Origin of the sequence: Pseudonocardia terrae, from assembly GCF_021343995.1 — a bacterium.
GTDB classification, from domain to species: Bacteria; Actinomycetota; Actinomycetes; order Mycobacteriales; family Pseudonocardiaceae; genus Pseudonocardia; species Pseudonocardia terrae.
Genome location: NZ_JAJTTE010000005.1, coordinates 1 through 114,652 on the forward strand (window position 1 = coordinate 1; position 114,652 = coordinate 114,652).

Sequence of the window (114,652 nt, forward strand, 5' to 3'; positions counted from 1 at the left end):
GGCAACGCCGCGAGGGGCCGCCCGGGCGCGCGAGGACCGGTGAACGTTCGTGGTCGCCGCACTAGCGTGTGCCGGCGTGAGTGGACGCATCGTGCTGTTCGGCGCCACCGGCTACACCGGCGGGCGCACCGCGGAAGTCCTGGTCGGGCGGGGGGTGCGGCCCGTGCTGGCCGGACGCGACGCCGCGCGGCTGGTGGCGCTCGGCGAGCGCCTCGGCTGCCCGACGGCCACCGCCGACGTCACCGACGTCGCCTCCGTCTCCGCCCTCGTCGGCCCCGACGACGTGCTGGTCACCACCGTCGGGCCGTTCGCCCGGCTCGGCGGGGCCGCGCTCGCCGCGGTGGTGTCCGCCGGGGCGACCTATCTGGACTCGACCGGCGAGCCGCCGTTCGTCCGCGAGGTCTTCGAGCTGCAGGGTCCGGCCGCCGAGCGCTCCGGCGCGCGGCTGCTCACGGCGTTCGGCCACGACTACGTGCCCGGTGTGCTGGCCGGGGCGCTCGCCCTGCGGGAGGCGGGTGACCGAGCCGCGCGGGTCGACGTCGGCTACTTCCTGTCCGGCCGCGGCCGGTGGTTCTCCCGGGGCACCGTCACGTCGTTGATCGCGATCGCCGGCACGCCCGGGTACACCCTCCGGCACGGCACGCTCCGCACCGAGAACGCCGGGGCCCGGCTCCGCACGTACGAAGTGGACGGCCGGCCGCGGCCCGGCGTGTCGATCGGCGGCGTCGAGCAGTTCGCGCTGCCGCGACTGCACCCGGGGCTCGGGACCGTCGACGTGCATCTGGGCTGGTTCGGCGCGCAGGGGGATGGCAGCCGGCGGAGCCCGGCGGGGCGGGTTGGGCTCAGCGGCGTCGTGCACGCCACGAGCCGGCTGCCCGCCCCACCCGCGCCGCTGCTGGCCGGCCTCGCCCGGCTCGCCGGCCGGTTGCCCCGCGACCCGTCGGCGGAGGCGCTGGCGCGCTGCCGCTCGCACGTCGTCGCCGAGGTGTTCGACGCCTACGGCACGCTCCTCGCCCGCACCCGGCTCACCGCGCCGGACCCCTACGCACTCACCGCCGACCTGCTCGCCTGGGGCGCGGCCCGCGCGCTGGCGCACGGGGTCACCGGCGTGGGCGCGCTCGACCCCGTGGGTGCCTTCGGGCTCGACGCCCTCGTGGAGGGTGCCGCGTCCGCCGGTCTCACCACCTGGGACCTCCGCGCGACGCGCAGCGCCCAGAGCACCAGCGGCACCTGCAGCGGCAACCGGCCGTAGGCGATCGCCCGCTGCCGCGCCGGCTTGTCCGACCAGTCCACGGCCATCGTCACGTTGGCCGGGAACACCGCCACGAACAGCGCGGCGGCCGCGTACCCGCCGAGCCGACGGGTGCGCGGCACGGCCACGGCCGCGGCGACCGCGCCCTCCGCGACACCGGACGCGTAGGTCCAGAACCGCCGGGTGCCGGGCAGCTGCGGCGGGACGATCGCGTCGAAGAACGCCGGGGTGACGGCGTGTGCCACGGCGGCCGTGCCGAGCAGTGCCGCGAGCGGCGGGGAGAGGTCCATGCCGGCATGATCGCAAGCGGATCGGGTGACCGTGGCCCGCGCCCACGGCCCGGGCACGGGACGCTAGTCTCCCGCGCGATGCGTGATCGGCCCCGCCGCCCGCCCGTCGATCCGCAGGTGATCGGCGCCCTTCGCATGCCCGACAACCCCCAGGGGCCGCTGGTCGCGCTGCTCAAGCGGGTGGCTGTCGCGCTCGGGGCGCTGTTCGCCGCCGCGTTGATCGTCTACTTCGGCCGCGCCGGGTACGTCGACAACAACGGCGAGGGCGAGATCTCGTTCAACGACGCCCTCTACTACGCCACGGTCTCGCTCTCCACGACCGGCTACGGCGACATCGTCCCCTACACCGCGACCGCGCGGCTGCTCACCACCGTGGTGATCACGCCGCTGCGGCTGCTGTTCCTCATCGTCCTCGTCGGTACGACCGTCGAACTGCTCACCGAACGCTCCCGGCAGTCGTTCCGGATCCAGCGCTGGAGGTCACGCGTGCGCGACCACACCGTCGTCATCGGGTACGGGACGAAGGGCCGTGCCGCCGTCGAGACGCTGCTCGGCGACGGCGTCGAGCCGGAGCACATCGTGGTGGTCGACACCGACCGCACGCAGCTCGACGCGGCCTCGGCCCTGGGACTCGTCACCGTGACGGGGAACGCCACCCGGTCGGCCGTGCTCCGCATCGCCGGCGCCCACCAGGCAGCGGCCATCGTGGTGGCCACGAACAGGGACGACGCCGCCGTTCTCGTCACCTTGACAGCTCGCGAGATGGCGCCGAAGGCGCGGATCGTGGTGTCGGTCCGGGAGTCGGAGAACGTGCACCTGCTGCGGCAGTCCGGGGCGGACTCGGTGATCGTCTCGGCGGAGACGGCGGGCCGGCTGCTCGGCGTCGCGACCCGCACACCGAGCGTCGTCGAGGTCGTCGAGGACCTGCTGACCCCGGACGCCGGGTTCGCGATCAGCGAGCGCGAGGTCGAGCAGGACGAGGTGGGCGGCTCGCCGCGGCACCTCGCCGACATCGTGCTGGGCGTGGTGCGCGGCGACGAGCTGTACCGGGTCGACGCCTCGGCCGTCGACGCCCTCGAGCGCGGCGACCGCCTGCTCTACGTCCGCAAGGCCACCCCGGCCGACGAGGGCTAGGGTCGTCGGTCGTGCGCCTGGCGACCTGGAACGTGAACTCGGCGAAGTCGCGGCTGCCCCGGCTGCTGCCCTGGCTGGACGAACGGGCCCCGGACGTCGTCTGCCTGCAGGAGACCAAGCTCTCCGACGCCGACTGGGCCGCCGAGTTCGACGGTCCGCTGGCCGAGCGGGGCTACGAGGTGGTTCACCACGGGCAGGGCCGGTGGAACGGGGTGGCACTGCTCTCCCGCGTCGGGTTGACGGACGTGGTGCGCGGGCTGCCCGAGGAGCCCACCTTCGACTCGGACATCCCCGACGCCCGCGCGGTCACCGCCACCTGCGGCGGGCTGCGGGTGACCTCGGTCTACGTGCCCAACGGCCGCACCCCCGACGACCCGCACTACGGCTACAAGCTGCGCTGGCTGGAGGCCCTGCGGCACATGGTGTCCGCGGGCGACACCACGCACACCGTGGTGGCCGGCGACATGAACATCGCCCCCACGGACGCCGACGTCTGGGATCCCGACCTGTTCGTCGGCTCCACCCACGTGACCCCGCCCGAGCGGGAGGCGCTGGGCGCGCTGCAGGCGGCCGGGTTGGCCGACGTCGTGCGCGACCGGTGGCCGGACGAGCGGGTGTTCTCCTACTGGGACTATCGCGCCGGCCGCTTCCACAAGGACATGGGGATGCGGATCGACCTGGTGCTCTGCGGCGCCGACCCGGCGGGCCGGACGAAGGCGGCGTGGATCGACCGCAAGGCGCGCAAGGGTTCCGGGCCCAGCGACCACGCGCCGGTGATGGTCGACCTCGACGAGGCGCCCGACGGGGACGTCGGCCCGGTCGTCCCGCCGCCGTCGACGCCGGCGAAGCTGAAGCACCACTGAGCGGAGCTCGCGGAGCGAACCTCGGCACTGAGCGGAGCGTGCCGAGCGAGCATCGTGCACTGAGGACGGGGCCGGCGGCGTACTTCTCCCCGGCCCGGGGTAGCCGCCCCGCATGACGGCCGTCCTGGATCCGACCCGCACCCTCAGCCTCTCCGACCCCTGCACCGGCGAGGCCCTCGAGCCGGTGTCCGTCGCCGGCGAGCAGGAGGTCCGGGCCGCGCTCGCCGCCGCCCGGGCCGCCGCGCCGGGCTGGGCGCGCACCGAACCGGCCGAACGGGCCGCGGCCGTGCGGGCCGCCGCCGACGCCGTCCGGACCGCGGCCGAGGAGCTGGCGGAGCTCAACACCCGCGAGACCGGCAAGACGCCCGACGACGCCCGCGGTGGCGTCGAGGCGGGCATCGGCACCCTGGAGCAGTACGCACAGCTCGGGCCGCTGCACCGCGGCCGCAGCCTGCAGGGCGGGTGGGGTGCGACGGACCTGATGGTGCACGCGCCGCGGGGCGTCGTCGCCGTCCTGACGCCGTGGAACGACCCGGTCGCCGTGGCCGCGGGCCTGCTCGGCGCCGCGCTGGTCACCGGGAACACCGTCGTGCACAAGCCGAGCGAGCGCTGTCCGCGCACCGGGCGGCGGTTCGCCGAGCTGCTCGCCGCGCACCTGCCCGAGGGCGTGCTGCAGATCCTCGACGGGGACGGCCCGGTCGGTGCGGCGCTCGCCGGCTCGCCGGAGGTCGACGTCGTCGCGCACGTGGGCAGCACCGCCACCGGCCGGTCGATCGCCGAGGCCTGCGCGCGGACCGGCGCGAAGGCCCTGCTGGAGAACGGCGGCAACGACCCGCTGATCGTGGACGCGGGTGTCGATCCGGTGTGGGCCGCCGAGCAGGCCGCGTTGGGCTCCTTCGCGAACGCCGGGCAGATCTGTGTGTCGGTGGAACGGATCTACGTGGTCACCGAGGTCGCCGCGGTGTTCCTCGACGCGCTGGTGGCCGAGGCGGGGAAGTGGGCCGAGCGGATCGGTCCGCTCGTCGACGAGCGGCAGCGTGAGCACGTGCACGCGCACGTGCAGGGCGCGATCGCGGACGGAGCGCGCGTGCTCGCGGGTGGCGAGCTGCCGGCCGGGCCCGGGTCGTACTACCCGCCGACGGTGCTGAGCGGCTGCGCGCCGGGCATGGCGGTGCTGACCGAGGAGACCTTCGGGCCGGTCGCGCCGGTGCGCGAGGTCCCGGATCTCGACACCGCCCTGCGCGAGGCGGCGGCGGACCGCTACGGCCTCGCCGCGACCGTGCTCACCCTCGACATGGAGCACGCGCAGCGCGCCTGGCGGGAGCTGCCGGTGGGGACCGTCAAGGTGAACGCCGTCTTCGGCGGGGCCCCGGGCGGGGCGGCCGAGCCGCGCGGCGCCAGCGGCCAGGGGTTCGGGTACGGGCCCGAGCTGCTCGACGAGATGACGACGACGACTGTCGTGCACCTCGCGCCGGCGCCTCGCTGAGTACCCACCCCACCGGTGCGGCAACCGGACGCCGCGGCCCCGCGCGGACGGAACACCCGTTCGGGCTGTGCGCGGTTGCGAGTGGGCGATCCGTCCCGATACTCAGCCGCGTGACCAGGACACTTCGGGGGAACGTGATGACCATTCGCCTCACCCGCGCGGCGGCCGGGACCGTCCTCGCGGCGCTCGCGTTGACCGGAGCGGCCGCCTGCGGCTCGGGGTCCGACCAGGCACCGCCGGCGCCGACCGGGAGCGCGGCGCCGCCGCCGTCGCCGGCCCCCGGCGGCGACGCCGGCGGCCAGGCGAACGACGCCACCCGGCAGGCCTTCGGGCAGGCCAACCAAGGTGCGCTCGCGCTCGTCGCGCTCGGCGGGCTCGGGACCGACAAGGGCGTCGGCGACCAGGTCAAGGGCCTCGCACCCGACGTGAAGTCGCAGGGCCAGGCGCTCCTCGACCAGGTCAAGCAGGCCGCGACCGCGCAGGGCGTGGCCCTCGGCGACCAGCTCTCCGCCCAGCAGCAGGCGCTCCTCGCCGACCTGCAGGCGCGCAGCGGGCAGCCCTTCGACGCCGCGTGGCTGCAGGCGGCGCAGTCCGCTCTGCAGCAGGCTCGTGACGCGGCCAACGCGGTGCTGAACGACCCGAACGCGTCGCCCGAGGCCAAGGCCGCGGCGCAGCAGGCGCTCGCCCAGCTCGACGCGCTGGCCGCGAAGATCTCGGCCGCGTCGTCGTCCGCGGGCGCCTCGACGCCGGGCTCGGTGAACGCCGGCACCGGCGGGCAGGCCGCCGGCTCCGACGACGTCCTGCCGGTCGTCCTCGCCGGGTCCGGTCTGGTGCTGCTCGGCGCCGCCGGCGCCGCCGGACTCCGCGCGCGGCGGTCGCGCGCCTGACCGTGCGCCTGCGCGCACCCGGCCCCACGGCCGGTGACCCGCCGACGAGCGGGGCACCGGCCGGAGGCGTGCCCTCGACGGCTGAGGGCGGCCCCGCCCCGGACGCCGCGCCGCCCGATCCGTCGGTCGGTGCGGGCGGTCCGACCCCGGCGGCCCTGGTTCCCGAGCCGGCCCGTGCGGGCCCACTCTCCGAGGGCAGTGGCCGGCGACGGTGGGTGCCCGTCCTGCTCGCGCTGGCGGGCGTGGCGCTGCTCGTGGCTGCGACGGTGCTCGTGCTCGACCGGGAGCCCGCCGTGACCGCACGGCCCGTCGGGGTCGTGCCCGCCCGTACCGCGCCGTCGGTGCCGACCGACTCCGGCGACCTCCGGCCGGGCGCCCCGCCGAAGCTCCGTCCCGGCGGCACGGTCCCGGTGCGCCTCGACCTGCCCGCCCGGGCGGGCACCGCGCCGGTCGTGCCGGTCGGCACCGGGCCCGACGGGGCCCTCGTCATCCCCGATCCGCCCCGGACCGTGGGCTGGTGGGCGCCCGGGGCTCTCGCCGGCTCGGGGACCGGCACCGTGGTCGTCGCCGGGCACGTGGACTCGCGGGTCGCCGGGATCGGGGTCCTCGCCGTCCTGCCCGAGCTGACCGTCGGTGAGCCGGTGGTCCTGACCGGCGACGACGGCCGCACGGTCCGCTACCGCGTCGTCGCGCGGCGGGAGTTCGGCAAGGCGGCCCTGCCCGCCGACACCTTCGCCCGGACGGGTCCGCCGCGACTGGTGCTGATGACCTGCGGCGGCCGCTTCGACCGCCACGCGCGCTCCTACGAGGACAACATCGTCGTCTACGCCGAACCGGCCTGACCCGCGACCTCACGGGCGGGTGGCGGCACCGGACGCCGGCCGGTGGAGCGGGAATATCCGGGGCGGGCGTGTCGTACGGTTGTCGCGTGAGCGCACCCGCCGAAGCCCCCGAGTTCGCCGCCGTCCGGACCGCCGCCCAGCGCGCGGCGGCGGCCGCCCCGGGAGTGCGGGCGGCGGGCGGCGCCGCGGTCGACGCCGCGCTGCGCACCGCGGCCGGGCTGCTCCGCGAGAAGGCCCCCGAGCTGCTCGCGGCGAACGCCGCGGACGTCGACGCGGCCACCGCGAACGGCATGGCCGCCGGCCTGCTCGACCGGCTCCGGCTCACCCCCGAGCGGCTCGCCGACATGGCGACCCAGCTCGAGGTGCTGGCCGGCACCCCGGAGCCGCCGGTGGAGCGGTTCGTCCGCACCCTGCCCTCCGGCGAGCGCGTCTTCGAGCGCAGCATCCCGGTCGGTGTCATCGGTGCGGTGTTCGAGGCGCGCCCGAACGTGACGATCGACGTCGCCTCCCAGGTGCTCAAGGCCCGCAGCGCCGCCGTGCTGCGCACCGGTTCCGCGGCGCTGGGCAGCGCGACCGCCCTGCTCGAGAAGGTCGTCGCACCCGCCCTCGACGCGCAGGGCATCCCCGCCGACGCGGTCCAACTCGTCCCGCTGCCCGGGCACGCCGGCGCCGAGGCGCTCGTCGGGCTGCCGAACCTGGTGCCGCTCGTCGTGGTGCGGGGGAGCGGCGAGGTCACGCGGAAGCTGTCGATGCTGGGCGCGGCCGCCGGCACCCGGGTGCTCGCGCACGCCGACGGCGGCGGCGTGCTGTACCTGGACTCGTCGGCCGAGGAGGCCGTCGTCGAGCGGCTGGTGCACGACTCGACCGACCGGCTCGGGGTGTGCAACCGGCTGAACCTGCTGCTCATCGACCGGCCGGTGTACGAGACGCTGCTGCGCGTCGCGGAGAAGGTGCTGCGGGACCGCGGCATCGCGCTGAGTCTGCCGCCGCACGCGCACGCCCTCGGCCACGAGTGGGCGCTCGACTCCGGCAACGAGGCGCACGTGACGGTCACGCCGGTCGACGGCGCGGTCGACGCCGCCCTCACCGCCGCCCGCGAGACGTCGGGCCTGGCCGCCTGTGTGTGCGCCGCCGACGAGGCGGTCGCCCACCGGTTCATCGACGCCTACACCGGCACGGGGGTGTTCTGGAACAGCCCGACCCGCCTCCTCGACGGGTACAAGCTGCTCGGCCTGCCCGAGACCGGCATCAACGTCGACCACACCCCCGGCCCCCGCGGCCCGGTCACCTACCCCGACCTCGCCCTCCGCCAGTTCGTGGTGCTGCCCCCGGCCTGACCCGCCGGCCGTCCGGCACGGCGGCGCCGGAGCGATCGCGCGGCGGATCGTCGGGGTCCGGGGATAGGGTCGGGTCGTGTCAGCTCCCGAACTCCACCGGGCCACGCTCCCCAACGGCCTGCGTGTGCTCCTCGCACCCGACCCGGCCACCCCGGTCGTCGGCGTCGCGGTGCACGTCGACGTCGGCTTCCGGTCCGAGCCCGAGGGGCGCACCGGCTTCGCGCACCTGTTCGAGCACCTGATGTTCCAGGGCAGCGAGAGCCTGGCGAAGCTGGAGCACTTCCGGCAGGTCCAGGGCGCGGGCGGGGTGTTCAACGGCTCGACCCACCAGGACTACACGGACTACTTCCAGGTGCTGCCCGGCGCCGCGCTCGAGCGCGCCCTGTTCCTCGAGGCGGACCGGCTGCGTGCACCGAAGCTCACGGAGGAGAACCTCCGAAACCAGGTGGACGTGGTCAAGGAGGAGATCCGGCTCAACGTGCTGAACCGGCCCTACGGCGGGTTCCCCTGGATCCTGTTGCCGCCGATCCTCTACGACACCTTCCCCAACGCGCACAACGGCTACGGCGACTTCACCGAGCTCGAACAGGCCACCCTGGACGACGCGGCGGCCTTCTTCGACACCTACTACGCCCCGGGCAATGCGCAGGTCACCGTGCACGGCGACTTCGCGGCCGCGGGCGGCGTCGACGAGGTGCTGGCGCTGGTCGAGAAGCACTTCGGCGACATCCCCGCCCGGCCCGCGCCGCCGCGCCCGTCGTTCGGCGAGCCGCTGCCCGGCTCCGAGCGGCGCGACAGCGTGGCCGACGCGCACGCCCCCATGCCGGCCCTCGCCATCGGCTACCGGGTGCCGGACCCGTCGTCCGCGCTCGACGAGTACCTGGGCCACGCGCTGCTCGCCTCCGTCCTCGGCGACGGCGAGGCGGCCCGGCTGCAGCGCCGGCTCGTCCATGTCGACGGCCTGGTCACGGACGTCGGCGCCAGCAACGGGCTGATGGGTGGGCCGCTCGACGCGCGGGATCCCGACACGTTCACGATCACCGCCGTGTACCCGGGCACGGTCGACCCCGACCGGGTGCTCGGGGCGATCGACGAGGAGCTGGACAAGCTGGCGGCCGAGGGCCCGAGTGCCGAGGAGCTGGCCCGGCAGTCCGCCCGGTGGGCCGCCTCCCTGCACCACGAGGACGACCGGGTGATGTACCGGATGCTCGGCCTCGGCGCCCGCGAGCTGCTCTACGGCCGCGCCGAGATCGCGCAGGAGCTGCCCACACGGATCGCGGCCGTCACCCCCGAGCAGGTCCGCGGCGCCGCGGAGTCCCTGCGCTCCACCGGCCGTGCCGTGCTGCTGGTCGAACCGACCGGGGGCACCGCTGCGGGCAGCGAGGACCCGGCCGAGCTCGCGGACCTCGAGGAGGCCGGCGCATGAGCGCGCCCACCACGCACCGCACCGCCGAGGAGATCGGCCGCACCCCGGCGGGTCCGCGCCCGCTGCCCCCGCTCGGGGCGACGCGCGAGGTCCCGCTGCCCGAGGTCGTCACCGAGACGCTGCCGTCCGGGCTGCGCGTGCTGGCCGTGCACCGGCCGGGCGTGCCGATGGCCGAGCTGCGGCTGCGCGTGCCGTTCGCCGCGCCCGGCTCCGTCGCGGACCCCGCGTTCACCGCGCGGGCCGAGCTGCTGTCGTCGGCCATGCTCACCGGCACGGCCACCCACGACCGGGTGGGGATCGACGACGAGCTGGCCGGCGTGGGTGCCGAGCTCGGCGTGGCCGTCGACCCCGAGCGGCTGGTGGTGCACGGATCGGGGCTGGCGGAGGGGCTGCCGACGGTCCTGGGCGTCCTCGCCGACGTGCTGACCGGCGCGACCTACCCCGACACCGAGCTGCGGCGCGAACGCGAGCGGCTCGTCGAGCGCATCGCCGTGGCGCGGGCGCAGCCGCGCACGGTGGCGCGGGAAGCATTGCAGCGCAAGCGGTTCGGCGGCCATCCCATCGCCCTGGAGATGCCCTCGGGAGAGGCGGCCGCCGCCGTCGACCCCGCCGCGGTGCGCGCGCTGCACGCGGAGGGCGTCGTGCCCCGCGGCTCCACGCTGGTGATCGTCGGCGAGATCGACCCGGGCGAGGCGATCGCCGCGGTCGGCGAGCTCCTCGGCGGCTGGACGGCCACGGCACAGGCCCGCGAGCTGGGACCGCCGCCGGTCCCCGCGGCCGGACCGCTGGAGCTGGTGCACCGGCCCGGCTCGGTGCAGTCCCAGCTGCGGCTCACCGCGCCCGCCCTGCGCCGGGACCAGGAGGGGTACGCGGCCTACCAGCTCGCCAACCTCGTCTTCGGCGGCTATTTCTCCTCGCGCTGGATGGAGAACGTCCGCGAGGACAAGGGCTACACCTATGGCGCCCACTCCGGCACGGAGTTCGTGCCGGGCGCGGCGGTGCTCGGCGTGGAGACGGACGTCGCCAGCGACGTCACGGCGGCCGCGCTGCTCGAGACCCGGTACGAGCTCGGCCGCATGGTCGCCGTCCCGCCGACCGCGGAGGAGATCGAGGCGGCCCGGCGGTACGCGATCGGCTCGCTGCTGATCTCGCTGGACAGCCAGGGCGGGCTCGCGTCCACCCTCGCCGCGCTCGACGCCGCCGGGCTGTCGATCGACTGGCTGCGTGAGCGGCCGGTACAACTGGAGGCGGTCACGCCGGACCAGGTCGCCGAGGCGGCCCTGGAGTACTTCGCGCCCGAGCGGTTCACCGGCGTCGTCGTGGGCGACGCCGACGTGATCGGGACACGGCTGCGTGCGCTGGGAGGCGTGGAATGACGTTCGAGCTGGTCACCCCGCCCGTCCTCTCCCGGGGCATCGTGGTGCGCGACGAGCCGCTGCGGCTCGACGCGGACTGGCAGAAGACCACCTGGCCGACGGCGCGCGTGGTCGTCGTCGACGAGAAGGGACGCACCCCGGTGTCCTGGGAGGCCGCGCCGGTGTCCCGGTTCCGGGAGGGCGACGCCGCGGGCTGGGACGCGGCCGCCGGCTCCGGGGCGGTGCTGCGCACCAAGCCTGCCGAGGAGGTCGCGCCGGCCCCGCCGGGCGACGCCGTGCTGCTCGGCGAGGCCGAGGGGGTCGCCTACTGGGCCGTGCGCGGCCGGCCGGACCTCGTGGCGGGCGACGACCCGGCGGAGTGGGCGGACCTGCGGGCCGTCGGCGCGGAGCTCGACGCCCTCGGCGCCGGCCTGTTCACCGGCGCCGTCGCCGCCCTGAACTGGCACGACACCGCGCGCTTCTGCTCCCGGGACGGCTCGCCGACCCATCCGCACAACGCCGGCTGGGCCCGCCGCTGCGAGGCGCACCAGCACGAGGAGTACCCGCGCACCGACCCGGCGGTCATCTGCCTGGTGCACGACGGCGCGGACCGCGTCCTGCTCGCCCGCCAGCCCGTCTGGCCCCCGGGCCGGTACTCGGTGCTCGCGGGCTTCGTCGAGGCCGGGGAGTCGCTGGAGGCGTGCGTGATGCGCGAGATCCACGAGGAGGTGGGCGTCGCGGTCTCGAAGGTCTCCTACCTCGGCAGCCAGGCGTGGCCCTTCCCGCGCTCGCTCATGCTCGGGTTCCAGGCCGTCGCCGACCCGGAGCAGCCGCTGCGGCCCGCCGACGGCGAGATCGAGGAAGCCATCTGGGTCACCCGCGAGGAGCTGCGCGCGGCGATGGAGAAGGGCGACTGGGCCGCCCGCGAGGAGTCGGACGGCAAGCTGGTCCTGCTGCCGGGCCGGGTGTCGATCGCCCGCTCGATGCTCGACTCGTGGGCGGCGCAGGGCTGAGCCCGCAGCCGGGAACGACACGACCCCGGCCGGACGGGTCCGGTCGGGGTCGGTCTGCGCGGGTCAGGCTGCGGCGAGCCGCTTCTTCACCTCGGCGAAGCTGGGGTTCGTGGCGGTGGTCTCGTCCGGGAAGAGGATCGTGGGCACCGTCTGGTTCCCGCCGTTGACGCCCTCGACGAACCGTGCCGCGTCGGGGTTCCGCTCGATGTCGATCTCGCGGTACTCGATGCCCGCCTCGTCGAGCTGGAGCTTGAGGCGGCGGCAGAAGCCGCACCACGTGGTCGAGTACATCGTCAGCTGCGCCATGCAGGTTTCAACAGCGCTGGTGGTCGCGCCGTTCCGCACCCGATTGTGCGGTGGCTCACGCCCTGAGGGCGCGCGGGAACCGTCGGTGGCGTTTGTCAGGATGGGGTGGTGACGGCTTCCGTGACGGCTCCGGCCGACCCCGACCGGCTCGACGAGGAACAGCGGGCCGCCGTCACCGCGCCCCGCGGCCCGGTCTGCGTGCTCGCCGGCGCGGGCACCGGGAAGACCCGCACGATCACGCACCGGATCGCACACCTCGTCCGGCACGGGCACGTGGCGCCCGGGCAGGTCCTCGCCGTCACGTTCACGGCCCGGGCGGCGGGGGAGCTGCGCACGCGGCTGCGGGCGCTCGACGCCGGCGGCGTGCAGGCCCGGACCTTCCACGCGGCCGCCCTGCGCCAGCTGCGGTACTTCTGGCCCCAGGTCGTCGGGGAGCGCCCGTGGCAGCTGCTCGACGGCAAGCTCCGGCTGATCGGCCAGGCCGCGGCCCGCGCCCGGGCGGGCACCGACTCGGACGCGCTGCGGGATCTCGCCACCGAGATCGAGTGGGCCAAGTCGAGCCTGATCACACCGGAGGGCTACCCGGCCGAGGTCGCCCGGCTGCGGCGCGACGTCCCCGGGCCGGTCGAGCAGGTCGCGGAGGTCTATGCAGGCTACGAAGCGCTGAAGAACCAGGCCGAGGTCCTCGACTTCGACGACCTGCTGCTGCACGTCGCCGCCGCGCTGGAGGAGCACCGCGCGGTCGCCGAGGAGTTCCGCGACCGGTACCGGTGCTTCGTGGTGGACGAGTACCAGGACGTCACCCCGTTGCAGCAGCGGGTGCTCGACGCCTGGCTCGGCCGGCGGGACGACCTCACCGTCGTCGGCGACGCCAACCAGACGATCTACACCTTCGCCGGGGCCTCGCCGCGCTACCTGCTGGACTTCGCCCGCCGCTTCCCCGAGGCCACGGTCGTCCGGCTGACGCGGGACTACCGGTCCACCCCGCAGATCGTCGCCTGCGCGAACTCCGTGATCGGCGCCGCGCGCGGCCGGGTAGCCGGGAGCCGGCTGCGGCTGGTCGGGCAGCTGCCGCCCGGGCCGGACCCGGACTTCGCCGAGTACGAGGACGAGCCCGCCGAGGCCGCCGCCGTCGCCGCGAAGATCCGCCGGTTGATCGCCGACGGCACCCCGCCCGCCGAGATGGCGGTGCTGTTCCGGATCAACGCGCAGTCGGAGAGCTACGAGCAGGCGCTGACCGAGGCCGGCGTGCCGTACCAGGTGCGCGGCGGCGAGCGCTTCTTCACCCGTGCCGAGGTGCGCCGGGCGATGGTCGCGCTGCGTACCGCCCCTCCCCTGCCCGAGGGGATGGACCTGGTCACCGCGGTGCGGCGGGTGCTCTCGACGGTCGGCCTCACCGACGAGCCGCCGGCCGGTACCGCGATGCGTGCCCAGTGGGAGTCGCTGCTCGCCCTGGTGGGGCTCGCCGAGGAGCTGGCCGCCGTCGAGCCGCGGGCCGACCTGCGCCGGTTCTCCGCCGAGCTGGAGACGCGCGCCGACGCGTCGCACCCGCCGGTGGTCCAGGGCGTCACGCTGGCGTCGCTGCACGCCGCCAAGGGCCTGGAGTGGGACGTCGTGTTCCTCGTCGGGCTGGTCGACGGCACCCTGCCGATCCAGCACGCCGAGGGCGACGAGTCCGCGATCGAGGAGGAGCGCCGGCTGCTCTACGTCGGGGTGACCCGGGCCCGCCGGGTGCTACGGATGTCGTGGGCGCTGGCGCGCGCCTCGGGCCGGGGCCGGCAACGCCGCCGCAGCCGGTTCCTCTACGGGCTGATCCCCGAGGAGCACCCGGCCTCCCGCGTCGCGCAGGGCGAGCGCCGGCGACAGGGCGGGCCGAAGCCGCGCTGCCGGGTGTGCGGAGAGCCGCTGATCGGCACCACCGCGCTGAAGCTGCAGCGGTGCGGCGCCTGCCCGTCCGACGTGGACACCGAGCTGCTCGAGCGGCTGCGCGAGTGGCGCGGCGAGGTGGCCAAGCGGCAGGGCGTGCCGTCCTATGTGATCTTCACCGACGCCACCCTCACCGCCATCGCCGAACAGCGCCCCGCCGACGCCGCGGGGCTCGTCGGGATCCCCGGGATCGGGGCCCGCAAGCTCGATCGTTACGGGCCCGACGTCCTCGCGCTGATCAGCGACTCGGGCGACTGAGCGCCCGACGGGGCCGGGGCGCGGCGTGCCGCCCCGGAAGGGTGCCGCGGGGTCGCTGTAGGGGTCGCCGGAGCCGCGACCCCGGGATGAACGGTCGGCGACGCCCGGGTGGACCGGAAACTGCTTCTCGAATCAACGGATTAATTCTGTTGTGCGCGTCCCGCGGCCCCTTCTAGTCTCACATGCACGGACGGAGCAACGCCCCGTCCTTCCGCACGGACCCGCACCGAGCTGCCGGAGAGGAGGCGCCGCCATGGAGATCTACGCGATGACGACCGGAGCGACCGGGACGCCGCGTGTGATCGCGCCCGCCGGTGCCTGCACCCGCCTCGGTGTCGCGCCGTCCGTCCGCCGCCCGCGTGGCGGTTGGCCGTTCGCCGCGCTCCGCGTCCGCACCGTGAAGCAGGTGCCGTTCGCGGCCGTCACCGATCACAACTGGACAGGTGTGTCCGTTCCGAACGGGCTGTACCGACGAAGGTCGTAGCAGCCCAGCCGGCCGTCGAGTCTCGGGGCCGCGGAACCCACACCAGGGGTCCGCGGCCCTTTTTCGTGTCCCCACCGGGGCACGTCCGTCCACCCATCCACCACCGAGAGAAGAGAACACCCACCACACCAGGAGGTAGTGCGGTGCTAGTGAGATCCACCCCGTGCGACGGCGGGGCGATCAGGCACGAGTACGGCGGCGGCGACACCGCTCCCGACCTCGGCGGCCTGCTGAGCGACACCCCCGAGTCCGGCCTCGACCTGCCGTGCCGGCAGGGCGACGCGGACCTGTGGTTCGCCGAGTCCCCCGCCGAGCTGGAACGGGCGAAGGCGATGTGCGAGAGCTGCCCCATCCGGATCGAGTGCCTCGCGGGCGCCCTCTCGCGGGAGGAGCCCTGGGGCGTGTGGGGCGGCGAGATCTTCGAACGAGGAGTCGTCGTCCCGCGCAAGCGGCCGAGGGGCCGGCCCAGCAAGGCCGACCTCGCCCGTGACCGGGCCTGGGCCGAGGCCCACCAGAAGGCCCAGGAGCGAGCCCGGCAGCTCGCCGCCACGGCCGCCCGGCCGTGCGCCTGACGAGCGAGAACCACCCGACCGACAGACCGACGCCCGGTGCCCTTCCCCCGGGGGCGGCGTCCCACCCGAAGGAGCTTCTCCGATGACCGATCTCGTGATCCGCACCGACCGACCGGCCCCCGACGTGCGACCCCATGTCGACGCCCAGGGCACCGCGATGTTGGTGATGAACGAAGCCCTGGCCCGATCGCGACAGCAAGAAGCGGAGGAGGCCGCGCGCGAGCACCGGCTCGCGCGCCAGCTCACCGCGGGCCGGCGCTGGGACCGGTTGGCGGCCTACGCCGCCCGCCGGGCCGCACGCGCCCGCGCCGCCTCCGGCTGAGTCGCGGCAGGGCACCGCGGTGCACGTCCGCCGGGACCGGTCCGCCGCACCGGACCGTCCCGGCGACGGGCGACGCCCCGCCGCCCTCGTACGCCACGACGGCCGCCGCGCGTCCCACCGCGGTTCCTGACGCCCGCCCCGGGAGCTACCTCCGGGGCGGGCGTCCTCTACCTGCGTCCTTTCCTGCGTCCTTTCCTGCGTCCCTTCCTGCGTCCGGGACGGCGTGCCGGCCGGTCGCGGATCAGCTCGCCGCGAACAGCTCGGGCTGCCAGCGCCCGACGATTCCCCGCAGCGGCACCTCCGCCTCGAGCTGGCACAGCACCCCGAGCGTGCCGAGGGTGACCCGGTGCACCAGCAGGTACTGGGGCGGGAGGTTCAGCGCGCGTCCGGTGTCGAACTCCGGCCGCCGCAGGTCGCCGACGCGCTCGGCCTGCTTCTGCAGCCAGGCCCGGGTGAAGCGGAAGGTCTCGGTGTGCAGGGGCTCGGTGAACGGCGCCAGGTAGGTGAGGGCCTCCTCCGCGGTGAGCTCGGTGCCCGGACGCACGAAGCCCTCGTCGCGCAACAGCTGCAGCAGGTCCGCCGGCCGGTTCTCCAGGGCGTACTTGGTCATCACGGTCAGCGGCGGCGGCAGCCCCTCGGGGAGCCGGGCGACCGCTCCGAAGTCGACGACGAGCAACCGCCCGTCGTCGAGCACCTGGAAGTTGCCCGGGTGCGGGTCGGAGTGCAACAGGTGCAGCCGGTACGGCGCCGAGTAGTGGAACCCGGCGAGCCGCTCGCCCGCGTGGTCGCGCTGCGCCTGGGTGCCGGAGCGGATCACGTCGGACAGCCGGCGCCCGGTGACCCACTCGCTCACCATCGCCCGAGGCGCCGAGGCGACGACCTTCGGCACCCGGATCTCGGGGTCGCCGTCGTACTCGGCGGCGAAGGCCCGCTGGTTGTCGGCCTCGTCCCGGTAGTCGAGCTCCTCGACCATCCGCTCCTGCAGCTCCGTGATCAGCGGCTTGATCTCCATGCCCGGCGCCAGCGGCTGCAGCAACCGGCTCATCCGGGAGAGCTGGCGCAGGTCGGACCGCAGGGCCTCCTCCGCGCCCGGGTACTGGACCTTGACGGCCACCTCCCGGCCGTCGCGCCAGATGCCGCGGTGGACCTGTCCGATGCTCGCCGCCGCGGCGGGCTCCTCGTCGAAGTCGCGGAAGCGCGACCGCCAGTTGCGCCCGAACTGCTCGGCCAGCATCCGGTGGACATCGTCCGGCGGCATCGGCGGAGCCGCGCTCTGCAGCTTGGTCAACGCGTCCCGGTACGGGCCGGCCAGCTCCTCGGGCACCGCGGCCTCGAAGATGCTCAGCGCCTGGCCGAACTTCATCGCGCCGCCCTTGAGCTCGCCCAGGACCGCGAAGAGCTGCTCGGCGCTCTTGGCCATCATCTGCGCGGAGATCTGTTCCCGGTCGCCGCCCGCGAGCCGCCGGCCCCACCCGGCGGCGGCGCGCCCGGCGACCCCGAGCGGCAGGCTGGCCAGCTTGGCCGTGCGGGAGGCGGTCCGGCGGGGGATGTCGCTCACCCCATGATTGTCTCCCGCCGCGCGGCCGGGGCGCACGTCGCGCCGACCTCTGCCCGGGCATCCGCGGCGCACGTGGGGGAGGGCTGCGTCACACCGGCTGACGACCGGGCGCCGGACGCGAGCCGCGCGTCGGTTCGTCCGGCGCTCGCGAGGGCCCCGGCGCTCCGGCCTTCCCAGCCGGGACCCGGGGTCCCGGGACCGGGACCGGCGCCGCCCGTGGGTTCGCGCCGCAGTGACAGTCGGGGTGCGCCCGCCAGAGGCGGCGGTGCAGGCCGCCGCCGTGCACGTCGAGCTCGAGGGCCGCGCCGAGGGTCGGCGGCGGGCGCTCGCCGTCGAGCGCGAGGAGCGCCTGGGCCGCCCCCAGGGCCGCGGTGGCGGCGACCGCCTCCGGCTCCGCCCCGCCGCTGCGGCCCGTCAGCTGGGCCGCGACCACCGGCCAGGCCGGGTCGTGGTCGCCCCGGCCGAGCTCCACGCACCGCAGGCACGGCGAGCGTCCGACCAGGACCAGGGGCCCCACCACCCCGAGCCCGTCGCGGACCAGCACCGGCAGGTGGTTGGTGCCGGTCGCCGCGAGGTCGGTGACGATCTCCGGCTCGGGGACCACCGCGTCGGTGAGTACCACGAGGTCGGGGGTGCGCCCTGGGGGCAGGGCGCCGGTCGCCGTGCCGGCGCGGGCCCGGCGGACGGCCTCGGCGGCCGCCTCCGCACGGGGCCTGCCCATCGCCTCCTCCCCGTACCCGCACCCGACGTCTGCGCTCTCGACGTGCCCCCGCGCGACGACCTGCACCGCCCCGACCCCCGCCCGCGCGAGCGCCGCAGCCACGCCGACGGCCAGCGGCCCGTCGCCCCGTACCTGGACGGCGCTCGTAGCCCGGTGCTGCGCCCGTCGCTCGCCCGCGGCCGGGTCGACCAGGGCACCGCGCTCCACGAGGCCCCGGAGCAGGGCCTGGGCGAACTCGACCCCGACCCCGCGGGCGGCCGCCTCCGCGACCCAGTCGAGCGCGACCGCGGGCGCACGCAGCCGCTCGAGCAGGGGCAGCACCGCTGCCGGCAGGCCGCCCACCACGACGCTGCCCCGCGGGGTCAGCCCGATCTGACGGGCGCGGGCTCCCCGGGCGAGCAGGGGCCGGTGCGGGGCGAGGACCAGCCGGCGGGGGACGGAGGCGAGGGCGCGGATCACGGGACCGAGCATGGTCGTCGACCCGCCGCCGGGCGAACGGTTGTCCACAGGCGCGAGGATCTGTGGACAACCCGGGTGCCGAGGTCCTCCGCTCCCGCCCGCCCGTCGCGGGGCTTAGGGTGGAGGAATGGCGAGCCCCGCGGTCGTCGAGGTGAGACGGAGTCAACGGCGGCGTCGGATGGTCAGCGCACGGCGCGAGGGTGACACGGTGATCGTGTTCATCCCGGGCTGGATGAGCGAGGCCGAGGAACGGCGCTGGGTGGACGAGATGGTCAGCCGGCTCGAGAAGAGCGAGGCGAAGCGGCGCTCACCCGGCCGGCACGGCGACGGGGCGCTGCTCGACCGCTGCCTCGAGCTGTCGAAGCGCTACCTGGGCGGCCGGGCCACACCGGCGTCGGTGCGCTGGGTGCCGCCGATGCGCACCCGCTGGGCCTCCTGCACCCCGCAGGACCGCACCATCCGGATCAGCGAGCGGCTGCGCGAGGCGCCGGGATGGGTGGTCGACTACGTACTGGTGCACGAGCTGGCGCACCTGCTCGCCCCCGGGCACGACGACTACTTCTGGTCGTTGGTGCACCACTACCCGCGCACCGAGCGCGCGATCGGCTACCTGGAGGGGCTGTCCGCGGCCGCCGGCCTGGGCCTGGTCGGCACGGACGGCGAGGACCTCCCCGACACCGACGAGGAGCCCGAGACCGCGGGCGAGGCCGCCGCGAACGTGGGCTGAACGCGACACGGCGCCGGCCCCGTGGAGGACCGGCGCCGTGCGGGCGGCTCGAGCGCGACGATCAGGCGCGGGGCGCCCCGCCCTCGTCCTCGCCGTCCCGCTTGTCCCGGGTCTCGTCGGCGGCGCCGGGCTCCTCGGCCGCCGCGGCGCCCGGCTCGTCGTCCGTCCCCGGCTCCTCCGGCTTCTCCTGCTCCGCGGCCTCGGCGGCCTCCGCCGCGAACTGCTTCTCCAGCTCGGCGATCGGGTCGGCGGAGTCGCGGCGGTGCACGAAGCCGGCCGGGTCGTCGAGGTCGTCGGAGTCCGGCAGCAGGTCGGGGTGGGCCCACACCGCGTCGCGGCCCTCGATCCCGCGCTCCTCGCCGAGGAGCTTCCACAGCTCTGCGGCGGCCCGCAGCTTCCGCGGCCGCAGCTCGAGCCCGACGATGGAGGCGAAGGCCTGCTCGGCCGGCCCGCCGGAGGCACGGCGGCGGCGCAGCGTCTCGCGCATCGCACCCGCCCCGGGCAGGCGCTCGCCGACGCCCTCGGCCACGACCGTGTCCACCCAGCCCTCGATCAGGGCGAGCAGCGTCTCGAGCCGGGTCAGCGCCGCCTTCTGCTCCGGCGTCGTCTGCGGCTCGAACATGCCGGACTGCATGGCCTCCTGGATCGACGCCGGGTTCGACGGGTCGATCTGGCGGGCCATGTCCTCGATGCGCGACGTGTCGATGGTGATGCCGCGGGCGTAGTCCTCGACCGCGCCGAGCAGCCGCTCCCGCAGCCACGGCACGTGCGCGAACAGCCGGTGGTGGGCCGCCTCGCGGGCCGCCAGGAAGATCATGACCTCGCTGGCCGGGCGGTCGAGGCCCTCGGTGAACTTCTCGATCGCCTCGGGCAGCAGGGCCGCGGTGCGCTCGGGCCCGACCGGGAAGCCGACCTCGGTGCCGGTGAGCACCTCGGCCGCGAGCTGGCCGAGACCGCTGCCGAGCTGGCTGCCGAACGCCAGCCCGCCCATCTGGCCGATCATCGCGAGCATCGGCCCGGCCGCCTCGCGGATCTCCTCGGGCAGGCCCTCCACCCATGCACCGGACACGCGCTGGGCGACGGGGTCGCACAGCCGCTTCCAGGTGGGCATGCTCTCCTTCACCCAGTCCGTCGGTGTCCAGGCCACGCTCTCGGATGCGCCGGCGGGGAACTCCGTGGCCGGGTCGAGCCACAGCTCCGCGAGCTTGAGGGCGTCGGCCACGGCGGTGCGCTGGGCGTCCGTGAGCGACGACGTCTTCTGCGCGAGCTGCTGGGTGGCCATCTGCGCCGCGAGGTCGTAGTTGACCGGGCCGCCACCGCCGCCGGCCTGGCCCGCGCTCGACAGCATCTGCCCGAGCTGGCTGAGCATCTGGCCGAGCTGCCCGACGTCGAAACCGCCCGGACCGCCGCCGGGCATGCCGGGCATCCCCGGCATCCCCGGGATGCCGGGGAACTGACCACCGCCGGGCAGGTTGCCGAAACCGAACGGGTCCTTGGGGCCGTCGTTACCGCCCTCGCCGCCCTCGTCCCGCTTGCGGTCGCGGTCCGGGTCGCGGTCGGAGGGGCCGAAGCCGAACGGGACGTCACTCATGCCGACCACGGTACGCGGACCCCGAGGGCTGCGGCGTAGGTTCGCACCTCGTGAGCCGCCGGACGTCGACGCTGGTCGCCGCGGTGCTCCTCGTGATGGTGGTGGTGGGCGTCGGGACGGTCGTCCGCGTGCCCTTCGTCGCGCTGGGGCCCGGACCGACCTACGACACGCTGGGCGCCGTGGACGGGACGCAGGTCGTCGCCGTCGCCGGGGCGCCGACCTTCCCCACCACGGGGCACCTCAACATGACCACCGTCTCGGTCAACGACGGCGTGACCGGCCTGCAGGCGCTCGGGTTCTGGCTGGCGCCGGACCGGCGGCTGGTGCCGCGGGACACCGTGTTCCCGCCGGGGCGGTCGACCGAGGAGGTCGACAAGGAGAACGCGGAGCAGTTCGCGGCGTCGGAGACGAACGCCGAGCTCGCCGCGCTCGCCGAGCTGAAGCTGCCGACCCGGGCGACCGTGGCCGACGTGGTGGCGGGCTCGCCGGCGGAGGGTGTGCTGCAGCAGGGGGACACGATCGTGTCGGTGCGCGGGACCCCGGTCGCGACCCCGCAGGCCGTGGCCGACGCGCTGAACGGCACGCGGCCCGGCGAGCCGGTCGTCGTCACCTACCGGCGCGGCGAGGCCCAGCAGGACGCCACCATCACGCTCGGCTCCAACCCCGACCGGGACCAGGGCATGCTCGGTGTCCGCCTGGGCGTGCAGCCCGCGGCGGGCGCGATCACGATCAGCCTCGGCGACATCGGCGGGCCGTCGGCCGGGCTGATGTTCGCGCTCGCCGTCGTCGACAAGCTGACGCCGGGCGAGCTCAACGGCGGCCAGTTCGTCGCGGGCACCGGCACCATCACCGCGGACGGGACGGTCGGGCCGATCGGCGGCATCCCCTTCAAGATGCGGGCGGCACGCGACGCGGGCGCGGTCACCTTCCTCGTGCCGAGCGACAACTGCGCCGAGGCCCTGCAGAACGCACCCGACGGACTGCGCCTGGTCCGGGTCACCACGCTCGCCTCCGCCGTCGACGCCCTGGAGACGCTCGACGCCGGCGGCCAGGCCCCCGCGTGCACCCCGTGAGCACCCCGTGAGCGCGGCTGAGCTGGGCGGATCCGTGCTGTCGTGGGAACGCGGTACGGTCGGCCGCGAGCGGACGCGGAACGGACGAACCGTACGAAGAGTGCGAGCACACGGGACACACGGGAACTCCACACCCCGTCCGTAGAGTTGACGCACCAGAACCGACCCTCGAGGAGTTGCCGTGGCCATGCGGCCCCCGGCGGGAGCGCCGTCGTTGTCCCGCCGTACGCGGATACTGCTGATCGCGGCCGCGGTCCTGGTGGTCGTGCTGCTGGGCGGGTCCCGGCTGATCGACTTCTACGTCGACTGGCTCTGGTACGGAGAGACCGGCTACCGCGGCGTGCTGGGCACCGTGATCGCCACCCGAGCCATCCAGTTCGTGATCGGCGGGCTGCTGCTCGGCGGCGCGGTCTGGCTCACGCTGTGGCTCGCCTACCGGTTCCGCCCGGTCTTCGTGCCGGTCAACGGGCCGGAGGACCCGATCGCCCGGTACCGCACCGTGATCATCTCGCGCCTGCGGCTGTTCGGGATCGGCATCCCGGTGATCGTCGGGATCATCGCGGGCCTGGCCGCGCAGGGCGACTGGCAGACCACGCAGATGTTCCTGAACGGCACGCCGTTCGGGCAGACCGATCCCGAGTTCGGCAACGACATCGGCTTCTACGCCTTCACCCTGCCGTTCATCCGGCTGTTGCTGGACTGGCTGTTCGTCACCGTCGCGATCTGCTTCGTGGTCGCGCTCATCGCGAACTACGTCTTCGGCGGGATCCGGCTCGCCGGCCGCTCCGGCCAGGTCTCCGCGGCCGCACGGGCGCAGCTGGCGATCCTCGCCGGCATCTTCGTGCTGCTCAAGGCGGTCGCGTACTACCTCGACCGGTACGAGCTGCTCTACTCCGACCGGAACCAGAACTTCTTCGGCGCCACCTACACGGACCTCAACGCCGTGATGCCGGCGAAGATCATCCTGCTGGTCATCTCGATCATCTGCGCCGCGGCGTTCTTCGCGGCGGTCTTCCGCCGGAACCTGCAGCTCCCGGCCATCGCGGTGGTGCTGCTGGTGCTGTCGAGCGTGCTGGTCGGCGCGGCGTGGCCCGCCGTGCTGCAGCAGTTCGTGGTCGCGCCGAACGCGAACGAGCGTGAGGCCCCCTCGATCGAGCGGAACATCGCCGCCACCCGGCAGGCCTTCGGGCTCACGGACGACAAGGTCACGATCGAGCCCTACTCGGGCACGTCCACCGCCACGTCGGCGCAGGTCCGGGCGGACACGAACACGATCCCGAACATCCGCCTGCTCGACCCGGGCAAGCTCAACAAGACCTTCACCCAGCTCCAGCAGCGGCGGAACTTCTACGGCTTCCCCGAGAAGCTCGACATCGACCGCTACACGGTCAACGGGCAGAAGCAGGACTACGTGGTCGCGGCCCGCGAGCTCGACTCCAACGCGCTCGTCGGCAACCAGCAGGACTGGATCAACCGGCACCTCGTCTACACGCACGGCAACGGCTTCGTCGCCGCGCCGGCCAACCAGGTCAACGCCGCGCTGGAGGACACCGGCGGCCAGGGCGGTCTGCCGAAGTTCACCGTCAGCGACACCACGACCGAGGGCACGATCCCGGTCTCCGAGCCGCGCACCTACTACGGCGAGCTGATCACGGACTACTCGATCGTGGGCGCCGAGCAGGGCGCCGCACCGCGCGAGTACGACACCGACACGGCGCAGTACACCTACACCGGCAAGGGCGGCGTCTCGCTCGGCAACCTGTTCAACCGGCTGGTCTTCTCGCTGTACTACGGCGAGCGGAACATCCTGTTCAACAGCTCGATCAACGACAACTCCAAGATCATGTACAACCGCGACCCGCGGGACCGCGTCGAGAAGGCCGCCCCGTGGCTGACCGTCGACAACGACCCGTACCCCGCGGTGATCGACGGCCGGATCCAGTGGATCGTCGACGGCTACACCACGTTGCGGAACTACCCGTACGCGGAGCAGGTGCCGCTGGGCGACACCACGCAGGACAGCCAGCTCGGCCTGCAGGGCCAGCGCCTGCCCAACGACACCATCAGTTACCTGCGCAACTCCGTGAAGGCGACCGTCGACGCCTACGACGGCACCGTCACGCTCTACGCCTTCGACGAGCAGGACCCGGTCCTCAAGACCTGGATGAAGGCGTTCCCGGGCACGGTCAAGCCGATGTCGGACATCAGCGACCAGCTGCGGCAGCACTTCCGGTACCCGGAGGACCAGTTCAAGGTCCAGCGTGAGCTGCTGACCCGCTACCACGTCGACAACCCGGGCGAGTTCTTCTCCACGGTCTCGTTCTGGGACGTCCCGTCCGACCCGACGGTCCAGGGCAACACCGGCGCCTCGCAGGACGCCCAGCCGCCGTACTACATGCTCACGGGCCTGCCGGGGCAGAACGGTGCGAGCTTCCAGCTCACGAGTGCCCTGGTGAGCCTGCGACGCCAGTTCATGGCCTCGTACATGTCGGCGAGCTCGGAACCGGACAGCTACGGCAAGATCACCGTGTTGCAGTTGCCCGCCGACACACAGACACTCGGGCCACAACAGGTCCAGGCGCAGTTCCTCGGCTCGCCGAACGTGTCGTCCGAGCTGAACCTGCTGAGACAGAACCAGACCACGATCGACTACGGGAACCTGCTGACGTTGCCGGTGGCCGGCGGGCTGCTCTACGTCGAACCCGTGTACATCGAACGGGCGGGACAGGACTCGTCCTATCCGCAGCTCGCGCGCGTGCTCGTGAGCTTCGGTGGTCGGGTCGGGTACGACGCGAACCTCTCGACCGCGCTCGACCAGGTGTTCGGTGCGGGCGCGGGTGCCGCGGCCGCGGCCACGACACCGAGCCAGGGGACCACGCCACAGGCGCCGGCGGCGTCGCCCACCCCGAGTACCGGGACCAGCCCCGCGCTGGCCTCCGCGGCGAACGAGATCTCCTCGGCCCTCGCCCAGCTCAAGGCCGCACAACAGTCGGGCGACTTCACGGCCCAGGGTCAGGCGCTCTCGGCGCTCGACGCGGCCGTCAAGAAGTTCCAGGCGGCGCAGAGCGCCGCGCCCGCCCCGCCGGCCAACCCGGCCCCCTCACCGGGCGGCTGAGGCCAGCAGAGCCGCAGGCGGGCGGCCCCGGATCCCGGGGCCGCCCGTCGGCGTTCTCGGGCCGGATCCCGACGGGTGGGGGTGCGGTCCGGGTGTGAGCAGGCTTACCGGATCCCGTGCCCGGCCCGCTGACCGGCGCAAACGTCCCGGCGCCGCTCGCGGCGCGGCATCGTCGCAGGTCAGATGGCCCGGGGCGGAAACCGACCCCCCGTGCACGCCCCGTTCGCGAGCGTGTAATGTTCTGGGCACAACAGCAAGACAGCAGTGCGAAGCCCGGAAGGGCAGACCACAGCGACGCGGGGTGGAGCAGCTCGGTAGCTCGCTGGGCTCATAACCCAGAGGTCGCAGGTTCGAATCCTGCCCCCGCTACCACGTCGAAGGCCCCCAGGCTATCCGCCTGGGGGCCTTCGCCATGTCGGGCCCGGTTCACGGCCGGGGCGGCACCGGCTCCCGTCCGCGGCGCAGTCGCCACCACACCGACGGCGCCGGCCGGTCGAACGGCGGCACGAGGCGGACGTCGGCCCAGTCGGCGTCGGAGAAGTAGGCCGCGCGCCGCCGTCGCCATTCCACGGCGAGCCCGCACAGGGCGTCGACGGGGAGCCCGGGCCCCCGGAGGCGGCGCACCGCGGCCAGGAACCAGGGCAGCAGCTCGTGGCAGAGCGGCTCCGGGGCGTCGGCATAGGTGCACTCGAGCTGGAGCACGGCGGCGTCGCACCCGATGCGGTACGCCAGCTCGGCCTGGTCGGCCTCCGGGTGCCGGGGCCGGTCCGTGGCGGTCCTCACGCCGACCCCGCCCGGTGCGGGCGCGGGACCAGCGCCTCCACCCGTGGCCGCGCTCCGGAGTTGGCGGCCCGCACGAGGTCCTCGACGATCTCGTGGTCGGGTGAGAGGTGGCAGACGGGATCGGTGCGGGCGGCGTCGCCGGTGAGCTGGAACGCCTGGCAGCGGCAGCCGCCGAAGTCGATCTCGCGCCGGTCGCAGCTCCGGCAGGGTTCCGGCATCCAGGCGGTGCCGCGGAACCGCTCGAACAGCGGCGACTCCGTCCAGATCCACTCCAGGGAGTTCTCCCGGACGTTCGCGCGGGGGAGCGGCAGCGTCTGCGCGGTGGGGCACGGCAGGGCGTCGCCGTTGGGGGCCACGGTGAGCTGCCGCGCGGCCCAGCCGCCCATGCAGGGCTTCGGGTAGCGCTCGTAGTAGTCCGGGAGCACGTAGACGACGTCCATCCGGCCGGCCAGCCGCGCGGCCGCCGCCTGCACGACCTCCTCGGCCCGGTCGAGCTGCTCCGCGGTGGGCAGCAGTGCGGCGCGGTTGCGCAGGGCCCACCCGTAGTACTGGGTGTTGGCCAGCTCGACGCGGTCGGCGCGCAGCTCCTCGGCCAGCCCGACGATGGCGGCGAGCCCGTCGATGTTCTGCCGGTGCAGCACGACGTTGACCGTGAGCGGCCAGCCCAGCTCCTTCACGATCCGCGCGGCCTCGATCTTGCGCGCGAACGACGGCGTCCCCGCGATCCGGTCCGACGCGCCGGGCTCGTCGGCCTGGATGCTGATCTGCACGTGGTCGAGGCCGGCCTCATGCAGCTCCTCCGCGCGGCGGCGGGACAGCCCGACGGCGCTGGTCACCAGGTTGGTGTAGAGGCCCAGTCCGGTCGCGTGCCGGACGAGCTCCACCAGATCGCGCCGCAGCAGCGGTTCGCCGCCGGAGAGGTGACACTGCAGGACGCCGAGGTCCCGGGCCTCGGCGAGGACCCGGAGCCATTCCGCGGTGTCCAGCTCGTCCCGGTAGCCGGCGAGGTCGAGCGGGTTGGAGCAGTACGGGCAGGCGAGCGGGCAGCGGTAGGTGAGCTCGGCCAGCAGCCCGAAGGGCTTGTTCATGTCGCCTCCGGGTCGGTCACCACGCACCGCCGGTCGACCCCGTCGGTCTCCTCCGGCTCGATCACCACGCACCGCCGGTCGACGAGACCGGCGAGGAAACCCTGCACGTCGGCCTCGGCCACGCGGGCGTAGCGGCCCCGCAGCTCCGCGACGATCCCCGCGACCGTCCGACGGCCGTCGCACAGCTCGAGGACGTCCGCCCCCGTGCGGTTCAGGACGACCACGCACTCCGGGCGCAGCAGGACGTGCCGCTCCCGCGAGGGGTCGAAGGTCAGCCGGACGTGCCGTGCCAGCCGGGGGCGCCCGGACACGGACACCGCGTCGGCCACGGCGGACTCGGGCGAGCTCATCGGCATCACTCCGGGTAGGCCCGGTCGACGGCGTCCATGAGGCTCCAGAGCACGTCGCACTTGAACGTCAGCGCGGCCACCGCCCGCTCCTGCTCCTCGGCCGTGCGGCAGCGCTCGACCACGACCTCCAGGGCGTGCTCCGAGTCCCGCGGCGCCTGGTGCAGCCGGTTCCGGAAGTAGGTCAGGCCGTCCCGGTCGATCCAGGGGTAGTACCGCTCGAACGCGGCGAGCCGCTCGGCCATCAGGTCGGGCGCGAAGAGCTCGGTGAGCGACGACGCCACGGCGTCCACCCAGGGCTGTGTGCGGGCGAAGGTCACGTAGGCGTCGACGGCGAACCGCACCCCGGGGACGAGGTGCCGGTGGTCGAGGACCTCCTCGCGGGGCAGCCCCGCGGCCTCGCCGAGGCGCAGCCAGGCCTCGATGCCGCCCTCGGTGCCCGTCGTGCCGTCGTGGTCGACGATGCGCCGGATCCACCGCCGCCGGACGTCGAGGTCGGGGCAGTTGGCCAGGATCGCCGCGTCCTTGCGGGGGATGTTCTCCTGGTAGTAGAAGCGGTTGGCCACCCAGCCCCGGATCTGCGCGGGGGTCAGCAGGCCCGCGTTCATCCGCACGTGGAACGGGTGCTGGTCGTGGTAGCGCTGCGACCGCGCCCGCAGCGCGTCGACGAAGCCCTGCGTGGTCCCGGTCGTGTCGGCACCGGTCCTGTCGGTCGTGGCCGTCATGGCACCCCCTAGACCTCCACCTCGAGGCCGTCCGTGGCGATCTCCACCCCGCGCCGCTCGACGGCCCGGCGCTCCGGGGAGTCCTCCAGCAGCACGGGGTTGGTGTTGTTCAGGTGGACGTAGATCGTCCGCGCGACGGGTAGCGCCGCGACCTGCTCCAGGCTGCCGCCGGGGCCGTCCATCGGGACGTGCCCCATGTCGCGTGCGGTCTTCGACGCCAGCCCGAGCCGAGCCATCTCGTCGTCGCTCCAGCACGTGCCGTCGAGGAGCAGGCAGGCGCAGTCCCGCAGCTGTGCGTGCACCTCCGCGGTGAGCTCCTGCACGCCGGGCAGGTACACCGCGGCCCGGCCGCTGCGGGTGTCGGTCAGCCGGTACCCGACGACCCGTCCCTCGGCCCGCCCCGGCCCGAACCGCGCGGCCTTCCTCGTCGGGACGTCGAAGGCGCGGTAGGAGAGCCCCTCGCCGAGCGTGACGTCGACACCCGGGACGACGGGGCGCCAGTCGACCGCGCAGTAGCGCTCGAGCGTCCGCAGCAGCGCGGACCCCTCGCACAACGTCTCGCGCACCGCGGCCGTGGCGTGCAGCTCCAGCGCCCGCGCCTCGCGCAGGAGCAGCAGTCCGAGCGTGTGGTCCAGCTCGGCGTCCGTGAGCAGCACGGCCCGCACCGGGGTCGCCCGGCCCGGCTGTGGGTGCAGGGCGGGGAAGGCCTCGATCTGCGCGCGGACGTCGGGCGAGGCGTTGAGCAGGAACCACGAGCTGCGGTCCACGCTCACCGCGACCGACGACTGCGTGCGGGGCAGGCACGGCCGGGAGCCCGCGCGCACCGCCCGGCACCCCGGGCAGTCGCAGTTCCACTGCGGGAACCCGCCGCCCGCGGCCGCTCCGAGCACCCGCAGCCACATCCGGCACCACACCCCCACGGACGGTGAGGTGCGCGGGGTGGCCCGGCCCACCTCTCGCGATTCGGTCAGCCCTCCCTCCGGGCGACGTACATCGTCACCTCGGGAGCGACGCCGATCTCGTCGAACTCCGGTGGCTCCCACGTGATGAGCTGGGACTCCATGGATTCACCTCCCCTCTGCGCCCGATGTGCGGCACAGGAACGGCACGGGTACTACCGGGACGGGGTCCCCTCCGGCAGGGCGAAGGCGATCAGCGCGCTGCCGTGACCGGCGCCGAGCATGCCGGGCAGGAAGCCCTCGGCCCAGCCGCCCCACCCGACCGGCACGACGACGAACTGCCGGCCGTCGACCGAGTAGGTGGTCGGGCTGCTGTGGTGGCCGCTGCCGCACTGGAACTGCCAGAGCAGCTCACCGGTGCGGGCGTCGAGCGCGTTGAACTCGCCCGAGGGCGTGCCGGCGAACACCAGATTGCCGGCCGTGGCCAGCACCGACGCGCACATCGGCAGGTTGTTGCGCCAGCGCCACTTCTCCTCGCCGTTCGCGTCGAAGGCACTGACGTAGCCCGTCATGTCCTCGATGTCGACCTGAACGCCCGCGCCCCAGTAGGGGATGCTCTCCTTGAACTCGCGGCGGCGCCGGGTGGCCGTGGCGCCCACGTCCTGGATCGGGACGTAGAACAGCTCGGTCTCCGGGCTGTAGGCCGCGTGCGTCCACTCCTTGGCGCCGGCAGGGCCCGGGTAGAAGTGGACCGGGTCACCCTCCTTGTCGGGGTACCGCGCGGGCGTCACCTTGCCGTCGCGGGTGATGTTGCCCCAGTCGATCCGGTCCACGAACGGCGTGATCTGGACCAGCTCACCGTTCGTGCGGTCGACGACGAAGAAGTAGCCGTTCTTGTCGAAGTGCCCGAGCAGCTTGCGCCCCTCCGACTCGAACAGGATGCACTCGGAGATGCTGTCGTAGTCCCAGACGTCGTGCGGGGTGCACTGGTAGTGCCAGCGGATCTGCCCGCTGTCCGCGTCGACGGCGACGATGCTGTCGGTGAAGAGGTTGTCGCCCTCGCGGACCTCGCCGTCGAAGTCCGGTGCCGGGTTGCCCGTGCCGATGTACAGCAGGTTCGTCTCGGGGTCGAAGGTGCCGGTCAGCCAGCAGTTCGCCCCGCCCCGGGCCCACGCCTGGCCGTCGGAAGGCCAGGTCTCGGAACCGGGCTCACCCGGCTTCGGGACCATGTAGCAGCGCCAGACGTGCTCGCCGCTGTCGAGGTCGAACGCGTCCAGGTGGCCGCGGACGCCGAACTCGCCGCCGGAGCTGCCGACGACGACCATGTTCTTCACGACCAGCGGGGCGACCGTCGCGCTCTCGCCGGCTCGGACGTCGCCGTACGTCTTGTCCCAGATCTTCTTTCCGGTGGCCGCGTCGAGCGCGATCACGTGCGCGTTCGGGGTGACCGAGAAGACCTTCCCCTTCGCCACGGCGACGCCGCGGTTCACGTTCCCGCAGCACAGCGAGATGTCGAACGGGGTGGCGTGCTTGTACCGCCAGATCTCGGTGCCCGTCTTCGCGTCGAGGGCCCACACCCAGCCGTCCCAGCCGGAGACGTACATGATCCCGTCGACGACGAGCGGGCTGGCCTCGAAGGCGTATGTCGACGCGCCGGCGATCATGCCGCTCGTCCCGGACTGGAAGATCCAGGCGGGGCCGATGCCCTTGACGTTCTCGGTGTTGATCTGGTCGAGCGGGCTGAACCGCTGGCCGTTGTAGGCGCCGTAGTAGGTGAGCCAGTTCTGCGGCTCCGAGCGGGCGTCGAGGATGCGCTCGTACGTCACGTTCTCGACGACCGGCGGTGCCGTGCCGTGCTTGCCGCTCAGATCGCCCTGGTCGATGGCCTCGCCGGCGTCGACGTACTCGACGGTCATGGTCTGCTCCTTCCTACGGCCGCGGCTGTTCGGGTCGGTCGAGGCGGGCCTCGGGCGGGACGTCGCCCAGGACGACGATGGCGCCGGTCAGCCCGCGGCCCTCGTCGTTTCCGGTGGGCGAGCTGAACCAGTAGTAGCCGGGGCCGTCGAGATTGAGCTTCGCCCGCCCGCGGGAATGGTTCACCAACCAGATGAACTTCCGGTCCCCATTGCTGGGGAACAGCGCGCAGTGCGTGTTCAGATCGTCGTTGAAGATCTCGATCTCGAGGTCGCCGCCGTGCGGCATGACGATGACGGCGGGGTCCCACGCGATCTCGTCCGGGTTGATCCGGAGGCGGACGTGCATCGTGCCGTCTTCGTGCTCCTTGGCCTGTTCGATGTTGCCGGTCGTGATGACACGTCCGATGGGGCCTTTGTTCTGGGTGTCCAGCCCCAGCTTGTGCAGCAGTTCCGCCCGATCCTGGGCGCTACTGGTCGTCATCGGCTTCGCCTCCTGGTTGGCGCCTGTCCGCGTGTCGTCCGCCTCGCGCGCCCGGCGGCCCGCCGGTCCGGGATCGGTGTCACGCCCCGTCGAACCGGTGCGCGACGACCGGCCCGGTGTCACGGGCATCGGTCGCTGTCGGTCGTCTCGAAAGCCGTCCGGAATTGTGCACGACGATCGCCGGGAACGGCGGTCGCCATTCGCGATCGACCCCGCCCCGAATTCGTTCGCCGGAGAGGCAAAACGTTACGCCGGTCACAGGAGAAGCGGCAAGGTCAGGTACCGGCTCGCGGTACGGAGCACCGTTCGTTCGGCCGGAGCTACCGTTCCCCCGCGATCCGGTGCCGCCGGAAGATCGCCGATCCGGGTCAGATCCCGAGGGCCCGCCGCACCCCGGGCGCGTTGCGCCGCGACACCGGCACCCGGACGCCCGCGCGGTCGTCGAGGATCAGCGACAGCTCGCCCTTGTCGCCGCGCTCGACCTCCCGGACACGGTCGAGATTCACCACGTACCGGCGGTGGACCCGCAGGAAGCCGGCGTCGGCGAGCTCCTCGTCGAGCCGGTCGAGGCCGGCGGAGGCGGCCCGCAGGCGCCCCTCGTCGGTCGAGAGCCAGACGTCGTTGCCGTCGGCCTCGGCGAGGCAGACCTCCGCCGGCCGCAGCAGCACCAGGCGGTTCTCGCGCAGGGCGACGAGCCGCCGCCTTGTGCCCTGCGGCACCCGCGGCCGGGCCGGCGCCTCGAGCTCTCCCAGCGACTCCCCGTCGACGCTGCCGAACGCCAGCAGGCTCCCCACCAGCCGGCCTGAGACGAACACCGGGCGGACGCTGACCGGCGTGGGTTCCTCGGCGAGGTGGGTGAAGACCTGCGTGGCACCCACCCAGTCCGGGTTGTGCGCCGCCTGCCGGTCGGCGTAGCGCGCGATGCCGATCAGGTCGGGCAGCCCAGGGTTCCAGCGCACCGTCGGGTCGATCGCCGGGGTGGCGGCGGGGACGCCCATGAGCACGCTCGCCGTCTCGTCGGCGATCACCACCTTGCCCGCCGTGTCCATCGCGGCGAGCGCGGCACCCGGCCGGGCACGGGCCTGTGTGAACGCCGCGACCAGCGCGGTCCCGCTGTCCCGGGCGCGGCTGCGCAGCGTGCGTCGCGTCGTGGCGACCGCCTGCGAGAGCCAGGCGCCCGTCGCGTCGGGCAGGGCGGTGCGCCAGCAGGAGATGTTGAGGACGGCGATCGGGGCCCGGGTCACGACGTCGCGCACCGCGATGCCGGCGCAGACCCAGTTGTGGAAGGCCCGGCACCAGTGCTCGGCGCCGCGGACCAGGACCGGGCCGTGTCCCTCCAGCGCCGTGCCCATGCCGTTCGTGCCCGCCGCGCACTCCGACCAGCAGAACCAGGGCGCCAGGTTGGCGTCCGACGCCCGGCCCAGCGTGGTGTGGTTCCCCCACGCGGCGAGGATCCGCCCGGTCGCGTCGGCGACGGTGACGATGCCGCTGAGGTTGTCGACGTCCTGGGCCACGGAAGCTGCCAGGCCGCCCAGCTCGGTGAACACGACGTCGTGCTCGAGCGTGTGGTCGATCTGCTCGACGGCGACCGGCGCGGCCTGCAGGTGCGGGTCGACGCGGTACTGCTCCCGGCAGCGGTGCCAGGACACCACCACCTCCGGGCGGACCCCGGGGACGTTGTCCTCGCCCTCCACGAACCGCTCCCACGCCGCGAGCACGGTGTCCCGGTAGGGGGTCGCCGCCGTGGGGCCGAGCCGGTGTACGTCGTTCATCAGGAGACCACTCGTCGTTGAGCGCAGCCAGGGAGGTCCCACTGTAGGCACCGGCGCACCCGTGCGTCAGCAGACGAAAGGGCCCCCGGGACGACGTCCCGAGGGCCCTTTCGGGTCAGCGGCGCTCAAAGCGCCCCGCGGTCCGCGGGATCAGACCAGGTCGTACCGGTCGGCGTTCGCGACCTTGACCCACGCCGCGACGAAGTCCCGCACGAACTTCTCCCGGGCGTCGTCGCTCGCGTAGACCTCGGCCAGCGCCCGCAGCTCGGAGTTGGAGCCGAAGACCAGGTCGACCCGGGTGCCGGTCCACCTCACCTCGCCGGTGGCACGGTCATGGGCCTCGAACAGGTCGTCGTCGCCCGCCACCGACCTCCACTCGACGTCCATGTCGAGCAGGTTCGTGAAGAAGTCGTTGGTCAGCGTGCCGGGCGCGTCGGTGAGCACACCGGCCTTCGAGCCGCCGGTGTTCGCGCCCAGCACCCGCAGGCCGCCGACCAGGACGGTCATCTCCGGCGCGCTCAGGCCCAGCAGGTTCGCCCGGTCGACGAGCAGGTACTCGCCGGGGAGGCGGTGCCCCTTGCCGCGGTGGTTGCGGAAGCCGTCCGCGGTCGGCTCGAGGTACGCGAAGGAGTCGACGTCCGTCTGCTCCTGGGTCGCGTCGGTCCGGCCCGGGGTGAACGGCACCTCGACCGGGGTGCCGGCGTCCTTCGCGGCCTTCTCGATCGCGGCGGCACCGGCCAGCACGACCAGGTCGGCGAAGGAGACCTGCTTCCCGAACGACGCCTGGACGCCCTCCAGCGCCCGGATCACCTGGGCGAGCTCGTCCGGGTCGTTGACCTCCCAGCCGCGCTGCGGCTCGAGCCGGAGCCGACCGCCGTTCGCGCCGCCGCGCTTGTCGCTGCTGCGGAACGACGAGGCCGCGGCCCACGAGGCCGACACCAGCTGCGCCACCGACAGGCCCGTGCCGAGGATCTGTGCCTTGAGGGCGGTGACGTCCTCGTCGGACAGGGTGTAGTCGCCGCGGGCGGGCACCGGGTCCTGCCAGAGCAGCTCCTCCTGCGGCACCAGCGGTCCGAGGTAGCGCTGGATCGGGCCCATGTCGCGGTGGGTCAGCTTGTACCAGGCGCGGGCGAACGCGTCGGCGAACTCCGCCGGGTTCTCGTGGAACCGGCGCGAGATCGGCTCGTAGATCGGGTCCATGCGCAGCGCGAGGTCCGTGGTCAGCATCGTGACCGGCCGGTCGAGCTCGCCGGTCTCCGGGTCCGGGATCCTGTTGTCCCCGGAGCCGTCCTTCGCCACCCACTGCCACGCGCCGGCCGGGCTCTTGGTGACCTCGTACTCGTAGCCGAACAGGTTGTCGAAGAAGCCGTTGCCCCACTGTGTCGGCGTGGAGGTCCAGGTGACCTCGAGGCCCGACGTGATGGTGTCGCGCCCCTTGCCCGTGCCGAAGCCCTGCTTCCAGCCCAGGCCCTGCTGCTCGATCGGCGCGCCCTCGGGCTCCGGCCCGACGTTGTCGTCGACGTCCGGGTTCGCCGCACCGTGGGTCTTGCCGAAGGTGTGGCCGCCGGCGATGAGCGCGACGGTCTCCTCGTCGTTCATCGCCATCCGGCCGAAGGTCTCGCGGATGTCGCGGGCCGCGGCGACCGGGTCCGGGTTGGCGTTCGGGCCCTCCGGGTTGACGTAGATCAGACCCATCTGGACCGCGCCGAGCGGCTTCTCCAGCTCGCGGTCACCGGTGTAGCGCTCGTCGCCGAGCCAGGTCCGCTCCGGGCCCCAGTAGACGTCCTCGTCCGGCTCCCACACGTCCGCGCGGCCGCCGGCGAAGCCGAAGGTCTTCAGGCCCATGGTCTCCAGGGCGCGGTTGCCCGTGAAGACGAGGAGGTCGGCCCAGGAGACCTTCCTGCCCCACTTCTTCTTGACCGGCCAGAGCAGGCGGCGCGCCTTGTCCAGGTTGCCGTTGTCCGGCCAGCTGTTGAGCGGCGCGAAGCGCTGCATGCCCGCGCCCGCCCCGCCGCGCCCGTCGTCCACGCGGTAGGTGCCCGCGCTGTGCCACGCCATGCGGATCATGAACGGGCCGTAGTTCCCGAAGTCGGCCGGCCACCAGTCCTTCGAGTCGGTGAGGACGGCGTCGACGTCCCAGGCCAGCTCGTCGAGGTCGACGGTCGCGAACTCCGCGGCGTAGTCGAAGTCCGCGCCCATCGGGTTGGCGACGGCCGGGTGCTTGCGCAGGATCTTCAGGTTCAGCTGGTCGGGCCACCAGTCGGTGTTGCTCGCACCCTCGGTGGGGTGCCCGAGGCGGCCGGCGTGCACGGGACAGCCGCCGGCCCCGTCCGTCTGCATCTGCTTCTCGACCGTGGTGTGGTCGTCGGACAGCGACACTGCGATCCTCCTGCGTTCGGGGGAGTGTGGTGGGCTCAGGTACTCGGTGCGGTGGAGCAGGGGGGACAGAGACCCCGGGAGACGACCTCGGCCTCGTGGATCGCCACGTGGTGACGGCAGTCGCCGACCGCCACGCGGGGCCGCGTCACGAGCAGGGCGAACCCGCGCGACAGGCGCTCGGAGTCCTCGGTCGTCGGCACGGGGCGGAGTCTGGCGCACGTTCTGGAACCAATCAAGAACGTGTCGCACTCTGAGACCGGCGCACGCGGCCTGACCCCGTCCCGCTAGGCCATGCCCGACGCCGCGAGCGGGTCGTAGCCGGGGGTGCGGAGCAGCGCCTGCAGCTGCCGGCGACGCACGCCCACGTTGGACCCCTCGATCACCGGGTACGCGAGGGCCTCGTTCAGGTACCGGAGCAGCGGGAACGCCGTGTCGTAGGCCGACACGCCCACGACCTTCACGAGGTCGGTGATCACCGCGACGGCGGTCTCCGACCCGAACACCTTGGCGTGCAGCGCCCACTCCGGGCCGTGCGGATCCCCGGCGAGCGCGGCGTCGAGGGCCCGCCAGGACAGCAGCCGGACGGCCTCGATCCGGCCCTTGGCGTCGGCGAGGACGTCCGCGACCGCCTGGTGCCCGACGATCGGCACCGCGCCGCCACGCTTCTCGGTGGTGGCGAACCGGAGGGCCACCTCGAAGGCCCGGCGCATCGCCGCGACGGCGAAGATCCCGATCGAGGCCCCGCTGCCGACGAAGGCGTTGCGGCACAGCTGTACCCCCTGGCCCTCGCGGCCGAGCAGGTTCGTCCGGGGCACCCGGACGTCGACGAGCCGGACCGTCGCGGTGAGGCAGCCGCGCAGGGCCGGCAGGTCGTGGTACTCCTCCACCTCGACGTGGCCCGCCAGCTGCTCCCGCTCGGCGACGAGCAGCGACACCCCGCCCGGCGCCCGGCAGACGATCGTCATGAGGTCGGGGCCGTCGCCGTCCCAGCCCGGCAGGTGCGACGCCCACGCCTTGCGCCCGTTGATCACATAGTGGTCCCCGTCGTGGACCGCGGTGGTGCGGGTGCCCTCGGCGGGTGGCGGCGCGTCGAAGTTGGCGCTGCCGCCGGGCTCCGAGTAGGCCATCGCGGCCACCGGTGCACCGGAGGCGGCGAGGAAGGGCGCCACGAGACGCGCCACCTGCTCGGACGAGCCGACCTCGTAGACGGGCGCGAGCGCGATCAGCGGCCCGGCCATCGAGATCACGAAGTCCGGGCTGTGGGCGGCCCATTCCTCGATGAGGATCGCCGCGTCGACACCGCCGCCGGCGGCGCCCCCGAAGGGCACCGGGATCAGGCCCTTCAGGAAGCCGGCGGCGACCGCCTTCTCGAACGCGGGCCGGGCCAGCATCGCCCGGCGGACCGGGTCGGGCTCGGCGCGGACGGCCTCGGCCAGGTCGCGCAGGTTCGCCTCGGCGAACTCCCGCGCGCCGCGCTTGAGCGCGACCTGCTCGAGGGAGAGGGAGAAGGAGACGGGCACCGGGACCTCCGTCATCGGTACCGGACGACGTCCGGCGCGGAGCCCCAGGCTCCCGGCGCGCGTGCCGGTGGTCTCGTCAGCCCGTGCGCGGCACCTGTGCAGTTCGTGCAGACCCGCGGAGCTCGGTCGGCGCGCAGCCGTGGGTGCGGCGGAACGCCCGGCTGAACGAGGCCGGGTCGAGGAATCCCACCGAGGCGCCGATCTCGGTGACGGTCCGGGTGTCGGCAGGGTCGGCGAGCAGGACGGCCGCGCGCTCGAGGCGAAGTCGCCGGACGGTGGCGGCGAAGGTCTCCTCGCCGCCGGCGAACGCGGCGTGCAGGGTGCGGGGCGATATCGCGAACCGGCGGCAGACGGAGGCCACGGACAATGCGGGATCGCCCAGCCTGCCGTGGACGTGGCGCAGGACGGCGCTCCGCAGCAGCGCGCCGGGCGGCGCCTGCGGCCCCGGGGCCGCCGCGGCCGGGACGGCCGACGCGAGGGCGTGCTCCAGCTCGGCGGCGGCGAGCGGACCGGCGTCCTCGACCTCCCAGAGGGCGCCGATCATCGCGCTCACCACACCGCCGGCGCCGCGGCCGTCCCAGCGCCCGCCGAGCCGGGACCGCAGGCCGCGGCCGTCGAGCAGATCGTGGGGGAGGCGGTAGGAGACCATCCGCCAGGGCTCGTCGAAGTCGAACCGGTAGGGCTCGGTGGTGTCGACGACCGTGAACTCACCCGGTCCGACCACCGCGTCGGCCCCGGCCTGCCGGACCCGGCACCGGCCCGCGACCTGCAGGTTCAGGAAGTAGAAGGCCCCGTCGGTGCGGGCGACCTCGGCCGGCCCGTGCAGGGTCGCCTGCGGCTGCGAGGCGATGTGCGCGCGCATCACCTGCTGCAGTGGCCGCGTTTCGACGCGGGCGGCGAAGCCCGGGCCGGCGGCGTCGGCGCGCCGCGGGGTCAGGGGCACGAAGGCGCGGCAGATGACCTCGTGCCAGTACCCGAACTGCTCGCGTTCGGGCCGGGCCGCGACGTCCCAGACGGCCATTCGCCGACCTCCTCGCGCCCGGCGTGGACGGTGCGGTCGCCGTCCACGCCGAATGCTCGTCCGGGACGTCGGTGCCGGTCAACCGGCCGACGTCAGGAGTCCTCGTGCACCGTGATCGCGGCGGCGGGGCAGACGTCGGCGGCCTCGCGGACCGCGCCGTGCAGGGCGGCGTCGGGCTCGGCCTCGAGCAGCACCACGATCCCGTCGTCCTCGCGCTGGTCGAACACGTCCGGCGCGAGCATCACGCACTGCCCGGCGCCGCAGCAGCGGTCCTCGTCGACGGTCACCTTCATGCTCGGTCTCCTCTCGTGGGGGTGGGCGCGGCCGGAGCGAGCCAGAGGCCGACGATCGCGTCGACCAGGCCGGTGGCGGTCGCGTCCCAGGTGGTCCGGGGTGTGGGGGTGCCCTCGGCGAGGGCGCGCTCCCGTTCGGCGCACACGTGCACCATCAGCAGGCGGGTCATGTCCCCGCGCTCGAGGCGGACCGCGGCGGGCAGGTCCGGCAGGCACCGGTTGAGCCCGTCGACGGTCGCGAGCAGCGCCGGCGACCCCAGCGACTCCTGCGTGACGATCTCGCGGTAGGCCGGCTCGGTCGTGAGCTGGGCGTGGAACCGCGCGAACCAGGTCGGCGGGCCGACGGCGTCGAGGTGCCCGGTCAGCGGGCGCACCAGGCAGCCGACCCACGCCCGGACCTCCGACGACCCCTCGGTGGCGGCGAGGGCCTCGGCCCGCAGTCCCTCGATCCGCGAGGTGTGCCGGCGCACCACGGCCCGGACCAGGTCTTCCTTGGCGCCGAAGTGGTACCCGACGACGGCGGTGTTGCCCTGCCCGGCCGCCTCGCCGATCTGCCGGTTCGACACCGCCAGCACGCCGCGCTCGGCGAAGAGCCGCTCGGCGGCGTCGAGGATGAGCGCCCGGGTGGCCTCGGCGCGGCTCGCGCGCGGTGACGTCACGACCGCGTCACCGGGTCACCAGCGCACCGGCAGCTCACGGAGCCCGCCGACGGCCAGGCCCTCGACCCGCTGCAGCTCGTCGACCGGCACGGCGAGGTCGAGCCCGGGCAGCCGGCGCAGCAGCACCTCGAGGGTGACCTGCAGCTCGGTGCGGGCGAGCGCCTGGCCGAGGCAGGAGTGCGGGCCGGAGCCGAAGCTCAGGTGCGGGTTCGGCGAGCGGGTCAGGTCCATCTCCTCGGCGCCCGCGAACGCGCCGGCGTCGCGGTTCGCGGCGCCCATGCTGCACATGACCGTGGTCCCGGCGGGCAGCGCGCCGCTCGTGAGCTCGACGTCCTCCGCGATGTAGCGGGGCATGCCGATGCCCGGGTTGGCGTCGAAGCGCAGCGCCTCCTCGACGGCGGTGCGCACCAGGGACGGGTCGGCCAGCAGCTGCTCCCAGCGGCCGCGGTCCGCGAGCAGCATCGCGACCATCTTGCTGATCATGTTCGCGGTGGTCTCGTGCCCGGCGACGAGCAGGCCCTGCCCGGTGGCGACGAGCTGGGCGTCGGTGAGCAGGGTGCCGTCCGCCATGGGCTCGGTGGTCAGCTCGCTGAGCAGGTCGTCGCCGGGCTGCTCGCGCTTGGCGCGGACGTGGACCTGCATGTAGCCCAGGAACTCGGTCTGCGCCGCGACGATCTCCTCCCGGGTGTACCGGGTGAGGTTGAGCAGCGTGTCCGACCAGTAGGAGAACTTGTCGCGGTCGGAGTCCGGCACGCCGAGCATCGTGCAGATGACCCAGACCGGCAGCGGGAAGCCGAGCGCGGCCTTGAGGTCCGCGGGCGCGCCCTGGGCGACCATGTCGTCGATCAGCGAATCGGCCATCGCCTCGATCCGGGGCCGCAGCGCGGTCATCCGCCTGGCCGTGAACCAGCGCATGACCAGCCGCCGCCACTGCTGGTGCGCCGGGCCGCTCTGCGGCAGCACGCTCGCCATGTCGCTGTCGAACACGCCTCCGGAGTCGGAGATCCGGGCGCCCTGTCCGCCGCCGACACGGGGGAAGCGCGGATCGGAGAGGACCTGCTTGACGTCGTCGTAGCGGGTGAGCAGCTGGGCGTGGTCGCCGCTGGGCAGGGTCACCCTGGCGACGGGACAGCGGTCGCGCAGCTCGGCCCACTCCTTCGGCGGGTCGAGCGGGTCCGGGGCGGGCAGCGGGTAGTGCAGCTCGCCGGTGCCGGGGTCGGAGAGGGTCACGGAGCGGTCCTTCCGGTGGTGGGCGGTCGGGCTCGGTCGCCCCACTCTAAATCAACCGCTTGATTGAGTCACCGGGTGGAAGGTCACGCCCCGACGGGGAACCCGGCGCGCGCCGGGGTCCCCCGCCGTGGTGGGGACGTCAGTCGAACAGGTCGGGGTCGGTCCGGACGATCTCGTCCCAGAGCGGCTGGAAGGCGAACCACCCGGCGTAGTGCCCGCCGGTCTGCTCGCGGGTGAAGCGCGCGTTCGCCGGGTCGACCAACGTCGGCGTCCCGGCGGCCTCGGCCAGCAGCTGGGCCTGGCAGTTGCGCTCGGTGCTCACGAACCACCACGCCGCCTCGGCGACGGTGTGCCCGACGGTGAAGATCCCGTGGTTGCGGTGGAAGCACATGGCGTTGTCGCCGAGGCCCTTCGCGAGCAGCCGGCCCGCCTCCTCGTCCACGACGACGGCGCCGGCCCCCTCGGTGACCACCGTGTGGTTCTCGTAGAGCGCGCAGGCGTCCTGGGTGATCGGGTCGAGCGGCCGGCCGAGCGAGGACCAGGCCTTGCCGTACACGGAGTGCGCGTGGCAGGCCGCGACGACGTCCGGGCGGGCCCGGTGGACGGCCGAGTGGATCACGAACCCGGCCCGGTTCACCGGCTTGTTCCCGTACCGCACGGCCCCGGTGTGGTCGACCAGGATCAGGTCGGAGACGCGGATGTGCCGGAAGGACATGCCGAAGGGATTCACCCAGAACATGTCCTCGTGCTCCGGGTCGCGCACGGTGATGTGGCCGGCGACGCCCTCCCCGAACCCGAACCGGCCGAAGATCCGGAACGCGCCGGCGAGCTGCTGCTTGCGGTGCAGCCGCTCCTCCTCGACGGTCGCGAACTCGGGCGGCCGCGGCAGGGCGATGCCCTTCTGGGTGGGCTCGAAGGAGGGCATCCCTCCGGCGGCGGGGTCGGAGTCGGAGGGGGAGGTGGGGGCGGACGTCGTCGTCGGTGCAGCCATGCTCCGACGGTGCGCCACGCGGCCCCGGCCCGTCAACGGGGTCCGGGGCGGTCGTTAGGGTCGCGGCCGTGAGCAGCGCGGTCGTGGTCGGCAGCGGTCCCAACGGCCTCACCGCGGCGGCGCTGCTGGCGCGCGCGGGCGTCGAGGTCACCGTCATCGAGGCGGCACCGGAGATCGGCGGCGGCACCCGCACGAGCGAGGCGATCGTGCCCGGGCTGCGGCACGACCACTGCTCGGCGGTGCACCCGATGGCCGTCGGCTCGCCCGCCCTGCAGGACCTGCGGCTCGAGGAGCACGGCCTGCAGTGGCGGTGGCCGGAGATCGACTGCGTGCACCCGCTCGACGACGGCACGGCCGGGGTGCTGCTCCGCTCGGTCGAGGAGACCGCGCGGGGCCTGGGGCGCGACGGTCGGCGCTGGTCCGCGCTGCTCGGCCTGCCGGTCGCCCGCTACGACTCCCTGGCCGAGGACGTCCTCGGGCCGCTGCTGCGGGTCCCGTCGCACCCGCTCGACCTCGCCCGGTTCGGCGTGCCCACGCTGCTGCCCGCGACCGTCCTGGCCCGTGCCTTCGCCACCCCACAGGCCCGGGCGCTGTTCGCCGGCGTCGCCGCGCACGCCTTCCACCCGCTGGAGCGGCCTCTGACCTCGGCGATCGGGCTGGGGATCCTCACCGCGGGGCACCGGCACGGCTGGGCCGTCGCGGCCGGCGGCTCGCGCGCGATCTCCGACGCGCTCGCCGCGGTGCTGACCGAGCACGGCGGACGGATCGAGACGGGGGTCCGGGTGACCGCCGCCCGGCAGCTGCCCGCGGCCGACGTCGTGCTGTTCGACCTGGCTCCGGTTGCCGTCGCGGACATCCTGGGCGACCGGCTACCCGGCCGGGTCGCCCGGGCGTACCGGCGGTACCGGCACGGACCGGGGGCGTTCAAGGTCGACTTCGCGGTGCAGGGCGGGGTGCCCTGGCGGAACCCGGAGGCCGCGCGTGCCGGGACGGTGCACCTGGGCGGGACGCTGGAGGAGGTCGCGGCCGGGGAGCGGGCGATCCACGCCGGTCGGCTGCCGGAGCGGCCGTTCGTGCTGGTCGGGCAGCAGTACCTGGCCGACCCGGGCCGGTCTGTGGGGGAGGTGCACCCGGTCTGGGCCTACGCGCACGTCCCGCACGCGTTCGCGGGCGACGCCACGGAGGCGATCGTCGCGCAGGTCGAGCGGTTCGCGCCGGGCTTCCGCGACCGGATCGTGGGGACGGCGGTGCGGACCACCACGGAGCTGGCCCGGTCCAACCCGAACTTCGTGGGCGGCGACATCGTCGGCGGGTCGACGCGGGCGGTTCGGCTGCTGGTCGGGCCGCGCCCGACGGCCACCCCGTACGACGTCGGTGTGCCGGGCATGTACCTCTGCTCGGCCGCGACCCCGCCCGGCGCGGGGGCGCACGGGATGTGCGGGGCGCATGCCGCCGAGCGGGCGCTGCGGTACCTGCGCCGCTGAGCTGAGCGCCGGACGGGACGCCACGGCGTCGACCGGGCTGCGTCGACCGGGCTGCGTCGAGCCTGTCCGGACGGGATGGACCGGACAGGGTCGACGGAACGACGTCGACCGCACCAGAAGGGCGGATCGGCGCGGATCGCCCACCGCCGATCGCAGCCCGGCCGCGACCCGGCCCGATCGGGTGAAGTGCCGCACTACGGTCGGCCGGATGAACCGAGCGCTGGCGTCCCGGCTGCTGGTGGGGGTGCTGGCCCTGGAGATCGTGGTCCCGGCCGTGTCGCTGGCGACCACGTCGACGCCGCGGCACTACGCCTGGAGCATGTTCGTCGAGTCGTCGACCGACTACCGCTACGTCGGCCTGACCGGCGACGAGGCGCAGGTCCCGCTCGACCCGGCCGAGGTCGGGCGGCCGTGGTCGGCGATCCACTACGGACCGCAGACGCCGCAGCGGCTGTGCGCCCTGCACCCGGAGCTGACCTCGGTGACCCGGTTCTACGACGCCGACCTCGAGAGCGTGCAGCCGTGCGGATGATCCCCGAGACCGTGCCGGGCCGCCCGCTCGCCGCCTACCGGATCGTGCTGGGGCTGGTCGCGGTGGTGCGCGCGCTGGCCCTCACCGCCAACCCCTACCTGGGCAACCGCCCGCACCCGCTCTACCCGTTCCTGCCCGCGCTGCCGACGCCGGTCTGGACGGTCGTCGGGCTGGTGATGCTGGCCGCCGCCGTGCTCGTCGTGCTGGGCGACCGTGCCCGGCCGGCTGCCGCGACCGTCGGGATCTGTGTGTTCGTCCTGATGTGGGGCGCGGGCTACTACGGCAACGGCGCGTACCTGCTGGCCACGATGTCGATCCTGATCTCCTTCACGCGGTGCGACGCCGGCCTCGCCCTGCGTCCGCGCCGATACGCGGACGGCGTGTGGGCGCCGCCCGTGTACCTGATGCGCGCCCAGGTCACGATCGTCTACGTCTACGCCGCCCTCGGGAAGCTCAGCCTCGACTTCCTCTCCGGCAACGGGCTCGCGTCGTGGGGGATCCACTCGGCCCTCGCGCCGCGGTTCCTGCTGGTCCTGCCCGTCCTCGTGCCGATGGCGGTGGGCGCGGTCGCGACCGAGCTGTTCGTCGCCGTGGCGCTGTGGTTCCGGCGGACGCGTCCGGTCGCGATCGCGCTCGGGCTCCTGCTGCACCTGTGCATGATCGGCTGGATCAGCGACAGCCTGATCGCCGTCGTGGAGCTGACCTGCTTCGCCGCCACCACGACCGGGGGCTATCTGCTCTTCGTCGACCGGCTGCCCCGGGTCGTGGAGCGCCGGCTGCCGGAGACCGCGCCCGCGGGCGACCCGCGGCCGGTCAGGCGTCCTCGAGATACCGCTTGGCCAGCCCGCCGAGGGTCTCCTCGAACTCCGCCACCGTCCGCCGGATGATCTCCGCGACGGGCTCGACCCGGCCGATCCGGCCCGCGACCTGGCCCAGCTGGGCGAGGCTCGCGGTGAGGTCGCCGTCGCGGTAGAGCCCGTGGATGTTGCCGAGCAGGGCCATCGGGTCGCCCTCGGTCGTGATCTCGAACGGCGCGGTGGTCGCGGTGCGCAGCACGCGGACCTGCTTGCCGTTGTGCTTGTTGATCAGCATGGTGTCGGTCTCGGCGGCCGCCACCACGGCGTCCTTCATGTTCTGGTGCACCGGGGACTCCTCGGTGGCAACCATCCGCGTGCCCATCTGCACGCCCTCGGCGCCGAGGGCGAACGCGGCGGCCATCGACCGGCCGTCGGCGATCCCGCCCGCGGCCACGATCGGCACCCCGACCTGCGCCGCGACCAGCGGGAGCAGCACCATCGACGACACCTCGCGCGGCGCCTTGAACCCGGCGCCCTCACTGCCCTCGACGACCAGTCCGTCGACGCCGGCTTCGATCGCCTTCTGCGCGCCGCGCAACGACGGGACGACGTGGAAGACGGTCAGGCCCGCCTCCTTCAGCCGCGGGGTGTGGGCGGTGGGGGAGCCCGCGGAGGTCGTGACGAACCCGATGCCCTCCTCGACGATCATGTCGACGATCGCCGGGTCCTTCACGAACGCCAGCGGCAGGTTCACGCCGAAGGGCTTGTCGGTGAGCTCGCGGGTGCGGCGGATGTCCGCGCGCACCTCCTCGATCCCGAGCGAGCCGGGGACCAGGCCCATCGCGCCGGCCTCGGACACCGCGGCGACGAGCCGTGGTTTGGCGATGTAGCCCATCGGGGCCTGCAGGATCGGGACGTCGACGCCCAGCAGCTGGGTCACGCGGTTGGCGAAGGTCACGTTCGTAGGCTAAACGAACGTTCACTCAGTTGGGAAGGTCCGCGACGAAACATCCGGGTGCGAGGATCGCCGGCATGGCAGTCACGCCGATCCAGGACGTCCCGATAGCGACCGAGCCGATCCGGCTCGGGCAGTTCCTCAAGCTCTCCGGTCTCGCCGAGGACGGTGTCCACGCCCGGGAGCTCGTCGAGGCCGGCGAGGTCATGGTCGACGGCCGCACGGAGACCCGCCGCGGCGCCCAGCTGCGCCGGGGGCAGGTCGTGGCCGTGCACGGCCGGCGGGCCCGGCCGGTGGAGTAGGGGCGCTACCAGCCCAGGGTCTGGTGCAGCCGCTCCTCCACGACCGGGGCGAGCGAGGTCATGTACGTGGCCGAGACGTGGTTGAAGTCCATGTACACCAGCACGTTGCCGATCTCGGCGGGGCACAGCGCGGCGTTGCACAGGTGGTCGGAGAAGTCCAGGAAGGTCACGTTCGGCGGGACGTCCGGGGCCACCTGGTACGGCGGGATCGGGCCGTAGACGTCGGCGCGCGGCTGGCCGCACTCCGGGGCGCCGCGACCGCGCTGTTGCAGGCAGTCCGGCGGGCTGAAGGACGGGTCGAAGCGCGGGTTGTCCCGGACGGCGATGACCGGGATGCCGAGCTCGTTCATCCGCTGCCAGGCGGCGACGAAGCCGGGCGGGGTGACCTCGGTGAGGCCGGCGCGGACGTCCCGGCTGGCGAGGGTGAACACGGCGTCGGGGTGCAGGTCGGCGATCTCGTCGACCACCGCGGCGTTCCAGTTCACGCAGTCCTGGTTGGCCGGGTCGACCTCGGACGCGGTGGAGAAGGGGCAGGCCCCCTTGAGCATGTCCACCAGCTCCCAGTTGTTCCGCTGCGCGACCGGGGCCAGCGCGGCGCTGTACTGCTGGGAGTGCGAGTCCCCGACGACCACGATCCGCTTGGCGGGCGGGACCGCGGGATCGGGGAGGGGCATCGTGCACGCCTCGGACGTCGGGTAGTGGGTCATCGGTGCGCACGCCCAGCCGGGGAATCGGTAGAAGTCGTCGGGCGCCGAGACCATCGGCGGGATCAGCTCGACGGACGGGTCGACGTCGTCGATCGCGCCCGCGTGCACGGCCATGGCCCCGGGATGGCGGGAGTCGCCGACGGTGGCGGTCTCGTTCGCCCGCTGGGCGGCCTCGAACTGCCAGACGCCCCCGGCGAGCAGGACCAGCGCGAGGCCGGCCGCCGCGCCCCGCCACCGGGCGCGATCCGTGAGCGGCCCCCGCCGGATGGGCTCCTCGACGACGTGATGGGTGAGCACCGCGAGCGCGACCGACACCGCGATGATCGCCAGGCCGCCGCGCACCCCGACCGTCTCCTGGTTGCGGACGACCAGGAAGAAGATCAGCACCGGCCAGTGCCACAGGTACAGCGCGTAGCTCAGGTCACCCAGGTACTTCACCGGCCGCGAGGCCAGGATCCGGTCCGCCCCGATCCGGCTGCCGGTCATCCCCGCGATCAGCACCAGGCACGCCGCGCCGGTCGGCCACAGCGCCGCGACGCCGGGGAACACGGCGTCGACCCGCAGCAGCGCGCCACAGGCGACCAGCCCGACGACGCCGATCCAGCCGAGCGCGATCCGCCAGCGCCGGGGCAGCGCGATCGCGTCGATCGTGAGCGCCAGCAGGCCGCCGAGGGCGAACTCCCACACCCGTGTGAGCGAGTGGAAGTAGGCCAGGGGCTGGTTGGTGATCGTGAGCGCGACGGAGAAGGTCAGCGAGGCGGCGAACAGGCCGCTCAGCGTGAGCAGCAGGTGCGCGCGCAACCGCTCCCGGGCCTGCCCGGCGACCAGCGCGACCAACGCGATCAGCAGCGGCCAGACGATGTAGAACTGCACCTGGATCGACAGCGACCAGAAGTGCTGGACCACGCTCTGCGTGTTGTGCTGGGCCGCGTAGTCGACCGAGTCGGCGGCGAGCTGCCAGTTCTCCAGGAACACCGCCGAGGCGAAGAGCTCGTGCAGCGTCTGCTGCCAGCGGGCCTCGGGGAGCAGCAGGGCGCCCGCGACCGCGCAGGCGAGCAGCACCGTGAAGGCCGCGGGCAGCAGCCGCGCGGCCTGGCGCGCCCACATCGGGCGGAAGCGGAGCTTGCCGCGGGCCGCGGACCGGAAGAGCTGCCCGGTGATCAGGAAGCCGGAGATCACGAAGAAGACGTCGACGCCGCCGGACACCCGTCCGAACCAGACGTGGTAGGCGACGACGAGGACGACCGCGAGCGCCCGCAGGCCCTGCAGCTCGGGGCGGAACCGGCGGGCACGCTCGGTGTCCGCGGTGGAGGCCGTGGACGCGACGTGCGGGACCGGGCCGGAGGTGGGCTCGACGGGATCGGGCCGCATCGCTGTCATCCGGTCCCTCCGCTGTCGCCTCCTCCGGCCCACCTCGTACACCCGTCCGGCCCCGGTGGGCACTCCGGGCGGGCCCCACGGCGAGGACGGGGGCGAGGGGGAGGCGTGGCCGGTTCGTCACCTCCGGTGACGATCCGGGTCGTTCGTACTGTATGTGCATGACCGGAACCCGCTCGGCGGGGCCCGGTCGGCTCGCTGTCGGGACGGAGCTCAGTAGCCCACGTAGTCGCCCGAGCTGTTGCTGCGGCCCCCGGCCTCGAGCGTGTCGACGCCGTAGTTCGCGATCATGTACCGGACCCCGGCGGTGATGTTCGCGACCGGGTCGGTGATGGAGCGGCCGGCCAGGCTCGGGTGGACGTAGGCCCGGAAGGTCGACGGGATGACCTGCATCAGGCCCTGCGAGGGGTTGCCGGAGCGGGCGTTGGAGTCCCACAGGTTGACCGCCCGCGGGTTGCCGCCGGACTCCGCCATGATGATCTTCTTGACGCCCGGTGCGAGGTCCTGCGGGAGGTCGCAGATCGCCAGGGCCTGGGCGATCCAGCCGTCGACCCCGCCCTGCGAGATCAACGCGTCGAGCTTGGCCTTGGCCGCCGCGGCCGCGGCCTCCTCGGCCTGCTGCTCCGCGATCTTGTCGGCGATCCGGCCGGCCTTGTCCAGCGAGGCCAGCTCGGTGTCCGTGGCCTCGGCCGCGGCCGCCTGGGTGGTGTCGCCGCCGCCGTTGGTCACGCCTGCCACGGCGTAGGCCACCGGACTCAGGTGCGCGCCGGTGAGCGGCACGTCCGCCGGGTCGACCGTCAGGGCCTGGGAGTTCGCGGTCAGCTGCGTGGCCGCCGTGGACGTCTCCGCCGCGTCGGCGATCGCCGGTGCGCCGGTGGAGGTGACGGCCGCGAAGGTGCCCGTCGAGAGGACGCCGAACGCGGCGCCGACGGCAGCCGTCGTGGACGCGACGGTACGCCGGGGGGTGCCGCGACCGGGGGTGGTCGCGCGCCGGGCGGCGTGCTTCACGGGGACCCGGTGGGGAGCCGGGTCTCCGGTGACACGCCGGCCGCCTGGGGAGCGGTGGCCAGCCAAGGTGTTGAGCCTTTCGCCTTCTCTTCAGGTCACGGTCCGGCTCGGGCGGACCCGGGTCGGGGGTCCCGGGGAGCCGGTCGGGGACTCCGGCTCCACCGTCCGCTCGTGATCGGACCGTGATGACTTCCGGCGACACTACGGATGGTGAACCCCCGGACACAACCCCGGGGGCTGCCTGTCGCCGCTGCTCCGCGGCCGTTCGTCGCGCCGTCCATCGGCAAGGTGTTCCGCGTCTCCTGCGACGAACGGTCACCGGGTGCGACCGCAGGCTACCGACGCGTAGGGTGGATGTGAATCGAGCTTCAGCTATGGGGGGCGCCGTGCACGCCAAGGACCTGCTGACCATCGGGGAGGTCGTCGCGCGCAGCGGCTTCCCGCACTCGGCCCTGCGGTTCTACGAGCGCGAGGGGCTCGTGAGCGCGACCCGTACGTCGGGCGGTCAACGGCGGTACGAGCGCGGGGTGCTCCGCCGGCTCGCGTTCATCCGGGCCGCCCGATCCATCGGCATCGGGCTCGACGACGTCCGCGCCGCTCTCGACGAGCTCCCCGCCGACCACACGCCGACCAAGACCGACTGGACGCGGCTGTCCAGGACCTGGCGCGGCCGGCTCGACGAGCAGATCGACGCCCTGGTCGCCCTGCGCGACGGGCTCGACTCCTGCATCGGCTGCGGCTGCCTCTCCCTCGCCCGCTGCCGGCTGATGAACCCCGAGGACCGCGCCGCCGCCGCGGGCGACGGCGCCCGGATGCTCCCCGCCGCCCTCCGCCGCGGCCCCGCCGCCTGACGCCCCGCGAGCCGCGCCCTGGTCTCCCGCGAGCCGCGCCCTGGTCTCCTGCGAGCCGCGTTGTGGGCTTCCGCGAGTCGGGCTGTGGGCTTCCGCGAGTCGGGTTGTGGGCCTCCGCGAGTCGGGTTGTGGGCTTCCGCGAGTCGCGTTGTGGGCTTCCGCGAGTCGGGAGTTGCGCCGCGAGTCGCGACCCGCGATCACAGTGACGAGGCGACTCCAGTGGCGTGATCGAGGGCAGAAGGGGCTGCCGGGCGGCGCGGAGCACCGTTCGGCCCTTGATCACGGGGGAGGTCGGGGCGCCGATGCGACCGGCGGAGCCCTCAGCTCCCCATCCGCTCCGCGCGGAGGGCGGAGCGGCGCATCTTGCCGGTGTCCTCGCGCAGCGGATGGTCGACGCGCTCGATTGTCGCAGGCACCTTCTGCCGGGCCAGCCGCCCGGCGACGTGCGCGCGCAGATCCTCGTCGGACACCTCGGCCGACGCGCCGTCGAGCTGGACGATCGCGTGCACCCGCGAGCCCAGGTCCTCGTCGGGCAGCCCGATCACGCACGACGAGAGCACGGCCGGATGGGCGTCGAGCGCCGCCTCCACCTCGGCCGGATACACGTTGGACCCACCGACAAGGATCATGTCGCTGCGCCGGTCGGCCAGGTAGAGGTAGCCCTCGGCGTCCATGTGCCCCATGTCGCCGAGCGACTCCCAGCCGTCGCGGCCCCGCGCGGTGGCGCCGAGGTAGCGGTACGGCGACTCCGGCACCTTCATCCACACCTCGCCGACCTCGCCGACGGGCAGCGGCCGGCCCTCCTCGTCGCCGATCCGCATCTCGCCGGACACCACCTGCCCGACCGAACCCGGGTGGGCGAGCCAGTCGACGCCGTCGATCATGCAGCTGGCCTGGGACTCGGTCCCGGCGTACAGCTCGAGCACGGTCTCGGGCCCGAACCACTCGACACAGCCGCGCTTGACATGCTCCGGGCACGGCGCCCCGACGTGCAGCAGGGTCCGCACCGAGGAGACGTCGGCGGCCGCCCGCACCTCCTCCGGCAGGCGCAGCAGCCGGCCCATCAGCGTCGGGACGGCGTACAGCCAGGTGACGCGGTGCCGGTCGACGGCCTCGAGCACGGTGGCGCCGTCGAAGTGGTCGAGCACCAGCACGGTGCCCCCGCGCAGCAGGCTGATCAGCGAGAACATGAACGGCGCGTTGTGGTAGAGCGGCGCGGTCACGGCGAAGACCTCGCCCTCGCCCTCGAGGCGCAGCCGCTCGGCCGCCTGCGTGACCACTCCGTACAGGCCCTCGCCGCCGGCCAGGATGATCTTCGGTCGCCCGGTGCTCCCGCCCGAGGTCGGTGCCTTCCAGCTCGGCGGCACCGCAGGCGGCAGCGGCCCCGGGTCGAGCGCGGGGTCGGGCACCCAGTCCGCGGGCAGCGACGGCCGCCCGTCCGGCGTCGGCAGCCCGACGACGACGGGCGGGTCCGCGATCTCGATCAGCGCCGCGAGCTCGGCGGGCGGCAGCTTCGCCGAGACCGGTTGCGGAATCGCGCCGAGCTTCCACGCGCCGAGGGCGGCGGCGTAGAAGGGCGCGCCGTTCGGCAGCCCGATCGTGACGAGCGAGCCCTCGCGCACCCCGAGCGCGGCCAGCTCCCGCGCGGCCCGGCTGGAGGCGGCGGCCAGCTCGGCGCGGGTGGTGGTGCCCGCGGGGTGGAGGAGGGCGATGGCGTCGGGGTCCCGGTCCGCGAGCAGGTCGATCGCGCGGCCGACGGGAGTCTCGTCGGGGATCACCCCCCGATCCTGCGCCTTCACGGCCGTAATGCACATGCCTCCTCCGCACGGAGGTGGTGCTGGCCTCCCCGACCCGGCGCCTCCACCGGCGAAGACTTCCCGGCATGCGACTCCTGCCGGCCGCCCTCTCCGCCGCCGCCCTCGGCGCCGTCCTCGTCGCCGCGGGGTGCAACGCGGCCTCCGCCGACACCCGGGTCGCCGCACCGACCGCGACGTCGGCGAACTCCGCGGGGCAGGCCGGTGCGCCGGCGGCGACGGCCGCCGGACAGATCGGCGCGCCTGTCGCCGAACAGGGCCGCGTGCCGGCTGCGACCCCCGCGAGACGGGACGTCCTCCCGGTCCGGGCGCCGGTCGCCCCACCGCGCCCCGTCTCGTCGGGCGGCGCTTCGCGGGCCCCGGTCGCCGACACCGGAATGGACGCCGCCGCCGACGGCCTGCGTCCCTTCCTGCTGACGCCGGCGGAGATCGGGCCGGGCTTCACGGCGGGGGAGGAGCCGCGACCGGACCCCGCGACGCCCGCGCTGTGTGGCGGACCGGGCGTGGTCGCGCAGTTCCCGTACGCCGTGCGGGTCGGCGCCGCCGCCCAGAGCGGGGGCGGGCTGGTCCAGGAGACCGTGAGCGTCTACGGCGACGAGGCGAGCGCCGCCGAGGCGTATCGCGCGTCGGCCACGGGCATGTCCTGCTCGCAGGGCGACGTCGACGGGCGGCCGGCCGTGATCGCGCCCGCCGAGGACCTGCGCGCCGACCTGGGCCACGACGAGGCGACCGGCTGGCGCGTGGGCGGCCGGGGTTTCGACGTCGTGATGATCGCGGTGCGCGACGGCGAGGTCGTCATGAACTTCACGGCGCTCGCTCCCGAGGACGGGCTCGCCACGCTCCCGGACCCGCTCACGATCGCGCTGGCAGGCACGCAGAAGCTCCTCGGGTGAGACGTCGGTCACCCGCAAGCCGGAGGGATCGCCGTTACCGTCGGGGTCGTGACCGACGCCGCCGTGCCGACCACCTCTGCCGACCGTTGGCTGCGCTTCGAGGGCCTGAGCAACATCCGCGACGTCGGCGGCCTGCCGCTCGCCGGCGGCGGGCACACCCGCTCCGGGGTGCTGCTGCGCAGCGAGTCGCTCGACCACGTGACCCCGAACGACGTCCGACAGCTCGTCGACGGCCTCGGCCTGCGGCTGATCCTCGACCTGCGGACCGACCGCGAGATCGCCGAGCGCGGCGAGACCGAGCTCGCCCGCGCCGGCGTCGAGACCGTGCAGTTCACCTTCATCCCGGAGACCGGGCGCGAGCTGCCCGAGGTGGGCGACGACGTCCACCCCATGGTCGCCAACTACCTCGGCTACCTGCGCGACCGCGGGCCCAACGTCGTGGGCGCCGTCCGCAGGCTCGCCACCTCGGACGGGGCCGCGCTCGTCCACTGCGCCGCCGGCAAGGACCGGACCGGCACCCTGGTCGCGATGGTGCTCGACGCCGTCGGGGTCGAGCGCGAGGCCGTCGTCGAGGACTACGCGCTGTCCGCCACGAAGATCGAGGCGATGTTCCGGCGCTGGACCTCGCTGTCCGGCGAGGAGATGCCCGGGCCGGACGAGATCGACCGGCACAGCCCGCGGGCGGTCGCGATGGAGCAGGTCCTGGCCACACTCGACGAGCGCGACGGTGGTGCCGTGGGCTGGTTGCAGGCCAACGGCCTCACGGACGGCCAGCTCACCGCCCTGCGCAACCGCCTCGTCTGACCGACCGCATTATGGAACCATAACGCGCGAAAACCCACCCGGAAGCGCATTATCGTTCCATAGCGCACGAAACTGCTCCCGAAATCGCACTATGGTTCCATACCGCACTAGGGAAGCTCCTCGATCGGCACCGCGCAGTCCAGCTTGCGGAGGGCGCCGGGGTCGCCGGTGACGGCGGGCCAGCCCCGCTGCCGGGCGGTGGCGACGACCTGTCCGACCGCGATGTCGTCCTGCCCCGACGCGGCGAGCAGCAGTCCGGACTCCTGGGCCATCGCCGGGGACAGGTCGTGGATCACGGTGTTGGGCAGGCCGAGCAGCACCTGCAGGGCGGCGTGGTGCTCGGGCTCGAGCTGGGACCACGCCCGGCCGAGCGCCGCGGAGGGCACCGCCAGCACGAGGTTCTCCTCCACCGCCGCCCACACCAGGGCACGCATGTAGACGGGCCGGCCGGTCGCGAACGCCTGGAGCGCGCTGGCGTCCAGCACTCTTCCGCCGATCATGTGCGCGCGCCCTTCAGCCGACGGCCACGGGAGGCACGAGCCGGAGCGACCTGCGCGCCGCGTCGAGCTCGTCCGCCGGTGGGGGACCTCCGTACAGGTCGGCCAGAGTAGCGAGCGAGCGATCGCGGGTCTGCCGTGCCCGGACCGCCTCGGCCACGTACGCCGACAGGCTCGCCGCACTCCCGTTGCGGACCGCCTCCCGGGCCTCCGCGACCAGTTCGGCCGGCAGGGTGACGGTCACCCTCTCGCTGCGCATACCGCCAGGCTACTGGGCGCATACCGGGCCGTCGACCGCAAGGCCCACCACCGGATGAGCGCATACCTCGGCCGATGCAGGTTACCCACCGGTATGCCAGGCTGGGCGCCGGCGCGGCGGCCGACGCCGACCGCTCGCCGCACCCGCAACCCGCACGCAGGAAGGTCTCGACGATGGACCTCACCTTCACCCCCGCCGAGGAGGAGTTCCGCAGCGAGCTGCGCTCCTGGCTCTCGGCGAACATCCCGGACGAGTGGCGTCGCCCCGGCTTCTGGGAGTCGCTGCCCGACGACGAGAGCTTCCGGCTCCGTCGTGACTGGGAGCGGGACAAGGCGCTCGCCGGCTTCGCGGGCATCCAGTGGCCGACCGAGTTCGGCGGCCGCGGCGGCACGCCGGGCATGAAGGCGATCTACGACGTCGAGATGGTGCTGGCCGACGCCCCGCGGACGGTCAACCCGCTCGGTCTCACCTTCCTCGCGCCCACCGTGATGGCGATCGGCACGGACGCGCAGAAGAAGGAGATCATCGGCCCGATGCTCCGCAACGAGGTCATCTGGTGCCAGGGCTTCTCCGAGCCCGGCGCCGGGTCGGACCTCGCGGCGCTGTCCACCCGCGGCGTCCGCGACGGCGACGACTTCGTCGTCAACGGACAGAAGGTGTGGACGACGAACGCCGTGCACGGCGACAAGGTCTTCACCCTGGTCCGCACCGAACCGGGCAGCCAGAAGCACCGCGGCATCTCAATGCTGCTCATCGACATGCACCAGCCCGGCGTCGACGCCCGGCCGCTGAAGCAGATGTCCGGCGCCAGCGAGTTCGGCGAGGTCTTCTTCGACGACGCCCGGGTCCCCGCCACGGACGTCCTCGGCGAGATCGGCGAGGGCTGGCGCACCGCGATGCTGCTGCTGTCGTTCGAGCGCGGCGCCTCGGGCATCTCGCAGTACACCGAGTTCCGCCGCCAGTACGACGAGATCGCCGCCGTCGCCAAGAAGCTCGGCCGCGACACCGACCCGGTGATCCGCAACAAGCTCGCCCGCGTGCTCACCGAGCTGGAGTGCCTGCGCCTGCACTCGATGTACGTGCTCACCCAGACGGAGCGGGGCCGCGACCTCGGCTTCGAGGCGTCGATGACCAAGCTGCAGTGGTCGGAGACCTTCCAGGACCTGTGGGAGGTCTACGACGACGTCCTCGGCGAGGACGACACCCTCGAGCAGCTCGGCGACCTCGACCTGCGCCCGCTCAACGCGCAGGCGATGTGGTCCCGGTCGGTCACGATCTGGGGCGGCTCGTCGCAGGTCCAGCGCAACGTCACCGCCGAGCGCGTGCTCGGCCTGCCCCGGTAGGAGCCCGGCATGTTCTTCGCCCTCACCGAGGACCAGCAGGAGTTCGGCGCGGCGGTCACGACGTATCTCGCCGAGCGGTTCGACATGGAGGCCGTGCGGGGCGTCTTCGAGGACGCCGACGGCGACGGCAACCCCGAGTCGCTGTGGAAGGCGGCCGCCGAGCAGGGCTGGCTCGCCGTCACCGTGCCCGAGGAGCACGACGGGTTGGGCCTCGGCCTGGTCGAGGCCCAGGTGATCGCGCGGGCGCTCGGCGCCGGCGTCGCGCCCGGGCCGTGGCGCGGGACCGTGCTCGCCGCCGAGGCGATCCGGCTCGCCGGGTCCGACGAGCAGAAGGCGGCCTGGCTGCCCCGGCTCGCGTCGGGCGAGGCGATCGGTGCCGTCGGGCTGCGCGGCGACGCCCCGGGCGTCGTCCCCGCGGTCGAGTACGGGGTGATCGCCGACGTCGTGGTCGTCCGGACCGCGGACGGGCTCGGTCTCGCCACCGGCGCGCAGGCCACGCCGATCGGCTCCTACGACCGGACCACACGGCTGGCCTCGCTGACCGTGTCCGACGTGGAGCCGCTGCCGGGCGATGCGTCATCCCTGCAGGCCCGGGCCACCGTGCTCGTCGCGGCCGATCTCGTCGGGATCGCCCGCGAGGCGGTGAGCCGCACGGTGGCCTACGACCGCGAGCGCGAGCAGTTCGGCGTGCCGGTCGGCTCGTTCCAGGCGCTCAAGCACGCCCTGGCCGACATCCACGTCGGCGTCACGATGGCCGAGCACGCTGCGCTCTACGCCGCCCACGCCGTCGACGCCGGACTCGACGACGCCGAGCTGGCCGTGGCCGTCGCCAAGGCCAAGGCGAGCGAGGTCGCCCTGCAGGCGACCGCCGCGATGATCCAGTACCACGGCGGCATCGGCTACACCTGGGAGCACGAGGCGCACTTCTTCTACAAGCGCGCCAAGCGCCTCGCCGGGGCGTACGGCGGGGTGGACCAGCACCGCGAGAGGATCGCGGCCCTCACCCTCTGACGTCGGACGGGCCGGCGGCGCGTCCCGTGGCGGCCGCCGCCGGCCCCCGCCCTCCGGGTCCGAACCGGGCCGGCCGACCGCCCCGGGACCCATCCCCGCGGGCGAGGTGTGGACCCCGGTCCGCGGGGTACGCCGCTCGGTTGCGCCGGGCTCCCGACCGTCCGAAATCGCAGGTCGGGGGCCACTGTGGAGTGCGGAACCCCGTCGCACGTGGGACCGTGGGGGGATGCCCGCCCCACCCGCAGTCAACGCCACCGCAGCGGCTCTGCTCGGACTGCTCCACAGCGGTCCGATGACGGGAGGCCAGCTCGTCGCCGCGGCGGGCGAGCGTTTCGGCTCGTTCTTCACCGTGACCCGCAGCCAGGTCTACCGCGAGCTGCCGGTGATGGCGGAGGCGGGCCTGCTGCGGCTGGGCAAGCAGGGGCCGCGGGCGTCGCAGCAGTACGTGATCACGGCGGCGGGCAAGCGGGCGTTCAAGGCCTGGCTGCAGCACGGCAGCGGCGGCGACGCGCTGCGCAGCCCCCTGGTGCTCCGGCTGCTGCACGCGGGCCAGCTCACCGTGAAGCAGCGTGCCGAGCTGGTCAGCACCTCGCGCGAGGTCTACACGACCAGGCTCGCCGAGGCCCGCGCCGCCGCCCGGAACGAGGAGGACCCGTACCGCAAGGCGGTCGCGGACTTCACCCTCGCGCACACCCGGGCGATGGTGAAGCTGCTCGACGCGGTCCCGTTGGACTGACGCCCCCGGCCCCCCTCCGGCCACCTCCGACGGTGGTCCGCTCGCGCGCCCGCGTAGCCTGGAGCGTTGTGAACCCCGACGTGGCAGCCGACCTGAAGGACCTCGCAACCACCCTGGAGGGCATCGAGGCGGTCACCGACGTCCCCGCGCTCAAGGCGGAGATCGCGGACCTCGAGGAGCAGGCCGGCGCGCCGGACCTGTGGAACGACGCCGAGGCCGCGCAGAAGGTCACCAGCCGGCTCTCGCACGCCCAGGCCGAGCTGCGCCGGGTCGAGGACCTGCGCCGCCGGCTCGACGATCTGCCCGTGCTCTACGAGCTGGCCGAGGACGAGGGGGACGAGTCGGCCGTCGCCGACGCCGACCGGGACCGGGCGAAGCTCCGGGAGGAGATCGCCTCGCTCGAGGTCCGCACCCTGCTCTCCGGCGAGTACGACGAGCGCGAGGCGCTCGTGACGATCCGCTCCGAGGCGGGCGGGGTCGACGCGGCGGACTTCGCCGAGATGCTCATGCGCATGTACCTGCGCTGGGCCGAGCGGCACGGCTACGGGGTGGACGTCTACGACACCTCGTACGCGGAGGAGGCGGGCATCAAGTCCGCGACCTTCCAGGTCCACACCCCGTACGCCTACGGCACGCTCTCGGTGGAGCAGGGCACGCACCGGCTCGTCCGGATCTCGCCGTTCGACAACCAGGGCCGCCGCCAGACGTCGTTCGCCGGCGTCGAGGTCACCCCGGTCGTGGAGTCGACCGACCACGTCGAGATCGACGAGAAGGACCTGCGGGTCGACGTCTACCGGTCCTCCGGGCCCGGCGGGCAGGGCGTCAACACGACCGACTCCGCGGTGCGGCTGACCCACATCCCCACCGGCATCGTGGTGTCCTGCCAGAACGAGCGCAGCCAGATCCAGAACAAGGCCACGGCGATGGTGGTGCTGCAGGCCAAGCTGCTCGCGCGCAAGCACGAGGAGGAGCGGGCCCTGATGGACTCGCTCAAGGACTCCGGGTCGTCCTGGGGCAACCAGATGCGCTCCTACGTGCTGCACCCGTACCAGATGGTCAAGGACCTGCGGACGGACTTCGAGGTCGGCAACCCCGGCGCGGTGCTCGACGGCGACATCGACGGCTTCATCGAGGCCGGCATCCGGTGGCGGCGCAACCAGGCGCAGGAGGCCAACGCCTGACAGTCCGGTGGGCGGGGAAGTGGCGCCGGAGCAGCACTTCCCCGCACAAGTCAGGCGAGCGGTACCACCTCTGCGCCGAGGGGGCCTGTCGCAGCAGGGTCCGGCCATGATCCACCGGTAACGTCCCGGCCGTGATCCGGCTGGAGCGCGTCACCAAGATGTACAAGACGTCGACGCGGCCCGCGCTGGACCGCGTCTCGGTCGAGGTGGACAAGGGCGAGTTCGTCTTCCTCATCGGGCCGTCCGGCTCGGGGAAGTCGACCTTCCTGCGGCTGCTGCTGCGCGAGGACGTCCCGACCCGCGGCAAGATCTGGGTGACCGATCTCGACGTCGCGAAGCTCCCGCGGCGGAAGGTCCCCCGGCTGCGGCAGCGCATCGGCGTGGTGTTCCAGGACTTCCGGCTGCTCACCAACAAGACCGTCGGCGAGAACGTCGCGTTCGCGCTCGAGGTGATCGGCAAGTCGCCGTCGACGGTCCGCAAGGTCGTGCCCGAGGTGCTGGAGCTCGTCGGGCTGGAGGGCAAGGTCGACCGGATGCCGCACGAGCTGTCCGGCGGTGAGCAGCAGCGCGTCGCGATCGCCCGCGCGTTCGTGAACCGCCCGCTGGTCCTGCTGGCCGACGAGCCCACCGGCAACCTCGACCCGGACACCAGCCAGGACATCATGCTGCTGCTCGAGCGGATCAACCGGACCGGCACGACCGTCGTCATGGCGACGCACGACCACTCCATCGTCGACTCCATGCGGCGGCGGGTGGTCGAGCTGGACATGGGCCAGGTGGTCCGGGACGAGGCCCACGCCGTGTACGGGGTGGGCCGGTAGTGCGCACCGTCGACGTACTCCTCTCCGCGGAGGCGGCATGAGAACGGACTTCGTCGCCCGGGAGGTCGCCACCGGCCTGCGCCGCAACGTCACGATGACCGCGGCGATGGTGCTGACCACCGCGATCTCGCTGCTCATGGTCGGCACCGGGTTGCTCGCGGTGAAGACGATCGACGCGACCGAGTCGATCTACTCTGACCGCCTGGAGATCCGGGTCGCGCTCACCCAGGACGTGTCCACCGCGGACGCCGAGTGCACCCAGCCGATCTGTGCGGGCCTGCGGTCCACGCTGGAGAACTCGCCGCTGGTGGCGGGCGTGACGTACGAGAACCAGCAGGAGGCGTACCAGCGCTTCCAGGAGCTGTTCGCCGGGCAGTCGGTCGCCGAGCTCGCCCGGCCGCAGTCGCTGCCGGCCACGCTGCGGGTGAAGCTCGTCGACCAGGACGGGTCGACCGAGGCGGGCGCGGCCGCGGTGAAGCAGGCCATGGCGAACCAGGTCGGCGTGCGCACGGTGATCGACCAGCGCGACGTCGTCGCCAAGCTCTTCGACTTCCTCGGCGGCGTGCGGAACGTGACGTTCGCGCTGGCGCTGGTCCAGGCCGTCGCGGCGCTGTTGCTGATCTCCAACACCGTCCAGGTCTCGGCCTACACCCGCCGTACCGAGGTCGGCGTGATGCGGCTGGTCGGCGCGACGCGCTGGTACACGCAGCTGCCGTTCCTCGTCGAGGCGGTGATCACCGGCGTGGTGGGCGCGGTGCTCGCGGGCGCCGGCCTGCTCGTCGGGAAGATCGCCTTCATCGACTCCCTGCTGGCCGGGATCGCGCAGAACGGCGTGATCCCGCCCGTCACGCTCGCCGACGTCCTGACGGTCTCGGTGTACCTGGTCCCGATCGGCGCGGTGATCGCGGGCATCACCGGCTACGTCACGCTCCGTCTCTATGTGAAGGTGTGAGATGACCACCTCCGCGTAGGCTGGAGGGGTGAAGGAGAAAGGCCGCAAGGTGATCGCGCAGAACCGGCGCGCGCGTCACGACTACGCGGTGCTCGAGGAGTTCGAGGCCGGTGTGGCGCTCATGGGCACCGAGGTGAAGAGCCTGCGGCTGGGCCGGGCCTCCCTGGTCGACTCGTACGCCACGGTCGACGAGGGCGAGGTGTGGCTGCGCGGCCTGCACATCCCCGAGTACACGCACGGCAGCTGGACCAACCACGAGCCGCGGCGCACCCGCAAGCTGCTGCTGCACAAGTACGAGATCGAGCGGCTGATCGGCAAGATCCGCGAGGGCGGGCTCACGCTCGTCCCGATGTCGCTGTACTTCAGCGACGGCAAGGTCAAGTGCGAGCTCGCGCTGGCCCGCGGCAAGAAGACCTACGACAAGCGGCAGGACCTGGCGAAGAAGGACGCCGAGCGAGACATGGCCCGGGCCATCGGGCGCGCCGCGAAGGGCCGGGCGAGGACGCTCTCGTGACATCCGCCGCCCTGCCCCCGCCCCCGTCGTCGGACGACGACGTCCCCCGCTGGATCGCCGACCTCGGCCTGCCCGGGCTCGTCGACGTGCACGTCCACTTCCTGCCCGAGCGGGTCCTGCGCAAGGTGTGGGCCTACTTCGACGACGCCCGCACCCACTACGGCATGGACTGGCCGATCCAGTACCGCACGCCCGAGGCCGACCGGATCGCGACGTTGGAGAAGCTCGGCGTGCTGCGGTTCGCGCCGCTGGTCTACCCGCACAAGCCCGGCATGGGTGCGTGGTTGACGGAGTGGGCGGCGGAGTTCGCGGCCGCCACCCCGGCCGCCGTCCGCACGGCCACCCTCTACGCCGAGCCCGGGGTCGAGGAGTACCTCGGCGCCGCCGTCGAGGGTGGGGCGCGGGCGGTGAAGGTGCACGTCCAGGTCGGCGCGTTCGATCCCCGTGATCCCCTGCTCGACGGCGCCTGGGGCCTGCTGGCCGAGGCCGGCGTCCCGGTGATCGTGCACTGCGGACACGGGCCCATCCCCGGTGAGCACACCGGGCTCGACGTGTTCGGCGAGGTCCTGGGCCGCCACCCGCGGTTGACGGCGGTCCTCGCCCACGCCGGCATGCCGGACTTCCTCGCCGCGCTGGACCTGGTCCACCGCCACGAGAACGTCCACCTCGACACCACGATGGTCGGCACGCCCTATGCGGAGGCGTTCGCGCCGCTGCCGCCGGACTGGCCCGCCCGGCTCGCCGGGATCCCCGGCCGGGTCGTCCTGGGCAGCGACTTCCCGAACATCCCGTACCCGTACGCCGAGCAGCTGCGCGCCATCGCGGACTGGGCCGCCGCCGACGACCGGCTCGGCGAGCCCTTCCTCCGGGACGTCCTGCACGACGCCGGGGCTCGCCTGCTCCGCCTCTGATCCCGACGGCTCACTCAGGGGAGCAGGACCAGCCGCCCGCCCACCCCGCCGGCCGCGAGCCGCTCGTGGGCCGCGGCCACGTCGTCGAGCGGGTAGGTCGTCGCCACGGGCAGGGTCAGCTCGCCCTTGGCGGCCAGCGCCGACAGCTCCGTCAGGCGACCGCCGTCGGGGCGGACGATCGTCTGCACGCTGCGGATGCCGCGCTCGGCCGGCACCGGCCCGGCGACGGTGACGAGGGTGCCGCCGTCGCGCACCGGGGCGAGCGCGGCCGCGCCGGTCGCGGCCGTGTCGAGGACGGCGTCGACGCCGGTGGGCAGCGCGTCGCGGCAGACGACCTCGGCCCCGTACCCGCGGACCGCGGCCTCGTCGCGCTCCGACGCCGTCGCGATCACGCGCAGCCCGGCGCGCACGCCCAGCTGCACCGCGAAGGCGCCGACGCCGCCGGCACCACCGATCACCAGCAGGGTCGCGCCCGCGGGCGCGGCCAGGTCGTCGAGCGCCGCCGCGGCGGTGAGCGCGTTGAGCGCCAGGGTGGCCGCCGCGGCAGTCTCCACGCCCTCCGGCGCCGGCGCCACGTCCGCGGCCGGCACCACGACCCGCTCGGCCTGGGCTCCGACCGGCACCGCGAAGGCCGGGAGCATCGTGATCACCGCGTCGCCGGGCCGCAGTCCGTCGACGCCGTCGCCGACGGCGTCGATCCGCCCCGCGACGTCCCAGCCCAGACCCCGCCGGAAGTCCCCCTGCGGCGCCGGGGCGAGCCCGGCCTGCACCGTGAAACCGGCCCGGGTGGCCAGGTCGATCGGGTTGACCGCCGCGGCCTCCACCGCGATCCGCACCTCGCCCGGCCCCGGCGCGGGCTCGGGCACGTCGGCGACCTCCAGCACCTCGGGCCCGCCGAACTCCCGGAACACCACTGCACGCATGTCGCTCTCCTCTCGGTCGTGCTTCCGCGACTCACGCTAGGAGCGTTACTATCCAGCAGGTAGTAGTTACCTGGAAGTGCGTAGGAGAGCCGGAGGAGAGCCATGGCGACCACGACCGCGGCGCAGCGCCGGGAGGCCGACCGCGTGGCGTACGACGCGTTCCTCGCCGCCTGCCCCTCGCGGCTGGTGCTCGACCGGATCAGCGACAAGTGGGTGGCACTGCTCCTCGCGGCCCTGGCCGACGGCCCGCAGCGGTACTCCGAGCTCGGTCGGCGGGTCGCCGGCGTCAGCCCGAAGATGCTCACCCAGACCCTGCGCGGCCTCGAGCGCGACGGGCTCGTGGAGCGTGAGGTGACCGCCGCCGTCCCCGTCCGGGTGGACTACCGCCTGAGCCCGCTCGGCGCGGGACTCCATCGGGCGGTGCTGCACGTCAAGGACTGGGCGGAGGCGCACGTCGAGGAGGTGCTCGCGGCGCGGGACCGGTACGACGGCGGGGCCGACACCGAATCGGAATGAGCGCGCGGGCCGCGGGCGTTAGGATGGAGTGGCGGTCCCAGGTGCGGGCCGCGACGAGGGGGTGAACGGTTTCGACTCCTGAGGCGGACCGAGGGGAAGCGTGCCGAGGAAGACGACGATGAGCTCGTTAACCATGCGTCGTAACCAAATAAGTGCCGACGAGAGTCGCACTGCCCAGGTCTCGCAGACCGAGCTCGCGCTCGCTGCCTGATCCAGTAAAGGGCTGTCGGCCCGGGGGCGTTCCCGCCCCGGTGTCCGGCATCAGCTAGGGGACTCACCGTCCGGCCCGGTCGCCGGGGTCGGGCGGGACAACCAACAGCGACTGGGATCGTCACACCGGCTCGTCCGTGAGATCGGTGGATCCGAGTAGAGACACAGCGGACTGCGCACGGAGAAGCCCTCGCAATGCGAAGGAGGACCCGGGTTCGATTCCCGGCACCTCCACCCCTGGAGTTCAGGGCCCCGACCCACACGGGTCGGGGCCCTGACCGTTCTCGGTGCCGATCTCCTCCGGACCGGGCTCAGACACAGACCAGGCCCCACGGCCGGTCGCGGACCCGCGTCATCACCAGCGTCGCGCGGCGGGACCCGCGCAGCTTGAGCCGCTTGTGCAAGGCGTCGACGTCGCCGGCCAGGCCGCGCCGCCGGATGTCCACGGCGCCGATGTCCAGCTCGCGCAGCCGGCGGGGGAGCCGCTTCTGGTCCCAGGGCGCAGAGTCGATCACCTCGAGCGTGCGGGCGAACGGCGTCGCCACCGGCTCGTCCGCGGACAGGAAGGCGATCCGGTCGTCGATCTTCCACGTCCCGGTGCGGCGGGCGAGCTCCTCCACGGCACCCGCACGGGTCACCGCCGGGCTCGGGTCGAGCAGGTACCGGCCGGGGTCGCGCACCGCGACGGGCGCGCCCTCGGCGGCGACGAGCGTGTCCCCGTCGGGCAGGACGGTCGCCCGGGCCCGTGCCGTCGCGAGGGCGGGGGACCAGGCCACGGCCTCCTTGAGGTCCCGGTCCACCGCCACGAACTCCAGCTCCCACCCCTCGGGGACGACGGCGTGGTCGAGCCCCGGGGCTGCCTTGATCCCGATCGCGGGCACGGGCAGGCCGACGCACCAGTCGAGCGGCGGCTCGCTGTCGCCGGTCCGCATCCGGCCGCGCGCCGAGCGCCGGGCGGGGTCCACGAACACCGCGTCGACGCCGGTCAGGTCGACCTCCCGGACGTCGGCGAGGAGGGTCCGGGCGTCGCCGTCGTAGACCCTGGCGTTGTGCCGGGCCATCCACAGGTGCACCGGATCGCGGTCGACGGCCAGGACGTCCCGGCCGGGGGCGAGCGCGAGCAGGTCGCCGCCGATCCCGCAGCAGAGGTCGGCGAGGCGGCGCACGCCGGCGAAGCGGCCCGCCCGGTGCCGCGCCACGATCTCCGGCGATGCCTGCTCCCAGCCCGGGCGGGTGAGGAACATCGAGCCGGCCCGGTCGAACTTCCCCGCCGCCCGTTCGCGCAGCTGTGCCTGAGTGAGGGCCTCGGCGACGAGCGGCGCCGGGTAGGTCCGACGCAACGCGGTGCCGAGCCGCAGGGCGGCGTCGTCGGTCAGCGGGCGGCCGTCGAGCCCGTCCGCGATCGCCGCGAAGAGCTCCGCGCCCGTCGGTCCCGCCAGCTCGTGCAGGCGAGCCAGCACCTCGTCCGTGTCCACCGCCGGGAGAGGCTACCGATGATCACGCTGCCCGGCTCGAGATGCGGCTCGCGTACCCCGCGCTGCTGCGCCGCTCCCCGGCGCTCGCCGTGGCGGTGCCGCTCGAGGAGATCACGTTCCGCGACGAGATGGTCGTCTACCGTGTACACGCCCTTCCCGTCATCTGGTGACGAAACCGACCCTTCACCCGATCGCGTAGCGTTGCCAACGATCGGGACGGAAGGGGCGACGTGGCCACGACGGGGGACGCCGCGCCGGCGCGCACGCGGGTGCGCATGCCGCGCGAGATCTGGGTACTGGTCGTGGCGGCCTTCGTGGTCGCCATCGGGTTCGGGATCGTGGCCCCGGCGCTGCCCGCGTTCGCCCGGACGTTCGACGTCGGGCTGACGGCCGCCTCCGCGGTGATCAGCCTGTTCGCGGCCTTCCGGCTCGCCTTCGCGCCGGTGAGCGGGCGGCTGGTCGGCCGGTTCGGCGAGCTGCGCATCTACACCGTCGGCCTGCTGATCGCCGCCGCCTCGGTGGGCGCGACCGCGACCGCGCAGAGCTACTGGCAGCTCCTGGTGTTCCGCGGTGTCGGGGGCATCGGCTCCACGATGTTCACCGTGTCCGCGATCTCCCTGCTGGTGCGGCTGGCCCCGCCCGAGGCGCGCGGGCGGGCGTCGAGCATGTGGGCCACCGGCTTCCTGCTGGGCAACATCGCCGGGCCGCTGGCGGGTGGTGGCCTGATCGCGGTCAGCCTGCGGGCGCCGTTCCTCGTGTACGCGGCGGCGCTGGTGTGCGCGATGGCCGTCTCGGTCCCGCTGCTGCGCGGCCGCACGGGCGGGCCGGTCGGGAGCGGGCCCGCCGAACCGGCCGCCACCTTCCCGGCGGCCATCCGGCACCCCTCCTACCGCGCCGCGCTGGTCGCGAGCTTCGCCAACGGCTGGACCGTGTTCGGGGTCCGGGTCGCCCTGGTGCCGCTGTTCGTGGTCGAGGCGCTGCGCCACAGCGAGACGTGGGCCGGGTTCGCGCTCGCCGTCTTCGCCGCCGGCAACGCCGCGACGCTGCTGCTGTCCGGCCGGCTCGCCGACCGGCGCGGCCGCAAGCCCCCGGTGCTGGGTGGCCTGGTGGTGTCCGCGGTCGCGACGGGCCTGCTGGGGTTCGCGCCGTCGTCCGCGCTGTTCCTGGCGTTGTCACTGGTCGCGGGCGTGGGCAGCGGCCTGGTCAATCCGCCCATGACCGCCGCGGTCGCCGACGTGATCGGCAGCCGGGCCCGCGGCGGCACCGTGCTGGCGGGCTTCCAGATGGCCGCCGACGTCGGCGCCATCGTCGGGCCGCTGGCGGCCGGCGCGGTGGCCCAGACCGCCGGCTTCGGCCCCGCCTTCGCCCTCACCGGTGTGGTCTCGGTCATCGCGCTCGGCTTCTGGGTGCGCGCACCGGAGACGTTGCCCCGCCCGCACGACCACTGCGACGCGACCGCGGAGACGGTGGCGGGGGAGCGGGCCGTCGGGGCCGAGTGAGCGGGCCCGGGGTCTGCTCGGGACCGGACCGGTTCGTACGCACTTCTACGTATCGACGGATCCACCGGCGAGCGCTGCGATGCCTCGATCCGGGCACGTCCGAGACGCGCGAGGGAGCGGCACGATGAGCACTCCGACCACACGGAACGACACCGCACCGGCCCTCGACGAGCCGGCCCTCGAGGATCTCCTCGGGAGGGTGGTCACCGACCTCGGCGGCGCGCTCGTCGTCCCGCTGGCCCTGATCGGGGACCGGCTGGGCCTCTTCACCGGCCTGCGCGACGTCGGGCCGGCGACGGCGGCCGAGCTGGCCGCACCCGGAGGACTGGCCGAGCGCTACGTCCGAGAGTGGCTGCGGGCGATGGCCGCGGCCGGGTACGTCGAGCACGTGTCCGGGGACGACCCGATCTCCGCGCGATACAGGCTGACCCCGGAGCAAGCAGCGGCCTTCGCGGATCCGGACGGCCCGGCGTCCGTGGCGGGCGGGTTCCAGAGCATGTCGGCGGCGCTGCGCGTGCTCGACCGGCTCACCGACGCCTTCCGGACCGGTGCCGGGATCGGCTGGCACGAGCACCACCCGGACCTGTTCGAGGGCACCGAGCGGTTCTTCCGGCCCGGGTACGTCGCCAACCTGACGAGCGAGTGGATACCGGCCCTCGACGGCGTGGAGGAGCGGCTGCGGGCCGGGGCGCGGGCGGTCGACGTTGGGTGCGGGTTCGGCGCCTCGACGATCATCATGGCGCGTGCCTACCCGGCGAGCACCTGGTCCGGGGTCGACTACCACGCGCCGTCGATCGAGGCGGCCCGGGAGCGTGCCGCCGCGGCCGGGGTCGGCAACGTGACCTTCGAGGTCGGGCCGGCCGACGGGCTCTCCGGCAGCTACGACTTCCTCTGCTTCTTCGACTGCCTCCACGACATGCCCGACCCGGTCGGTGCCCTGCGGGCCGCACGGTCGGCGGTGACCGACCAGGGCACGGTGATGCTCGTCGAGCCGATGGCGTGGGACACGGTCGCCGAGGGGCTCAACCCGGTCGGGAAGGTGTTCGCCGCGGCGTCGCTGTACGTCTGCCTGCCGAGCGGCCTGTCGAGTCCGCCGCAGACCGGGCTGGGGAACCAGGCCGGACCCGCGCGGACCTGCGCGCTCGCGCGCGAGGCGGGATTCGGCGCGGCGCAGGTAGCGACCGCGACCCCCTTCAACCTGGTCTACGAGCTGAAGCCCTGACGCGTGCGTGGTAGGCGGTGCTGGTGCGCCACTCGCCACGCACGGCGCGGGACCAGGTCAGCCCGCCGTCACACCGATGAGCATTCCCACGAGGTAGGCCGCTCCCGCGGCGATCGCGCCGAACATCAGCTGCCGCAGCCCGCCGCCCCACCATGTGCGGACCGTGAAGCGGGCGGACAGGGCGCCGGCGACGAAGAGCCCGACCGCCCCGATGCCCAGCCCGAGCAGCAGCGACGGCGAGCCCACGAGGAACGACAGCAGCGGGATGATCCCGCCGATCGCGAAGCAGAGGAACGACGACCCGGCCGCCACCCAGGGCGAGGGCTTGTCGTCGAGGCTGACGCCCAGCTCCTGGCTGACGTGCACGCGCAGCGCGATGTCGGGGTTCGCGCTGATCTCCTCGGCGACGCGGCGGGCGGTCTCGTCGGACAGCCCGAGCTTGCGGTACTCGTCGACGAGCTCGGCCTGCTCGGCGCGCGGGTGCCGGGCGAGCTCGCGGCGCTCGACCTCCGCCTCGGCGTCGATCGCCTCGTTCTGGGTGCCCACCGAGGCGAACTCGCCGAGCGCCATCGAGAAGGCGCCCGCGACGAGGCCGGCGATGCCGGTCAGCACGATCACCTGCCGGTCCGCACCGCCACCGCCGACGCCCGCGATCAGCGCGATGTTGGTGACGAGCCCGTCCATCGCGCCGAAGGTCGCCGCCCGCAGCCAGCCGCCGGAGACGTCGCGGTGCGTGTGGTCCTGCTGGTGCTCGGCCAGCTCGGCCTCGTAAGCCGGATCGCTCACGCCGGGGAGCCTGTCCGCCGACTCGCGGCGGCCACGCGGCGAACCGACACTGATCGGATGGGACGGGAACCGCTCTGGCTCTTCGCCGACCAGCTCGGCCCCCACGTGCACGGCACGGACGAGATGCGCGACCGCGAGGTCGTGCTCGTCGAGTCCGGCCGGGCGCTGCGCCGCAAGCGGTTCCACCGGCAGAAGCTGCACCTCGTGCTGTCCGGGATGCGGCACCTGGCCGCGGACCTGGGCGACCGCGCCCGGTACGTGCGCGCGGACACCTACCGCGAGGCCCTCGAGCAGGTGGGCCGGCCGGTGGTCGTGCACGAGCCGACGTCGTTCGCCGCGGCCGAGCTCGTCGAGCGGCTGCGCAAGGACGGGCTCGTCGCCGACGTCCTGCCCACCCCGACCTTCGCCCTCCCGCGCGCGGAGTTCGAGGAGTGGGCGGGCGACCGCGGCCGGTTCCGGATGGAGGACTTCTACCGCGCTCAGCGCGAGCGGTTCGACGTGCTGATGGAGGGCGACCAGCCGGTCGGCGGCCGCTGGAACTACGACCCCGAGAACCGTGAACCGCCGCCCAAGGGCGCGCGCACGCTCGGGGTGACGGGTCCGTGGCAGCCGGAGGAGGACCGGATCGACGACGAGGTCCGCCGCGAGCTCGACGAGGCCGGGTACCCGACCGTCGGGCGGGACGGGCCGCGCTGGTTCGCCATCACCCACGACGAGGCCGTCCGGGCGCTCCGGCACTTCGTGCGGCACCGGCTCGGCACGTTCGGGCCCTACGAGGACGCGATCCTCGAGCAGGACTGGGCGATGTCGCACTCCCTGTTGTCGGTGCCGATGAACCACGGCGTGCTGCACCCGCTCGAGGCCGTGCACGCCGCGGAGCAGGCGTACCGCGACGGCGACGTCGACCTGCCGAGCGTCGAGGGGTTCGTGCGGCAGATCCTCGGCTGGCGCGAATACGTCTGGCACCTCTACTGGCACTTCGGCAAGGGCTACACCCGGCGCAACGCGCTGCGGGCGCGGACCACGCTCCCGGGCTGGTGGGCCGAGCTCGACGCCGACGCCGTCACCGCGGCCTGCCTGCGCAGCGCGCTGGAGGGCGTGCGGGACCGCGGCTGGGTGCACCACATCCCGCGGCTGATGGTGCTCGGCAACCACGCCCTGCAGCGCGGCTACCGGCCTGCCGAGCTCAACGAATGGTTCCGCACCGCGTTCGTCGACGGCTTCGAGTGGGTCATGCCCGCCAACGTCATCGGCATGAGCCAGCACGCCGACGGCGGGAAGATGGCGACCAAGCCGTACTCCGCGGGCGGCGCCTACATCGACCGGATGAGCGACCACTGCCGCGGCTGCGCGTTCGACCCGAAGAAGCGCCTGGGCGACGACGCCTGCCCCTTCACCGCCGGCTACTGGCAGTGGGTGCACCGGCACCAGGGCCTGCTGGCCGACAACAACCGCACGGCCCGGGCCGTCGCAGGCATGAACCGGCTGAAGGACCTCGACGCGGTGCTCGAGCAGGAGTCCGCGCGCGAGCACTTCTGAGAGTCGCTCACCCGGGTCTCAGGTGACCCGGCTACCGTGCCCGCGTGACGAGGGGCCGTGTTCTCGACGTGGTCGGCACGTTCGCGCGGCTCGGGCTCGCGGCCGTCTGGCTCACGTCGGGGCTGCTCAAGGTCGTGGACCCGGCGCAGACGTACGTCGCCGTGCGGGCCTACGACGTGCTGCCCCGGGAGGCCGTCGCGGTCGTCGCCGGGGTGCTGCCCTGGTTCGAGCTGGCGCTCGGCGTCCTGCTCCTGCTCGGCATCGGCACCCGGGTGGTCGCCTGCCTGTCGGCCGCGCTGCTGCTGGTGTTCATCGCCGGTGTGAGCCAGGCCTGGGCGCGCGGGCTGAACATCGACTGCGGCTGCTTCGGCGGCGGCGGTGCGGTGGCGCCCGGGCAGACGCAGTACGTCCAGGAGATCCTCCGCGACACCGGGTTCCTGCTGCTGGCGGCCTGGCTGATCGTGCGGCCGCGGACGCTGCTCGCCGTGGAGAACAGGCTGGCCGGCCCCCTCGTCACGTCGGGTTCGGGTGGGGAGAGGAACTGACGTGGGTGGAGCGGATCGCAGCGACCGGAAGCGGCGACAGGCCGCGGCCGAGGCCCGGCTGCGGGCGGCGGGGATCACCCCGAAGCGGCGGGGTCTCGGCGGGCTGAGCGGCACGAGCCTGGTGCTGACGATCGTGGCCGTCGTCGTGATCGCGGCGATCGTCGTCGGGGTCGTCGTGACGATGAAGAACAAGGCCGCCGAGACGGCCGCGCCGGCGGCGACCTACCCGGTCGCCCGCTCCGGCGCGGTCATCACCGCCGGGCAGGCGGCGGCGCCGGTCACGGTGGACGTCTACGAGGACTACCTCTGCCCGTACTGCGAGCGCTTCGAGACGACCTACAAGGACCAGATCACCACCGCGCTCAACGCGGGCCAGATCAAGGTCAACTACCACGCGATCTCGATCCTCGACCGCTCCAGCACCCCGCCGGGCTACTCGACGCGCGCCGCCAACGCGGCCATCTGCGCCGCCGACGCCGGCATCTTCCCGGCCTACCACGCCCAGCTCTACGCCGAGCAGCCTGCGGAGGGCAGCGCCGGCTTCAGCAACGACGAGCTGACGGCCAAGGGCACGGCCCTCGGCGCCGGTCCCGGCTTCGGCCAGTGCGTGGCCGCCCAGGCGAACACCGGACTCATCCAGAACGCCACCAACACCGCGGCCGCCACCCCGGCACTGCAGAGCAACGGCCAGTTCGGCACCCCGACCATCGCCGTCAACGGCACGAAGGTCGACGTCAACGACTCGAACTGGCTGCAGAACGCGATCAAGGGCTGAGGCCCGGCACTCCGTGGGGACCCCCCTCGAACGGGTCCCCACGGGGTGTTGTAGTGTTTCCTCATCGCAAGGGGCTGTGGCGCAGCTGGTAGCGCACTTGACTGGCAGTCAAGGGGTCAGGGGTTCGAATCCCCTCAGCTCCACCCTTCTGACCAGGTGGTTCATTCCGCCTGACTCCTCGGCGCCGCGTTTCGTGGCGCCGGATGTGGCGCGAGTCGACCTACTCTCGCGCCATGCCGCCGAGCCAGCACCAGCGTCGCATCCGCCAACGAGGTGAGATCACGCAGCTGCCCAGCGGCTCGTATCGCGTCCGGGTGTATGCAGGTCGCGACCCGATCAGCAAGAAGCGGCACTACCTGCAGGAGATCGTCCGCAAGGGCGCCGGCGCCGCCGCAGAGGCGGAGAAGACCTTGCGGCGGCTCCTCGTGCAGGTCGACGACAGGCTGAACCCGCGGACCTCGGCCTCGGTGGCCCAACTCATGGAGCAGCATTTCGCGCTCCTCGAGGTCGAACGCACGACGAAGTCGACGTACGAGAACCTGGCGAACACCCACATCCTGCCGCTGATCGGCAAGGTCAAGCTGGCCGCGCTCTCGTCCCAGGTCTTCGACTCGTTCTACGCGGAGCTCCGCCGTTGCCGGACCCACTGCAACCGCCGGAAGGCGATCGAGCACTGGAAGACGACCTCGCACGGCTGCGACCACCGCTGCCGGCCGCACGTCTGCAAGCCCCTCGCACAGTCGACGATCCGGCAGATCCATGTCGTCCTCAGCGGAGCGCTGCGACGTGCCGTGCGCTGGCAGTGGCTGGCGAGGAACCCCATCGAGCACGCGGAACCACCGAAGCAGCCGCCGGCCAAGCCGCAGCCGCCTACGTCGGAGGAGGCTGCACGCATCCTCAACGCATCGTGGGACGACCCGGACTGGGCGGTGCTGATCTGGCTCACGATGGTCACCGGCTCACGTCGTGGCGAGCTCTGTGCGCTGCGGTGGCACGACCTGGACCTCGTCCGCAAGGTCCTGCGCGTGGAGCGCTCGGTGGCTCAGCTCGGCGGCGAGACGTGGGAAAAGGACACCAAGACCCACCAGCATCGCCGGATCGCCCTGGATCCCGAGTCCGTGACCCTGCTGACGGCGCACCGCGCGCGGTGCATGGAGTTGGCCGCGGCGCTCGGGACCGAGCTTGCGCTCGACGCCTACGTCTTCTCGGGCTCGGGCGACGGCTCGACACACCTGAAGCCGAAGACCATCACGCGCCGGTACTCACGTCTGGTCCAGCAACTGGGCATCCGGACGACCTTCCACAAGCTGCGGCACTACTCGGCGACCGAGCTCATCGCCAGTGGGGTCGACGTCCGGACAGTCGCAGGCCGTCTCGGTCACGGTGGCGGCGGAGCGACCACCCTGCGGGTCTATGCGGCGTGGGTGTCGGAGGCGGACCAGCGCGCCTCGTCCGGCCTGCTCGACCGGCTGCCGCGCCGGCCGACCGGCGATCCGGGCGTCGTCGGGCCCGACGAGCTGTTCGCCCGGAGCCCATACGAGCGCGCCGCGATGGACCTGCGGGCCCAGATCCTCGACGGCACGATCGAGGCCGGCTCCCCGCTCCCCACGGTCCTGGATCTGTCGGAGCGCTACGGCATCGCCGTCGGAACGGCCAACCGCGCGGTGGGTCTCCTCAAGGAGTGGGGCCTGGTGGATGCGCGGAGGGGCGCCCGAGTGATCGTCCTCGGTCGGGACGAGGCCGATCCACCGACGTCGGTGATCACGCGCGACGAGGACGCTGACGCTCGTCAGACCGACCTGGTGGAGATATCTGAGTCCTGCCCACCGGCGGTGCAGGTGGTCGCCCAGGCAACGGCACAGCTGCCGGACGGGCTGCTGGAGCTGGTCCTCCGTCGCAGTGGTGCGAATGTCAGTCGAGTCGTGAGCGCTCCGGTGCCGCTGAACGCGGAGTCGCTGCGGAAGCTCCTGCTCGACGGCATCGCGCGCAGCGGTGGATCCGACGAGGAGATCGGCCAGTACGAGCTGGAGCTGCGGCAGTTCGGCGCCTCCGACGCCCTCCTCACCTTCGTCGCCTCGGCCTGACGGCACTCGCTTCGTCCGGAGCGCGACCAGATGGCGGCGGTGAGCACCACACGATCGCCGCTTCCACTCCAGAGCACGACGTGGGGTGCAGCTTCGCTGCGGTCGACCTGCTCTCGGCAGGACTGTGCTGTCGGTGGTGGGCCGCTTACTCCGCCCGGTCTCACGGGCAAGGGTGCTGCGCATCGGCTTCGCCGACGACCTGGCGATCGCCCTTGCCCGCGAGCCTCGCCGGGCGGAGTCGGGCGCGGAGGAGCAAGGGCGGGCGCTTCGCACCGCGCCCCGCAACCGGCCCACCACGACAAGAACTGACCTGCCCGCGCGGCTGCGCGGTCAGCGTCGCGCCGGCCGAGCCTTCGCCCGGGTCGGCGCCCGGGCCGCCCGCGGGCGGGCGCGAACAGGCGTTGGGTGAGTCGCCCTCCCCCTTCCGAGCGAGGTCGTCCCGGCAGCGGGCGACGGCGACCACGTTTCTCATGCTCGATTGGCGTGGACGGGCGAGACGATCTCGCCCGGCCGCCCGGCCGCCCGCGGTCACAGGATCCCGATCGTCGAACACACCCACCGGTCCAGGCCGACGAGCGTGAACGAGGCGGCCAGCGCCCGGCGCCGTCCCCGGATCCGGACTGATGCGGCGACCTCCACGGCGCCCTCGTGCGGCTGGGAAGGGTGGAAGCTCAGCAGCCGGGCCCCGCCCCGCAATCCGCTCCGCGCGACCGGCATCGCCCGCAGGTAGCGAAGCACCCGAGGGGCGACCAGATCGGTGAGCTGGGTGGCCGGGCGGCGCTGGTCGAGCACCTCCACCAGCAGCACCACCGTCCGCTGCGCGTGCTGGATCGCAACGCGGTCGAGCGGGAGGTCGGAGACCGGGTCGCCCGGCGGGAGCTCGGCGGGTGCGTCGACGGGCGCGCGGTGGCCGCAGGTGGGGCACGGGTCGAGGAAGTCGTCGCCGTCGAACACCACCGTGCGAACCGGGCGGAGCCCGAGAACCCGACGAAGTGTGTTCTCGCTGGGCGTCTTCTTGTGGTCGAGGGTCTGGGACATGGCGGCCTCCCAAGGGATCGGCAACCAGCCCGTCGCAACCCGAGCCACCGACTCCCGGCTCGCCTCCGCTCGCGCACGACGACGCCCACAGCACGGCAGCACCGCCGGCGACTACGGCCCCAAAAGATCAACTACGCAAGATCAAAAGCCCGTACACACCTAGGCATCACGATCCGATGGGCAGCTGAGCAGTGCGGGCCCCGCCTCGACAGCTCGTGTGGGCGCGGAGTGGACCGAAGCGCCGGGGCGCGGCGGAACCCGAACCGAACGGGTCGTCAAAGCGGCACCGGACGGAGATCCGGGCCAGGACCGGAAGGTGCTTCCGATGCCTGCCGCAGAAACCGCGGAAACCGCAGAAGCCCGGGCCTGACCGATTCCGGGGTTTCCACGGTTTCCGCGGCAGCACGCGAGGACGGCGGTGTCGCTCCCCGGCGTCTCGTCGAGAAGGCTGACGCAGCACCCGTCGGTCCCTCCTTCCCGCGGAGGGGTGCGGGCGAGCCGCTGTGAGTCCTCCATTGCGCGGGCGAACACGCCCAGCTGCGTCGGCCGGTCAGCCCACGTCAGGTCCTGTGCTACCCGGTGGTGGGCGTCAGGGCGGCATAGCGCGCCCGGTGGTGGTCGGCGGGGCCGAGCTCGTACTCGATCGCGGTGAGCCGCTTGAAGTAGTGGCCGATCGCGAGCTCCTGTGTCATGCCCATCCCGCCGTGGAGCTGGACGGCGTTCTGGCCGACGAAGCGGGCGGCGCGGCTGATCGTGACCTTGGCGGCGGAGGTGGCGCGAGCCCGCTCGGCCGGCTCCGCCCCGAGTCGCAGGGTGGCGAGGTACATCGCTGCCACCGACTGCTCGACCTCCAGATGCATGTCGACCATGCGGTGCTGCAGCGCCTGGAAGGAGCCGATGGGCTGGCCGAACTGCCGGCGCTCCTTGCTGTACGCGACGGTGTCGGCGAGCACCCTGCGCAGACAGCCCACCGCCTCGGCGGCGAGAGCCGCGAGCGCCTCGTCGAGTGCGGGGGAGAGCGCCGTCCAGCCGCGGCCCTCCTCGCCGAGGAGCGCGGCAGCGGGGAGCCGCACGTCGTCGAGCACGAGGTCGGCGGCGTGCCGGTCGTCGATGGTGCGGTAGCGGTGCACCTGCAGGCCCGGAAGATCGACGGGGAGCAGGAACAACGAGATCCCGTCGAGGTCGCGCTGCTCGCCCGACGTGCGGGCGGTGAGCAGCAGGTGGGTCGCCTGCGGGACCCCGGGGACGACGGTCTTGGCGCCGGTCAGCACCCAGTCCCCGCCGTCGCGTCGCGCAGTGGCCGCCACGGAGTGTGCGGTGTGCCCCGAGGTCGGTTCGAGCAGGGCCGGGGCGATGCGCACGGACCCCGCGACGATCCCCTCGAGCGGGTCGCCCGTGCCGGGGAGGCGCCGCAGCACGCCCCCGCCGAGGACCACGGTGTCGACGTAGGGCTCGACGACCAGGGCGCGGCCGAGCTGTTCGGCGATCACCATCGCCTCGACCGGGCCGCCGCCGGATCCGCCGACCTCCTCGGGCAGCGTGGCGCCGAGGATCCCGAGGTCGTCGGCGAACGAGCGCCACACCTCGGGCTGCCAGCCGGTCTCCGAGGCGGCGGCCTCCCGGCTGCGCGCGAGGTCGTAGCGGTCGGCGAGCCAGTCGGCGAGCGAGTCGCGCAGGAGCTGCTGCTCCGCGGTGAGCGAGAAGTCCATCTAGAGCCCCAGAGCCGCCTTCGCGAGGATGTTGCGTTGGATCTCGTTGCTGCCGGCGTAGATCGTCCCGGCCCGGTCGTTGAAGTAGCGCAGTGGGGCCACGGCCTGCCACTCCTCCCCGCTGACGTAGCCGTCGGCGGGGGGCGCGAATCCGGCGAGCGGGCCCCCCGGCCGGGTCGCGTGCGGCTGGTAGGCGCGCCCACGCGGTCCGGCGGCCTCCAGCAGCAGCTCGGTCAGTGTCTGGCTCAGCTCGGTGCCGAGGATCTTGAGCATCGAGGACGCCGTCCCGGGGTTCTTCCCGCCCGCCGCCGCGGACAGCACGCGGAACTCCAGCACCTCGAGCACGTCGATGCGGATCCGGGCGTCGGCGAGCTTGGCGGCGAACGCCGGCGACTCGAGCAGGGGGCCCCCGTCCGGCCCGGGCTGCCCGGCTGCGGCCCGAGCGACCTGGTCGGCCATGACCTGCAGCTTCGGGGCAGCGGCACTGCCGCCCCGCTCGAACTCCAACAGGTACTTCGCGACCGTCCAGCCGTCGTCGATCTCGCCGACGACGTTGGCCTTCGGCACGCGCACGTGGTCGAAGAACTCCTGGTTCTGGATCTGCTCGCCGGAGGTCATCACCAGCGGGCGTACCTCGATGCCCGGCGAGCTCATGTCGATCAGCAGGAACGTGATGCCCTGCTGCTTCTTGGCCGCGCGCGAGGTGCGGACCAGGCAGAACATCCAGTTCGCCTCGGTGGCGTGGGTCGTCCAGATCTTGCTGCCGGTGCAGACCAGGTCGTCGCCGTCCTCGACCGCGGACATGGACAGTGCCGCGAGGTCCGAGCCGGCCTCTGGTTCGGAGTAGCCCTGGCAGAAGAAGACCTCACCGGTGAGGATCCGGGGCAGGAAGAACTCCTTCTGCTCCGGCGTGCCGAACTCGATCAGCACGTGCGCCACCATGCTGATCCCCATGGGGGACAGCGGGGGAGCGCCGGCCAGGATCGACTCCCGGCTGAAGAGGTAGTGCTGGGTCACCGTCCAGTCGCAGCCGCCGTACTCGACCGGCCACGCCGGCGCGGCCCAGCCGCGCTCGTGCAGGATCGCCTGCCACCGCATGCTCGCCTCGTGGTCGGCGTACACGCTCGTCATCAGGCGCCCCGCCCGGCGCAGGTCCGGCGTGAGCCTCTCGTCGAGGAAGGCGTGGACCTCGTCGCGAAAGGCGAGGTCGGCCGCTGACCACTCGAGGTCCATCGTTGCTCCTCCGGCTGACGTTCGACCCAACCTAACAGATATAGGTAGACGGCGAACCTGCCGGAAGTGTGCTGCGCGCGGACTGCGGATGCGAGAAGGGGTGACCCTGGACACCGCTCACCTAAAGCCTCTAGGCTCGCCGCACCGTGACGTCGAGTGAGCGGGTCCGCCGCCGCCGTCCGTGCGCACACCCCGTTCGGCCCGACGAAGGGACATCGGTGACGTCGTACCCGCTGGTGTTCCCGGTCGAGCGAATGCCTTCCCCCCGAGTCACCGCGGCCCCGAAGGGACGACCATGACCATCCGTGACGAGCTCCTGATCGACGGTGAGTGGCGCAAGCCCAGCTCGTCGATCCGCATCCCCGTCGTCTCGCCGTCGACCGAGGAGGTCATCGGGGAGGCGCCCGACGCGAACGCCGACGACGTCGACGCCGCCGTCAAGGCCGCCCGCCGCTCCTTCGACGAGGGTGTGTGGCGGCTGCGATCGGTCGAGGAGCGCGCCCAGGTGCTCGAGCGGGCGCTCGGCCTGATCGAGCCGAAGCTCGACGAGATCGGCCGGCTGGTGACCTCGGAGATGGGGCTGCCGACCTCGATCGCCGGGATGCAGATCCCCGGCGCGCTCGCGGTGGGCAAGTACTTCCTCGAGGTCGCGCGCAACACGCCGCTGTCCGAGGTCCGGCAGACCATGTACGGCCCCGCGGCCGTCGTGAAGGAGCCGGTCGGCGTCGTCGCGTCGATCGCGCCGTGGAACGGCCCGTTCAACATGGCCGTCTCCAAGATCTGGCCGGCGCTGGTCTCGGGTTGCAGCGTGGTCTACAAGCCCGCACCGGAGACCCCGCTCGACGGATTCTTCATCGCCGAGGCGCTGCACGAGGCCGGCGTGCCCGCCGGTGTCTTCAACTACATCACCGGTGATCGCGACGCGGGCCGCGCGCTCGTCGCGCACCCGGGCGTGGACAAGGTCAGCTTCACCGGCTCGACGGCCGCAGGTCGGCAGATCGGCCAGGAGGCGGGCGGCAGCTTCAAGCGCCTGCAGCTGGAGCTGGGCGGCAAGTCCGCCGCGATCGTGCTCGACGACGCCGACCTGCAGACCACCATGGCCGGGCTCGCGATGGGCTCGTTCTTCAACACCGGCCAGGTCTGCGCGGCGTACAGCCGGGTGCTGGTGCCCGCCTCGCGCTACGACGAGGTCGTCGGCGCCCTCGTGGCGACCGCGGAGTCGTTCGTGGTCGGTGACCCGTTCGACCCCGCGACGACCATGGGGCCGTTGGTGTCGAAGCGCCAGCAGGAGCGGGTGCTCGGCTACATCGAGGCCGGCAGGGCGGAGGGCGCGACCGTCGCGACCGGCGGCGGCATCCCGGCCGGCCTGGAGAAGGGCGCGTTCGTCCAGCCCACCGTGTTCACCGGCGTCGAGAACGGCATGAAGATCGCTCAGGAGGAGATCTTCGGCCCGGTTGCGTCGGTGCTGCGCTACGAGACGGTGGACGAGGCGATCGCGATCGCCAACGACTCGGAGTACGGCCTGCACGGCGCCGTGTTCACGACCGACCCGCAGAAGGCGGCGGACGTCGCGCGCCGGGTGCGGACCGGCACGTTCAGCGTCAACTCCTTCGTCTACAACACCGAGGCGCCGTTCGGCGGGGTGAAGTGCTCCGGGGTCGGCCGCGACACCGGGCCCGAGGCGATCCAGTCGTACTACGAGCTGAAGACCGTGAACCTCACCGAGGACGTCGCCCCCCTCTTCTCCTGACCCGCGCTGTTCTCCTGAAGTCCACCGGGGCGGCGGCCACCGACCCGCCGTCCCGGTCCCACCACCCCTGGAGGCCCCGTGAGCGGCACCGTCGTCGACGCCCTGACCTGGTGGGTCCGCACCGTTCCCGACCATCCCGCGATCGACTTCGACGGCGACGTCGTGACCTACACCGAGCTGGACGGGTGGTCGGAGGGCCTGGCCGCACGGCTGCGCGACGACGGCGTGGCGGCGGGCGACCGGGTCGGCATCGTCGGGGCGAACAGCCTCGAGTGGTGCGTGGCCGCGGTTGCCGCGTGGAAGGTCGGGGCCGTGGTGTGCGGCTTCAACCAGCGCTTCCTCGCCGCCGAGCTGGGCGCGCTCGTGGCGCTCTGCGAGCCGACGATCGTGCTCGCCGACGACTCGCACCTCCCGTTGCTCGAGGAGGTGGCCGCAGGCGGGGCCGTCGTCGCCGCGCACAGCCTGCAGGGCGTCGTCACGCCGCTGCGGGGCGGGGTGCACGGGCCGGTGCCTGCGCACGACGAGCTGCCCGACGACCCGACCGCGATCGTGTTCACCAGTGGCACGACCGGCACGCCGAAGGGCGTGGTGTTCACCCACCGCACGATCGCCGGGATCATGCACGAGTGGTCGCTCGGCGAGCCGGTGGCGCCCAACGACCTGCGGGTCCTCCTGGTGTTGCCGATGTTCACCGCCGCCGGTGCGCTGTGGGGGCTCGCCCGAAGCCTCGTGCAAGGCGGCACGATGTACCTGCAGCCGCGCTTCGATCCGGCTCGCGCCCTGGAGGTGCTGCAGGAGGCGCGGATCACCACCTTCACCGGGCCGCCGATCCTGTTCGAGCAGATCTCCCTCGTCCCGGGCTTCGAAGAGGCGCGGTTGCCGCACCTGACCACGGCCTGGGTCGGCGGCGCCCGCGTCCCCGTGCCGTTGCTCGAGAAGTGGCGCCCCTGCGGCGTCGCGCTCCGGCAGATCTACGGCCAGACCGAGATCGGCGGCACCGGTACGGCGATGTCGGCGGAGGGAGCGCTCGAGCACCCGGACGCCTGTGGCTGGGGTGGCCCGTTCACCCGCCTCCGCGTCGTGGACGCGGACGACCGCGACTGCGCGCCGGGTGAGGTCGGCGAGATCCTCATGCGCGGCCCCGGCATGTTCCCCGGCTACTGGCGCAACGAGGAGGCCACCAAGAAGGCCCTGCGCGGCGGCTGGCTGCACACCGGCGACCTCGGCACCGTCGACGAGGAGGGGCTGCTCACCTACGTCGACCGGATGGGCGAGATGATCAACTCCGGCGGGCTGAAGATCTCCCCGGCCGAGCTGGAGACGGTCCTCCAGCAGGCGCCCGGAGTCACCGAGGTGGCGGTGATCCCGGTACCGGACGACAAGTTCGGCGAGACGCCCGCCGCCGTCGTCCATGCCGAGGGAGAGCTGGATCCCGCCGCGCTCGTGGCCTTCTGCAACGACCGGCTCGCGGACTACAAGGTGCCGCGGTACGTGATCCCGCACGAGGGCCCGCTGCCCCGGATGGCCAGCGGGAAGATCGCCAAGCGGGACCTGCGGGGTGTCTACGCCGACGCGCCGCAGCGGTTCCCCAAGGTCCGATGAGGACGGTCCGGCTCGACTGCGTCGCGCTGGCGGTCCGGGACGAGGGCTCCGGCCCGCCGGTCGTGCTCGTGCACGGCTTCCCCGAGCTCGCGTACTCCTGGCGGCACGTGCAGCCGACCCTGGCCGCCGCCGGGTTCCGGGTGCTCGCGCCGGACATGCGGGGCTACGGCGGATCGAGCTGCCCGGAGGAACCCGCGGCCTACGGGATCGAGGAACTGACCGGCGACCTCGTCGGGCTGCTCGACGCACACGGGTACCAGCGGGCGGTGTTCGTCGGTCACGACTGGGGTGCGACCGTGGTGTGGCAGCTCGCGCTGCTGCACCCGGACCGGGTCGCCGGCGTGTGCGCGCTGAGCGTCCCGTTCGCCCCGCGCGCCCGCCGGCTCCCACTGGAGATCTGGCGGGAGCGCCTGGCGGACCGGTTCTTCTACATCCGGCACTTCCAGGACGAGGGCGTGGCCGACGCGGAGCTGGCCAAGGACCCGGAGCGCACGATGCGGCTCGTCCTCGGCGGACTGACCGTCGAGGCCCTGCTCGGCCCCGACGACGGTCGCGGCTACCTCGACCGCCTGCGCGAGACCCACCTGCCGTCCTGGCTCACGGAGACCGACCTGGCGCACTACGCCGAGGCCTTCGCCCGCACCGGGTTCAGCGGCCCGCTGAACTGGTACCGGGCGATCGACCGGAACTGGGCGGCCACCCCGCACCTGGCCGGGGCCGGTGTGGCCGCGCCCTGCCTCTTCCTCGCCGGGGCGGACGATCCCGCCCTCGCCGTGATGCCGCACGAGGGTCAGGAGCGCCACCTCGGCGACCTGCGCGGCAGTGTGCTGCTGCCGGGCGCCGGGCACTGGATCCAGCAGGAGCGGCCCGCCGAGGTGACCGAGGTGATCCTCGGGCTCCTGCGCTCGCTCGATCCCTGGTGGACCTGACCCGGGCTCAGCCCGGCCCGCCGAACAACGGGGCCCGTCGCTCCAAGAACGCGGCGACGCCTTCCGCGAAGTCATCCGTATCCGTCAAGGAACTCTGGGTCCGCGCCTCGGCATCCAGCACGGCGTCGCGGTCACCGACCGTCCCCAGCATCTCCTTGACCGCGGCCAGGGCGCCGCGCGGACCCCGGGCGACACCGGCGGCCTCGGCCACGGCGACGGCGAGCGCCTCGCCGGGCTCGGCCAGCACGTCGGCCAGCCCGATGTCGACCGCACGCGACCCGTCGACCTCGTCTCCGAACATCAGCATCCGTCGCGCCCAGGCGGGACCCACCCGCCGCGGCAGGGACCAGTAGATCCCCATGTCGCCGGAGAGCCCGACCCCGGTGAAGGTCGCGCGGAAGCGGGTGGACGTCGTGGTGACCACCCGGTCGCAGGCCGCGGCCAACGCGACGCCGGCACCGAATGCCGCCCCCTCCACGTGCGCCACGACCGGCACGGGCCCGGCGAGGATCGTCCGGACGACGGCTTGGGCGGACTCCAGCAGCTCGAGGGCTTCGGCGGCGGGCCGGCGGCGCATCGCCGACAGGTCGCCGCCCGCGGAGAAGACCGGGCCGGAAGCGGTGAGGACCACTGCGCGGACCACGGGGTCCTCCATCGCCTCGGTGAGCTCCTCGAGCAGGTGCGCGCGCAACGCGACGCTCAGCGGGTTGCGCCGGTCCGGGTCGTTCAGCGTGAGCGTGCGGACCCCGCCGTGGTCGGCCCGCGTGACCAGGTCGCTCACGCCGACACCTCCGCCGACGACACGCGCAGGGCGACGGCGTCGGCCGGGACGGTGGGGTAGGCCTTGCGCAGCTCCGGCTTGGCGATCTTCCCGGAGAAGGTGCGGGGGAGCGGGCCGGCGGCGACCGCGAACCGCGGCCGCTTGAACCCGGCGAGGTCGCCCCGGGCCTTCTCGGTGAGGCGGTCGAGCACCGGTGTCGGATCACCCGCGCAGTGCACGACGAGCATCGGGACCTCGCCCCACCGGTCGTCCGGCACCCCGATCACGGCCAGCTCGGTGACACCCTCGACCCCGGCCAGCGCCCGCTCGATCTCCGCGGGGTACACGTTGATGCCGCCGGAGATCAGCATGTCCTTGGTGCGGTCGACCACCCTGAGGTAGCCACGCTCGTCCATGGCGCCCAGGTCGCCGGACCGCAGCCAACCGCCGGGGAGCATGGTGGCCGCGGTGGCCTCGGGGTTGCGCCAGTACCCGCGCATAACGTGCGCCCCACGCACCAGGATCTCGCCGACCTCACCGGAGGCGGCGGTCCCGGCCGGGTCGGTCGCGGCGATGCGGATCGTGGTCCCCATGATCGCCTTGCCCGCGTACCCCGGGTACGCCGCCGCGTCCTCCGCCCGCAGCGCGCTGATCAGGCCCGAGGCCTCGGTCATCCCGTAGACCTGCACCAGCGAGACACCCCGCTCGCGGTAGGTCTCCAGCAGGTCCAGCCGCACCGGCGCCCCGCCCACCGCGGCGGACACCAGGGAGGAGAGATCGCGCCGGGTGAAGTCGGACGACAGCGCCATCCGCTCCCACAGCACGGGCACGGTCGTGAGCGCCGAGATCCGGTGCCGCTCGATCATGTCGAGGTAGCGGTCCGGGTCGAAGTCCCGCTCCAGCACCATCGTGCCGCCCGCGTACACCGTGAACTGCATGAAGCAGGAGATGACGGCCCCGGTGTAGACGAGCGGGACGGCGACCAGGATCCGGTCCCGCCAGCTCAGCCCCTCGGAGACGACCTTGGCCTCGGCGGGGGCGAGGACGCCGCGGTGGGTCAGCACCGCGCCCTTCTGCACGCCCGTGGTGCCGGAGGTGTAGCAGAGGAACGCGGCGTCGTCGTCGGCGATCTCGACGGCCGGTGGCGTGCTCCCGGCCGCCAGCAGCTCGGCGTACCCGGGCAGGTCCGAGCCGCCGAGGCACACGACGTCGAGGGGCTGCGCGGCGGCCGCGACCTCCAGGGCCGGGGCCAGCGCCTCCTCGGTGACGACGACGCGGCAGTCGGCGTCGAGCACGAGCGGGGCGAGCTCGCCGACCGTGAGCCGGACGTTGAGCGGCACGCTGACCGCGCCGAGCTTGAGCGTCCCGAGGATCACGTGCACGAGCTCGGGGCGGTTGCCCAGCAGGGCGCCCACGCGGTCGCCGGGCCGGACCCCGCGGGCGGCGAGACCCGACGCGACGGCGTCCGTGACGGCGTCGAGCTCGGCCCAGCTCTGCCGCACGTCTCCGCAGATCAGCGCCTCGTGCTCGGGCCGCCAGTGACCCCAGAAACGCACCAGCTCGGCGAGGTTCACGGCGCACCACTCCAGTCGGCGTCGACGGTGGTCCGGACGTGCTGTCGGGAGTGACACGGCCGGGCGGACTCACCCGAGCGGGTGGCCGCACCGACTCTGACACATGAGACAGTAGGCGTCAATCGTCTCGTGAACGATCAGGTGGTGTGGACGATCAGCACATCGACCCCCGCGTGGCGTGCGGCGTCCCCCGGGACGGACCCCAGCAGGCGTCCGACCAGGCTGCCGAGCCCGCGGTTGCCGACCACGAGCAGGTCCGCCGCGTTCTCCTTCACCGCCCGGGTCAGGACGTCGACGGGGTCGCCGTCGGCGGCCGAGGTGCTGATCCGGTCGGCCGCGATCTCGCGGACGGCGTGGTCGCGCGCGGTCCGCAGGGTCTCCTCGGCCGGCGTCCAGCCGTGGACGAGGTGGGCCTCTTCCTTGAGGGCGTCGTCGGCCGGACCGGTGTCCTTCTCGGTCGGGTGGTACGCCGAGACGATCACGAGGCCGGCGTCGTGGGCGCGGGCGACGGCCGCGGCCCGGGTGACCGCGGTGTAGGAGGTGTCGGAGCCGTCGGTGCCGACGACGACGGTGGAGTAGGCGGGCATCGGTGCCTCCTGGTCGGTGGTCTCAGCGCACGCGCGGCAGCTGCGTGGTCGGGTCGTCGTCCGGGCTGATCCTCGGCAGGGCTCGGGTCGGGTCGTCCGGCCGGCCGTACGGGGCCGCGCCAACGGCCTGCGCGCGCGCCTGCGGGGCGCTGTTCTCCTCGAACGAGCGGCGGATGGCCTCCTGGGCGGCGGGCGGGAGGGTGTGCAGCATGTCCCGCACCCGCTTCTGTCGGCGGGCGACGGCCTTGCGCTCGGGCAGGCCCGCGGTGGCGGTCAGCTGGGGCTTGATCGGGGGCAGCCCGTCGAGCTCGTCGACCTCGGCCATCTCGCGGGCGGCCTGGGCGGTGTCCTTCTCCTCGGACATGCCGATGGGGCCCTGGCGGCGGCCGTTGAGGAACTGGGCGACGACGGGGTCGTCGCTGGTGAGCAGGACCTCGCGGGGGCCGAACATGGCCAGGTGCTTGCGGTAGAGCATGCCGATGTTGTCCGGCACGGTCTGGGCGGTGTTGATGTCGTGGGTGACGATGAGGAACGTGGAGTCGGTCTGCGCGTTCAGGTCGATGATCAGCTGGTTGAGGTAGGCCGTGCGGACGGGGTCGAGGCCGGAGTCCGGCTCGTCGAACAGGATGATCTCGGGGTCCAGGACCAGCGCGCGGGCGAGGCCGGCGCGCTTGCGCATGCCGCCGGAGATCTCGCCGGGCAGCTTCATCTCGTCGCCCTTGAGCCCGACCATGTCCATCTTCTCCATGACGATGTCGCGGATCTGCGCCTCGCTCTTCTTCGTGTGCTCGCGCAGCGGGAAGGCGATGTTGTCGTAGAGGTTCATCGAGCCGAACAGTGCGCCGTCCTGGAAGAGGACGCCGAAGAGCTTGCGCAGCTCGTAGAGCTTGGACTCGTTGCAGCGCACCAGGTCGGTGTCGTGGATGACGATGGAGCCCTTCTCGGGCTTGAGCAGCCCGATCAGGGACTTGAGGAACACCGACTTGCCGGTGCCCGAGGGTCCGAGCAGGACCGACACCTCGCCCGGGGGCAGGGTGAGGGTGACGTCGGACCAGATGTTGGCGCGGCCGAAGGACTTGGACAGTCCCTCGACGGTCACCTCGACACCGGCCATGGGAGCACCTCCGTGGGCTCGTCGCGCGGGCGCGGCACCCAACCTAAAGGTCCTAGGAACGTGCAGTACGCTGTGGTGCGCGTCACCGGCTGGCGTTCCGGGCTCTCCGTCGGGGCTCCGACCTGCGGATCCGGGTGGATTTGATACGTACAACGCAATCTGTCAGATGAAGCATCGCGAGCGCGGTGGCTTTCACCTGGACGTGTGAGAATCTGCGGCATACCCCCAGCTCATCACGCCGGTCTCGCGGATGCGGCGGCAATCCAGCGTTACGAAGAACGTAACTTGTCGCGTGAGCCGTCGTTGAGCCCTCCGAACGGACGCCGAGCCCCCGATCGTGGCGCCCGACGCGCAAGGCCCTTCCCCGCGTAGTCCCCGCAGTCTCAGTGCAGAGGCCCAGATGCAGCAGCTCCCCACCGCATGCCGGCCGCGCCTCGCTCCGTCCTCCCGGACGGGGGCGTGATGGCCGCGCCCACGCTCACCCGCGTCGTCAAGCCCATCGGTGGCTTCTTCGCGTTCACGCTCGACACGTTCGTGGCGATGTTCAAGCCGCCGTTCCAGTGGCGCGAGTTCATCCAGCAGACCTGGTTCGTCGCGAGCGTCTCGCTCGGCCCGGCGATCCTGCTGGGCATCCCCTTCGTCGCCCTGGTGACCTTCCAGTTCAACCTGATCCTGGTCGAGATCGGCGCGATCGACCTGTCCGGCTCGGGCTCGGGCTTCGCCACGGTCACCCAGATCGGCCCCGTGGCCACGACGTTCATCATCGCCGGCGCCAGCTCGACGGCGATCTGCGCGGACATCGGCGCCCGCAAGATCCGCGAGGAGCTCGACGCGATGGAGGTGCTGGGCATCGACACCGTCCAACGCCTCGTCGTCCCCCGCGTGCTGGCCACGGCGGTCAACGCCTTCCTGCTCAACGGCGTCATGATCCTGATCGGACTGTCCGGCGGGTTCGTCTTCGGCGTCTTCCTGCAGGGCGCCTCGCCGGGACAGTACGTCGACTCGATGAAGCTGCTGGTCGGCTACCCCGACCTGGTCCACGGCGAGATCCGCGCCGTGGTCTTCGGCGTCGTCGGCGCGCTCATCGGCTGCTACCGCGGCATGACGTGTGCCGCCGGACCGCGCGGCGTGGGCAACGCGGTGAACGAGACGGTCGTCTACACGTTCCTCGCGCTGTTCCCGATCAACATCCTGCTCACGCAGATCCCCTACTCGCTCGGCATCGTCGGAGGGCACTGAGATGGCGCAGATGGGTGCGCGCTCGGTCGCCGAGAGCGCGAAGCGGCTCCTCACCGGCCCGCTGCGGCTGCTCGACGACCTCGGCCGGCAGGCCGAGTTCTACGGCAAGTCGATCGCCTGGACCCCGAAGGCGGTCAAGAGCTACAAGACCGAGCAGGTCCGGCTCATCGCCGAGGTCGGCATGAGCTCCGGTGCGCTCGCCGTCATCGGCGGCTCCTCGGTCATCACCCTGTTCATCACGCTGTTCGCCGGGGTCACCGGCGGCGTGCAGACCTTCGACGCGCTGCAGAACCTGCAGCTCGAGGCGCTCGGCGGGTTCGCCTCTGCGATCATCAACCCGCGGCTGCTCACCCCGATCGTCGCCGGCGCCGCCCTGGCCGCCACGGTGGGCTCCGGCTTCACCGCGCAGCTCGGCGCGATGCGGGTGTCCGAGGAGATCGACGCGCTGGAGGTCATCGGCGTCCGGTCGCTGCCGTACCTGGTCACCACCCGGCTGGTCGCCGGCATGATCACGATCATCCCGATCTTCGCGATGGCGATGTGCGGGGCCTGGATCGGCTGGAAGCTCACCCAGGTCGACTTCTTCGGCCTGTCCGAGGGCACCTATGACCACTACATGGACACGTTCATGCAGTGGCAGGACGTGCTCTACTCCTTCGCCCAGGCCGTCGGCATCGCCGTCGTGGTGATCCTGATCCACACCTACTACGGCTACACCGCCTCCGGCGGCCCCGCCGGCGTCGGCCGCGCGGTCGGCAAGGCCGTGCGCACCTCGCTGATCGCCGTGCTGGCCGTGGAGCTGGCCATCTCCATGGCGCTCTACGCCGACTCCGACGCCTTCCGGATCTCGGGGTAGGCGGCCGTGTCACAGTCGATCAAGCTCAAGGTGTACGCCCTGATCCTCCTGGGCGTCATCGGCGGATTCGCGGCGCTCTGCGTCGCCGTCTACAACAACGCCTTCACCGCCACCGTGCCGGTCTACGTGCGGGCCGACCGCAGTGGCCTGCAGATGTACCCGGGGAACCGGGTGCAGCTGCTCGGCGTCGACGTCGGCCGGGTCGGCGACGTCTCCCTCGACGACGGCGGCAGGACCGTCCAGATCACGCTGGACATGGATCCCGACAAGCTCGACGCGATCCCGGCCAACGCCGGCGTCCAGCTCAACCAGCTCACCGCGTTCGGGGCGAAGACCGTCGGCATCACCGTCCCGCAGCAGCCGTCGTCGGTGCGGCTCGCGGCGAACGACACGCTGATGACCGACCGGGTGACCGTCGAGGTCAACACCCTGTTCGACCACCTCGACACGGTCCTCACGACGCTGCAGCCGGACAAGGTCAGCGCCTTCCTCGGCAACATGGCCCAGGCCCTGCAGGGCCGCGGCGCGCAGATCGGCGAGACCGCCGGCGAGCTGGAGGCCTACCTGCGCCGGTTCAACGAGAACCTGCCCGACCTGCAGCGCACGCTGGCCAGCGGCGCGGACCTGACGAACCTCTACGCGGACATCGCGCCGGACCTGACGAACCTGCTCGACGACGCGGCGTTCACCAGCCGGACCGTCGTGGACCAGCAGGCGCAGCTGGACAGCTTCTTCTACCAGGTCACCCGGCTCTCCGGCGTCGGCGCGGACTTCTTCCGGCAGAACGGCGACAACCTGCAGGAGGTCGTGCACACCGCCCTGCCGACCACCGACCTGCTGCGGGAGTACTCGCCGGAGTTCGCCTGCTTCTTCCAAGGCATGGACGAGGGCCGCAAGCGGCTCGAGAAGACCCAGGGCGACACCGTCCCCGGCCTGGTCGGCAACACGACCTTCGAGCCCGGGGACCGGGCCTACGACGGGCCTCCCGTCGTGGCCGCCACCGGCGGGCCGAACTGCAACGGCCTGCCCTCCGTGGACGGGCTGAGCACGCCGCCGCAGCTGCTGCGCAACGTCGACGAGGGCGGCGAGCCGAACCCGAACCCGGGCGACAACACCCTGCGGATCGGTGACCCGCCGCTGGTGGCGCAGCTGTTCGGCCCGCTCGCCGCGCAGGGCATGCCGAAGCAGGGAGGTGGCCGGTGAGCTCGAGCAACTCGCAGGCGATCGCCGCCCCGCTGACCAAGAGCATCGTCTTCGTGGTCGTCACGCTGATGGTGCTCGGCCTGATCGGCTTCGAGCTGTCCGGCGGCGGCTGGTTCTCCACCACGAAGGAGTACTCGGCGGTCTTCCGGGACACCTCCGGCCTCAAGGCCGGGGACTCGGTGCGGATAGCCGGGGTGAAGGTGGGCAAGGTCGCCGACGTCGAGGTCTACGACAACACGCAGGGCAAGGTGACCTTCGACGTCGAGGCCGACCGCACGCTGCCGCAGGGCGTGCTCGCCTCGGCGCGGTACCTCAACCTCACAGGCGACCGGTACCTGGCGCTGAGCGAGGGGCCGGGCAGCACGGCACCGCTCGAGGAGGGCGCCACGCTCCCGCTCGCGCAGACCAAGCCCGCCCTCGACCTGGACGTGCTGCTGGCGGGCTTCAACCCGCTGTTCGAGGGCCTCGCGCCGGAGAAGATCAACTCGCTGACCCAGGACGTCATCTCGGTGTTCCAGGGCGAGGGCGGCACGATCGAGTCCCTGCTGGCCCGGGCGGCGTCACTGACCAACACCCTGGCCGACCGCGACCAGGTCATCGGCCAGGTCGTCACCAACCTGAACACGGTGCTGGGCACGCTCGACCAGCACGCCCCGCAGGTCGACAGGACCATCGACCAGCTCCAGGAGCTGATCAGCGGGCTGAACGCCGACCGGGGCCGGATCGGCCAGTCGTTCGCCGACATCGACCGGCTGGTCAGCGGCACCGACCAGCTCCTCGGCAAGCTCCGCGGCCCGCTCAAGGGCACCGTCGACCAGGTCGGCCGCGTCGCCACGCTGGTGAACGAGGGCCAGGAGGCCGTCGACACCAACCTGTCGCTGCTGCCCGGCGCCTACCTGCGGGTCAGCCGCCTCGGCTCGCGCGGCGCCACCTACAACCTGTTCATCTGCTCGCTGCGGCTCAAGCTCACCGGGCCGGACGGCCAGCCGATGTACACCCCGTGGGTCGGCCCGTCGCAGAACGTCGACCGGTGCAAGCCGGGCATCGAGCCGCTCGAGACCCCGGAGCAGCGCGAGGCCCACGACCCGGTCGTGGAGGAGCGCCGGCAGAACCCGCCGGGCACCGGACCGGGGGAGAACCCGAACCCGGTCGACGCCCCGGCGCCGCGCCCGCAGGCCCAGGAGGGGGAGCGATGAAGCTCCGGTTCCGGGAGAAGAACCCGGTCGTCATCGCGATCGCCGGCCTGGCCGGGCTGATGGTCCTGCTGTTCGGCTCGTTCCAGTTGGCCGCGCTGCCGGTCTTCGCGGGTACGACCTACGAGGCCCGCTTCGTCGAGGGTGGCGGGCTCAAGGCGGGCGACCACGTCAAGGTCGCCGGGACAGAGGTCGGCAAGGTGAAGTCCGTCGACCTCGACGGCGCCGACGTCGTGGTCACGTTCACGGCCAAGGGGGTGACGCTCGGCGAGGCCACGCGGGCGTCGATCAAGACCCAGACCCTGCTCGGCGAGCGGAACCTCGGCCTGGAGCCGGCGGGCGACGGCGAGATGGGCTCCGGCGACACGATCCCGCTGGAGCGCACGACCTCTCCGTACAGCGTCACGCAGGGGATCGAGGACCTGACCCGGCGGACGGGCGAGGTCGACATGGACCAGCTCGGCAAGGCCATGGACACCTTCTCCGACGCCTTCAAGGACACGCCCGACGACGTCGCGCCGGCCTTCGCGGGCATCACGCGGATCTCGCAGACGATCGCGTCGCGGGACCAGGCGCTGCGCGAGCTGTTCGCGCACGCCGAGAAGGTCACCGAGGTGCTCAAGACCAACACCGGGCAGCTCACCACCCTGCTGGTCGACGGCAACACCCTGCTCCAGGAGCTCGAGCAGCGCCGCGAGGCCATCCACAGCCTGCTGCTGAACACCAAGGCGGTCGCCGACCAGATCGTCGGGCTCACCGAGGAGCAGCGGAACCGGCTCGCGCCCGCCCTGGACCAGCTCAACTCCGCGATGGACGTCCTGAAGCGCAACGAGGGCAACATCGTCTCCTCGGTGCAGCGCGTGTCGAGCTTCATCACCGGACTCGGCGAGGGCCTGTCGACCGGCCCGTACTTCACCGGGCACGGCGACCTCTCCGGCCTGGCCCCGACGCTGTTCCCGGTCAGCGACTACATCCCGAGCCTGACCGTGCCCAACAACCCGGCGCCGCAGGCGGTCCCGGAGCTGCCGGCGCCGTCGAACCTCATCGGACTGGGAGGCAACTGACATGGGCTCCCGTACCGGGGCGCTGTTCAAGGCGACCGGCACCGTCACGAAGGTCCTGGCCGTCATGGTCGTGGCCCTGGTGGTCGGCGCGGTGACCGTCCTGCTCGTGAACGGCGGCACCAAGAGCGGGGTCGCGTACTTCGCCTCGGTGAAGAACGTCTACCCGAAGGACCGCGTCCGCATCCAGGGCGTGGACGTCGGCGAGATCACCGCCATCGAGCCCCAGGGCGACTCGGTCAAGGTCAGCTTCACCTACGACTCGAAGTACGACCTGCCCGCCGACGTGAAGGGCGCGATCATCTCGCCCACGCTCGTCGCCACCCGGTTCCTCCAGCTCGCACCCGCCTACACCGGCGGGCCGGCGCTGGCGGACGGCGGCGTCATCCCCGAGGACCGGACGGCGTCGCCGCTCGAGTTCGACGACCTGAAGAAGGAACTCGGCAACATCTCGTCGGCCCTGGGACCGGAGGGGATCGACAAGGACGGGGCGCTGAAGCGCTTCGCCGACACCGTCGCGGCCAACGCCGCGGGGGGCCAGGGCGCCAGGTTCAACGAGATGGTGCGGCAGGCCTCGGCCGCTGTCCAGACCCTGACCGACGGCCGCGAGGACATCTTCGGCACCGTCCGCAACCTGCAGGCCTTCGTGACCGCACTCTCCGCGCTCGACGACCAGATCGTGGAGTTCAACGGCCGGCTCTCCACGGTGTCGTCGTTCCTGAACGACAACACCGACGAGCTGACCCAGGCCCTGCAGGGCATCGACGCGGCGGCCAAGGCGGTGGACGAGTTCGTGGACACCAACGGAGCCCCGCTCAACACCGCGGTCGACAAGCTCGGCCACTTCACCCGGACTCTGGCCAACTCCCGCGACGACCTCGCGACGATCCTCCACGTCGGACCCAGCACGCTGATGAACCTGTTCAACATCTACTCGCCGCGCAGCGGATCGCTCTCCGGCGCGCTGGTCGTGGACAACCTGAACACGCCCGCGGACTTCATCTGCTCCGCCTACTCCGTCGCGTACCAGAGCGTCGACGAGGGCGTGAAGTCCTGCAAGAGCTACCTCGGCCCGCTGCTCAACGTGCTGCGCGTGCAGCAGCCGCCGGTCGGCGTCAACCCGCTGCTCGTGCCGGGCGGCGGCGCCAACCAGCCCGACCCCGGCCCGATCGACCCGGCGCCGCCGGTCGCCGAGCAGCCGGCGCAGCTGCCGCCGCCGGTCGACGTGCCGGGCCTGGGCGGCCTGCTCGTCCCGAACGGGGGCAACTGATGCGCACCTTCCGCAGGACCGCCGTGGCGGCCACGCTGCTCGCCTCGACGTTGCTGCTCTCCGGCTGCGACTACAAGGGGCTCAACGACTTCACCCTCCCCGGCGCGGAGGGGACGAAGGAGGGCTCCTACCGCGTCCAGATCGAGATGCGGGACGTCGCCGACCTGGTGCCGAACAACCCCGTGCGGCTCGGCGACGTCACCGTGGGCAACATCGAGAAGATCGAGCTCGACGGCTGGAAGGCGCTCGTCACCGTCACGCTGGACCCGGAGGTGAAGCTCCCTGCCAACGTGACCGCGAAGGTCGGGCAGGTCAGCCTCCTGGGCGCCAAGTTCGTCGAGCTGGACCAGCCGGCGGACCCGGTGCCGCAGCTCGTGGCGGCCGACTCCCGGATCCCGCTCGCGCAGAGCGGCAAGTACCCGGAGACGGAGCAGATCCTGGCCTCCGTGGCGGCCCTGCTCAACGGCGGCGGGCTGCAGCAGCTCAAGACGATCACGACGGAGCTCGACAAGGCGCTCGACGGCCGCACGGACCAGTACCGCAGCCTGCTCGACCAGCTGAACACCTTCGCCGGCGGGCTGGACGACCAGAAGCAGGACATCGTCCGCGCGATCGACGGCCTCGACCGGCTCTCGGGCCGGCTCGCCGAGCAGAACTCGAAGATCGCGGGCGCGCTCGACTCGATCCCGCCGGCCCTCGAAGTGCTCAACCAGGAGCGGGACAAGCTCACCGGGACGCTGTCCGCGCTCGGGGACTTCGGTGTCGCGGCCGACGACGTCATCCAGCGGACCTCGGACGACCTCGCCACCAACGTGGCGAACCTCGAGCCCGCGCTGCGCGGCCTCGCGGACTCGGGCCGCTCACTGACGGACTCGCTGGGCCTGCTGGGCACGATCGTGTTCCCGCTCAAGGGCTTCTCGGAGACCTTCCGCGGGGACTACGTCAACTTCTGGCTCACCCTCGACCTCACGCTGTCCACGCTGGACCGCAACTTCCTGACCGGGACCCCGTTCGCCGGCAGCCTCGGCAACTTCGAGAAGGTGCTCGCCGGCACAGGGGGCGCTGCGCTGCAGAACGCGAACCCGCTGCTGGCGCCGGTCCAGCCCGGCCCGGACGGACAGCCACCCGCGGTGCCGGTCCCGGATGTCGCCGGGGACCTGCTGCCCAGCGGCGGAGGGGTCGCCGGGTCGCAGCCCGCGAGCCGGCCGACCGACCCGCCCGCGCCGCCGTCGGGAGAGCCGATCCCGCCGGACGAGCGACCGCCGGGGGACCCCGGACCCGGCCCGATCGGCGGCCTCGTCGGCGGCCTGACGGGAGGCAACTGACATGCTGATCTCACGCTTCGTCAAGGTGCAGCTGCTGATCTTCGCGGTGCTCACGTTGGTCGCCGCGCTGCTGATCGTGTTCGTGTACGTCCGGGTGCCCAGCCTGCTCGGGATCGGCCGGATCACCGCCACCGCCGAGCTCCCGGCAGCGGGCGGCCTGTACCCGAACGCCAACGTCACCTACCGGGGGGTGACCGTCGGGAAGGTGACCGCGGTCGACCTCTCCGACGGCCACGTGGTCGCGACGATGTCGATCGACTCGTCCCGGTTGCCCGCGGCCGACAGCCGGGCCGAGGTGCACAGCGTGTCGGCGATCGGCGAGCAGTACCTCGACCTGATCCCGCCGCCCGGGGACACCGGGCCGGAGATGGCCGACGGTGACGTGATCCCGCTGTCCCGCACGTCGATCCCGCCCGCGACGGCCGACGTGCTGCAGTCGGCGGACGGGCTGCTCGCCTCGGTCCCGCCGGAGCAGATGCAGTCCACGCTCGACGAGTTCGCCGCGGCCTTCGACGGCATCGGGCCGGACCTGGGGCGGCTGATCGACAACACGCAGACGCTGGTCCGCACCGCGCAGGGCAACTACGAGCCCACGCAGAAGCTGCTGCGGGACTTCCAGCCCTTCGCCGACCCGCAGCTGGTCTCCAGCGACGCGATCCGGGGCTGGAGCCACGACCTCGCCGGGTTCTCCCAGGCCCTGCGCGACAACGACCCCGCGCTGCGGAGCGTGCTCACCGAGGGCTCGTCCGCGGCAGGGAAGGCGACCGACCTGCTCAAGGACCTGAGCCGGACGACCCCTACCCTGTTCTCGACGACCGGGGTGCTCACCCGGCTCGCCGAGGCATACCACGCTCCGATCGAGCAGGTGCTGGTCGTTTATCCGATGTGGGCGGTCGTCAACCAGATGATCGTGCCCAAGGACCAGCCCGGCGCCCTGCGGTTCAACCTCGAGACCAACGTGAACCCGCCGAGCTGCGTGGAAGGCTGGACCCCGCCGGACCAGCCCGGCGGCGCACGGAACTCCGCCTCGCTCGGGGACCTGCCGCTGCCCCAGAACAGTTACTGCAAGCTGCCCCAGTCCGACCCCACGCTGGCACGCAGCGCGCGGAACCTGCCGTGCTTCGAACCCGGGTCACCCCCCGGCCGGCGCGCGGCGACCATCTTCCAGTGCCGAGGCAGCGGGTACAGCCCCGAGGCCGCCGGGCGGCTCACCTTCGAGCCGCAGACGGCCCTCAACGGGCAGCCCGCCTTCGCCGAGCCACTCGCCGCCATCGGCGCGAACGGCACTCCGGCACCGACGCCCGAGGAGCTGACATGGCAATCACTTCTGCTCACCGGGGCGGGCGCATGACCCGCCGCGGTGCGAGCCCGCCCGTGCCCACCTGGGAGGACGGCGTGGTGGACGACGACGTCGACGCCACCACCGACACCGCCACCACCGAGGCCGGCCTCCCGGCCCGGGACGAGGCCCGCGACGCGGACGAGCGGGCGACCGCGGTGCTGCCCGCGGCCACGGACGCCGAGCCGGCGGAGGAATCGCCGGACGAGCCCGCCGGGTCGGGGCCGCTCCTGCGGGGCCGCGGGCTGGCCGGGCTGGTCGCCCTCCTCGTGGTCGCCGTGCTGCTGTTCGCCGCGGCGGTCACCGCCGGCGTGTTCTGGCTGCACGGCCAGACCGCCCGGGCCGACCGCGAGAACGCCCTGTCGGCCGCCCGGCAGACCGCCGTGAACCTCACGACGATCGACTTCAACCACGCCGAGGACGACGTCCGGCGCGTGCTCGACGGCTCGACCGGCGACTTCGGCGGTCTGTTCACCCAGAACCTCGATTCCTACGTCGGGGTCGTGAAGGACGGCCAGGTCGTGACCGCGGGCGAGGTGACCGAGGCGGGGATCGACAAGTACGACGGGAACACCGCGAGCGCCGTCGTCGCCGTGAAGACCACGGTCAAGAACAAGACCGTGCCGAACGGCGAGCAGCGCTTCTACCGATTGGTGGAGCAGATGGAGAAGCACGACGGCCGCTGGCTCGTCTCGCGCGTGGAGTTCGTGCCGTGAGCCGGCTGGGTGGAGCGCTGGCCGCCGCGGGCGGAGGCATCGGGACCGGGGCGAAGGCGGTCGGCAGCGGGGCGCGGTCCGCCGTGCACCTGCCGGGTGCGGCCTGGACGGGTGCACGACGACGGCCCCGGCGCGCGTTCACCGTGCTCGGCGTGGCTGCCGTGGTGCTCGCGATCGTGGCCGGGCTGTTCGCCTTCTTCGCCATCCGGCAGCTGCAGGTCGAGAACGCGCGCACGGCGGCGACCGCCGCGGCGGAGAAGAAGGTCGTCGACCTGCTGTCCTATGACTACCGGTCGATCGCGAACGACCAGGACGGTCGGGTCGCGGACCTGACCGGGCAGTTCAAGGACGACTACGGGTCGTTGCTCAAGGACGTCGTCGCCCCGGCCGCCGCGCAGCAGCAGCTGACCACGCGCTCGGACATCGTGTCGACCTCCGTCGTCGGCACGGACGGGCCGCACCAGGTCACCCTGCTGATGTTCCTCAACCAGACCACCCAGTCGTCGGCCAAGCCGGACCCGACCCTCTCGGGCAGTCGGCTGCGCGTGACGATGCAGGAGGTCGACGGGAACTGGCTGGTCTCGGAGATGACCCCGGTCTAGAAGCCAGAGCCCGGGGATGGGACGTCCCCAGCCCGTCTCCCCGGTCCGCGAGGCCGGGCGGCCCCCGCACCGGCCGCCCGGCCTCGCGGCGTCGAGAACTTTGATAGTGAGACAGAAAACGTTGCGTGTCTCGAACCTGCCTCGTTACGGTCCGGGAGCCGGGCCGCACGGAGGCGGCACGCGGAACGGAGAACGACCAGTGGAAGCGACCCTCGACCGGCCCGCCTTGTTCGTCGGGGGCGACTGGCGCACCCCGGCGGATGCCGAGGTCACCCAGGTCCTCGAGGCCGCCACCGGGAAGCCGCTCGGGACCGCCGCCCTGGCCGCGTCGGCCGACGTCGACGCCGGCGTGGCGGCCGCACGCGAGGCCCTGCGCGGTCCGTGGGGCCGGACGACGGGTGCCGAGCGGGCCGAGGTGATGCGCCGATTCGCCGCGGCGCTCAAGGCCCGGGGCCGCGACACCGCTCAGCTGGTCAGCCGCGAGAACGGCATGCCGCGGGCGCTGTCGGTGGGCGCCAACGGGTTCGCCCCGGCGATCATGGTTGACTACTACGCCGGGCTGGCCGCGGGGCTGGACGCCGAGGACGTGCGCCACGGTCCCCTAGCGCGCACCCGCGTCCGCCGCGGGCCCGTCGGCGTCGTCGCGGCGATCACCCCCTGGAACTACCCGCAGGCCCTCGCCGCGATGAAGCTCGCGCCGGCGCTGGCCGCGGGCTGCACGGTCGTGCTCAAGCCGTCGCCGGAGACCGCGCTCGACGCCCACGCCTTCGCGGACGCGGCCCTGGAGGCCGGGCTGCCGCCGGGAGTGCTGAACGTGATCCCGGGCGGCCGCGAGGCCGGGGCGTACCTGGTGGAACACCCGGGCGTGGACAAGGTGGCGTTCACCGGGTCCACGGCGGCCGGGCGCGCGATCGGGGAGGTCTGCGGGCGGCTGCTGCGCCCGGTCACCCTGGAGCTCGGCGGGAAGTCCGCGGCCCTCGTCGCCGAGGACGCCGACCTGGACGTCTTCCTCGCGGCCCTGCCCGAGGTGTCGTTGGCCAACAACGGCCAGACCTGTCACGCGAGCACCCGGATCCTGGCGCCGCGCTCGCGCTACGCCGAGATCGTGGACGCGGTGACGGACACCGTGAAGGCGCTGCGCGTCGGTGACCCGCTGGAGAAGACCACCCAGATCGGGCCGCTGGTCAGCGCGGCCCAGCGCGAGCGGGTGCTCGCCCATGTCGACGCCGGTCGTCGGAGCGGAGCGCGCCTGACGGCCGGCGGATCCATCCCCGCCGACCTGCCCGAGGGCTGGTTCGTGGAGCCCACCGTGTTCGCGGACGTCGAGAACACCAGCCCGATCGCGCGCGAGGAGATCTTCGGGCCCGTCCTGGTCGTGACGCCCTACTCGGACGAGGACGAGGCCGTCGCGCTGGCCAACGACTCCGAGTACGGCCTCGGCGGCACCGTCTGGACCACCGACCAGGAGCGCGGCGAGGCCCTGGCCGCGCGGATCGAGACCGGCACGGTCGGCGTCAACCACTACGCGCTGGACGTCCTGGGCCCGTTCGGCGGGGTCAAGGCCAGCGGGCTGGGGCGTGAGCTCGGACCCGAGGGCCTCACCCCGTACGTCGCGCTGAAATCCGTCTACCTGCCCCCGGAGGCCCGATGACCAGCCCGGACACGACCACCGAGCCCGCCGCGCTCTTCGAGCGCAGGGGCCACGTCGGCGTCGTCACACTGAACCGGCCCAAGGCCATGAACGCGGTGAACGCCGCGCTGTCGATCGCCGCGGGCGCCGCGCTCGAGCAGGCGCAGCAGGACCCCGAGGTGCGCGTCGTGGTGATCACCGGCGCGGGCCGCGGGTTCTGCGCGGGCGCGGACCTCAAGGAGCTGGCCAGAGGCAACCGGATCGACGACCGCGAGCACCCCGAGTGGGGCTTCGGCGGCATCGTCCAGCACTGGATCGGCAAGCCCACGATCGCGGCAGTGAACGGCTACGCGATGGGCGGCGGCACGGAGATCATGCTGTCCTGCGACCTGGCGGTGATCGACGAGACGGCCTCGCTCGGGCTGCCGGAGGTCAAGCGCGGGCTCTTCGCCGCCGCCGGTGGCGTCATCCGGCTGCAGCGCCAGATCCCGCTGAAGATCGCACTCGAGACGATCCTGACCGGCGAGCCGATGTCGGCCGCTCGCGCCTACGAGCTGGGCCTGGTCAACCGGATCGCGCCGCAGGGCACGGCCGTCGACGTCGCGCTGGAGCTGGCGGAGGTCGTCGCGGCCAACGCCCCGCTCTCGGTGCAGCAGAGCAAGCGGGTGGTGCACGAGACCTGGTCGGCCGGCTCGGACTGGGGCCCGGAGACCTGGGCCATCAACCGGGACGCGGTGAAGGTCGTGTTCACCAGCCGGGACGCCAAGGAGGGCCCCACGGCCTTCGCGGAGAAGCGCGATCCGGTCTGGGAGGGCCGCTGATGACGGGAGCCGCGATCGCCGGTCTCGGGCTGACCGAGATGGGCAAGGTGTACGGGCGGTCCTCGACCTCGCTCGCCGCCGAGGCGGTCCGGCTCGCCGTCGCGGACGCGGGGCTGGGCCTGAGCGACCTCGACGGGCTGCTCGTCAGCGCCGGCGTGAAGCAGGACGTCAACGTCAACCTCGCCGCCGTGCTCGGCCTGCACGACCTCGTGGTGCTCAACCAGGTCAACGCCTACGGGGCCACCGCGGGGGTCATGGTGGCGCAGGCCGCGCAGGCGATCGCCGCGGGTGCCGCGACCACCGTGGCCTGCGTGTTCGCCGACACCCCGCTGAAGCCGAAGCAGTCGGCCGGCGCGGCCTGGGGCTCCGGGGCGAAGCGGCCCGGGGCTGCGAAGGGCCTGCGCGGCATGGCCGGTTGGTCGGTGAACTCCGGCGCGACCAACCCGAACATCCTCTACGCGCTCTGCGCCCGGCGGCACATGGAGCGCTACGGCACCACCTCCGCGCAGCTCGCCGAGATCGCCGTCGCCCAGCGGGCGTGGGCGGTGCACAACCCGCTCGCCCAGATGCGCGAGCCGCTCACGGTGGCCGACCACCAGGCGTCGCGCTGGATCGCCGATCCCCTGCACCTGCTGGACTGCTGCCTGGTCAGCAACGGAGCGGTCGCGGTCGTGGTGACCGCGGCGGACCGCGCGGCGTCGCTGGCGAAGCCGCCGGTCCACGTGTGGGGGTACGGCCAGGCGCACGCCCCCCGCCGCATGCACGCCGGGTCGGACTGGGGGCTGGTCACTCCCGCGGGGAGGTCCGGCCCGGCGGCCATGCGCATGGCCGGCATCGGGGTCGACGACGTCGACGTCGCCGAGCTCTACGACTGCTACACCTACACGGTCCTGGTCACGTTGGAGGACTACGGCTTCTGCGCCAAGGGCGAGGGCGGGGCGTTCGTGTCCGACGGCCGGCTCGCGCCGGGCGGGAAGCTGGCCTGCAACACCGGCGGCGGGCAGCTGTCGTCGTACTACATGTGGGGCTTCACGCCGCTGTCCGAGGCCGTGATCCAGGCCCGCGGCGACGGGGGAGCCCGCCAGGCGCCGCGCAACGACGTCGTCCTGGTCAGCGGCAACGGCGGGATCCTCGAGCACCACTCCACGCTGGTGCTGAGTCCACACGAGAGGAAGGCGTCGTGAACGGCAGCTTCCCCCTGGTCGAGGGGGACGAGCCGAGTGCGGCCTTCTACGACGCGGCGGCCCGTGGCGAGCTGCTGATGCAGCGCGGCCCGTCCGGCACCGTGCTGCCGCCCGAGGCACGCACCGACCCCGACAGCGGCTCGGCCGACCTGGAGCCCGTCGTCGTGTCGGGGGAGGGCACCCTGGTCAGCTGGGTCGTGGTGCACCAGGCGCCGCTGCCGGCGCTCGCGGACGCCGTGCCCTACGTCAGCGCCGTCGTCGAGCTGGCGGAGGGGCCGTGGTTGATGGTCCGGCTGCTCGCCGACGACCCGGCCGCGCTGCGTGCCGGCGCGCAGGTCCGGGTGCGTTTCGTCCCGTCGGGCTCCGAGGAGGAGCCGGGCGAGCTCCTGCCCGTGTTCGAGCCGGTCTGAGCCGTGCCGACCGGTACGCTGACGGTCCGAACGGCGGGGGGATGAACGTGGGACGAGGACGGGGGCCCTTCGCGGGCGGCCCGGAGCAGGCGCGGCGCCGGCTGGTCGCCGCGGCGGAGGAGTGCTTCCTCGCCTACGGCGTGCAGCGCACCACGATGGACGACATCGCCAAGCGCGCCGGCGTCTCGCGGCCCACCGTCTACCGGTACTTCGCCGACCGCGACGCGCTGATCGTCGAGGTCGTGTCCCGGCGCTCGCGGGCCTTCAGCGGGCATGCACGCGAGTTCATCGACAGCCGCACGACCTTCGCCGACAAGCTGGTCGACGGGCTGGCGTTCCTCATCGAAGGCGGCCGCAAGGACCCGATCCTGAGGGCCCTGCTGCGGCCGGAGAACCTCGGCGCGGCCAGTGGGATCCTCACCTCGAGCAACGTGGCGGAGAACCTCACCTACGAGATCTGGGAGCCCATCCTGTCGGCCGCCCAGGCCGCGGGGGAGATGCGCCCGGAGGTCGACCTCCACGAGCTCTGCGCGCTGATGGCCGACCTCGAGCTGATGATGGTCAGCCGCGAGGACCTGTTCGACCCCGACGGGCCCACGGCCCGCGACCTCATCGGGGACTTCCTGCTTCCGGCGCTCGCGCCCGCGGGCTGATCCCGCGGGCGCGAGCCTGCTCAGCTCGCCCGGACCGCGCCGCGGTCGTACTCCACGGCCTGGTGCAGCGCGGGCACCACGAACCGCTCCATGAGCCGCCGGTGGGAGGGGTCCTCCGCGCCGAGTCGCCCGATGCGGCCCACCAGGATCAGCTCGACGAAGGTCAGCCAGGCGCAGAAGCGGTCGACGTCGAGGTCGGCACGGACCTCTCCGGACTCTTGCGCCTCCCGCAGGATCGGGCTCCAGAGCTCGGCGGTGAGGTCCGTGGCCAGCTTCGGCGTGTCGCTGACCCGGTTCGCGACCTCGAGGAACTCGAGGCTGACCAGCTGCAGGACCATGGGGTCCCGCCGCCCGCTGTCCACCAGGAAGATCATCCCGTCGACGAGCTTCGCGTCGATCGTGGACCGGGTGTCGATGAACCGCCGGGCCCGGTCCAGCAGGTCCCGGGCCCGAGCGAGCAGGACGCCGGTGATCAGGTCGTCCCGGGTCGCGTAGTGCCGGTAGACGGTGGGGCGGGAGACGCCGGCCTCGCGCGCGACGTCGTCCATCGTCGTCTTCGTGATGCCGAGGCGGAGGTAGCAGGACTCCGCGGCGAGCAGGATCGCCGTGGCCGGGTCGGTCACCCGGGCACGTGGCGCCCGCTTCCGTCCTCCTTCGGAGCCCTTGGTCATCGCCTTCCCCCTCCGTGCGCCCGTCGACGCTACCGGACCGGGTCCGCCGGACCTGTCTGTGACAGTCCCCATATCAGGCGATGGTCCAGGTGTCGCGGCCGTGGAGCAGGGCCTGCAGGTCCGCGTTCGGATCGGCGTCCTTGGCCTGTTGGACCTGGGCGCGGGCGGCGTCGTCGTAGGTGGGGCGGTCGACGTCGCGGAAGACGCCGGTGACGGTGTGGTCGAGGTCCTGGTCGGACAGCCGGGACAGGGCGAAGGCCAGTTCGAGGTTGGTGGCGTCGTGGGTGACGATGTCGGCGGGGTCGAAGCTCGCGCCGTCGACGACCTCGAGCCCGAAGCCACGCTGGACGACGGCGTACTGGCCGAGTCCGTCCTCGCCGGCCGGGCCGAAGCGGATCGGCTCGCCGTGGCGAATTGGGATGAGCCGTTGGTCCTTGGTCTCGGGCTTGCGGAGCAGGTCGAAGGAGCCGTCGTTGAAGATCGGGCAGTCCTGGAAGATCTCGACCAGCGCCGAGCCGCGGTGTGCGGCGGCGGCGCCGAGGATCTCGGTGAGGCCCTTGCGGTCGGAGTCCAGCGCCCGCCCGACGAACGACGCTTCGGCGCCGAGGGCCAGCGAGATCGGGTTGAAGGGGTGGTCGAGCGAGCCCATGGGGGTGGACTTGGTGACCTTCCCGACCTCGGATGTCGGGCTGTACTGGCCCTTGGTCAGCCCGTAGATCCGGTTGTTGAACAGCAGGATCTTGAGGTTGACGTTGCGGCGCAGGGCGTGGATGAGGTGGTTGCCGCCGATGGACAGCGCGTCGCCGTCGCCGGTGACGACCCAGACCGACAGGTCGGGGCGGGAGACGGCCAGGCCGGTGGCGATGGTCGGGGCGCGGCCGTGGATGGAGTGCATCCCATAGGTGTTCAGGTAGTACGGGAAACGGGAGCTGCAGCCGATGCCGGAGACGAACATGGTGTTCTCGCGCTTGATGCCCAGGGTGGGGAGGAACTGGCGCACGGCGGCGAGGACGGCGTAGTCGCCGCAGCCGGGGCACCAGCGGACCTCCTGGTCGGAGGTGTAGTCCTTGGCGGTCTGCTTCGCGTCCGTCGTCGGGACCAGGGCGAGACCCGGCATTCCGAGGTCGGTGGTCATGCGTGGGCCTCCTGCCGCGCGGTGTCCGCCTGTTCAGGGCTGCTGAGGAAGTCGGGGTCGACGTACTCGAGGAACACGTCCTGCAGCTCCTCGGCCTTGAACGGCAGCCCGGACACCTTCGTGTAGGACTTCGCGTCGACCAGGTAGCGGCCGCGCAGCAGCAGGGCGAGCTGGCCGAGGTTCATCTCCGGCACCAGCACGGTCCGGTAACGGCTCAGGATCACGCCGAGGTTGGCGGGCATGGGATTGAGGTGGCGCAGGTGTGCCGTCGCGACGGCGTGCCCGAGCGCGCGGACGCGGCGGGCGCCGGCCTCGATCGGGCCGTAGGTGGAGCCCCAGCCGATCACGAGCAGTTCGGCGTTGCCGTCGGGGTCGTGGACCTCGACGTCGGGTACGTCGATCCCGTCGATCTTGGCCTGGCGGAGCCGGACCATCCGGTCGTGGTTGTCCGGGTCGTAGGAGATCGAGCCGCGCCCGTCGGCCTTCTCCAACCCGCCGACCCGGTGCTCCAGCCCCGGGGTGCCCGGGATGGCCCACGGGCGGGCCAGGGTCTCGGTGTCGCGCAGGTAGGGCCAGAACTCCCCGGAGCCGTCCGGGGCGTTGGGCTCGGTGGCGAACTGCGGGTCGACCGACTCCAGGGTGGAGGCGTCGGGCACCTTCCACGGCTCGGAGCCGTTGGCCAGGGCGCCGTCGGACAGCACGATCACCGGGGTCCGGTACTGCACGGCGATCGCGGCGGCCTCGACCGCGGCGTGGAAACAGTCCCCGGGCGAGCGAGGGGCGATGATCGGCAGCGGGGCCTCGCCGTTGCGCCCGAACATCGCCTGCAGCAGGTCGGCCTGCTCGGTCTTCGTGGGAAGGCCGGTGGACGGGCCGCCGCGCTGCACGTCGATCACCAGCAGCGGCAGCTCCAACGCCACCGCGAGCCCGATGGTCTCGGACTTCAGCGCGATCCCCGGACCACTGGTCGTGGTGACGCCCAGACTGCCACCGAACGACGCGCCGAGGGCGGCGCCGACGCCGGCGATCTCGTCCTCGGCCTGGAAGGTGGTCACGCCGAAGGCCTTGTGGCGGGAGAGCTCGTGCAGGATGTCCGAGGCCGGGGTGATCGGGTACGTGCCCAGGAACACGGGCAGCCCGGTCGTCCGGCCCGCGGCCACGATTCCGTAGGCCATCGCCGTGTTGCCCGTGATCTGCCGGTAGGTCCCCGGCGCGAGCCGGGCGGGCGCCACCTCGTACGTGACCGCGAACGCCTCGGTCGTCTCCCCGTAGGCGTGCCCGGCCCGGAAGGCCAGGATGTTCGCCTCGGCGATGTCGGGTTTCTTCGCGAACTTCTCCCGCAGGAACCGCTCGGTCCCCTCGTGCGGGCGGTGGTACATCCACGACAACAAGCCCAGGGCGAACATGTTCTTCGCCCGCTCGGCGTCCTTCTTGCTCAGCCCGGTCTCCTCCAGCGCACCCCGGGTGAGGGTGGCCATCGCGACGGGATGGACCTGGTAGTCCTCGAGCGAGTCGTCCTCCAGCGGGTTCCCGGAGTAGCCGACCTTCGTGAGGTTGCGTCTGGTGAACTCGTCGGTGTTGACGATCAGCACCCCGCCGTGGGGCAGGTCGCCGATGTTCGCCTTGAGCGCGGCCGGGTTCATCGCCACCAGCACGTCCGGCCGGTCACCCGGGGTCAGGATGTCGTAGTTGGCGAAGTGCAGCTGGAACGACGACACGCCCGGGAGGGTGCCGGCAGGGGCGCGGATCTCGGCCGGGTAGTTCGGCAGCGTCGACAGGTCGTTGCCGAAGGTCGCGGTCTCCGAGGTGAACCGGTCCCCCGTGAGCTGCATCCCGTCGCCGGAGTCACCCGCGAACCGGATCACCACCCGGTCCTTGGCGCGGACCTCGGGGCCCGCCTGGTTCGTCGTCACGTTCGTCCTCCTCGGCGGCGACCGCCGGTGGGGTGATGAGGGGCCGGAGGTCGCGACGCGGTGTGACACGCACGGGGCCGATTGCCGCCGCGGACTCCAACCTAGTACCGTTAGAAACAGATTACGTCATCTGTATCAACGATGAGAGGATGGCCGTGGTCACTCTGTATCGCTCGCTCGTCCGGCTGATCGGCCGGCCGACCCCACCGGCCACCGGCCGCGTGTGGCCCGGCTGTGGGCACGGTCCGCAGCGCCGCCGCAGACGGGCGGCCCGGCACGCGCTCCGCTGAGACGCGCTCGCTCCCATGACAGCACACGGCGGCGGCCCCGCCGGGACCGGAAGGGTGCCATGACGGACAGGTCGGCTCCGACGTTCCCCCTGCGCGCGTTGCGCGTCCTCGACCTGACCGAGGGGGCGGCCGAGTCCTGCGGCCGCTTCCTCGCCGACCTCGGTGCCGAGGTCGTGCGCGTGGAGCCGCCGGGCGGGTCGCCCGGCCGGCGCGACGCCCTCGGCTTCGCGCTGCGCAACGCCAACAAACTCGGTGTGGTCCTCGACCTCACCGATCCCGCCGGCCGGGCGGAGCTGCTGCGCCGGGCCCGGCACGCCGACATCGTGCTGGAGTCGTTCGGCGGACCGGAGGCGCGCGCCCTGGGCCTCACCCCGGAGGACCTCCACGCCGCCAACCCCGCCCTCGTCGTCGTGTCGATCACCGACTTCGGTCGCACCGGCCCGTGGGCCGACCGGGTGGCGACCGAGGACGTGCTGGCCGCGGCCGGCGGTGTGCTGTCGCGCTCCGGCCTGCCGGGCAGCACGCCACTGCTGCCGCCGGTCGGACTCGTCGGGCAGACCGTCGGCGTCCACGCGGCGTGGGCCACCTTGGTCGCCTACGTGAAGCGGGTCCGCACGGGGCGGGGTGAGCACGTCGACGTCTCGGCCTTCGAGGCGGTGGTGCACGGCTTCGACCCCGGCTTCGGCACGCAGGGCTCGGCTGCCGCCGGCCGGTCCGAGACCTTCCCGAGGGACCGTCCCGACGCGGCCAACTACTACCCCGTCTACCCGTGCGCCGACGGGCACGTCCGGATCTGCCTGCTGGCCAAGCGGCAGTGGCGGGCCATGTTCGAGTGGCTCGGCGAGCCGGCGGAGTTCGCGCACCCGCGCTACGACACCATCCCCGCCCGGTTCGAGGCGTCGGACAGGCTGAACCCGCTGATCGCGGCCCTGTTCGCCGACCGGACCCGCGAGGAGCTCACGCTCGAGGGGAGCCGCCGCGGCATCCCGGTCGCCGGGATGCTGACCCTCGACGAGGTGCTGGAGGCGGACCACTTCACCCTCACCGGCACCCTGGTCGACACCGAGCTCGGCGAGGGGCTGCGGGCACGGGTGCCCACCGGGTACGTGTCGATCGACGGCGTCCGCGCGGGTCTGCGGACCCCGGCGCCCCGGCCCGGGGAGCACGACGCCCTGCTCGCCGACCGCAGCGAGGCCCGCGAGGAGCCGGACCTCGGGCTGTCCGCCCTCGGCGAGGGGGCGCGGCCGTTGGCCGGGCTGCGGGTGCTCGACCTCGGAGTGATCGTGTTCGGCGCCGAGCTGAGCCGGTTGTTCGCCGACCAGGGCGCGGACGTGATCAAGGTCGAGAACTCGGCTTTCCCCGACGGCCTGCGTCAGACCCGCAAGGGCGGGGGCATGAACGCCTCGTTCGCCTGGGGGCAACGCAACAAACGGGGCCTGGGCCTGGACCTGCGCAGCGCGGAGGGCAAGCGGCTGTTCCGCGAGCTCGTGGCGCAGGCGGACCTGGTGGCGGCGAACTTCAAGCCGGGCACGCTGGAGTCGCTGGGCTTCTCGCACGCCGAGCTCGTCGAGATCAACCCGCGGATCGTCGTGTCGGACAGCAGTGCTTTCGGCGGCCGCGGCCCCTGGCGCACGCGCATGGGGTACGGGCCGTTGGTGCGGGCCTCGTGCGGGGTCTCCGCGCTCTGGCGCGACCCCGACCGCGACGCGAGCGACCCGGCCGCCTTCTGCGACGGCTCGACCGTCTACCCCGATCACGTCGCCGGGCACGTCGGCGCCGTCGCGGCGCTCGCGGCGCTGATCGGGCGGGGTGCGGACGGGCCGGGGCGGGCCGTGGAGGTCGCCCAGGCGGACGTCGCCGTCGTCGCGCTCGGACCGACCCTGGCGCGCGCCTCGCTGGAGCCCGGGAGGGTGGGCGCGGAAGGCAACTCCCGCACGGGCGTCGCGCCCGCCGGCGTCTTCCCCTGCGCCGGCGACGACGAGTGGTGCGTGATCGAGGTGCGGGACGACGAGGACTGGCGGCGGCTGGTGGAGGCCACGGGGCTCCCCGACGAGCCGGACCTCCGCACGCTCGACGGCCGGCTCGCCCACCGCGAGGAAGTCGAGAAGCGGCTCGCGGAGTGGACCGCCGACCGAGCTCCGGAGGAGGTGGCGGAGCTGCTGCAGACGGTCGGCGTCCCCGCCGCGGGCATGCTCCGGCTGCCCGACGAGCTGACGCACCCGCAGCTGGTGGCGCGCGACTCCTTCCACACCCTCGCGCACCCGATGCTGTCCGCGCCGGTTCCGGCCGCGGCGCGGATCGCCCGGTTCTCGAGCATCGCCGACCCCGATCAGGGTCCCGCCCCGACACCGGGGGAGCACACCCGCGAGATCGCCCGCACCCTGCTCGGCCGCGGGGACCGGGAGATCGACGCCCTCGTCCGGTCCGGTGTCCTGCAGCCCCCGTCCGACGACCCCGCACTGCCGGCCTGAGAAGCCCTGGACGGCGCTCCCGCTCGTCGCTCGTGAGCGGGAGCGCCGCTGGTCAGGCCCGATGTTCGCTCCGCAGGCTTCGCTCAGTGCCCCGACATCCCGCCGTCGACGGCGAGGGTCGTGCCGGTGACGTAGCTCGACGCGGGCGAGGCGAGGAAGAGCATGGCCGCGTCCATCTCGCGTTGCGTGCCGAGGCGGTGGAGCGACCCGGTGGCGAGGAACCGGTCGAGCCACTCCTCGGGCATCTCGGCATTCATGTCCGTGGCGACGAAGCCGGGGGCGAGGGCGTTCACGCGGATGCCGCGCCGCTCCGTCCACTGGTGCGCGAGGTCGCGGGTCAGCCCGATCATGCCCGCCTTGCTGGCGGCGTACGCGGCCTGCGGCAGTACGGACTTCACCAGGCCGAGGACGCTGGCCACGTTGACGACGCTGCCGCCCCGCTCCATGACCCGCGCGCACGCCGTGGCCAGCTGGTACGCGGCCACGAGGTTCACGTCGATCACACGCCGGAAGTCCGCCGGGTCCTCCTTCAGCGCAGGGGAGACGGTGCTGATCCCGGCGTTGTTGATCAGAACGTCGAGCCGGCCGAACTCCGCGACCGCCGCCTGCGCCGCGGCCTCGCAGGCCGCCGGATCCGTCACGTCCGTGGCGACCGGGAGCGCCCGGCGGCCGCGCTCCCGTACGGCGGCCGCGGTCTTCTCGAGCCCGTCGGCCCGCCGCGCGGCGAGAACGACGTCGGCCCCGGCCTCGGCCAGCGTACAGGCGAACCCGGCGCCGAGGCCGCCGCTGGCGCCGCTGACCAGGGCTACCCGCCCGTCGAGCCGGAACAGGTCCAGCACGGAGCCGGCGCTGGCGGGCGGGATCTCGCGCACGGGTCCTCCTGGGTCTCGACGTCGTTCACCCGTTCGGTTACGTTACCAGCTGACACATCTCGTCGTTTGTAAAGTCAGCGAGTCACAGGCGACCCGACAGGAGAGTGCCATGCCCACCACGCGTGCGGACGTCAGACCGGATCTCGTGGTCGACTTCGACATTTACGACCCCGCGCTCACCATGCCGGTCGACCGGATGCAGGAGCGGACCGCGGAGCTGGCCAAGGTCGGGCCGATCGTCTGGTCGCCGGCGTACGGGGGCCACTGGCTGGTCACCGCCTACGACGAGGTCCACGAGATCCTCAGGGACCCGGCGACCTTCTCCAGCTACCCGAACAACCTCGTCGACGCCGGCCAGGGCAAGTTCCTGCCGATCGAGCTGGACCCGCCGGAGCACACCTCGTACCGGCAGGCCCTGCAGCCGCTGTTCAACCCGACCCGGATGCGGGCGCTCGAGCCGCGGATCCGCGAGCTGGTCGTCGAGCTGATCGAGAAGTTCCAGGGCGCGGGCAGGGTCGAGTTCGTGGAGGAGTTCGCCCACGAGCTGCCCACCACCGTGTTCCTCGCGCTGATGGGCTGGCCGCTCGAGGACGCGCCGATGTTCACCGAGGCCACCGAGATCGCGATGAACGGCAAGCCGGGTGACACCCCGGAGCAGGCCGTCGCCTCCCGGACCGAGGCCGCCATGCAGATGTTCGGCTACTTCATGCAGATCATCCACACGCGGCGGGCCGCCGCCGAGGCGGGTGAGGAGCTCGACGACATCACCACCGCCGTGATGAAGACCCGGATCAAGGACGCCGAGGGGGTCGAGCGCGATCTCACCGACGACGAGCTCGCGCGGATGTTCTTCCTGCTGCTCATCGCCGGCCTGCACACCGTCCAGGGAACGTTGTGCTGGATGATGCTGCACCTCTCGACGAACACCGACCAGCGGGACACGGTGATCGCCGACGCGGACGCCATCCCTGCTGCGGTCGAGGAGGTCCTGCGCTACGAGTCGCAGATCGCCATGGGCCGCCGCGCGGTGCGCGACGTCGAGATCGGCGGCGTGACGATCAAGGCCGACGACCAGCTGCTGCTCCTGCTCTGCTCGGCCAACCGGGACGACTCGCAGTTCGCCGACCCGCAGTCGTTGCAGGTCGACCGGACCCCGAACCGGCACCTGGCCTTCGGCTCGGGTCCGCACCGGTGCATCGGCTCGCACCTGGCCCGCGTGGAGCTGCGGATCGCCATGGAGGAGATCCACAAGCGCATCCCGGACTACCGCCTGGACCCGGAGGACCCGGCCGTCGTGCTGCCGAGCCAGGTGCGCGGGTTCGCCCGGCTGCCGCTGCTCTTCACGCCCGTCACGTCGTCCTGAACGAGCGTTGACGGAGCAGAACCTAACGCTATAAGGTGCGGCGGTCGGAAACGCCGCACCGCGAATCGATCACCATTCCCCGGTGGGTCGGCGCGCGATTTCCGCCGCCGCCCCGTTCGCTCGCACCGAGCGGCCCGGGCCGCGGATCCCATCCGCTGGACGTCTCAGGGAGGACACGTCATGGCGAGGCTCGAGAACAAGGTCGCGATCATCACCGGTGCGGGCTCGGGGCTGGGGCGCCAGTCGTCGCAGCTGTTCGCCGCCGAGGGCGCCAAGATCGTCGTGATGGACATCGACGGCGACCGCGCCGACGCGACCGTCAAGCTGGTGAGCGAGCAGGGCGGCACCGCGGTGGCGGTCCAGGCCGACACCACGGTCGAGGCCGACGTGGAGCGCACGGTGCAGACCGCGCTCGACGAATTCGGCAAGATCGACATCATGTGGGCCAACGCGGGCATCGTGTCCCGCGGCGGTGTGCCGAGCGTTGCGGGCGGCGAGCACATCGAGTTCGAGGACTACGCGCTCGAGGACTGGAACCACGTCATCACGACGAACCTGACCGGTCCGTTCCTGTGCGCCAAGCACGTCACGAAGACGTTCCGCGAGCAGGGCCACGGCGTCATCCTGGTGACGTCGTCGGCGGCGTCGATGCAGGCCTACCACCAGATCCCGTCCTACTCCGCGAGCAAGGCCGGCGTGAACGCCATGGTGCGCGGTCTGGCGCTGGACCTGGGCAAGTACGGCATCCGGGTCAACGCGATCGCGCCGACCCACGGCATGTCGCCGAACTTCCTCATGGAGGCCGGCGCCCCGGTGGTCGGCCAGTCCTACGAGGAGGTCGCGGGCCCCTGGGACAAGAGCGTGACCCCAATCCCGCTCAAGCTGGACCGCCCGCCGTCGCTGCTCGACAACGCGAAGATCGCGCTGTTCCTGGTCTCCGACGACGCCGCGTACACCTCCGGCCAGGTCATCTCCTCCGGCGACGGCGGCACCATGGGTCGGGTCGCCATCTGGTTCCCCGAGGACCTGGGCCAGGCCTGAGCTCACCACCAGGAACGACCGGGGAGGACCCGAGATGGACCGGTACCTGACGGTCGATCGCGGCGCCTGCGCCGGGCACGGCCTCTGCTACGGGGCCGCGCCCGAGATCGTGGACTGCGACGACCAGGGAGACCCGATCATCCTGACGGAGCCCGTGCCCGACGGGATGGTCGGCCAGGCCGAGCACGTCGTGGACATCTGCCCCGAACGGGCGCTGGCCCTGCAGGAGTCACTGCAGGAGTCGCCGTCCGCCTGACCGGGCGCGTGGCAGCAGGTTCGTGAGGGCCGGACCGCCCGTGGGAGCCCGCGGGCGGTCCGGTCGTGTCGGAGGAGTCAATCCGTGAGCAGGACGACCGGAGCACCCGAGCACGAGATCGACGTCGAGGTGACGGCGCGCGAGGCGGTCGCCGACGGCGTCGTCCGGCTGACCCTGCGCCCCACGGCCGGGACCGAGCTGCCGGAGTGGGATCCGGGCGCGCACCTGGACCTCGATCTCGCCCCGGACCTCGTGCGGCAGTACTCGCTGTGCGGGGACCGGCACGACCGTGGGTGTTACCAAGTGGCCGTGCTGCGCGAACCCGCAGGGCGTGGAGGGTCCGCCCACGTGCACGACGCCGTGGGGGTCGGACGGGTGCTGCGCGTGCGCGGCCCGCGCAACAACTTCGCCCTCGAGTACTCGCCGCGCTACTTGTTCGTCGCCGGCGGCATCGGCATCACGCCGATCGTGCCGATGATCGCCGAGGCGGAGAAGGCGGGCGCGGACTGGCGGCTGGTCTACGGCGGCCGGACCCGGGCGTCCATGGCCTTCCGCGACGAGCTCGTCGAGCGGTACGGCGACCGCGTGTCGCTCCAGCCGCAGGACGAGGTCGGGCTGCTCGACCTCGAGACCCTGCTGGGTGCGCCGAGCGGAGACACGCTGGTCTACTGCTGCGGCCCCGAGGCCCTGCTCAAGGCGGTCGAGGAGCGCTGCGCGGCGTGGCCGTCCGGCGCCCTGCACGTCGAGCGGTTCGCGCCGAAGGAGATCCCGAGCACGGCCGAGGACGGCTCGTTCGAGGTCGAGTTCGCGCAGTCCGGGGTCACGGTGACGGTGTCGCCCGGTGTCAGCATCGTCGACGCCGCGGCGGAGGCGGGCGTGACCATCGAGACGTCCTGCCGGGAAGGCACCTGTGGCACCTGCGAGTCCGCCGTCCTCGGCGGGGTGCCCGAGCACCGCGACTCGCTGCTCACGCCGGAGGAGCAGGCGGAGAACGACGTGATGTTCCCCTGCGTGTCCCGCGCGGCCTCGCCGAAGCTGGTCATCGACCGCTGAACGTGCAGGCGGCAGGCAGGTTTGAGCGCGCCCCTCGCGTGGTAAACCTTAAGCCTGTAGGATTACGACCGAACGACTTCCCGAGCCGCGGCGCAAGGGCGCGCGGAGCCAGGAGGCGACGATGACCATCCAGGACGTCGAGCAGCAGGAGCGGAGGCCCCACGCCCCGCGCAACGACCGGATCCGGCGGGCGCTCGACCACATCCGCAACGACAGCACGGACGAGTTCGACGGCGTCAACGGCTTCACGGCCGAGGAGTTCGTCGACCCGGAGATCGCCCGCCGCGAGCGCGACGCGGTCTTCGGGCGCGTGCCCTCCATCGTCTGTCACGGCAGCGAGATCCCGAAGCCCAACGACTTCCTCACGCTGCAGATGCCACGGAACAAGATCATCGTCGTCCGGCAGAAGGACGGCTCGGTCAAGAGCTTCGTGAACCTCTGCCGGCACCGCGGAGCGCTGCTGGAGGAGCAGGAGAAGGGCCGCTGCCGGTTGTTCTCGTGCGGCTACCACCGCTGGTCCTACGACACGGACGGGTCGCTGCGGGCGATCACGCGGGACAACACGTTCGGCGAGATCGACCGCTCGCAGTTCGGGTTGATCGAGCTGCCCACCGAGGAGCGGCACGGCTTCGTCTGGGTGGTCGACGACGCCGACGCCGAGATCGACGTCGCCGCCTGGCTCGGTCCGGACATGGACGAGATCCTGGGCGGATACGGCATGGACACGCTGGTCTCCGCCCGCGCGGAGGGCTTCGACGAGCCCGTGAACTGGAAGATCATGCAGGACGCGTTCCTGGACGGCTACCACATCCAGTACGCGCACCCGAACACCGCGGCCAAGCACATCCACACCAATGTCATGGCGGTCGAGGACTTCGGGCGGCACGCCCGGTTCATCGCGCCGCGCAAGACCATCGACAAGTTCCTCGAGGAGACTCCGGCGCCGGACGAGGACCTGTCGAAGTACGTCACCGAGACGCACTTCCTGCTGCCCAACAGCACGCTGTTGCGCCAGCCGGACCACTTCGAGCTGCTCACGTTCCGCCCGCACCCCACGGACCCGGGCCGGTGCCGGATGGAGATGCGCCTGGTCGTGCCCACGGTCGAGGACTCCGGCATGGGCTCCGAGCGCTGGAACCGGATCTGGGACAAGAACTGGAAGATCCTGCTCGCCGTGCTGCACCAGGAGGACTTCCCGCTGCTGCGCAGCTCGCAGGCGGGCATGACGAGCGCGAACGCGGGCGGCATGGTCCTGGGCCGCAACGAGTACGTGAACCAGATCTTCCACCGCGAGCTGAAGAAGCTGACCTCATGATCGACTTCGAGTGGTACCCGGCGGGCGGGGAGGGTTTCCCACCCGAGGTCGAGGCCGAGTTGCGCGAGATGCTGCACGAGGCCGCCGAGGCGGACGCCGAGGCGGGCTTCCCGCAGCTCTCCCTCGACGACGACACGGAGCCCGGCACGACCCAGCTCCTCGTCTGGCTGCTGCCGGACGAGCGCTCGGGCCGCAACGTCCCGCTCGCCCCGAGCCTAGCCGCCTACCTGCGCGTCGAGCCGTTGCAGGGCGAGGATGCCGGCATCGGCGAGGTGTCGTACGTGGTGCGGCCGGACTACCGGTCGCGCGGCATCACCACGCTGCTCGTCGAGAAGGTCGGCCTCGAGCTCGGGCAGTCGGACGGCTGGTGCGGGACCGGTGTGCGGGCGCTGAAGGTGTGGGCGCGCGGCAACCACCCCGCCGCGCTGCGGATGTCGCTGCGCTTCCGCCGCTACGGGATCAGGACGGCCCTGCGCCGCTGGCAACTGGTGATACCGCTGCGGGCGGGGCGCGAGATCGACCCCGGGGCCGAGCCCGGTGGGCCGCAGGCGCGCGAGGCCACCACGACGGCCGAGCGCGTCGCCGCGGCCGAGCTGTGGACCGCGAGCGGGCGACGGCACCAGCCGCCCGCGGACGCGGAGCTGCTGGTCAGCGGTCCTGCGGAGGCACCGGACGGAGCGGTGTGGATCGATCCCGACTCCGGCGAGCCGACCGAGTGGGGTGCCGCGGGCCGGCTGGTCGCGGTGATCACCCGGGACGGCGACCGTGAGCACGAGGACGACCCCCTGGTGCGAGCCCTGCTCGTCGCGGGCCTGGAACGGCTGCGCGACGCGGGAGTCCGCGCCGGGATGGTGACGGTCGACGCGCAGGATCGTCCGCTGGTGCACGAGGCCCGAAGCCTCGGACTGATGCACGACCAGACGGACGTGCAGTACACGGTGACCAACACGGCGACCGAGCCTCGTTGGGCCCTCCGGTGAACGAGGAGACAGGGTGACCGCGAAGGAGTTCCCGGGCGTCCCGGCGGACCTGGTCGAGGTCGTCGAGCGGCACGGCCACGCCGTCGCCGCGGGCGACAACGCCACGGTGCTGGCGGACTTCCGCCCGGACCGGGTCGGGCAGCTGCTGGCCTCGGCCCGGCCGCCGAAGGGCATGCACTCCGCTGAGCTGCTCGACGTCGAGCCGGGCCCGGACGGTCTGTTCTCCGCCTTCATCCGCTACACCGGGACCGGCGGCGAGGAGGTCTTCCGGTCACGGTGGATCCAGCTCGACGGCACGTGGCGGGTCACGCAGGTCCGGAACGTCCCGGACACCCCGCCGCGCACGTCGATGGCGCACCCGTCGGACGACGGGCTCGACGCGCCGCACTGGGAAGGCCTGCGTCGCGGCGAGCTGCGGATGCAGCACTGCCCGCACTGCGACCGGTGGACCTGGTCGCCGCGGCCGATCTGCCCGGGCTGCCACGCGACCGACCTCGAGTGGCCCGTGGTGGACCCGGTCGGCCGGATCTACTCCTGGACGCGGACCTGGCAGCCCTTCTCGCCGGAGGTCACCGGCCACCTGCCCTACGTGGTGGTCGTGGTCGAGCTGCCCGGCGCGGGCAACCGCCGCCTCCTGGGCGTCCTGCTCGACGGCGACGGCGCGGACGTGCGCATCGGCGCGGAGGTCAAGGGCGAGATCGAACCCGCCGCGGACCCGGAGGGCTACCCGCTGCTCCGCTGGCGACTGGTGTGAGGGACGACAAATGACAAGCAGGGACCGCGCCTTCCGCGGCGCCACGGCCGTGGTCGGGATCGCCAACACCCCGTTCCACAAGCGCGGCACGGCGACCCGGACCTCGGCGCAGCTCACGTGCGAGGCGATCCTGGCCGCCGCGGCGGACGCGGGGATCGACGCACACGACATCGACGGCTTCGTCTCCTACGCCAACGACGACAACGAGGGCCTCGCGATCGGCGCCGCCCTGGGCGCCAGGGAGATCCGCTGGTCGACGATGGTGTGGGGCGGCGGAGGCGGCGGGGTGGCCGCGGCCGTCAACGCGGCGTCGGCC

107 protein-coding genes, 2 tRNA genes, 1 other RNA gene and 1 pseudogene (1 of these 111 cut by a window edge) are annotated in these 114,652 nt (G+C 73.1%); 69 read left to right on the forward strand and 42 right to left on the reverse strand.

The features are described from left to right. Positions 1–76: 76 nt before the first annotated feature. The gene (locus LWC33_RS04530) at positions 77–1,252 is read left to right on the forward strand and encodes a saccharopine dehydrogenase family protein (protein ID WP_233302936.1); all 1,176 of its coding nucleotides are present in this window, start codon (positions 77–79) and stop codon (positions 1,250–1,252) included. On the opposite strand, the pseudogene LWC33_RS04535 reads toward LWC33_RS04530, so the two are convergent. Beyond that, positions 1,195–1,542, reverse strand: a pseudogene (locus LWC33_RS04535) (DoxX family protein); the annotation flags it as partial. The gene LWC33_RS04530 and the pseudogene LWC33_RS04535 overlap by 58 nt on opposite strands. Before the next feature lie 78 nt (positions 1,543–1,620). On the opposite strand from LWC33_RS04535, the gene LWC33_RS04540 reads away from it, so the two are divergent. From LWC33_RS04540 to nudC, 9 genes are all read left to right on the forward strand, one after another. After that, the gene (locus LWC33_RS04540) at positions 1,621–2,676 is read left to right on the forward strand and encodes a potassium channel family protein (RefSeq protein ID WP_233302937.1); all 1,056 of its coding nucleotides are present in this window, start codon (positions 1,621–1,623) and stop codon (positions 2,674–2,676) included. A gap of 11 nt (positions 2,677–2,687) precedes the next feature. Next, positions 2,688–3,539, forward strand: coding sequence for an exodeoxyribonuclease III (locus LWC33_RS04545; protein WP_233302938.1), 852 nt, complete (start codon positions 2,688–2,690; stop codon positions 3,537–3,539). 112 nt (positions 3,540–3,651) lie between these two features. Beyond that, positions 3,652–5,025: an aldehyde dehydrogenase family protein gene (locus LWC33_RS04550; RefSeq protein WP_233302939.1), complete on the forward strand. Its 1,374-nt coding sequence runs from the start codon at positions 3,652–3,654 to the stop codon at positions 5,023–5,025. 137 nt (positions 5,026–5,162) lie between these two features. Then, positions 5,163–5,912, forward strand: a complete 750-nt coding sequence (locus LWC33_RS04555; protein ID WP_233302940.1) for a DUF4142 domain-containing protein — start codon at positions 5,163–5,165, stop codon at positions 5,910–5,912. Positions 5,913–5,980: 68 nt separating this feature from the next. Further along, a complete protein-coding gene (locus LWC33_RS35785; RefSeq protein WP_233302941.1) occupies positions 5,981–6,754 on the forward strand; it encodes a class F sortase in 774 nt (257 codons plus the stop codon). An 86-nt stretch (positions 6,755–6,840) separates the two neighbouring features. Beyond that, positions 6,841–8,091: an aldehyde dehydrogenase family protein gene (locus LWC33_RS04565; protein WP_233302942.1), complete on the forward strand. Its 1,251-nt coding sequence runs from the start codon at positions 6,841–6,843 to the stop codon at positions 8,089–8,091. Between the two features lie 76 nt (positions 8,092–8,167). Next, positions 8,168–9,517: a M16 family metallopeptidase gene (locus tag LWC33_RS04570; RefSeq protein ID WP_233302943.1), complete on the forward strand. Its 1,350-nt coding sequence runs from the start codon at positions 8,168–8,170 to the stop codon at positions 9,515–9,517. Further along, the gene (locus tag LWC33_RS04575) at positions 9,514–10,893 is read left to right on the forward strand and encodes a M16 family metallopeptidase (protein WP_233302944.1); all 1,380 of its coding nucleotides are present in this window, start codon (positions 9,514–9,516) and stop codon (positions 10,891–10,893) included. Before LWC33_RS04570 ends, LWC33_RS04575 begins: the two co-directional genes overlap by 4 nt. Next, on the forward strand, positions 10,890–11,885 hold the full coding sequence (gene nudC, locus LWC33_RS04580) for an NAD(+) diphosphatase (RefSeq protein ID WP_233302945.1): 996 nt from the start codon (positions 10,890–10,892) through the stop codon (positions 11,883–11,885). The genes LWC33_RS04575 and nudC overlap by 4 nt, the downstream gene beginning before the upstream one ends. A 63-nt stretch (positions 11,886–11,948) precedes the next feature. Here nudC and LWC33_RS04585 read toward each other — a convergent pair whose 3' ends face one another. Then, complete coding sequence (locus LWC33_RS04585) at positions 11,949–12,191, reverse strand: mycoredoxin (protein ID WP_233302946.1); 243 nt, start codon at positions 12,189–12,191, stop codon at positions 11,949–11,951. Between the two features lie 105 nt (positions 12,192–12,296). On the opposite strand from LWC33_RS04585, the gene LWC33_RS04590 reads away from it, so the two are divergent. The 3 genes from LWC33_RS04590 to LWC33_RS04600 all read left to right on the forward strand — a co-directional run bounded on the left by LWC33_RS04590 (position 12,297) and on the right by LWC33_RS04600 (position 15,753). Beyond that, the gene (locus LWC33_RS04590; protein WP_233302947.1) at positions 12,297–14,375 is read left to right on the forward strand and encodes an ATP-dependent DNA helicase UvrD2; all 2,079 of its coding nucleotides are present in this window, start codon (positions 12,297–12,299) and stop codon (positions 14,373–14,375) included. A gap of 711 nt (positions 14,376–15,086) precedes the next feature. Further along, on the forward strand, positions 15,087–15,431 hold the full coding sequence (locus LWC33_RS04595; RefSeq protein ID WP_233303114.1) for a WhiB family transcriptional regulator: 345 nt from the start codon (positions 15,087–15,089) through the stop codon (positions 15,429–15,431). A gap of 82 nt (positions 15,432–15,513) precedes the next feature. After that, positions 15,514–15,753, forward strand: a complete 240-nt coding sequence (locus tag LWC33_RS04600) for a hypothetical protein (protein WP_233302948.1) — start codon at positions 15,514–15,516, stop codon at positions 15,751–15,753. A gap of 241 nt (positions 15,754–15,994) precedes the next feature. On the opposite strand, the gene LWC33_RS04605 is transcribed toward LWC33_RS04600, so the two are convergent. Both LWC33_RS04605 and LWC33_RS04610 read right to left on the reverse strand, forming a co-directional pair. Continuing rightward, on the reverse strand, positions 15,995–17,311 hold the full coding sequence (locus LWC33_RS04605; protein ID WP_233302949.1) for an ABC1 kinase family protein: 1,317 nt from the start codon (positions 17,309–17,311) through the stop codon (positions 15,995–15,997). Between the two features lie 88 nt (positions 17,312–17,399). Beyond that, the gene (locus tag LWC33_RS04610; protein ID WP_233302950.1) at positions 17,400–18,539 is read right to left on the reverse strand and encodes a ThiF family adenylyltransferase; all 1,140 of its coding nucleotides are present in this window, start codon (positions 18,537–18,539) and stop codon (positions 17,400–17,402) included. A 79-nt stretch (positions 18,540–18,618) separates the two neighbouring features. Here LWC33_RS04610 and LWC33_RS04615 point away from each other — a divergent pair, with 79 nt between their 5' ends. Next, positions 18,619–19,218, forward strand: a complete 600-nt coding sequence (locus LWC33_RS04615; protein WP_233302951.1) for a M48 metallopeptidase family protein — start codon at positions 18,619–18,621, stop codon at positions 19,216–19,218. Between the two features lie 61 nt (positions 19,219–19,279). On the opposite strand, the gene LWC33_RS04620 is transcribed toward LWC33_RS04615, so the two are convergent. Beyond that, on the reverse strand, positions 19,280–20,809 hold the full coding sequence (locus LWC33_RS04620) for a zinc-dependent metalloprotease (RefSeq protein ID WP_233302952.1): 1,530 nt from the start codon (positions 20,807–20,809) through the stop codon (positions 19,280–19,282). A gap of 50 nt (positions 20,810–20,859) precedes the next feature. Between LWC33_RS04620 and LWC33_RS04625 the strand changes: the two genes are divergently transcribed. From LWC33_RS04625 to LWC33_RS04635, 3 genes are all read left to right on the forward strand, one after another. Beyond that, complete coding sequence (locus tag LWC33_RS04625; RefSeq protein WP_233302953.1) at positions 20,860–21,882, forward strand: YlbL family protein; 1,023 nt, start codon at positions 20,860–20,862, stop codon at positions 21,880–21,882. A 181-nt stretch (positions 21,883–22,063) separates the two neighbouring features. Next, positions 22,064–24,997, forward strand: coding sequence for a UPF0182 family protein (locus LWC33_RS04630; RefSeq protein WP_233302954.1), 2,934 nt, complete (start codon positions 22,064–22,066; stop codon positions 24,995–24,997). Between the two features lie 295 nt (positions 24,998–25,292). Next, a tRNA-Met gene (locus LWC33_RS04635) sits at positions 25,293–25,369 on the forward strand. Positions 25,370–25,423: 54 nt separating this feature from the next. On the opposite strand, the gene LWC33_RS04640 is transcribed toward LWC33_RS04635, so the two are convergent. The 17 genes from LWC33_RS04640 to LWC33_RS04720 form a co-directional block, all read right to left on the reverse strand. Next, complete coding sequence (locus LWC33_RS04640) at positions 25,424–25,780, reverse strand: hypothetical protein (RefSeq protein ID WP_233302955.1); 357 nt, start codon at positions 25,778–25,780, stop codon at positions 25,424–25,426. Beyond that, positions 25,777–26,868, reverse strand: a complete 1,092-nt coding sequence (gene pqqE, locus LWC33_RS04645; RefSeq protein WP_233302956.1) for a pyrroloquinoline quinone biosynthesis protein PqqE — start codon at positions 26,866–26,868, stop codon at positions 25,777–25,779. The genes LWC33_RS04640 and pqqE overlap by 4 nt, the downstream gene beginning before the upstream one ends. After that, positions 26,865–27,218, reverse strand: a complete 354-nt coding sequence (gene pqqD, locus LWC33_RS04650; protein ID WP_233302957.1) for a pyrroloquinoline quinone biosynthesis peptide chaperone PqqD — start codon at positions 27,216–27,218, stop codon at positions 26,865–26,867. The genes pqqE and pqqD overlap by 4 nt, the downstream gene beginning before the upstream one ends. A gap of 5 nt (positions 27,219–27,223) precedes the next feature. After that, positions 27,224–27,940, reverse strand: a complete 717-nt coding sequence (gene pqqC / locus LWC33_RS04655; protein ID WP_233302958.1) for a pyrroloquinoline-quinone synthase PqqC — start codon at positions 27,938–27,940, stop codon at positions 27,224–27,226. Positions 27,941–27,948: 8 nt separating this feature from the next. Continuing rightward, positions 27,949–28,860, reverse strand: a complete 912-nt coding sequence (pqqB, locus tag LWC33_RS04660; RefSeq protein ID WP_233302959.1) for a pyrroloquinoline quinone biosynthesis protein PqqB — start codon at positions 28,858–28,860, stop codon at positions 27,949–27,951. A 47-nt stretch (positions 28,861–28,907) separates the two neighbouring features. Beyond that, entirely contained in the window at positions 28,908–29,003 is a 96-nt protein-coding gene (gene pqqA / locus LWC33_RS04665) for a pyrroloquinoline quinone precursor peptide PqqA (RefSeq protein WP_233302960.1), read from the reverse strand. Between the two features lie 51 nt (positions 29,004–29,054). Beyond that, positions 29,055–30,755 (reverse strand): PQQ-dependent dehydrogenase, methanol/ethanol family, encoded by a 1,701-nt coding sequence (locus LWC33_RS04670; protein ID WP_233302961.1) that lies wholly within the window; start codon positions 30,753–30,755, stop codon positions 29,055–29,057. 13 nt (positions 30,756–30,768) lie between these two features. Next, on the reverse strand, positions 30,769–31,365 hold the full coding sequence (locus tag LWC33_RS04675) for an MSMEG_3727 family PQQ-associated protein (protein ID WP_308190907.1): 597 nt from the start codon (positions 31,363–31,365) through the stop codon (positions 30,769–30,771). A gap of 239 nt (positions 31,366–31,604) precedes the next feature. Next, positions 31,605–33,008, reverse strand: a complete 1,404-nt coding sequence (locus tag LWC33_RS04680) for a DNA-binding protein (protein ID WP_233302962.1) — start codon at positions 33,006–33,008, stop codon at positions 31,605–31,607. Positions 33,009–33,158: 150 nt separating this feature from the next. Beyond that, positions 33,159–35,348: a catalase/peroxidase HPI gene (katG, locus tag LWC33_RS04685; protein WP_233303116.1), complete on the reverse strand. Its 2,190-nt coding sequence runs from the start codon at positions 35,346–35,348 to the stop codon at positions 33,159–33,161. A 74-nt stretch (positions 35,349–35,422) separates the two neighbouring features. Beyond that, positions 35,423–35,587 (reverse strand): hypothetical protein, encoded by a 165-nt coding sequence (locus LWC33_RS04690; protein WP_233302963.1) that lies wholly within the window; start codon positions 35,585–35,587, stop codon positions 35,423–35,425. Between the two features lie 84 nt (positions 35,588–35,671). After that, positions 35,672–36,907, reverse strand: coding sequence for an acyl-CoA dehydrogenase family protein (locus tag LWC33_RS04695; RefSeq protein ID WP_233302964.1), 1,236 nt, complete (start codon positions 36,905–36,907; stop codon positions 35,672–35,674). A gap of 76 nt (positions 36,908–36,983) precedes the next feature. Continuing rightward, on the reverse strand, positions 36,984–37,928 hold the full coding sequence (locus LWC33_RS04700; protein ID WP_233302965.1) for an AraC family transcriptional regulator: 945 nt from the start codon (positions 37,926–37,928) through the stop codon (positions 36,984–36,986). A gap of 92 nt (positions 37,929–38,020) precedes the next feature. Further along, complete coding sequence (locus LWC33_RS04705) at positions 38,021–38,221, reverse strand: ferredoxin (RefSeq protein ID WP_233302966.1); 201 nt, start codon at positions 38,219–38,221, stop codon at positions 38,021–38,023. Next, complete coding sequence (locus LWC33_RS04710; RefSeq protein WP_233302967.1) at positions 38,218–38,880, reverse strand: TetR/AcrR family transcriptional regulator; 663 nt, start codon at positions 38,878–38,880, stop codon at positions 38,218–38,220. The genes LWC33_RS04705 and LWC33_RS04710 overlap by 4 nt, the downstream gene beginning before the upstream one ends. A 15-nt stretch (positions 38,881–38,895) precedes the next feature. Beyond that, on the reverse strand, positions 38,896–40,110 hold the full coding sequence (locus LWC33_RS04715) for a cytochrome P450 (RefSeq protein WP_233302968.1): 1,215 nt from the start codon (positions 40,108–40,110) through the stop codon (positions 38,896–38,898). A 139-nt stretch (positions 40,111–40,249) separates the two neighbouring features. Beyond that, entirely contained in the window at positions 40,250–41,101 is an 852-nt protein-coding gene (locus LWC33_RS04720; RefSeq protein ID WP_372476549.1) for a class II aldolase/adducin family protein, read from the reverse strand. A 68-nt stretch (positions 41,102–41,169) separates the two neighbouring features. On the opposite strand from LWC33_RS04720, the gene LWC33_RS04725 reads away from it, so the two are divergent. The 3 genes from LWC33_RS04725 (at position 41,170) to LWC33_RS04735 (ending at position 44,004) form a co-directional block, all read left to right on the forward strand. Beyond that, positions 41,170–42,585 (forward strand): phytoene desaturase family protein, encoded by a 1,416-nt coding sequence (locus LWC33_RS04725; RefSeq protein WP_233302969.1) that lies wholly within the window; start codon positions 41,170–41,172, stop codon positions 42,583–42,585. Positions 42,586–42,793: 208 nt separating this feature from the next. Continuing rightward, positions 42,794–43,117 carry a hypothetical protein gene (locus LWC33_RS04730; RefSeq protein WP_233302970.1) on the forward strand — a complete coding sequence of 108 codons (324 nt, stop codon included), beginning with the start codon at positions 42,794–42,796 and terminating at the stop codon, positions 43,115–43,117. Next, the gene (locus LWC33_RS04735; protein ID WP_233303118.1) at positions 43,114–44,004 is read left to right on the forward strand and encodes an HTTM domain-containing protein; all 891 of its coding nucleotides are present in this window, start codon (positions 43,114–43,116) and stop codon (positions 44,002–44,004) included. The genes LWC33_RS04730 and LWC33_RS04735 overlap by 4 nt, the downstream gene beginning before the upstream one ends. Here LWC33_RS04735 and LWC33_RS04740 read toward each other — a convergent pair. After that, a complete protein-coding gene (locus tag LWC33_RS04740) occupies positions 43,931–44,872 on the reverse strand; it encodes an NAD(P)H-dependent flavin oxidoreductase (protein WP_233302971.1) in 942 nt (313 codons plus the stop codon). The two genes, LWC33_RS04735 and LWC33_RS04740, sit on opposite strands and share 74 nt — an antisense overlap. A gap of 74 nt (positions 44,873–44,946) precedes the next feature. Here LWC33_RS04740 and LWC33_RS04745 point away from each other — a divergent pair, with 74 nt between their 5' ends. Beyond that, on the forward strand, positions 44,947–45,171 hold the full coding sequence (locus tag LWC33_RS04745; RefSeq protein WP_233302972.1) for an RNA-binding S4 domain-containing protein: 225 nt from the start codon (positions 44,947–44,949) through the stop codon (positions 45,169–45,171). Positions 45,172–45,176: 5 nt separating this feature from the next. Here LWC33_RS04745 and LWC33_RS04750 read toward each other — a convergent pair whose 3' ends face one another. After that, a complete protein-coding gene (locus LWC33_RS04750) occupies positions 45,177–47,258 on the reverse strand; it encodes an acyltransferase family protein (protein ID WP_233302973.1) in 2,082 nt (693 codons plus the stop codon). Positions 47,259–47,468: 210 nt separating this feature from the next. Then, positions 47,469–48,263: a transglycosylase SLT domain-containing protein gene (locus tag LWC33_RS35790; RefSeq protein WP_233302974.1), complete on the reverse strand. Its 795-nt coding sequence runs from the start codon at positions 48,261–48,263 to the stop codon at positions 47,469–47,471. A gap of 374 nt (positions 48,264–48,637) precedes the next feature. Between LWC33_RS35790 and soxR the strand changes: the two genes are divergently transcribed. Beyond that, entirely contained in the window at positions 48,638–49,114 is a 477-nt protein-coding gene (gene soxR / locus LWC33_RS04760; protein ID WP_233302975.1) for a redox-sensitive transcriptional activator SoxR, read from the forward strand. 320 nt (positions 49,115–49,434) lie between these two features. On the opposite strand, the gene LWC33_RS04765 is transcribed toward soxR, so the two are convergent. Beyond that, positions 49,435–50,892, reverse strand: a complete 1,458-nt coding sequence (locus LWC33_RS04765) for an AMP-binding protein (RefSeq protein WP_233302976.1) — start codon at positions 50,890–50,892, stop codon at positions 49,435–49,437. 104 nt (positions 50,893–50,996) lie between these two features. Between LWC33_RS04765 and LWC33_RS04770 the strand changes: the two genes are divergently transcribed. Beyond that, on the forward strand, positions 50,997–51,821 hold the full coding sequence (locus LWC33_RS04770) for a hypothetical protein (RefSeq protein WP_233302977.1): 825 nt from the start codon (positions 50,997–50,999) through the stop codon (positions 51,819–51,821). A gap of 48 nt (positions 51,822–51,869) precedes the next feature. After that, positions 51,870–52,625: a tyrosine-protein phosphatase gene (locus LWC33_RS04775; protein ID WP_233302978.1), complete on the forward strand. Its 756-nt coding sequence runs from the start codon at positions 51,870–51,872 to the stop codon at positions 52,623–52,625. A gap of 107 nt (positions 52,626–52,732) precedes the next feature. Here LWC33_RS04775 and LWC33_RS04780 read toward each other — a convergent pair whose 3' ends face one another. Continuing rightward, positions 52,733–53,110 (reverse strand): hypothetical protein, encoded by a 378-nt coding sequence (locus LWC33_RS04780; protein ID WP_233302979.1) that lies wholly within the window; start codon positions 53,108–53,110, stop codon positions 52,733–52,735. A 28-nt stretch (positions 53,111–53,138) separates the two neighbouring features. Continuing rightward, entirely contained in the window at positions 53,139–53,381 is a 243-nt protein-coding gene (locus LWC33_RS04785) for a ribbon-helix-helix domain-containing protein (protein ID WP_233302980.1), read from the reverse strand. 74 nt (positions 53,382–53,455) lie between these two features. Here LWC33_RS04785 and LWC33_RS04790 point away from each other — a divergent pair, with 74 nt between their 5' ends. The 8 genes from LWC33_RS04790 to LWC33_RS04825 all read left to right on the forward strand — a co-directional run bounded on the left by LWC33_RS04790 (position 53,456) and on the right by LWC33_RS04825 (position 60,850). After that, positions 53,456–54,724, forward strand: coding sequence for an acyl-CoA dehydrogenase family protein (locus tag LWC33_RS04790; RefSeq protein WP_233302981.1), 1,269 nt, complete (start codon positions 53,456–53,458; stop codon positions 54,722–54,724). A gap of 9 nt (positions 54,725–54,733) precedes the next feature. Beyond that, positions 54,734–55,735 carry an acyl-CoA dehydrogenase family protein gene (locus LWC33_RS04795; RefSeq protein WP_233302982.1) on the forward strand — a complete coding sequence of 334 codons (1,002 nt, stop codon included), beginning with the start codon at positions 54,734–54,736 and terminating at the stop codon, positions 55,733–55,735. Positions 55,736–55,961: 226 nt separating this feature from the next. Continuing rightward, complete coding sequence (locus LWC33_RS04800; protein WP_233302983.1) at positions 55,962–56,471, forward strand: PadR family transcriptional regulator; 510 nt, start codon at positions 55,962–55,964, stop codon at positions 56,469–56,471. 68 nt (positions 56,472–56,539) lie between these two features. Then, on the forward strand, positions 56,540–57,652 hold the full coding sequence (gene prfB / locus LWC33_RS04805) for a peptide chain release factor 2 (protein WP_233302984.1): 1,113 nt from the start codon (positions 56,540–56,542) through the stop codon (positions 57,650–57,652). Between the two features lie 131 nt (positions 57,653–57,783). Further along, positions 57,784–58,473: a cell division ATP-binding protein FtsE gene (gene ftsE, locus LWC33_RS04810; protein WP_233302985.1), complete on the forward strand. Its 690-nt coding sequence runs from the start codon at positions 57,784–57,786 to the stop codon at positions 58,471–58,473. A gap of 37 nt (positions 58,474–58,510) precedes the next feature. Continuing rightward, on the forward strand, positions 58,511–59,425 hold the full coding sequence (ftsX, locus tag LWC33_RS04815; RefSeq protein WP_233302986.1) for a permease-like cell division protein FtsX: 915 nt from the start codon (positions 58,511–58,513) through the stop codon (positions 59,423–59,425). Positions 59,426–59,453: 28 nt separating this feature from the next. Then, positions 59,454–59,939, forward strand: coding sequence for an SsrA-binding protein SmpB (smpB, locus tag LWC33_RS04820; protein WP_233302987.1), 486 nt, complete (start codon positions 59,454–59,456; stop codon positions 59,937–59,939). Beyond that, positions 59,936–60,850, forward strand: a complete 915-nt coding sequence (locus LWC33_RS04825) for an amidohydrolase family protein (protein ID WP_233302988.1) — start codon at positions 59,936–59,938, stop codon at positions 60,848–60,850. The genes smpB and LWC33_RS04825 overlap by 4 nt, the downstream gene beginning before the upstream one ends. Before the next feature lie 14 nt (positions 60,851–60,864). Here the strand turns inward: LWC33_RS04825 and LWC33_RS04830 are convergent, their stop codons facing one another. After that, a complete protein-coding gene (locus tag LWC33_RS04830; RefSeq protein WP_233302989.1) occupies positions 60,865–61,773 on the reverse strand; it encodes an NADP-dependent oxidoreductase in 909 nt (302 codons plus the stop codon). A gap of 102 nt (positions 61,774–61,875) precedes the next feature. Here LWC33_RS04830 and LWC33_RS04835 point away from each other — a divergent pair, with 102 nt between their 5' ends. Further along, complete coding sequence (locus LWC33_RS04835; protein WP_233302990.1) at positions 61,876–62,289, forward strand: winged helix-turn-helix transcriptional regulator; 414 nt, start codon at positions 61,876–61,878, stop codon at positions 62,287–62,289. 57 nt (positions 62,290–62,346) lie between these two features. Beyond that, positions 62,347–62,736, forward strand: a transfer-messenger RNA (tmRNA) gene (ssrA, locus tag LWC33_RS04840). A 74-nt stretch (positions 62,737–62,810) separates the two neighbouring features. Here the strand turns inward: ssrA and LWC33_RS04845 are convergent. Further along, the gene (locus LWC33_RS04845) at positions 62,811–63,974 is read right to left on the reverse strand and encodes a class I SAM-dependent methyltransferase (RefSeq protein ID WP_233302991.1); all 1,164 of its coding nucleotides are present in this window, start codon (positions 63,972–63,974) and stop codon (positions 62,811–62,813) included. Between the two features lie 41 nt (positions 63,975–64,015). On the opposite strand from LWC33_RS04845, the gene LWC33_RS34820 reads away from it, so the two are divergent. From LWC33_RS34820 to LWC33_RS04855, 3 genes are all read left to right on the forward strand, one after another. Continuing rightward, complete coding sequence (locus LWC33_RS34820) at positions 64,016–64,144, forward strand: hypothetical protein (protein ID WP_255690906.1); 129 nt, start codon at positions 64,016–64,018, stop codon at positions 64,142–64,144. 60 nt (positions 64,145–64,204) lie between these two features. After that, complete coding sequence (locus LWC33_RS04850) at positions 64,205–65,473, forward strand: MFS transporter (protein WP_308190908.1); 1,269 nt, start codon at positions 64,205–64,207, stop codon at positions 65,471–65,473. 124 nt (positions 65,474–65,597) lie between these two features. Then, positions 65,598–66,695: a class I SAM-dependent methyltransferase gene (locus LWC33_RS04855; RefSeq protein WP_233302992.1), complete on the forward strand. Its 1,098-nt coding sequence runs from the start codon at positions 65,598–65,600 to the stop codon at positions 66,693–66,695. A gap of 57 nt (positions 66,696–66,752) precedes the next feature. On the opposite strand, the gene LWC33_RS04860 is transcribed toward LWC33_RS04855, so the two are convergent. Continuing rightward, entirely contained in the window at positions 66,753–67,481 is a 729-nt protein-coding gene (locus tag LWC33_RS04860; protein ID WP_233302993.1) for a VIT1/CCC1 transporter family protein, read from the reverse strand. Positions 67,482–67,538: 57 nt separating this feature from the next. Here LWC33_RS04860 and LWC33_RS04865 point away from each other — a divergent pair, with 57 nt between their 5' ends. The 5 genes from LWC33_RS04865 to LWC33_RS04885 all read left to right on the forward strand — a co-directional run bounded on the left by LWC33_RS04865 (position 67,539) and on the right by LWC33_RS04885 (position 72,424). Further along, entirely contained in the window at positions 67,539–69,020 is a 1,482-nt protein-coding gene (locus tag LWC33_RS04865; RefSeq protein ID WP_233302994.1) for a cryptochrome/photolyase family protein, read from the forward strand. A 44-nt stretch (positions 69,021–69,064) separates the two neighbouring features. Then, positions 69,065–69,565: a MauE/DoxX family redox-associated membrane protein gene (locus tag LWC33_RS04870; RefSeq protein ID WP_233302995.1), complete on the forward strand. Its 501-nt coding sequence runs from the start codon at positions 69,065–69,067 to the stop codon at positions 69,563–69,565. A 1-nt stretch (position 69,566) separates the two neighbouring features. Beyond that, entirely contained in the window at positions 69,567–70,340 is a 774-nt protein-coding gene (locus LWC33_RS04875; protein ID WP_233302996.1) for a DsbA family protein, read from the forward strand. A 70-nt stretch (positions 70,341–70,410) separates the two neighbouring features. Next, positions 70,411–70,483, forward strand: a tRNA-Ala gene (locus LWC33_RS04880). 90 nt (positions 70,484–70,573) lie between these two features. Then, entirely contained in the window at positions 70,574–72,424 is a 1,851-nt protein-coding gene (locus tag LWC33_RS04885) for a site-specific integrase (RefSeq protein WP_233302997.1), read from the forward strand. A gap of 528 nt (positions 72,425–72,952) precedes the next feature. Here the strand turns inward: LWC33_RS04885 and LWC33_RS04890 are convergent. The 3 genes from LWC33_RS04890 to LWC33_RS04900 all read right to left on the reverse strand — a co-directional run bounded on the left by LWC33_RS04890 (position 72,953) and on the right by LWC33_RS04900 (position 76,404). Continuing rightward, entirely contained in the window at positions 72,953–73,462 is a 510-nt protein-coding gene (locus LWC33_RS04890) for an Rv3235 family protein (protein WP_233302998.1), read from the reverse strand. A 572-nt stretch (positions 73,463–74,034) separates the two neighbouring features. After that, positions 74,035–75,171 carry an acyl-CoA dehydrogenase family protein gene (locus tag LWC33_RS04895; protein ID WP_233302999.1) on the reverse strand — a complete coding sequence of 379 codons (1,137 nt, stop codon included), beginning with the start codon at positions 75,169–75,171 and terminating at the stop codon, positions 74,035–74,037. Beyond that, entirely contained in the window at positions 75,172–76,404 is a 1,233-nt protein-coding gene (locus LWC33_RS04900; protein WP_233303000.1) for an acyl-CoA dehydrogenase family protein, read from the reverse strand. 295 nt (positions 76,405–76,699) lie between these two features. On the opposite strand from LWC33_RS04900, the gene LWC33_RS04905 reads away from it, so the two are divergent. From LWC33_RS04905 to LWC33_RS04915, 3 genes are all read left to right on the forward strand, one after another. Continuing rightward, entirely contained in the window at positions 76,700–78,154 is a 1,455-nt protein-coding gene (locus LWC33_RS04905; RefSeq protein WP_233303001.1) for an aldehyde dehydrogenase, read from the forward strand. A gap of 78 nt (positions 78,155–78,232) precedes the next feature. Beyond that, positions 78,233–79,756 carry a class I adenylate-forming enzyme family protein gene (locus tag LWC33_RS04910; RefSeq protein WP_233303002.1) on the forward strand — a complete coding sequence of 508 codons (1,524 nt, stop codon included), beginning with the start codon at positions 78,233–78,235 and terminating at the stop codon, positions 79,754–79,756. Then, positions 79,753–80,685, forward strand: coding sequence for an alpha/beta fold hydrolase (locus LWC33_RS04915; RefSeq protein ID WP_233303003.1), 933 nt, complete (start codon positions 79,753–79,755; stop codon positions 80,683–80,685). The genes LWC33_RS04910 and LWC33_RS04915 overlap by 4 nt, the downstream gene beginning before the upstream one ends. A gap of 7 nt (positions 80,686–80,692) precedes the next feature. Here LWC33_RS04915 and LWC33_RS04920 read toward each other — a convergent pair whose 3' ends face one another. The 4 genes from LWC33_RS04920 to LWC33_RS04935 all read right to left on the reverse strand — a co-directional run bounded on the left by LWC33_RS04920 (position 80,693) and on the right by LWC33_RS04935 (position 84,720). Further along, positions 80,693–81,466 carry an enoyl-CoA hydratase/isomerase family protein gene (locus LWC33_RS04920; RefSeq protein ID WP_233303004.1) on the reverse strand — a complete coding sequence of 258 codons (774 nt, stop codon included), beginning with the start codon at positions 81,464–81,466 and terminating at the stop codon, positions 80,693–80,695. Beyond that, positions 81,463–83,019, reverse strand: a complete 1,557-nt coding sequence (locus LWC33_RS04925) for a class I adenylate-forming enzyme family protein (RefSeq protein ID WP_233303005.1) — start codon at positions 83,017–83,019, stop codon at positions 81,463–81,465. Before LWC33_RS04925 ends, LWC33_RS04920 begins: the two co-directional genes overlap by 4 nt. Before the next feature lie 137 nt (positions 83,020–83,156). Beyond that, on the reverse strand, positions 83,157–83,606 hold the full coding sequence (locus LWC33_RS04930) for a universal stress protein (protein ID WP_233303006.1): 450 nt from the start codon (positions 83,604–83,606) through the stop codon (positions 83,157–83,159). 22 nt (positions 83,607–83,628) lie between these two features. Then, entirely contained in the window at positions 83,629–84,720 is a 1,092-nt protein-coding gene (locus LWC33_RS04935; RefSeq protein ID WP_233303007.1) for an ABC transporter ATP-binding protein, read from the reverse strand. Positions 84,721–85,182: 462 nt separating this feature from the next. Here LWC33_RS04935 and LWC33_RS04940 point away from each other — a divergent pair, with 462 nt between their 5' ends. The 15 genes from LWC33_RS04940 (at position 85,183) to LWC33_RS05010 (ending at position 100,222) form a co-directional block, all read left to right on the forward strand. Beyond that, positions 85,183–85,959, forward strand: a complete 777-nt coding sequence (locus tag LWC33_RS04940; protein ID WP_233303008.1) for an MlaE family ABC transporter permease — start codon at positions 85,183–85,185, stop codon at positions 85,957–85,959. A gap of 1 nt (position 85,960) precedes the next feature. After that, positions 85,961–86,815, forward strand: a complete 855-nt coding sequence (locus LWC33_RS04945; protein ID WP_233303009.1) for an ABC transporter permease — start codon at positions 85,961–85,963, stop codon at positions 86,813–86,815. Between the two features lie 6 nt (positions 86,816–86,821). Continuing rightward, positions 86,822–88,018, forward strand: coding sequence for an MCE family protein (locus tag LWC33_RS04950; protein WP_233303010.1), 1,197 nt, complete (start codon positions 86,822–86,824; stop codon positions 88,016–88,018). After that, on the forward strand, positions 88,015–89,214 hold the full coding sequence (locus LWC33_RS04955) for an MCE family protein (RefSeq protein WP_233303011.1): 1,200 nt from the start codon (positions 88,015–88,017) through the stop codon (positions 89,212–89,214). The genes LWC33_RS04950 and LWC33_RS04955 overlap by 4 nt, the downstream gene beginning before the upstream one ends. Then, the gene (locus LWC33_RS04960) at positions 89,211–90,275 is read left to right on the forward strand and encodes an MCE family protein (RefSeq protein WP_233303012.1); all 1,065 of its coding nucleotides are present in this window, start codon (positions 89,211–89,213) and stop codon (positions 90,273–90,275) included. The genes LWC33_RS04955 and LWC33_RS04960 overlap by 4 nt, the downstream gene beginning before the upstream one ends. A 1-nt stretch (position 90,276) precedes the next feature. Further along, positions 90,277–91,542 carry an MCE family protein gene (locus tag LWC33_RS04965; RefSeq protein ID WP_233303013.1) on the forward strand — a complete coding sequence of 422 codons (1,266 nt, stop codon included), beginning with the start codon at positions 90,277–90,279 and terminating at the stop codon, positions 91,540–91,542. Continuing rightward, a complete protein-coding gene (locus LWC33_RS04970) occupies positions 91,542–92,867 on the forward strand; it encodes an MCE family protein (RefSeq protein ID WP_233303014.1) in 1,326 nt (441 codons plus the stop codon). The genes LWC33_RS04965 and LWC33_RS04970 overlap by 1 nt, the downstream gene beginning before the upstream one ends. 1 nt (position 92,868) lies before the next feature. Continuing rightward, positions 92,869–94,218: an MCE family protein gene (locus tag LWC33_RS04975; protein WP_233303015.1), complete on the forward strand. Its 1,350-nt coding sequence runs from the start codon at positions 92,869–92,871 to the stop codon at positions 94,216–94,218. A 23-nt stretch (positions 94,219–94,241) separates the two neighbouring features. After that, the gene (locus tag LWC33_RS04980; RefSeq protein ID WP_233303016.1) at positions 94,242–94,922 is read left to right on the forward strand and encodes an Rv1363c family protein; all 681 of its coding nucleotides are present in this window, start codon (positions 94,242–94,244) and stop codon (positions 94,920–94,922) included. After that, positions 94,919–95,524 carry an Rv1363c family protein gene (locus tag LWC33_RS04985; RefSeq protein ID WP_233303017.1) on the forward strand — a complete coding sequence of 202 codons (606 nt, stop codon included), beginning with the start codon at positions 94,919–94,921 and terminating at the stop codon, positions 95,522–95,524. Before LWC33_RS04980 ends, LWC33_RS04985 begins: the two co-directional genes overlap by 4 nt. Before the next feature lie 199 nt (positions 95,525–95,723). Further along, positions 95,724–97,175, forward strand: a complete 1,452-nt coding sequence (locus LWC33_RS04990) for an aldehyde dehydrogenase (protein ID WP_233303018.1) — start codon at positions 95,724–95,726, stop codon at positions 97,173–97,175. Continuing rightward, the gene (locus LWC33_RS04995) at positions 97,172–97,975 is read left to right on the forward strand and encodes a crotonase/enoyl-CoA hydratase family protein (RefSeq protein WP_233303019.1); all 804 of its coding nucleotides are present in this window, start codon (positions 97,172–97,174) and stop codon (positions 97,973–97,975) included. The genes LWC33_RS04990 and LWC33_RS04995 overlap by 4 nt, the downstream gene beginning before the upstream one ends. Further along, positions 97,975–99,159: a thiolase family protein gene (locus LWC33_RS05000; RefSeq protein WP_233303020.1), complete on the forward strand. Its 1,185-nt coding sequence runs from the start codon at positions 97,975–97,977 to the stop codon at positions 99,157–99,159. The genes LWC33_RS04995 and LWC33_RS05000 overlap by 1 nt, the downstream gene beginning before the upstream one ends. Beyond that, a complete protein-coding gene (locus tag LWC33_RS05005) occupies positions 99,156–99,569 on the forward strand; it encodes a Zn-ribbon domain-containing OB-fold protein (RefSeq protein WP_233303021.1) in 414 nt (137 codons plus the stop codon). The genes LWC33_RS05000 and LWC33_RS05005 overlap by 4 nt, the downstream gene beginning before the upstream one ends. A gap of 47 nt (positions 99,570–99,616) precedes the next feature. Continuing rightward, the gene (locus LWC33_RS05010) at positions 99,617–100,222 is read left to right on the forward strand and encodes a TetR/AcrR family transcriptional regulator (protein WP_233303022.1); all 606 of its coding nucleotides are present in this window, start codon (positions 99,617–99,619) and stop codon (positions 100,220–100,222) included. Positions 100,223–100,242: 20 nt separating this feature from the next. On the opposite strand, the gene LWC33_RS05015 is transcribed toward LWC33_RS05010, so the two are convergent. The 3 genes from LWC33_RS05015 to LWC33_RS05025 all read right to left on the reverse strand — a co-directional run bounded on the left by LWC33_RS05015 (position 100,243) and on the right by LWC33_RS05025 (position 103,941). Then, positions 100,243–100,845, reverse strand: a complete 603-nt coding sequence (locus LWC33_RS05015; protein ID WP_233303023.1) for a TetR/AcrR family transcriptional regulator — start codon at positions 100,843–100,845, stop codon at positions 100,243–100,245. A gap of 121 nt (positions 100,846–100,966) precedes the next feature. Then, the gene (locus LWC33_RS05020) at positions 100,967–102,028 is read right to left on the reverse strand and encodes a 2-oxoacid:ferredoxin oxidoreductase subunit beta (RefSeq protein WP_233303024.1); all 1,062 of its coding nucleotides are present in this window, start codon (positions 102,026–102,028) and stop codon (positions 100,967–100,969) included. Next, the gene (locus LWC33_RS05025) at positions 102,025–103,941 is read right to left on the reverse strand and encodes a 2-oxoacid:acceptor oxidoreductase subunit alpha (RefSeq protein WP_233303025.1); all 1,917 of its coding nucleotides are present in this window, start codon (positions 103,939–103,941) and stop codon (positions 102,025–102,027) included. The genes LWC33_RS05020 and LWC33_RS05025 overlap by 4 nt, the downstream gene beginning before the upstream one ends. Positions 103,942–104,290: 349 nt before the next feature. On the opposite strand from LWC33_RS05025, the gene LWC33_RS05030 reads away from it, so the two are divergent. Next, positions 104,291–106,702 (forward strand): CaiB/BaiF CoA transferase family protein, encoded by a 2,412-nt coding sequence (locus LWC33_RS05030; RefSeq protein ID WP_233303026.1) that lies wholly within the window; start codon positions 104,291–104,293, stop codon positions 106,700–106,702. An 83-nt stretch (positions 106,703–106,785) separates the two neighbouring features. Here the strand turns inward: LWC33_RS05030 and LWC33_RS05035 are convergent, their stop codons facing one another. Then, a complete protein-coding gene (locus LWC33_RS05035) occupies positions 106,786–107,574 on the reverse strand; it encodes an SDR family NAD(P)-dependent oxidoreductase (protein WP_233303027.1) in 789 nt (262 codons plus the stop codon). 109 nt (positions 107,575–107,683) lie between these two features. Here LWC33_RS05035 and LWC33_RS05040 point away from each other — a divergent pair, with 109 nt between their 5' ends. The 8 genes from LWC33_RS05040 to LWC33_RS05075 form a co-directional block, all read left to right on the forward strand. After that, positions 107,684–108,937 (forward strand): cytochrome P450, encoded by a 1,254-nt coding sequence (locus LWC33_RS05040; RefSeq protein WP_233303028.1) that lies wholly within the window; start codon positions 107,684–107,686, stop codon positions 108,935–108,937. Positions 108,938–109,117: 180 nt separating this feature from the next. Next, positions 109,118–109,978, forward strand: a complete 861-nt coding sequence (locus tag LWC33_RS05045; protein WP_233303029.1) for an SDR family NAD(P)-dependent oxidoreductase — start codon at positions 109,118–109,120, stop codon at positions 109,976–109,978. A gap of 34 nt (positions 109,979–110,012) precedes the next feature. After that, on the forward strand, positions 110,013–110,234 hold the full coding sequence (locus LWC33_RS05050; protein ID WP_233303030.1) for a ferredoxin: 222 nt from the start codon (positions 110,013–110,015) through the stop codon (positions 110,232–110,234). An 84-nt stretch (positions 110,235–110,318) separates the two neighbouring features. Next, a complete protein-coding gene (locus tag LWC33_RS05055) occupies positions 110,319–111,287 on the forward strand; it encodes a PDR/VanB family oxidoreductase (protein WP_233303031.1) in 969 nt (322 codons plus the stop codon). A 121-nt stretch (positions 111,288–111,408) separates the two neighbouring features. After that, positions 111,409–112,602, forward strand: coding sequence for an aromatic ring-hydroxylating oxygenase subunit alpha (locus LWC33_RS05060; protein WP_233303032.1), 1,194 nt, complete (start codon positions 111,409–111,411; stop codon positions 112,600–112,602). After that, entirely contained in the window at positions 112,599–113,582 is a 984-nt protein-coding gene (locus LWC33_RS05065; RefSeq protein WP_233303033.1) for a GNAT family protein, read from the forward strand. Before LWC33_RS05060 ends, LWC33_RS05065 begins: the two co-directional genes overlap by 4 nt. 13 nt (positions 113,583–113,595) lie before the next feature. Continuing rightward, positions 113,596–114,336, forward strand: a complete 741-nt coding sequence (locus LWC33_RS05070) for a Zn-ribbon domain-containing OB-fold protein (protein ID WP_233303034.1) — start codon at positions 113,596–113,598, stop codon at positions 114,334–114,336. 10 nt (positions 114,337–114,346) lie between these two features. Further along, positions 114,347–114,652, forward strand: the 5' portion of a protein-coding gene (locus LWC33_RS05075; protein WP_233303035.1) for a thiolase C-terminal domain-containing protein. The gene runs 873 nt beyond the window's last position; only the first 306 of its 1,179 coding nucleotides appear in the window; its start codon is at positions 114,347–114,349; its stop codon lies beyond the right edge, outside the window.

Coding starts and splice junctions, on each gene's coding strand:
- LWC33_RS04540 (WP_233302937.1), top strand. CDS start 1,621: ATGCGTGATCGGCCCCGCCGCCCGCCCGTCGATCCGCAGGTGATCGGC.
- LWC33_RS04550 (WP_233302939.1), top strand. CDS start 3,652: ATGACGGCCGTCCTGGATCCGACCCGCACCCTCAGCCTCTCCGACCCC.
- LWC33_RS04555 (WP_233302940.1), top strand. CDS start 5,163: ATGACCATTCGCCTCACCCGCGCGGCGGCCGGGACCGTCCTCGCGGCG.
- LWC33_RS04575 (WP_233302944.1), top strand. CDS start 9,514: ATGAGCGCGCCCACCACGCACCGCACCGCCGAGGAGATCGGCCGCACC.
- nudC (WP_233302945.1), top strand. CDS start 10,890: ATGACGTTCGAGCTGGTCACCCCGCCCGTCCTCTCCCGGGGCATCGTG.
- LWC33_RS04585 (WP_233302946.1), bottom strand. CDS start 12,191: ATGGCGCAGCTGACGATGTACTCGACCACGTGGTGCGGCTTCTGCCGC.
- LWC33_RS04600 (WP_233302948.1), top strand. CDS start 15,514: ATGACCGATCTCGTGATCCGCACCGACCGACCGGCCCCCGACGTGCGA.
- LWC33_RS04615 (WP_233302951.1), top strand. CDS start 18,619: ATGGCGAGCCCCGCGGTCGTCGAGGTGAGACGGAGTCAACGGCGGCGT.
- LWC33_RS04620 (WP_233302952.1), bottom strand. CDS start 20,809: ATGAGTGACGTCCCGTTCGGCTTCGGCCCCTCCGACCGCGACCCGGAC.
- pqqE (WP_233302956.1), bottom strand. CDS start 26,868: ATGAACAAGCCCTTCGGGCTGCTGGCCGAGCTCACCTACCGCTGCCCG.
- pqqD (WP_233302957.1), bottom strand. CDS start 27,218: ATGAGCTCGCCCGAGTCCGCCGTGGCCGACGCGGTGTCCGTGTCCGGG.
- pqqC (WP_233302958.1), bottom strand. CDS start 27,940: ATGACGGCCACGACCGACAGGACCGGTGCCGACACGACCGGGACCACG.
- pqqA (WP_233302960.1), bottom strand. CDS start 29,003: ATGGAGTCCCAGCTCATCACGTGGGAGCCACCGGAGTTCGACGAGATC.
- LWC33_RS04670 (WP_233302961.1), bottom strand. CDS start 30,755: ATGACCGTCGAGTACGTCGACGCCGGCGAGGCCATCGACCAGGGCGAT.
- LWC33_RS04675 (WP_308190907.1), bottom strand. CDS start 31,365: ATGCCCGTGACACCGGGCCGGTCGTCGCGCACCGGTTCGACGGGGCGT.
- LWC33_RS04680 (WP_233302962.1), bottom strand. CDS start 33,008: ATGAACGACGTACACCGGCTCGGCCCCACGGCGGCGACCCCCTACCGG.
- katG (WP_233303116.1), bottom strand. CDS start 35,348: ATGCAGACGGACGGGGCCGGCGGCTGTCCCGTGCACGCCGGCCGCCTC.
- LWC33_RS04700 (WP_233302965.1), bottom strand. CDS start 37,928: ATGGCCGTCTGGGACGTCGCGGCCCGGCCCGAACGCGAGCAGTTCGGG.
- LWC33_RS04705 (WP_233302966.1), bottom strand. CDS start 38,221: ATGAAGGTGACCGTCGACGAGGACCGCTGCTGCGGCGCCGGGCAGTGC.
- LWC33_RS04720 (WP_372476549.1), bottom strand. CDS start 41,101: ATGGCTGCACCGACGACGACGTCCGCCCCCACCTCCCCCTCCGACTCC.
- LWC33_RS04730 (WP_233302970.1), top strand. CDS start 42,794: ATGAACCGAGCGCTGGCGTCCCGGCTGCTGGTGGGGGTGCTGGCCCTG.
- LWC33_RS04735 (WP_233303118.1), top strand. CDS start 43,114: ATGATCCCCGAGACCGTGCCGGGCCGCCCGCTCGCCGCCTACCGGATC.
- LWC33_RS04745 (WP_233302972.1), top strand. CDS start 44,947: ATGGCAGTCACGCCGATCCAGGACGTCCCGATAGCGACCGAGCCGATC.
- LWC33_RS04750 (WP_233302973.1), bottom strand. CDS start 47,258: ATGACAGCGATGCGGCCCGATCCCGTCGAGCCCACCTCCGGCCCGGTC.
- soxR (WP_233302975.1), top strand. CDS start 48,638: ATGGGGGGCGCCGTGCACGCCAAGGACCTGCTGACCATCGGGGAGGTC.
- LWC33_RS04770 (WP_233302977.1), top strand. CDS start 50,997: ATGCGACTCCTGCCGGCCGCCCTCTCCGCCGCCGCCCTCGGCGCCGTC.
- LWC33_RS04785 (WP_233302980.1), bottom strand. CDS start 53,381: ATGCGCAGCGAGAGGGTGACCGTCACCCTGCCGGCCGAACTGGTCGCG.
- LWC33_RS04790 (WP_233302981.1), top strand. CDS start 53,456: ATGCAGGTTACCCACCGGTATGCCAGGCTGGGCGCCGGCGCGGCGGCC.
- LWC33_RS04795 (WP_233302982.1), top strand. CDS start 54,734: ATGTTCTTCGCCCTCACCGAGGACCAGCAGGAGTTCGGCGCGGCGGTC.
- LWC33_RS04800 (WP_233302983.1), top strand. CDS start 55,962: ATGCCCGCCCCACCCGCAGTCAACGCCACCGCAGCGGCTCTGCTCGGA.
- ftsX (WP_233302986.1), top strand. CDS start 58,511: ATGAGAACGGACTTCGTCGCCCGGGAGGTCGCCACCGGCCTGCGCCGC.
- LWC33_RS04830 (WP_233302989.1), bottom strand. CDS start 61,773: ATGCGTGCAGTGGTGTTCCGGGAGTTCGGCGGGCCCGAGGTGCTGGAG.
- LWC33_RS04835 (WP_233302990.1), top strand. CDS start 61,876: ATGGCGACCACGACCGCGGCGCAGCGCCGGGAGGCCGACCGCGTGGCG.
- LWC33_RS34820 (WP_255690906.1), top strand. CDS start 64,016: ATGCGGCTCGCGTACCCCGCGCTGCTGCGCCGCTCCCCGGCGCTCGCC.
- LWC33_RS04855 (WP_233302992.1), top strand. CDS start 65,598: ATGAGCACTCCGACCACACGGAACGACACCGCACCGGCCCTCGACGAG.
- LWC33_RS04865 (WP_233302994.1), top strand. CDS start 67,539: ATGGGACGGGAACCGCTCTGGCTCTTCGCCGACCAGCTCGGCCCCCAC.
- LWC33_RS04885 (WP_233302997.1), top strand. CDS start 70,574: ATGCCGCCGAGCCAGCACCAGCGTCGCATCCGCCAACGAGGTGAGATC.
- LWC33_RS04890 (WP_233302998.1), bottom strand. CDS start 73,462: ATGTCCCAGACCCTCGACCACAAGAAGACGCCCAGCGAGAACACACTT.
- LWC33_RS04895 (WP_233302999.1), bottom strand. CDS start 75,171: ATGGACTTCTCGCTCACCGCGGAGCAGCAGCTCCTGCGCGACTCGCTC.
- LWC33_RS04900 (WP_233303000.1), bottom strand. CDS start 76,404: ATGGACCTCGAGTGGTCAGCGGCCGACCTCGCCTTTCGCGACGAGGTC.
- LWC33_RS04905 (WP_233303001.1), top strand. CDS start 76,700: ATGACCATCCGTGACGAGCTCCTGATCGACGGTGAGTGGCGCAAGCCC.
- LWC33_RS04915 (WP_233303003.1), top strand. CDS start 79,753: ATGAGGACGGTCCGGCTCGACTGCGTCGCGCTGGCGGTCCGGGACGAG.
- LWC33_RS04930 (WP_233303006.1), bottom strand. CDS start 83,606: ATGCCCGCCTACTCCACCGTCGTCGTCGGCACCGACGGCTCCGACACC.
- LWC33_RS04935 (WP_233303007.1), bottom strand. CDS start 84,720: ATGGCCGGTGTCGAGGTGACCGTCGAGGGACTGTCCAAGTCCTTCGGC.
- LWC33_RS04940 (WP_233303008.1), top strand. CDS start 85,183: ATGGCCGCGCCCACGCTCACCCGCGTCGTCAAGCCCATCGGTGGCTTC.
- LWC33_RS04945 (WP_233303009.1), top strand. CDS start 85,961: ATGGCGCAGATGGGTGCGCGCTCGGTCGCCGAGAGCGCGAAGCGGCTC.
- LWC33_RS04960 (WP_233303012.1), top strand. CDS start 89,211: ATGAAGCTCCGGTTCCGGGAGAAGAACCCGGTCGTCATCGCGATCGCC.
- LWC33_RS04965 (WP_233303013.1), top strand. CDS start 90,277: ATGGGCTCCCGTACCGGGGCGCTGTTCAAGGCGACCGGCACCGTCACG.
- LWC33_RS04970 (WP_233303014.1), top strand. CDS start 91,542: ATGCGCACCTTCCGCAGGACCGCCGTGGCGGCCACGCTGCTCGCCTCG.
- LWC33_RS04975 (WP_233303015.1), top strand. CDS start 92,869: ATGCTGATCTCACGCTTCGTCAAGGTGCAGCTGCTGATCTTCGCGGTG.
- LWC33_RS04995 (WP_233303019.1), top strand. CDS start 97,172: ATGACCAGCCCGGACACGACCACCGAGCCCGCCGCGCTCTTCGAGCGC.
- LWC33_RS05000 (WP_233303020.1), top strand. CDS start 97,975: ATGACGGGAGCCGCGATCGCCGGTCTCGGGCTGACCGAGATGGGCAAG.
- LWC33_RS05020 (WP_233303024.1), bottom strand. CDS start 102,028: ATGACCACCGACCTCGGAATGCCGGGTCTCGCCCTGGTCCCGACGACG.
- LWC33_RS05030 (WP_233303026.1), top strand. CDS start 104,291: ATGACGGACAGGTCGGCTCCGACGTTCCCCCTGCGCGCGTTGCGCGTC.
- LWC33_RS05040 (WP_233303028.1), top strand. CDS start 107,684: ATGCCCACCACGCGTGCGGACGTCAGACCGGATCTCGTGGTCGACTTC.
- LWC33_RS05045 (WP_233303029.1), top strand. CDS start 109,118: ATGGCGAGGCTCGAGAACAAGGTCGCGATCATCACCGGTGCGGGCTCG.
- LWC33_RS05050 (WP_233303030.1), top strand. CDS start 110,013: ATGGACCGGTACCTGACGGTCGATCGCGGCGCCTGCGCCGGGCACGGC.
- LWC33_RS05060 (WP_233303032.1), top strand. CDS start 111,409: ATGACCATCCAGGACGTCGAGCAGCAGGAGCGGAGGCCCCACGCCCCG.
- LWC33_RS05065 (WP_233303033.1), top strand. CDS start 112,599: ATGATCGACTTCGAGTGGTACCCGGCGGGCGGGGAGGGTTTCCCACCC.